Consider the following 115,343-nt stretch of genomic DNA (forward strand, 5'->3'; position numbering starts at 1 on the left):
CTACTTCCATAGTGCTTATCTCCATCATATGACGGCTCTGCTCGAAAAATAACCTTCACATCTGTTATAGTTTTGAGATCTCCGGAAAGTTTACCCTTTGCAACGGAAGTTAAGTTCCCTTTCCCAAAAGGTTCAGAAAAACTGAAATAGATCGTATTATTATTTTTAAAATCAGGATCAAGCGCTACATCCAACATTCCACCCTGACCTTTTGAATCTACTTTTGGAAATCCTTCAATTTTAGAAATTTGCTTTCCATCAGTAGAAACAACATTCATAAAACCTTTCTTATCTGTAATTAAAAATTTCCCATCGGGTAAATTTATGATGCCCCAAGGTCTGCCCAAATCTTTAGTTAAGACTTCTACTTTATAAGGTGTTGTGGTTTTTACAGCCTTAATTCTCGTTTGTCCTGCAAATGCAGGTTTATAATTAGAATTCGGCTTTTCTGTTTCAACGCCGCCGTCCTTTGAGACCTGCTGGGCATTTGCATTATTCTTTTTACATGCCGATAAAAGTAAGAAAAGACTGAAAGCGGGTACATAAAACTTATTGAATTTCATAGTATTGGGATTAGTGATTTAAAAAATGAATGGAAAAATAATGCCACAAAAATTTGCGTGTTCAAAATTTTATTCTACATTTGTAGAACAAACTATCAAAAAGTAGAACATGAAAGAAATAAAGTTAACAGATTCCGAAAAGGGGATTATGGAAATTCTTTGGGATAAACAAAAGGTTTTCATGAAAGATATTCTAGACCTTTACCCTGAACCAAAGCCGGCTTCCACAACAGTCGCAACCTTATTAAAAAGGATGCAGAATAAAGATCTTGTAGGCTATACATTATATGGAAATTCTCGTGAATACTATCCAAAAGTAGGTAAAGGAGAATATTTCAAGGAAGAAATGACTTCTATGATTGACCGTTTTTTCGACAGTTCGGTAACACAATTTGCATCATTTTTTACGTCTAATGCAAAATTATCTCAAAAACAGTTGATAGAACTCCGCGAAATAATTGATCAACAAATAAAAGATTAAAGATGTTTTACATTTTTCTCAAAATAATTTTATGCTCTTCGCTACTTATTACGGTGTATTATTTTTTATTGGAAAAAGAAAAAATGTATCGTTTCAACAGATTTTTCTTACTTTTTTCATTACTGTTTTCATACTCGGTTCCTTTCATTTCAATTACAGTGGAAAATCCAATTTCAAAACAGGAATCACAACTCATTTTTGAAGAGGCAACCCAGCAAATACAATCACTCCATGCAAAACAGGAAAGCTTTGACTGGGTGAACGCATTATGGATCATATATGGGATCATTGCTATTGCCCTCCTTGTAAAAGCCATCATTTCAATCCTGAAGATTAAAAATATTAAAGGAAAAAAAACAACTCACTTCAACTACAAAATAATATTAACAGAAAATAATCTGTCTCCTTTTACTTTTTCAAACACCATTTATCTTGGAAAAAACTACCTAGTCAATGGTAAAATAGATCCACGAATATTTTTACACGAAAAAAGCCATTTGGATCAAAAGCATAGCTGGGATCTATTTTTAATCGAAATTATTAAAATCTTAACATGGTTTAATCCTGCTATTTATTTTTATAAAAAAGCAATCATTACCAATCATGAATTTCTCGCTGATGAGACTGTTCTGGAAAATAATTTCAATGTTAGGGATTATCAGAATTTAATCCTTAATGAAATAATTGATTCTCAAAAGCTTGAATTTACTCATCCATTTAATTTTAACAATACCAAAAAACGATTTATTATGATGAACACTAAACAATCAAAATTTACCTGGCTGAAAAAAACAGCGGCGCTTCCCATATTAATAATAGCCTTTGGTCTTTTTGTGGAGAAAACATACGCCAGCAATTCTGTTTCAAATATAGATGACTCAAAAGAGCATGGAAAAATATCGTTGATAAATGCTTCACAAAAAACAGCTGACGAACAAGAAAGCACAACGAACAAAATAATTGCTTCGGATACCATTCGTCCAACAAAAAAAGGAGCAGCCAAGAAAGGGAAAATCAATCGAAATTCTGAAATGGCTCCACCACCACCTCCTCCAGTAGAGAAAACAAAAGGAAAGAAAGCGAATATGGCTGGAAACCCTGATGTTCCGCCGCCACCACCCCCAGCAAACAACTCTTTTGTTCAGGCAAAATTTCCGCAAGGAATTAATGAGCTAAGAAACAAAATTTCCAAAAACTTCAATGGAAGTCTTCTTAATGGAAATGAAGGGCATATACGATCCGACGTTTTTATCTCAATTAAAGAAGATGGCACAGTTGACAAGATAACAACAGATGGTAATAACAGGGTTTTTAATGATGAAGTTTACAGAACGGTAAAGTCTGCTACAGAAAACGTAAAATGGGAGCCAGCACTTGCTGATGGCAAACCAGCCGCAACTGTCTTCAGACTTCCAATAACGATGACTTTTGAATATAGTAAAAAATGATAATAATTGTAAGAGTCCGCTTTAGGACTCTTTTTTATTTCATAAATTTGATGTATGAATTTCAATCTTCACTCAGAATACAAACCAACCGGAGATCAGCCTCAAGCTATTGAAAAACTTACCGAAGGAATTGAAATCGGTGAGAAATATCAGACTTTACTAGGGGTTACAGGATCTGGAAAAACTTTTACAATAGCCAATGTTGTAAACAATGTTCAAAAGCCTACCCTGGTTTTAGCGCATAATAAAACTTTGGCAGCCCAGCTCTTCATGGAGTTTAAGGAGTTTTTCCCTGACAATGCTGTCGAGTATTTTGTAAGCTATTATGATTACTATCAGCCTGAAGCTTATATTGCAACCACGGGAACCTATATCGAAAAAGATTTGAGCATTAATGAAGAAGTGGAAAAATTACGTCTTTCTGCTACTGCAAGTTTGCTTTCGGGAAGAAGGGACGTATTAATCGTAGCTTCCGTTTCATGTATCTATGGTATCGGAAACCCATCTGAATTTCACAAATCCCTTATATCGATTGGAATTGGTGAGAAAGTGACAAGAACGGCACTTCTTCACTCTTTAGTAAGTGCACTCTATGCAAGAACTCTAAACGAATTTCAGAGGGGAACATTCAGGGTTAAAGGAGATGTAATCGATGTTTTCCCAGCATATGCAGATGATGGTGTCAGAATTCAGTTCTTTGGTGATGAGATTGAAAAGATCCAGAGTTTCGATCCTGTTACAGGAAATGTAACGTCTAATTTTGAGCAGATTCAAATCTACCCTGCTAACTTATTTGTTACCTCCAAGGAAACTTTAAATGGAGCAATCAGAAGTATTCAGGATGATATGGTAAAACAAGTGGATTTCTTTAGCTCCGTAGACAAGCCTTTGGAAGCAAAAAGACTACAGGAAAGAACAGAGCTAGATCTTGAAATGATAAAAGAATTGGGTTACTGTTCGGGAATCGAAAACTATTCAAGATATCTGGATGGAAGACTCCCTGGTTCTCGACCTTTCTGTCTTATCGATTATTTTCCAAAAGATTTCCTGATGGTCATTGATGAAAGTCACGTAACTGTTCCTCAGGTTCATGCGATGTATGGCGGCGATAGAAGCAGAAAAGAAGCTCTTGTAGAATATGGCTTCAGACTTCCTGCTGCAATGGATAACAGACCATTAAAATTTGACGAATTTGAAACCATGCAGAATCAGGTCATCTATGTTTCGGCAACACCAGCCGATTATGAGTTGGAAAAAACCGGAGGATCCTATATTGAGCAGATCATTCGTCCTACAGGACTTCTGGATCCTGTTATTGAAGTAAGACCATCATTAAATCAAATTGATGACCTGATGGAAGAGATCCATAAAAGATCTGCTGCAGATGAAAGAGTTTTAGTGACCACACTAACAAAAAAAATGGCTGAAGAGCTCACCAAATATTTTACAAAATTCGGAATAAGAACCAGATATATCCATTCAGATGTTGAAACACTGGAACGTATACAGATCATGCAGGATCTAAGGTTGGGAGTTTTCGATGTTTTGATCGGAGTCAACTTATTAAGAGAAGGATTGGATTTACCTGAAGTTTCGCTGGTTGCTATTTTAGATGCCGACAAAGAAGGAATGCTAAGAAGCAGAAGATCAATGATTCAGACGGTTGGACGTGCGGCTAGGAATATTAACGGCAAGGCTATCCTATATGCTGACAAGATGACAAAATCGATGCAAGCTACTATAGATGAAACAGAGTACCGCCGTGCAAAACAGATGCAGCATAATGAAGAAAATGGTTTGGTACCAACTGCTTTAAATAAAAAAATTTCAGAAAATCTAGTTGGAAGAAGTAAGGATTTCCCTGATTCAAAATATACCCAAAAGGAAATTATTCAGAAAGTTGCCGAAGCCAAAGCAAATTACGCTACTGAAGATATTGAGAAGATGATCGAGCAAAAGCAAAAAGAAATGGAAGCGGCAGCAAAAAACCTTGATTTTATAAAAGCGGCAAAGCTTCGTGATGAAATTGCAGGTCTGAAAAACTAAACAGAACAACAGTGGAAACAATCATCATTATTTGCGGGATTTACTCTTTAATACTTGGTGTGTTTCACTTATTCTTTTGGAAGTTTTTTAATTGGAAAAAAGACCTGGAAAAGCTTTCTCAAGTCAATAGAGTAGTTATGCAAATCTTAAACATCCAGATAATTTTTGTCTTCTTCACCACTGGTTTAATATGTCTCTTTTTTAATCATGAAATAACAGGTACAAATTTCGGTAAATACTTTCTATTAGCTAATTCTGGATTTTGGGCATTGAGAATAGTTAACCAGTTCATTTTTTTAAGAATTAATGATTACAGAATTCATTTATTAACATTTGCGTTTTTTATCGGATCTATACTTTTTCTTGTTCCTGTAATATATTCATTTAATAAATAAAAAAATTGGAAATACAAAAAAGTGACACCGACTCTTTTATTTAATTCCATTTTATTTACACATTAAATACTTTAAGGAACTATACATGTATTACACTACTAATAAATAAAAAGAGACAGGCAATAGCTTGTCTCTTTTCATTATCAATGTTCTCTTTTTAGAGATATTATAAATTTACTTTAGAGGAGTAGGAAATCATTCAAATAAATCTCAATGTGTAAATTCTTTAATTACTTCTTTTAAATCAGGATACTGTTCAAGTAATACGCTTCTTTCTGCTAGTTCGAAATCTAAAAAATCAAACCCAGGAGCAACGGTACAGCTAACTAATGAATAACCTTTCCCACTTGAAATTTTTGCAGCAAACCACAAATTGGCTTCAATTCTTACTTGCGGTATCTGTCCGTTTTCTATAGAATTCCCCAAAATTACGGTATGTAGCTTCCCATCTTTTATAAAAACAATTTCCAAAGGCTCTCCTTGATGGAAAAACCATAATTCATCAGATTTAATTCGATGAAAAGAAGATTTGTTTTCATTTTCCAACAAATAATAAATAGCGGTACTTATGTTTCTTACATTCCCATCTTCTAAGGTTAATATCTGCTCACATCTGTACGTTTCCTTATAATAGCCTCCTTCAGGATGTGGCTCCAATTTTAAAATATCAACGAGCTTTTGAGAATCCATCTGTTTATATTAAAATTTATAAGTCTTGGTTTTTATTTTTTCATAATTTACTGTTCCCCCGCGAAGTGGTGTCAACAGATCCATCAAGCCATTCAGCTTTATTTCATAAATGGTTGAAAGCTGCATTCCAAGTTTTCCTTTCGGCATTCCCTGTCGTTGAAACCATTCGAGATAACTAATTGGCAAATCAGCCAGTACAGTTCCTTCATGTTTTCCAAACGGCATTTTAGCAACACATATTTCTTTCAATATTTCTGGGTTTATTCCTTCCACAACTTATACTATTAAATCAACTTTATTATCTAAATCATTGTCCTTATCTGGCAACTCCAGTTCAGGATGTGCCTCATCATCTGAAAATTCGTTTCTATACACCTGAATGAGTAGAAGAGTAAGAGAGATCAGAATAGGCCCGAAAATCAGCCCCATAAAGCCAAACAAATTCATTCCCATAATAATTCCAAATACTGTATTAAGGGGATGAATATCTTCCAGTTTCTTCAAAAGTGTAAAACGCAGCAAATTATCCGTCAGTCCCACGACCACCAAACAGTAGACAGCAAGACCAAGTCCCGGTCCTGTATCACCCACAGCAATCATATAAATACAAACCGGAATATACACAATGGCTGCCCCAACAACCGGGATCATGGAACCAGCAGCTGTTAATGCAAAAAGTAATACAGGACTGGGTGCACCAAAGATAAAGTACCCTATAAGTGCCACAATCCCCTGGCCAATAGCAACAACAGGAATTCCTATGGCATTTGCCATAATCAGCTTTCTCATTTTATCGCCGATCAGAGAGACATTAGCTCTCTTTAAGGGAGCAGATGATGTCAATATTTTTTCAAAAAGTCTTGGTTTTTCTAAAAGAAAGTAAAGAATAAAATACATTGACATGATTACGGTAAGCGTATTAAAGGTTCCACTAAGAGCAACCGAAGAGATTTTTCCTACCGAACCTTTTACCTTATCCATATTTTCCTTACTCAATATATCAAACCCAAACTTTGTATCAATATAAGTATGTATTTTCTCAAGAAATACATTAAACTTGGTCATATAAGCCTGTGCATTCCCTAGTTTATCAATCAATAGATCAGCTATAAAATAGATCGGCAGAATAAGAATGATCAAACTGGCAAGCATTAACACCAGTGATGAAAGCCATGGTTTCCATTTTTTCACCTCCTGCAAATAAAAGTTATACTTGCGACATACAACATAGATCGTAAGTGCCCCCAAAACCGAAGGTATAAAAAGGGCGAGGTTAAAACAAATCAGCCCCGTCAACACTAATATAATAGCAAGCAAGAAAACCTGCTTTATTGCCACCCCGCTTATTTGTTTCTCTTTATTTATCATAATTTACTTTAACAATATTTGTCTTGGTTTCCCCAGAAAAGCACAATATGCAGAATACATTACAACCATAATAAACGGAGCTGTAATAATAACCCCTATGAAGCAAAGTACAATACCTGCAAAAGATATTAACAGTCCAACCACGGTTGTTCCAAGAAAAACACCATAATTTTCTTTTGCAATATTGAAAGATTTTCCCAAAGCCTCTGTTGCTGAAGCATTTTCAAATAATAAAATTGGATAACCCAACAACAACAAGGGATAAACAAAAAAGAACGGGATAAAACAAATGGATAGAGCCACGCTGGATATAACTCCCGAGATCAGACTGTAAATCAATATATTCACAAAATTCTGACGGTATCCGATAAATAAGTCAGCAAATTCAATAGGATTTTTAGTGTTATATTTATTCACAATAAATATTAATCCGACATACAAAGGAGCAAGGAGAATACCCAGCAATCCTGATAAGGTAAGGTACAACGGAAATCCCGGTGCATTCCAATAGCTAAATCCAGAGAAATCATCACCAGCATCTCTCATTTCTTCCATCATAGAGGCAGAATTGAATCCTGTTACCGTTTGAATTATAAATCCACCGATGATATACACTATCATTGCGACAATAGCATAAAGAAAAACTCCTTTATACATTTCGAAGGCATGCGAAATAATTGAGCCCGTATCTCTATTAGGTACGGAGCCTTGCTGATCAAATTCGTCGAATCCAGACATGGTTTAATTTTTTAATGTTTTACCAAATTTAATTTTTTTTGATAAAAAAAGCATTAAACAAAGCCAAAATTTAATTTTTTTCTGAAAAAACGGTCTTATACAATGAATATATTATAGCATTCCAAAAAGGAAAAGTAAAGAGTCCACCCACTAGAAACAATGCGAATCCAACATATTTAAATATAAATGCAACAATAACGCAAACCATTATTTCTACAAAATACATTTTCAAAGCCTTAAAGTTTAAAGTAATGGCTTCAAAAATTCTTTTATCGGTAAAAAACATCAGTGGAGCAACAAATAGAGTAACCATAACCCATACAATTCCAAGAATAATCGTTTGTGCCGATAGCAGGTAAACGAAAAACCAAAATAAAAAGTAACTGATGTACTTAAAGAAATTAGATCCATTATAACCCGCAAACAAATCACCTAAAACTATTTTCTCTTTAAGATCAATTTTTCTGAATATTTGGAAAAGCCCGAGATTTAAAGGATAAAGAAAAACAATAACCCCTAAAAGGCAATAACTGAAATTCTTGTAATTTTCAGTGGCACTTATAACAGCTGCTTTCTCCATATAAGCCTTGGTTCCTAAACGAAAAGCTTCAGCCAATTCTTGATTTTGCTCCCAGATCCCAAATCGTGAGGCGAAAAAAAACATTCCTGTAAAAAATATCGCAAAGTAAATAATGGAAAACATCAATTGAAAAATTAAAGTTTTATTCCAATAGAAAAATGCCTGCTTCAGTATAAAATCAATTCCCGGTTTCTGTGGATATTTGTTCTGCATGTAAAATATTTTGTGCAAAAGTAAACATCAATAAGTACTTTTGTCGAATGTTTTCAGTGAATCATCAAAAATTTATGGAAATGGACGAGCTTTCTCTTCAGAAAACTCCCTTTTTCTTTATCATCGACTTCCTAAGTGAGAAGGTTGAAATCTATCTAGAGAATGAGATTGAAAAATCAGGTTTATTAATTGATTTTCAGTCAATTTCAATATCTAACAACAAGGAAAAATTACACAAAGAAATAATATGGAAGTCATATCCTGAATCATTAGAAAGTTTTAAAAATGGATTTGATGAGGTTCAGAAAAATATTCGTCTTGGAAACTCTTATTTAGTTAATTATACACGAAAAACTAAAATAGAAACAAATTTATCCTTGAAAGAAATATTTCTTCACTCCGATGCGAAATATAAAGTTTTTTATAAAGATTTTTTCGTATTTTTTTCTCCTGAAACTTTTGTAAAGATCATTAATGGTAAAATTTATACTTACCCAATGAAGGGAACTATTGATGCTGCAGTAGAAAATGCAAAAGAAGTTCTGAAAAACGATAAGAAAGAAAAAGCTGAACATTACACGGTAGTCGATTTGCTTAGGAATGATCTCAGTATGGTAGCAGATGATGTGAAAGTTGATCAGTTTCAACATATTGATCTTATCAGAACACAACAAAAGGATCTCTACGCGATGAGCTCAGAAATTACAGGAAATTTAAAGCCTGAATTTTCAGGGAAGGTTGGAAGTATTATGAAAAAATTACTTCCTGCAGGTTCTATTTTAGGAGCACCTAAACCAAAGACCTTGGAGATCATCCAAAAGGCTGAAGGCTATAAAAGGGGCTACTATACAGGAGTTTGCGGCTGGTTTGATGGCGAAAATGTCGACAGTTGTGTAATGATCCGTTTCATTGAGAAAGAAAATGGCACTCTGTATTTTAAGAGTGGTGGAGGGATAACCCATATGAGCAAGTTAGAAGACGAATATCAGGAAATGAAAAATAAAATTTATGTTCCAATTTATTGAAAGTATTAAAGTAGAAGACCAGGAAGTTTTTCTTTTAGATTTCCACCAAAAGCGTGTAAATCAAACATTTGCCCATTTTGGTAAGGAAGGCTCTATTGATCTGTCAAAAATCTTCAAAAACCTTGATCATGACGAAGACGGTCTTTTCAAACTAAGAGTGGCTTATGACCTGGATAAAAAGGTTAGAACACAGATGATACCTTACGCTATTCCGGAAATACAGGATTTTCAGTTGGTGGAAAATAATACTTTTGATTATTCCTTCAAATTTGAAGACCGAAAGGAGTTAGAAAAAATGAAAATGAAATCTAAAGCTGAAGAAATTATTATTGTTAAAAACAATCATATAACCGACACTTCATTTTCCAATCTTTTATTTATGAAAGGTAAAGAATGGTTTACTCCCACAACTTATCTTTTGAATGGTGTTCAAAGACAAAACCTTTTAAAGAAAAAGAAAATAAAAGAAATGGAAATCACCTTACAAAACATTAAACAATTTTCACACTTCCAATTGATTAATGCTTTGAATGATTTCGATGATATGTTTATTTATCCTATCGACAGGATCAATAATTTGCCTGGTAATGAAGAATATCTGGATATTTAGTTTTCTGCCATAAATTCAAAATAACCCTTTAATACATCTGCACTATTTGTACCGTAAGTATTGATTTCCAATATTTTAGGCTGAGTATCCGGTTTGAAGAAATTATCTAATACCCTATCTAAAGTTCTGTCATCCTCTACTTTTGTATATGCGAAACCAAAGTGTTTTGCTAAATATTCAGCGTTCTTATGGTGCTTTGTTGCAATGAACTCATCTAAAGTATTTGGGTTGGCATTTCCAGGTCCAGGAATAATTTTAAAAATATTTCCTTCCCCATTATTAAAAATGATAATCCTTACAAACGGAGGGATATATTGATTCCAAAGACCATTGATATCATAGAAAAAACTTAAATCTCCTGTAATCAACAAGGTAGGATTAGAACTCTTGATCGCAAACCCCATTGCCGTAGAGGTACAGCCGTCAATTCCACTGGTTCCTCTGTTGCAGTACATTCTTCTTTTACCAAAATCAAATAGTTGTGCATATCTGATTGCAGAACTGTTACTGAAATGAATGTTATAATTTTCCGGTACTGTTTGCGAAGCTTTATTAAAGAAATAGAAATCAGAAAACTCAGCCAGATTCAAAAACTTTTCGTGTTTCGCATCTTTCTTATCTCTGAGGACATCCCAAAGGTTGAAATATGGTCTTGGCTCAAGATTGATAAATTTTAATAATTTTGAAAAGAAAATTTCTGGTTTTATTTCAATTTTTTCTGTTAAAGAAAAATAGGTATCCGGTTGCCAGACTTCGTCCAGATGCCAATGTTGCTTTGGGCGGGCTTTTCTTAAAAACTGTTTTACTTTCTTAGAAACTACATTCTGCCCAACGGTAATTAATAAATCTGGAGCATATTTTTTATAGTCTTCTTCAGTGAAGTTAAAAATATAACGATCTATGAAACGGAAAAATTTTTCATGATACACATTGGAGTTCGCCTCACTTAGCACTACAGCTGAGTGATTTTTAACCAACTGTGACAATTGATTTTCCAATTCCGGACTGTAATCTTTTGTTCCAACCAAGATCATAATACGCTGAGAAGTATTCCAATCTGCAACAAGGTTGGAAGGAATCTCGTATTCTTTCTTTTTAATGGTTTTTTCAACTGTAGGAAAAGTTGGCAGTTCTGAAACCAATTCATACAGGGGCTCTTCCAGGGGAATATTAATATGTACCGGACCTTGTTTTTCAAAACAAAGTTCAATCGCTTTTTTAATCGTCTCAAAATTGATATCCTCAGCATTTTCCTCTTTATCTTCTAAAAGCTGAAAATCTCCATAAGAATGTTGATGAAAAACATTATTCTGTCGTATGGTCTGTCCGTCAAAAATATCAACGAAATCTATTGGCCTGTCGGCAGTTAACACTAAAAGAGGGACATTTTGATAAAATGCTTCTGTTACAGCAGGATAATAGTTAACCGTTGCAGAACCACTGGTACAAGTAATTGCAACAGGTTTCTTTTCACTTTTAGCCATTCCCAGAGCAACGAAAGCGGCACTTCTTTCATCTACAATACTAAAACAGTTAAAATGATCTATTTCTGAAAAATGAATCGCAATGGGAGCATTTCTCGATCCTGGAGAAATGACAACATCTGAAATTCCGTACTGCTGGAGAAGGTTTGCTAGTATCTGAATACTTCTCTTAGAAGAATATTTTTTCATATGACAAATGTAGTTCATAAATACTAAATTGTAAAATCATTTAATCTAAAAAAGACGTAATTTAGCACCCACGTTAAATTTCTAAAAATGGACAAAATACCTAGTGTAGACCTGCGTGATTTCCTTTCGGACAACCCGGAACGCAAACAGAAATTTGTAAATGAAATCGGAAAAGCTTACGAAGAAATTGGTTTTGTTGCCTTAAAGGGCCACTTTCTTGATGATCAATTAGTAGGTGATCTTTATGGTGAGGTGAAAAACTTTTTTGAACTTCCTACGGAAACGAAACAGAAGTATGAAATTCCCGGAATTGGAGGACAAAGAGGTTATGTAGGATTCGGTAAAGAAACTGCAAAAGGCTTTAAAAAAGGAGACTTAAAAGAATTTTGGCATTTCGGACAGTATGTTTCGGATGACTCAAAATACAAGACAGAGTATCCTGACAATGTTATTGTTGACGAACTTCCCAAATTCAACACAGTAGGTAAAGAAACTTACCAGATGTTGGAAAAAACAGGCAAATATGTATTAAGAGCCTTAGCATTGTACTTGGGTCTGGATGAGTTTTATTTTGATGATAAAATAGCTGAAGGAAACTCTATTTTAAGACCAATTCATTACCCTCCAATTACTCAGGAACCGGATGACGCGGTAAGAGCTGCTGCTCATGGAGACATTAATTTGATTACACTTCTAATGGGATCCCAAGGAAAAGGACTTCAGGTGCAGAATCATAAAGGAGAATGGATTGATGCTATTGCTGAACCTGATGAGTTGATGATCAACGTTGGTGATATGCTTTCAAGACATACGAACAACAAATTGAAATCTACCATTCACAGAGTGGTAAATCCACCAAGAGAATTATGGGGTACTTCAAGATATTCAATTCCTTTCTTTATGCATCCTGTAAGCGAAATGTCTCTTAACTGTCTTGAAAATTGTATTGATGAAAATAATCCAAAATTATATGAAGATACGACTGCAGGAGAATTTTTGCATGAAAGGCTTATTGAGTTAGGATTGATTAAAAAATAATTTCAAAAATTTTGTTTTTCATTTCATATTTTAATTATATATTTACTTCTGTATCAAATTTTTAATTAAAACAGTATGAAAAACTTAAAAAAACTAACTAACGGTCAATTAAAGACTATTTCAGGAGCAGGAATCATCAAACCAGTAGAAGACTTTTGTATGTACTACTGCAATGGTGTTGTCATTTGTGCAACATGCAGTAATGACTTCAAATGTCCGGATGATTCTATGTAGAAAATATTAATGCTCTACAACATTATAAGAAACCGTTCCATTTTTGGGGCGGTTTCTGTTTTTTAATTAATCTTAAAACAATATGGTTCTGTAAAAGAGATTAATACTTCACTTTGATTAAATAATTCAAAACAGGTTGACTTAATATTATTTTGACTACCTTTAGTTTGTTATCAAATTTTAATTAAAACTATATGAAAAACTTAAAAAAACTATCAAAAACAGAATTAAAAACGATGTCTGGAGGAATAAGTTATCCTTTTCCCGGAGACTGTGTTTATGTGTGTAGTGATGGAATTACCTATCGTGCATTGTGTCGGTTAGAATTTATTTGTCCCGATGGTGAGCAACCCATTATTTATTAAAACAATCTGTTCTTTATAACAAAACCATTTTCAAAAGAATGGTTTTATTTTTCTCTATAAGTATTTGCTAAGACATTTATTTGCGAATTAAATAAACTCCTATCTATAAAACAGAAATCAATCAAACAATCTTAACTGCTGCTCTTTTGTCCCAGTAAAATTTTTTGTTGTGAGTTTTGGAAATTCTCTTCCTTCGAAAAACTTTTTTCTACCAATTTTAAAGGTATTATGAATCATTTCTGCAATATTCCCTTCTCCTTTATAACGATCAAAATATCTTTTTTCACCAAGCTTTCCACCACGCATCGAGCGAATAAGGTTCAACACTTTTTGTGCTCTGTCTGGAAAATGAGTTTCTATCCATTTTACAAATATGGGCTCTACAGCATCATTCAGTCTTACCAATGTATAACCAAAGCTCAAAGCACCAGCATCTGAAATTGCCTTCAAAATACCCAAAGACTCATCACTTGTCAGCCCAGGAATTACGGGTGCAACCATAATGTGGACAGGAATTTTATTTTCGGACAAAATTTCCACTGCTTTCAGTTTATTTGTGGCAGAGCTGGTTCTGGGTTCCATTTTTCTTCGAAGCTCTTCATTCATCGTAGGAATGCTCAGGGAAACAGATACAAGGTTCTGTTCTGCCATAGGTTTTAATAGATCTAAATCTCTTAAAACCAAAGCATTCTTTGTTAATATATTAACAGGATGTCTATACTCAAGACACACTTGCAGTAGCTTGCGTGTGATTTCAAACTGCCTTTCAGCAGGTTGATAACAATCTGTATTTCCAGAAAGTAAAATAGGTTCCGGTTTATATCCTCTTTTCTGAAAAAATTTCTCTAATAATTCAGGTGCATTTTTTTTCACCATGATCTTTCTTTCAAAATCAATCCCTGCACTATAGCCCCAATATTCATGTGTTGGCCGTGCAAAACAATAAGAACACCCATGCTCACACCCCTGATAAGGGTTCATAGAATACTCCATTGGAAGGTCATCACTTTTCACCTGATTCACAATGGTTTTTGGAAAAACTTCTGTGAAGGATGTTTTTACAGTTTCGAAATCTTCATCCTCAGGTTCAAAGGTATACCTGTCGAAACGATTATTTACGTTTCGTTGTGCACCCTGCCCTTTTATGATATTTTCGTTCTGCATTCTGATGTAAAATTATAGGGGTTTGATCAAAAAATAATTAGTTTTAACACTAAAGTTTTCCACAAAAAAATCCAACACTGTTGAAAGTGTTGGATTTAAAACATAATCTGATATATTGTTTTACTACTTCAGTGCATAAAATTCGACACCATGATACTCTTCATCAAGATCTTTTCCATCAAAGTGTCTGTGATAATCTGAATAATAATCACTATATTTTTTATCTTTTTTACTTAAAATCTTTTTTATTCCTAAGAAACTTAATACTGCCAAAAGACCAACTCCTCCTGCCAATAAAACTCCAATTTCCTTTTTCATATTGTACTCGATTTATTACTCTCTGTATTGCAAAAAATGTACCTTTTCTGTTTTCCTTAATTATAAATTTTGTTAACATTAGAAAAATAATTCTTGTGAAGAATATTTCGTTTACTTAGGAATTTCATTAAAATAATGGTTTAATTATTGTACTAAACAGGAAAAAGTATTATTATGGAAAATTCAGAAAACCTCGATAGAATGACCACATTAAGCCAGGTAATGAAGACCTTATCAGAAAGGGGAATACAAAGAGAATTCAGATTAGATGAAACTGGCGAAATGAAGTTCGAAAACTCGGACAAACCCTATAAACCTTCAGATTTAACGATCTTAAAAACATACCGTTTCGAGGGAGAAAGCGATCCTGATGATAATGCAGTTCTGTATGTACTAAAAGACACTGCCGGAAATATTGGAATGATGATCGATTCTTATGGTGCAGATAGTAATTACCCTGGTGAAAAATTTGATGAATTCTTAAGAGATATTCCGGTTCAGGAAAGCGACGAATTCAATTTTTAAACATATATATACAAACCCGAAGCTATTCAGTTCCGGGTTTCTCTTTTTTCTTGAAAATATTTTTCAGAAACCCTTTCTTTTTTTCCTGTTCTCCGGGCTGTCCGGGTTTCTCTTCTGTATTTTTATTGTTAGTTTTGATTGCTTTTATATCAATATCTTTAATTGTATTCTTGACATCTTTAACAGTAGAAACCGTATTTTTCACAGCGTTCTTCGCCTTATCAACATTAATTCCTATTAAAGTCTTCTTAAGACCTTCCTCCACGCCTTTCCAGAATAAATTAAAGAAAGATTTTGTAGGATCTCTTTCGACATTCTCTACAGTAACAGATTCTGGAAACTTACCTGAATCTGATTTTATAACCAAATTAGCAATAGCTGTTATAAAGTTTTTCTTTTCTTTATTGTTCTTATCTAAAATAGCAATTTTCAGATCTTTATGTCTCAGATTAAAGGTTCCATTTAAACCTTTAGGATTTCCTTTGAAGTTAAAAACCATTTCCTGAATAGTTCCTTTCGCTGTTATATGAAGATAAGGCCTTATAAATGGATTGATTCCCTCTGCTGGAAGGTTGATTGCTTTACCCGAAATAGCAAACACGTCATTATGATTGGCAACATCAAAATTCCAATCTACAGCAAAAGGAGCCAGATTCATAAATGAACAGTCTATTTTTATTTTTACCTGAGTAGGCTTTCCTTTAAGCTTTGCGGAATTAAGGTTTTTCACATTCATATTAAAATTACTGAACGTCAACTTTCCAGGACCTGCACTTTCAGGAGTATCTTCTTCATATACTAGAATAGAATTCTTCAAATCCAGATTACTAACATACAGTGGAATTTTTATGGAACGAAGCAATCTTGAATATAGAGGTTTTTCTTTCGGATCATCTTTAGGAATCTTACTTCTGAAAATATTTGCATCAGCGGACTGGATGACTACATTAGATGCATTAATAAATTTATTATTAGAGAACAGATCCCAATTGCCTTCTGCCGTAACCTGTCCTGCTTTCAAATCATACAAATCCTTCTCAACCGGTATCATTTTGATAAATTGAGCCCTTGAAACCAAAGGTTTCATTGCGAAATTATTAACCTGAATTTTATTCTTATTTACTTTAAGAAGACCCACGCTCATATTATAAAACTTTGTTTTGTAGGCGAAGTTCTTCGTTGTAAGTATATAATCTTTTACACTAACAGCAAGTCCTGAGTTATCCGCTTTTGGTTTGAGCTCTATATTATTTATTGTTGCATTGAGGTCATTAAAAGTTAAAGGCTGATCTTCCTTATCATAAATAATATTTGAGTTTTTTATGATGACCTTTCTTATTACCAATGGAAATTGAATTCCTTTCAATTCAGTTTTCTTTTTTTGAGCTACTTCACGCGCTTTAATTGTACCATGTACCCCATCTACAAGAACATCTTTAACATCAAGATTGAGCTTTTTATCAATAAATTCCCATTTATTAATATTAAATGCAATATGGTTGGCTTTAAAATCCATTGATGTTTTTGAGTCCGTGGGTAAAGCTGAAATATTTCTCAATTCTCCGCTTTTAGGATTTAAAGCTAAGCTTTCAACATTAATGTTTTGTTTGCCTGTGTAATGAATATTTTTCCCTGAAAAATTAAAGTCTTTATAATTTATAGGAATCATATTTTCAGCAGATTCCTTATTGAACAGGAGTTTATTAATTTTGAGATTTAAACTTTGAGCAACTAAAAGTTTATTTCCATCAGGTTTAATAATTTGAACAGTACCATTGCTTAATTTAATATCATCCAAATTAACTTCAAAAGCCACCGGTTTATCAGATTTCTTTACAACAGCATTTGTCGTGTACACTAAAAGTGTGGGATTCTGAAGATTTGCATTACTAAGAGAGATTTTATCTTTCTTTAAAATGATATCTTTAAATTCCATTTTCTGGATATCAAATTTGAAGAGTTTATTTTTTTTAGGATAAAACCTTTTAAACTCATCAAAGGTTAACAAAGGAATAAGTTTAAAATTCTCTATCAACATCTCCCCGTTCGTGTTCGTGGTCGTTATTTTACTAATTTTTAAAGCATAAATATTACCTGGTCGAAAGAAAAAATCTCTCCCCTTAATATCATATTTATCAAAAACTACTGGTAATTTATCTTCTACTGACTCCTCCGTCATTTGCAGATTTTCTACAAATAGATTGAATTGTTTTACTCCTAAAAATTTTTGCTTCGTGTACTTGAAAATATTAATATTCCCATTATTGATTCTGATATTCTCAAATAATACAGGATTGTTCTTTTTTCCTGTCTTTTTATCTATCGGTTTCGCTAAAGTAATATTGAGATTGGGACTTGCCAGTAATAGATCTTTAGAACTGATATTCTTTTTAAAAACAGCATTATAAATACCCAAACGACTAATTTGCAGGGTATCTATTGTACCCTGAAGACCAATAACATCTATATTCTTCGGATTTTTGCTATTTACGGTAATTCCTGTTGCGAGAATATTTCCACTTCCCAAGTCTATATCCAACTTTTTATAAGATACTTTATAATCCGTATTGTTTTTAATATACTTAGGAAGCTGGGTCTTCAGCCAAAAATTTAGCCCAAAGTTGGCCAGTAAGAAAATTACTGCCAAGATACCGAGACCAATCAATAACTTCTTAACCCATTTTTTCATGTTTGTGTTTTGAAATAATTATATCTAAATATAATATTAATTTTTTACAGTCAATTCAATCACATATCCTTCATGTCCTCTTACATTTATAAAATTGCCGCCTTGAAAACTTAAATACTGCCCCTTTATTCCTATTAATTTCCCTGTAAACTCAGGTTTCTTATCTAATGTAAAAGAGGTTACTTTTTCAGGTTTGTCAAAAGGATAATCGAATTTCCATAGATCTTCACCTTCACTATAGAATTTCTGAAAATCCTCTGGAAAATATTCTTTTATTTTTTGTTGAAAATCAGCAAGATCTATTTCTCCTTCAAAATCGTCCTGTAACATTTTCTTCCAATTTGTTTTATCTGGTAAATGCTCTTTTAATGCAACTTCTATCATTCCTGCTTCATAACGGTTCTCAGTTCTGGCAATAGGTAAAGCAAAGGTTGCTCCCTGATCGATCCATCTTGTCGGAATCTGAGTGTTTCTGGTCACACCCACTTTTACATCTCCAGTATAGGCTAAATACACGGTGTGAGGCTGAAGCTGAATTGCTTTTTCTATTTCCAAATCACGTTCACCAACACCTAAATGAGCTGTCGAGAGTTCCGGACGGATGATCGTATCACTGGCATAAGGACTTTCAAAAAAACAGTTCTTACAGAATCCCATTCTATAGATAGGCTTGTTTTCACCACAGTTGACACATTGAAATCCGGTATGTTTTATGGTTAGCTCTTTTCCAAACAACTCGTTCATATGAATTAAATCTCCAGAAAGATTAAGATAATATTGAATCGGCTGATCATCATAGCTCGTCATTTTTAAAATTTGCCCTTGAAACTGCATAAATTTATATTACTTTTTTAAGTAAATTTAATGATTATATTTTCAAGTTTTAAATTTTATATTTTTGTGATCATAAAAAAACACGAATGACGTATCTTGTAACTGGAGGGAGTGGATTTATAGGTTCTCATTTAATAGAACAACTGTTGAAAAATGGACATTCTGTCATAAACATAGACAGTTTCGATAATTTTTATAATTATCAGATAAAAATTGAAAATACTTTAGAATCTGTCGGCAAAGAGGTAAACTTTAATTTTTCTAATAAAGAAGAAGACATTGAAAAATTAATTTCCATCACTAAATCAGGCAATTACACACTATATTTTCAAGACATTAGACAAAAAAACGGTCTGGAAGAGATATTTAAAAACAATAAAATTGATTTAGTAATTCATCTTGCAGCACTTGCGGGGGTACGTCCTTCCATTGAAAGGCCTCTGGAATACGAAGAAGTAAATGTAAAAGGAACAATGAATCTATGGGAACTCTGTAAAGAATTCAACATCAAAAAATTCATTTGTGCCTCTTCTTCAAGCGTTTATGGAAACAACGCAAAAACTCCTTTTGCTGAAACAGACAATGTAGACAATCCTATCTCACCTTATGCAGCAACTAAAAAATGTGGAGAAATTCTTGGACATGTTTATCATCATTTGTATGATATTGATATGATACAATTGAGATTCTTCACGGTATACGGACCAAGACAAAGACCTGATTTAGCGATACATAAATTCACAAAATTAATCTCTGAAGGGAAAGAAGTCCCTTGTTATGGAGATGGAAATACTGCCAGAGACTACACTTACGTTGATGACATTATTGATGGAATTCTAAAATCTATCATCTACTTGGAAAGCAATTCTCATATATATGAAATTATTAATTTGGGTGAAAGTGAAGTAATCACCCTCTCTGAAATGCTTTCGACTATTGAAAAGGCACTTGGAAGAACTGCTAACAAAAAAATACTGCCTATGCAACCTGGAGATGTAAAGAAAACCAATGCCGATATTACAAAGGCACAGACTTTAATTGGCTACAAACCAGCCACAGACTTCCAAAATGGCATAAAAAAATTTATGGAATGGTTTTTGAGAAAATGACATCAAGCAAGTTGCAGGTATAGTTACGCAAGGGAATAAAGCCTGTGATGAACAAAAGTTAATAAAAAGAATTGAAAATCAAGTATAAAAAAGTTTATTATATAACCTATTTTTATACTTTTGCAAAAAAAATAGAAAATTATGTACTGGACATTAGAACTAGCCTCATATTTAAGTGACGCACCCTGGCCAATGACAAAAGCAGAACTTATCGATTATGCAATCAGAACTGGTGCACCTATGGAAGTAGTAGAAAATCTTCAGGCTATCGAGGATGAAGGAGAAATTTATGATGCCATCGATGAGATCTGGAGTGACTATCCAACCGATGAGGATTACCTTTGGAACGAGGACGAATATTAAACCTTAAAAAGCTTTAAGCTATTTGTTTAAAGCTTTTTTAGATATATCATAGCACCATGAAGGTGTAATAATTAAAATGCTCAAGGCTAAAGTTTTGAGCCTAAATCAAAATTTTTATGAGTTTTTTAAATAAAGTTCTTAAAGGGTTTTTGGGAGACAAGAAAGCGCAGGACCTAAAAGAAGTAAAAAAAGTTGTAACAAAAATCAAGGCTGTTGAACCTAGCATTCAGCAATTGAGTGATGATGGTTTAAGGGAAAAAACTGCTGAATTTAAAGATAAAATTAAATCAGCAACGAGTACCATTACAGCGCAGGTAGAACAAATAAAGGAGCAGATAAAAAATTCAACTAATGTTGATGAAAAGGAAGCTCTTTTTGCAAAAATTGAATCTCTCAAAAAAGAATCCTACGAAATTGAAGAGAAAGTTTTAGGACAGGTTCTTCCTGAAGCTTTTGCATTGGTAAAGGAAACAGCCAGAAGATGGGCAGAGAATGGAGAGATCCGTGTAACTGCAACAGCTATGGATAGGGAACTTGCTGCAACTAAAGATTTTGTAGAAATTCAGGGAGACACAGCAGTTTGGAAAAGCTCTTGGGATGCAGCCGGAACTCCAGTAGTTTGGGATATGGTGCATTATGATGTTCAGTTTATTGGAGGGGTTATTCTTCACAGTGGTAAAATCACAGAGATGGCAACCGGTGAAGGTAAAACTTTAGTAGGAACATTACCTATTTATTTAAATGCTCTTTCAGAAAGAGGAGTTCACGTAGTTACAGTAAATGACTACCTTGCAAAAAGGGACTCGGCTTGGATGGGACCTCTTTATCAGTTCCACGGAATGTCTATCGATTGTATCGATAATCACCAACCGAATTCAGACGGAAGAAGAAAAGCATACAACTCATCTATCACTTACGGAACAAATAATGAATTTGGTTTCGATTACCTAAGAGATAACATGGTAACTTCACCTTCAGAACTTGTGCAGAGAGAATTAAACTTTGCTATCGTGGATGAGGTTGACTCTGTATTAGTAGATGATGCAAGAACACCACTGATTATTTCCGGACCTGTTCCTCAGGGAGACAGACAGGAATTTGATGTTCTTAAACCATCTATTGACAGAATCGTAGAAGTTCAGAAAAAAACAGTTTCTGTTATTTTTAACGAAGCTAAAAAATTAATAGCTGCAGGAAACACGAAAGAAGGAGGTTTTAAATTACTTCAGGCTTACAGAGGTCTTCCTAAAAACAGACAATTAATCAAATTTTTATCGGAAAGCGGGAACAGAGCATTGCTTCAGAAAGTTGAAGGTCAGTATATGCAGGACAACAACCGTGATATGCCGATCGTAGATAAAGATCTATATTTTGTAATTGAAGAGAAAAACAATCAGGTTGATTTGACAGACAAAGGTGTAGAATACATGTCTCAAGGAAACTCTGATAACAATTTCTTCGTTCTTCCGGATATCGGAACTGAAATTGCAGAACTGGAAGCTAAAAATTTATCTAAAGAAGAGGAATTTGAAGCTAAAGAAAAACTTTTCTCCGATTTCGCTGAAAAATCTGAGCGTGTTCATACCATGAGCCAATTATTAAAAGCCTATACATTATTTGAAAAAGATGATGAATATGTAGTAATTGATGGTGAGGTAAAAATCGTTGACGAACAGACTGGACGTATCATGGAGGGTCGTCGATATTCAGATGGTCTTCACCAGGCTATTGAAGCAAAGGAGAATGTAAAGATTGAGGCTGCAACTCAAACGTTTGCAACGGTAACGCTTCAAAACTATTTCCGTATGTACAATAAACTTGCGGGGATGACGGGTACTGCTGAAACTGAAGCTGGAGAACTTTGGGAAATCTACAAATTAGATGTTGTGGTAATTCCTACCAACCGTCCTATTTTAAGACATGACAGACAAGATTTAGTTTTCAAAACTAATAGAGAAAAATATAATGCCGTAATTGAGGAAATTGAAAAATTAACTGCAGCAAAAAGACCTGTTCTTGTAGGAACAACCTCTGTAGAAATCTCTCAATTGCTTTCAAAGGCACTTCAATTAAGAAAAATTCCACACCAGGTATTGAATGCCAAACTTCACAAGAAGGAAGCTGAAATCGTTGCAGGAGCAGGACAGCCGGGAGTTGTAACTATTGCAACCAATATGGCAGGTCGTGGTACGGATATCAAGCTTACTAAAGAAGTAAAAGAAGCAGGAGGCTTAGCTATTATCGGTACTGAAAGACACGATTCAAGACGTGTTGACAGACAGCTTAGAGGTAGAGCGGGACGTCAGGGAGATCCTGGTAGTTCTCAGTTCTATGTTTCTCTTGAAGATAACCTGATGCGTTTATTCGGTTCCGAAAGAATCGCTAAAATGATGGACAGAATGGGTCATAAAGAAGGTGAAGTCATTCAGCATTCTATGATCAGTAAGTCTATTGAAAGAGCTCAGAAAAAAGTAGAAGAGAATAACTTCGGAATCAGAAAGAGACTTCTTGAGTATGATGACGTAATGAATAAGCAGCGTGATGTAATCTACAAAAGAAGAAAGAACGCTCTATTTGGAGATCACCTGAAGTATGATATTACAAATATGATCTTCGATGTATCTAGTTCTATTGCAGCAGGCGGAAAAGCTAATGGAAACTTTAAGGATTTTGAATTTGAGGTAATCAAATACTTTACAATGGCATCTCCGGTTTCTGAAACTGACTTTGGTAATAAAACAGTTCAGGATCTTACCAATATTCTTTTTAAAGCTGCTCAGGAAGATTATCAAATGAAATTGAATTTATTGAAAGAAAAATCATTCCCTATTATTGAGAATGTATTTCAAAATCAAGGTTCAATGTTCAAAATGATCCAGGTTCCTTTCACTGATGGCCATAAAACATTGACCATTGTTACGGATCTTAAAGAAGCATATGAAAGCCAGTGTGATACTTTAATCAATGATTTTGAAAAGAACATCACATTATCGATTATCGATGATAACTGGAAACTTCACTTGCGTGAAATGGATGATCTGAGAAGATCTTCACAAGGTGCTGTTTATGAGCAAAAAGATCCACTTGTTATTTATAAACAAGAATCTTTCCACCTGTTCAGTGAGATGGTAGATAAAATGAACAAAGAAATTATTTCATTCTTATACAAAGGAGAAATTCCAGCATAAGAAATAATAAAACTATAATAAAAGCCGCATCAAGAATACTTGATGCGGCTTTTTGTTATTCCATAAATATCTTTTACATGATAAATATCAACGCTCTAATTTATTTAGAATAATTAAAAACAATATATTTGCAAAAAATTTGCTTTCATGAAGAATGTACTGATTGGTGTCTCTGTGTTGGGTTCTATGTTCACTTTTGCACAAGAAAAAGACTCGGCTAATGTAAAAAAGATTGATGAAGTTATTATGAACACTTACATCAAAAAGGACAGTGATTATTCCAACAAAATGTCCCTGAAAGCAATTGAAAATCCGCAGGTCTATTCAAGTATTGACAAAGCAATTTTAGAAAACCAGGTTATTTATACCGTTGATGCGGCATTTAGAAACATTCCGGGCTTACAAACGATGTGGACTGCTAATGGAAGAGCAGGTGATGGAGGAGCTTATATTAATTTAAGAGGATTTGTATCTTCAAACTCTTTAAGAAATGGTGTTCTCGGATCAATAACAGGAACAATAGATGCCATTAACCTTGAAAAAGTAGAAGTTCTTAAAGGTCCATCCGGGACTTTATTTGGAAGTTTACTGACAAGTTACGGAGGTGTGATTAACAGGGTTACAAAAAAACCTTTTGACACATTTGGAGGTAATATCAGTCTATCTGGTGGAAATTATGACACCTACAGAGCATCAGTAGATATCAATACTCCACTTACGAAAGATAAAAAGTTATTATTCAGATTGAATTCTGCTTATACGAATGAAGGAACTTTCCAGACTGAAGGTTATAGAAGAAACTTAGCGATTGCTCCAAGTCTGAGCTACAACCCTACAGATCGATTGAACATCAATTTCGAAATGGAATTGTTCAATATGAAAAGTATGAGTGACCAGACTTTCTTCTTCTATTCTGGTAAATACTTACAGAAAGTCAACAATATTAAAGATCTTAATCTGGATTATAAAAATTCATATCTAGGAAAAGACCTCAACAATACAGGAAGGAGTATCAACTTCTTCGGACAGGTTAACTATAAAATCTCCAATACGATCAAGTCCTCTACCAATATCAGTACCTCTTCAAGTTATTCTGATGGATTTATGCCCTATCTGTATTTTATGGGAGATGATCCTACAAAAATGTACCGAAGTGATCAATCAACCAGAGACAGTAGAAAGAAAGCAATTAATTTCCAACAAAACTTTAACGGAGATTTCCGTATCGGTAATTTAAGAAACCGCGTTGTTTTAGGTTTTGATTATTTAAGAATTAATAATGATCAGAATTTCTTTGATGTCAACGGTTTTGATAAAGGACCTGATGGAAGTTCAATACCCGTTCCTTTACATCAGCCTGGTTTTGATTTTACAAACTTTAATGGCACTGCACTACAGGCTCAATACGATGCTATGGCAGGAAACGAAACTCCGTATCTGATAAAAAGTATACAAAACAACTATGCTGTTTACCTTTCTAACGTTTTGAATGTTACGGATAACCTAAGTGTTTTAATGGCCTTAAGAGTGGACCGTTTTTCAAATAAACCAGGCATAGTAGATCCTAAAACTTTAGAGACTGCTAAGGCCTTTAACCAAACCTTTTTCTCTCCAAAACTTGGAATTGTATATGAAGTAATAAAAGATAAAGTTTCCCTTTTTGGAAACTACCAGAACAGCTTCAAAAACCTTGATTATTACACGAATACAGAAGGCCAAATGACAACAGCCGTGCCAGAGCAGGCTAACCAAATGGAAGGAGGAATAAAGACCAGTTTATTCAACGGAAAAATTTCATCTACACTAAGTTACTATAATATCAAAGTAAAAGATGCTTTAAGAAGCACTCCAAATCCAAAATACAACAACGCACAAACACAAGATGGTACCATTGTAAGTAAAGGAGTTGAACTTGAGATCAATGCTTATTTAGTAAAAGGTTTTACAGCAATTGCCGGCTTCACCTATAACGACTCATCATATACAAAGGCTGACAAATCTGTTTTAAACAGAAGACCCAATACTTCCGGATCTCCTTATCTAGTTAATTTATATGCAAGCTACCAATTTTTGGATGGCAATCTTAAAGGTTTAGGATTTGGTGTTGGTGGAAATTATGCAAGCAGCAATAAGATCGTAAATATGCTAGATCCTGACACAGGAACCAACAACGTATTTACGTTACCCTCTTACATCGTATTAAATGCCAATGCCTTTTATGATGCTAAAAAGTTCAGAATAGGAATAAAAGTAGACAACTTCACGAACCAACATTATTGGATCGGGTATACTACAGCTAACCCACAAAGACTGATCAACGCTTTAGGAAGCGTGACTTACAAGTTCTAATTAAATATTAACACACACTTAAGGATTCTATATACAATGAAAAAAGTAATTATTGGAGCAGCTTTATTATCTACAGTGATCGTATTTGCTCAGGAAAAAGACACCATTAAATCGAATGATATTGAAGAAGTTGTCGTTAGCGGGAAATATTATAAAAAATATGTAGAAAAAGAAGGTTCTTCTTCTATGCGTTTAGATGAAGCACTTATTAAAATTCCTCAAAACATTTCTATTATTACAAATAGGGCTTTAGAAGATCAGCAGGTAACCACTTTAAGTGATGGTGTACTTAGAAATGTTGCTGGGGCACAAAGATTAGAGCACTGGGGAGACATGTATACCAGAGTTAACATGAGAGGTTCAAGAGCTGCAGCATTCATGAATGGTGTAAATGTTACTTCAAATTGGGGACCATTAAGTGAAGACATGAGTTTTGTTGATCATATTGAATTTATCAAAGGCCCTTCTGGTTTCTTAATGTCAAATGGTGAACCAAGTGGTATTTATAATATTGTCACAAAAAAGCCTACAGGTCAATCGCTAAACGGAACTGCAAGAGTAACTCTTGGAAGCTTTAATATGTATAGAGGAGAAGCGGATATCGACACTAAGATTACTGACAAAGTCGCTTTTAGATTGAACTTAATGGCTCAAAATAAAAACAGCTTTAGAGACTATGAGTTCAACGACAGATATATTATCAATCCTTCATTAAAAGTTAAACTTTCGGATAAAACCACCTTAACGGCTGAATACATCTATCAGAAAGCTAAAATGAGCGAAGTAGGTTCTGCTTATGTATTCTCATTTGAAGGCTATAAAGCAAAGCCAGTGGGATATACCGTTACTGACCCAAGTATTGATCCTACAAAAGTAGATAACAATACCGTAAATATTAATTTACAACATAAATTCAACGACAACTGGAAGTTAACTTCACAATTAACGTATGTAAATGAATATACAATGGGTAGCGATATCTGGCCAAGTAATTTTGAAGGAGGATATATGATTCGCCGGGTAAATTACTGGGAAGCTGATAACACAATGAAGTTCGGACAGGTATTCTTAAATGGCTCTGTAAAAACAGGTTCTGTTTCACACAAAATTTTAGCTGGCCTTGATTTAGGAAGCAAAAAATATATGGCTGACTGGTCTCAGGGATATAATTTAGATAAGTTTAATGCTAATGGAGATGCCTCTGATACTAATACAGTTGCCGATCATAATTATTGGTACAATACCAATACGGATAATTATGATATCAATGGAACAAACGCATATTCTGGTCCAAATAATACCGCGAATTACAAAGCCTTCAATAAAAGCACTCCTCTTTCGACCAGAGCAGGTGCAGGAAGTACTATAGATCAAAATTATACCGGTTTATATTTACAGGATGAATTAGGATTCTTTAATGATGCTTTAAGACTTACCCTTGCAGCGCGATATACAAACGTAAAAGAAATAAATTACGGAACTAAGTCTGAAGCTAATAGAATTACACCTCGTATTGGATTAAGCTATTCAATCAACGAAACTATGGCAGCTTATGCTTTATATGATCAAACTTTCGTGCCGCAGGCTGGTTTATTTAGAGATGGAACAACGGCGACCCCATTAACTGGTAGTAATATCGAAATAGGACTTAAAAAAGACTGGTTTGCAGGAAAATGGAACACTACATTATCATTATATAACATTAATAAAAATAATGAAATTACAGGAGATCCTGACCAAACAAATAATCCTAATGGAAGATATTCAATTCTTCTTGGAAAGACAAGAGTACAAGGTGTAGAGTTTGACCTTAAAGGTGAAATCGTAAAAGGATTTAATGCAATCTTTAATTACGCCTTTACAGAAAATAAATTTACTGAGACCACAGCAAAAGCAAAAAAAGGAGATAAAGTGCCTGGATATGCAAAACATACAGCAAATGGTTGGTTAAACTATACCTTTACTGATGGCTTATTAGAAGGTTTTGGATTAAGTTTTGGTGGTACTTATCTAGCTGGTAGAAGTAGCTGGGATTGGGGTGCTACAAACTCTTTACAAATGGGAGATTATGTGAAATTTGATACTGGTGCTTCTTGGGAAAACAACAAGTTCAGAGTAGGATTGAATGTATTCAATGTATTTAACCGATACTTATATTCAGGTTCCCCTTATGCGAATTACTACTACTATCAAGCAGACGCTCCTAGAAACTTCAGAATATCAATAGGATACAAATTTTAAATACATAAAAATTAGCTGAGAATTCTCAGCTAATTTTTTACTATGCATAAGAAACATCACCATAAAAAGAAAAGACCACCCACAAAAAAATGGTCAGCCAAGCTACACTTGTGGTTTGGATTGTCTGTTGGTATGATTGTATTTATCGTTTCATTATCAGGAACGTTATATGTTTTTAAGGATGAGATTCAAAATGTTCTTCGGAAAGATGCTATTGAGCTCAAAAAAGAAACTATTACATCACAACCTTTATCTGTTGAACTTCTTCGTGAAAAAATAACCTTAGAACTTAATGAAAAATATCCTCTGAGTTCGGTTGAAATCCCTTTGGATAAAAGTAAATCTTACGGTTTTTTATATTATAAAAAAAACAAAAAGGGCTGGAATTATTTTCAGGAAGTTCTTATCAACAAACAGGTTTATGTCAATCAATATACAGGGGAAATTTTAGCGATCTATGATGAGAAATATGATTTCTTTACGATTTTAAAATACATTCACTGGGGCCTTCTTCTAAAGGCCGACTGGGGAGCTTATGTAGTTGGAATACCTGTCGTTATTTTTATTATTATGTTGATCACAGGAATTATCCTATGGTGGCCACAAAATAAAAAAGCCAGAAAAGGACGTTTTTGGTTCAACTGGAAAAATGTAAAAACATGGAAACGTAAAAACTATGATCTCCATAATGTCCTGGGCTTTTACGCATCATTTATAGCTCTGTTATTAAGTGTTACAGGAATCTATTTCACTTATCCATACGTTAAAAATGTCTTTAATTTCACATTATCTGGTTCATTTGAGTTGCCAAAAGAAAAAGAGCTTAAATCTCCTGATTCTCTATTGGGAAAAAACATTTCGGTTTTTGATCTGGCTGCTCATGAAACAAGGAAATTATACCCCACATCTTCTAGCTTCAGATTTCCATTGAATGGAAAAAACAAAAAAGGAAAAGACTTGAAAAACATTCCTGTTACTGTCTATCAGAAAGACGGAAGGTTTAGTGAAAGGAACATATTGATCTTCGATAAATACTCAGGAAAACTATTGGCAAACAAACCTCATCAGAATTTAAGTACTGCTGAAAAATACTCCAATGCAAATTATGATATCCACACAGGATCTTATTTTGGATTGGTTGGTAAAATTATCTGGTTCATTGCCGGTCTAATTTGCACGTCATTACCGGTTACCGGATTCCTGGTATGGTGGGGAAAAAGAAAAAAACAAGGGAAAAAAATATAATGAAAAAAGCTATTTTATCAGTAGCGTGTCTAGGAACTGTAACAATTTTTGCTCAGGTTAAAGATACATTACAAACTAAGAATGTAGAAGAAGTCGTACTGACTGCCTCAAGAAAGAAAGAAAACATTAAAGAGGTACCCAGTTCGATTACCATCGTTGGCGAAAAACAAGTTCAGTCTCAATTAACGGTCAACTCGGATATTACAAGTATTCTTCAATATACCGTTCCGAGTTTGGGAACAAGTTCGGGACAAACTTCCAACTCAGGGCAAACCCTTAGGGGACGTCAGGTTTTGGTTCTTATCGATGGAATTCCTCAGTCTACACCATTAAGAAATGGAGCAAGAGATTTACGGTCAATTGATCCCTCAGTTATTGAAAGAATTGAGGTCATTAAAGGTGCTTCATCCATTTATGGAAACGGAGCAGATGGTGGTATCATTAACTATATAACCAAAAGAAGCAAATCAGATCAGAAGATTTCAGGTATTTCTCAGCTCGGTATTACAGGTCAGCCGTATGGAGGAACATTAGGATTCAGAGCAAGCCAGCTTTTATCTGGTAAAATCACTGACAAATTCGATTATGTAGCCTCTTTAGCCTACGAAAGAACGGGCTATATGAAAGATGCAGATGGTGTTACTTTAAGCCCAACATACAGCACCGCTAAAATGAACAATTACAATGGCATGTTGAAATTGGGTTATAATCTTAATCAAAATCAAAGAATCGAGGCCTCATACATTGGTTATGCTTCAAAATCTGATCTCAATTTAGGTTTAAAAACAGGGAAATATGGAGTAACACCTACCATTGGTGAAGGCAGAGGTTTAGGCCTGGAAACAACACCACAGGGAACTCCTAGAAACCATAATTATAAATTAAGTTACGACAATAAAAATCTCTTCACCGGAACGGCATTAAATGTAAATTTCTATTATCAGGACTTTAGAACAGTATATGGATACAGTGATACATTCCTGAACGGAGGTCAGTCCAATGTTATTTCACAGAAAAAAGGTGCAAGAATAAATCTGGACACTCAATTATGGAATGCCCCCAATTCTCAGGGAGAAGTCATTTACGGAGTAGATATACTTAATGATAAGACTGTACAAAAGTTAGAAGATGGCCGTTATTGGACACCAGATATGAGTATGACCAATATTGCTCCTTTTGCATTAATTAAAATTGATCTGTTAAAAAAGATAACCATAAAGGGAGGACTTCGTTATGAAAATATAAAAGTAAAAGTTGGAGATTTCAATACCCTTTCATCGATCAAAAGCGATGGAACTTTCACGCAAAGTATTTTCGTAACTGGTGGAGATCTAAAATACAATGCTTTAGTAGGAAATATTGGAATCCGTTATAATATTGAAAACTATCTTAATTTATTTGGCAGCTTTTCTCAGGCCTACTCCATCAATGAGTTGGGAAGAATTTTAAGAACTTCTACACAGGGAACCATACAAAACCTTGAAACAAAACCTATCATTGTCAACAATTACGAATTCGGAGCAACCGGTCAGATCTCAAAATGGATCAATTATGAAATTACTTCATATGTGAGTACTTCAAAACTGGGAGCATCATTTGTTCAGAGCCCGGATAGAGCCCTAACAATTCAAAGATCTCCTGAAGTAGTATATGGCGTAGAAGGATTTTTACATTTTACACCTACAAAATGGATCAATTTCGGAGGTAGCTACAGTTGGATGGAAGGAATTACTTCCATAAAAAATGATGGAGATTATTCGGCAAAAATCAATAACAGCAGAATTTCAGCACCAAAGGTTTTAGCTTATGTTCAGGTAAGACCAACACAATCTCTTTCAATAGGCCTTGATATGTTGCATTCTTTTCAGCAGGATCGATTTGAGCCCAATTCAAAAACAGGATTGTATGCTTATGGAGAAGGAAAAGTTGCGGAATACACCGTATTCAACCTAAGATCCAGCTACGAAGTTAACAATAACTGGAAGGTTTCTTTAGGTGTTGAAAACCTTTTTAACAAGATGTATCAGCCTGCCATTGCATGGTGGTCAGCACGAGACAGTGAATTTATCAACTCACTAGGAATGAGAGGAACGTTCATGATTGAATATAAATTTTAATTAAACTAAATAAAAAGATAAACATATCTTTGTCAGACTTTCTATTACGATATGAAGAAAAAACATCACCATAAAAAGCCGGGATTCTTTAAAAAATGGTCAGCTAAACTGCATTTGTGGTTTGGTTTAGGTATTGGATTCTTAATTTTCATTATTTCTATTACCGGAGCATTATATGTTTTTAAAGATGAAATTGAAAACGTTACGAGAAAAGATGTTATTTACCATAACGAGCAAAATATTGATCAAAAACAAATTCTTCCTATCCGAGTTCTCGAAAGATCCGTCACACAGCAGGTAAAGGAAAAATATCCTGTTCATTGGGTGAATATTCCCATCGATAAAAAAATGTCATATGTTTTCTATTGGTACGAACACGATCCAAAAGCCTGGAATTATTTTGATGAATTTCCCGTTTATAAAGCGGCATATGTAAATCCTTACAATGGAAAAGTTTTGAGGACCTACGATGAAAAAAATGGGTTCTTTCAAATTGTAAAAATGATCCATTGGAGCTTTTTATTGAAGCAAGACTGGGGAACTTATGTGGTTGGAATTCCTGTTATTATATTCGTTATCATGTTGATCACCGGAATTGTGCTGTGGTGGCCTAAAAATAAAGCGGCAAGAAAACAGCGTTTTTCTTTCAAATGGAAAAATATTAAAAGCTGGAAAAGAAAGAACTATGACCTTCACAACGTGCTAGGTTTCTATGCCTCCATCTTTGCTCTGGTATTCTCTATTACAGGATTGTTTTATGCATTTTTTGTTGTTCAGGCAGCAATGTATGTGATCTTCTCAGGTGGAAATACTGTTTATCCGGATTTCTCTAATATCAAGACCAAGGCTCCTATAGAATTAAGAACAGAAGGCACTTTAGATAAAATCAGCAATACGGTTAAACAAAAGTATCCTGATTCCTTTGGTTTTGCAATCGATCTTGGACATGAACATATGGACGACCATGAGCATCCTAATTTTGAAGTTTATGTAAAACACCTTTCGTATTCTTACCATAAAAGCAGCAGTTTGATTTTTGATGAAAATTCTGGTGAACTCCTTCACACTCACGATCCTAAAGACAAAAATTTTGGAGAAAAGACAGTGGGCGCGAATTATGATATTCACGTTGGATCTATTTTAGGACTTCCTACGAAGATCATTGCCTTTATTGTAAGCCTCATATGTGCCTCATTACCAGTGACTGGATTCTTAGTTTGGTGGGGAAGAAGAAAAAAGAAAACACCAAAAACAGCTTAAAAACTTTTTTTAATAAATTCTTTGTTAATAATCCATTAATACAATCTTTTTTATAATTTTAACCCTTTAGAATTATAAAAATAGAAATGTCATTAATAGATTTATCAAAACATGTTGCCCTAGGAATTGACATAGGGGGAACCACTACAAAATTTGGAGTGGTCAACCACCGAGGTGAGGTTCTTGAAAAAGGAAACCTTAGAACGGACGAGTATGAGAAAGTTGAAGATTTTATCGATGCTTTATATGAGAAAGTTCACCCCTTAGTTGAAAAGTACGGCAATGAAAAGAACTTCGATGGAATTGGCGTTGGCGCTCCCAATGGGAATTATTATACAGGAACCATAGAGCAGGCACCCAACTTACCATGGAAAGGAGTAATTCCTTTTGGTGAATTGATGAAAAACAAATTCAATATGCCGTGTACTGTTACCAATGATGCTAATGCAGCAGCATTTGGTGAAATGCTTTTCGGAGCAGCACGCGGAATGAAGGATTTCATCATGATCACTTTAGGAACAGGAGTAGGAAGCGGAATTGTTGCGAGTGGAAAATTAATCTACGGACATGATGGTTTTGCTGGAGAACTGGGACACACTATTGTAAAACCAGGAGGAAGAAAACATTGGAGTACGGGTTCTGAAGGATGTTTAGAAGCGTATGCTTCTGCAACCGGAATTGCCATTACTGCTAAGAAAATGAGGGCAGAATTCCCTGAATCTATGCTTAGCCAGTACCCAGAGGAAGCTATTAATTCGAAAACAGTTCATGAATGTGCTTTAAAAGGAGATCCAATCGCGATTGAAGTCTTCAGATATACAGGGCAGAAATTAGGGGAAGCATTAGCTAACTTTGTGATGTTCTCTTCTCCGGAAGCTATTCTTTTATTTGGTGGCGTTATCAAGGCAGGAGATTTTATCTTAAAGCCTACAAAACTTCATATGGAAAGAAACCTTCTTCCGATCTTTAGAAATAAAGTAAAACTTGTTTTCAGTGAACTTGATGAAGCAGATGCTGCTATTTTAGGAGCAAGTGCTTTGGTTTGGGAAAAATAACTGAATTCTATTTAAATATATTAAAGCATCCAAAAGGATGCTTTTTTTGCCCACGGATTTACACGGAATTACACGGATGTTTTAGTGCTCGCAGATTTTGGTGATGCTGCAGATGTTTGTGTTTATTATTTGTGTTCATTCGTGAAAAACATTTGTGCTATTTGTTTTTAAACTCAAAAAGTATGTTTCGAGAGAGTCTCAGCCTACAGATATAATAACTACTGAAGGTCAAACGTCATTAATTCTATTCGTAAAACATTCTATTTTTTCGTCGATAAAAGGAGAAAAATTCAGGTATAAAATGAAAAAGTTTTTCCTATTTTTGATTAGTTTTTCACTCATTTCCTTCAACGGATAAGAGAAGAAAAACAACGAACAAAATAATTAATCTAAAATGGATAAAAATAATTTAGAACAGATCACTTTTGGAGGCGGATGCTTCTGGTGTGTGGAAAGCTGTTTCAATATGCTGAAGGGTGTTGAATCTGCTGTTTCAGGATATTCAGGAGGACACAAAGACAATCCAACTTATGAAGAAGTATGTACCGGAGAAACGGGTCATGCAGAAGTCGTACAGATCACTTATGATCCAAGCATAATTTCCTATGAGCAATTAATGGATGTTTTCTTCTTCCTTCATGATCCAACTCAGTTAAACAGGCAGGGAAATGATATCGGAACACAATACCGGTCAGTTATTTACTATAAGGATGATGCTGAAAAAGCAAAGGCGGAAGAAGCGATCAAGGCATCTCAGGAATCAGGAAGATGGTCTGGAGAATATGTAACAGAATTAACGAAATTCGACACATTTTGGCCGGCAGAACAATATCATCAGGGATATTACAATGAAAACCCTACACAACCTTATTGCAGTGCTGTGGTGGGCCCTAAAATTCAGAAATTCAAAAAACATTTTGGAGAATTGAAGATGTTGACTGTCGATTCAGAATAAAAAATAAAGCGAAGATCTCTCTTCGCTTTTTTGCTTAAAAATAATCTGATATGAAGAAACTTAATATCCTTGATTTTGTGTGAAGTCTGCCGAAGCATCAAGCGTTGCCTGAGGAATCGGGAAAATTCTTCTGTAAGGTTGTGAAGCGGGTTTTGCAGTTCCCGGCAAATCAAACTTACCGAATCTGATCATTGCCTTTCTTCTGTACATTTCCCAATACAATTCAAATCCAGATTCTCTTAATAATGTATCCGCATCCAAAGAAGCAATCTTAACACCAGGTGTATTTCCTTTTAAAGCGTCATTCGTTCTGCTTGTTCTCAGTATATTAACATCAGCCAAAGCTGCACTAACATTTGATTTTCTGAAATATGCCTCCGCTCTCATCATATAGATCGTACCTAATCTGTACAACGGCACATCCATTCCACTTGTTCCGTTGTTTCCGTAACCAGGATCAAATTCAAACTTGAAAACCCTTACTCCCCTGTTGATCTGAGCCTGAGTAAATACAGATTCTGAAGGGCTGTCAAAGTTCAATTCCGGAGTGAAATCTGCTGCTAACGTTGTGTTTTTTTCAGTAAATAATTTAAATACTTTAATTCTTCCATCAGCAGTCATATCGAAATTTCCATTCGCAAGAATTTTCGGACCATATTGTTGGCCAACCTGCAACCCCCTGTTGAAATGGAACCAAGGTTTTCCTGTTCCTTCCACTTTACTTGTTGATGGTACGCTTACGTCTGTTCCGTCGTTTCTGAACCATGTTCCGTCTTCATACTGATAGGTTCTCTGGAAACGAGGGTCATCATGATTTCCATTCCATGAATAATAAAATTCCGGAGTGACACAATTTGCGTTTGTTCCTCTATTATCAGGTGAAGGTTTCTGAATTCTCTCCATTGACATGTAAGCTAAGTCATTGTCTGAACCTTTATCTGAATTCGCAATTTTCTTCTGAACGATCGTAAAGATCATTTCCTTACTCGTATTATTATTGATATCAAAATTGTGGAAATAATTAGACTCTAAACTGAAGTTCGGATTATTGATTAACAAATTAGAATATTCAATCACTTTATCCATATCATTTCCGCCGCCATTTACAGCTGGTTCCAAAAAGGTAAAATTACTTGTCGTTCTATTCTTCAAAACAGCTCTGTTGAGATACATATCTGCCAAAAGTGCATAAGCTGCCTGTTTTGTAAATCTTCCTGCATGTGTATTTTGAGTATTAATATCCGCTAAATTGGGAATAAGGCCCTCCACTTCAGTAATTAAAGCATCAATGGTCGTTTCTGCCTTTCTGATCTGAATTGGAGCATTGATATTATCCGGATCCCTGTATGGTGCCTGCCCAAACAAATCAATCGTTGTATAGGTGTAATACGCCAATAAACCTTTTGCTTCTGCTAAAAATAATGCTTTATTCGCTCCGGTACTTTTGCTGGCACTTGATATGGCCGTTAAAGACTTTGTAATTCCGAAATTCAATTGATTCCAGGTTGTTTTTACAACATCACTATTGGCATCCCAGGTGAATTCGTGCATCGCTCTCCATTTTCCACCATCGCCCCAGTCACTTCCTCTTGTTGGCAACAGTGCTTCGTCAGTAGAATATTCCTGCAAAGCAAAAACACTTCCATGGTCTACAAAAGTTCCTTCCCCAAGCTGGCTATAAGCAGCAGCCAAAGCAGCTTCAGAATCTGCAACTTCAGATCCCAAAACCTCATCAATCACTTGTTCATCCAGATTTGTACATCCAACTAAAGCCAGTACACCAATGGATAAAACAATTTTATTAATATTTAAAAATTTAGATTTCATGATTTCTTTTAACTTAAATTAAAATTTAACAGTTGCTCCCAAAATGAACGTTTTCGCAGACGGATACGTTGTATAGTCAATTCCCAAAGACTGGTTTCCTCCCACCTGTTTGTTTGTATCAACAAGTGGATCATAACCCGTATAGCTGGTAATTGTAAATAAATTCTGCGCGCTTATATAAAGATTGATACTTCTCAGGAATTTTAATTGATTTATATCAAAAGTATATCCTAATCTTACATTGTTCAGACGAAGAAAGTCTGACTTCTCAAGATATAAAGAAGATAATTGCGGCTGGTTCGTGAAGTTAGCTCCCGAATCGTAGAAGTTTTTCAGAACGTTTCTGTCTGAAGCTAAGTTGTTGATATTTAAATCCAACGCCGTATTATTTACCAGATAACCTCCTGTTTGTCCGATGAAAGAGAAAGAAAAATCAAACTTCTTATATTTCATGTAAGAATTGATCCCGAAAGTGAAATTCGGAATAGCTCCTTCGAAAATCTTTCTGTCATTCTGATCGATTCTTCCATCTGCATTAATATCTTCATAGATATATTTTCCGTTGGCATCAACCCCTAAATAATTGTACATATAAAAAGATCCTGCTTCATATCCATTTTTATAGATATTGGCAGTAACTCCAGAAAGTCCTGGACCAGAAACCTCTCCCGAATAAATTGCGGAAACAGGAAGATCTTTTACAACATTATTTACTGTTGCTCCATTGACATCAAAATTCCATGTGAAATTTTCATTTTTAATAATTTCTGAACCTAAAGAGAATTCAAAACCTTTATTCACGATCTGTGCATCAACATTTTTCCATACTGTACTTGTTGGACTTAATGGTCTTGAAGGAATATTTAAGATAGGATCTTTTGTTGTTTTGTTGTAATATTCCAATGATCCATATAATTTATTTTTCAATAAACTGAAATCTGCACCAATATTGGTTTGCTCTACGACCTCCCATTTCAGATCAGGATTTACAGTTCTGTTTATCGAAACGCCGTTGATCAAATCTAAATTTGGATATAAATAATACCCTGCAGCCTGTGTCAACGAAGAGCTCGCCTGTGTAATTTTGTTCGGAACTTCTTGGTTACCGGTTTGTCCCCAACTTCCTCTTAATTTTAATTCGTTAATGAATTGAGAATCTTTTAAGAAATTTTCATTAGACATCGTCCAACCCACAGCTACGGAAGGGAAATATCCGTATTTGTTGTTCTTTCCGAAACGTGTAGAACCATCGGCTCTTAATGAAGCAGTCAGTAAATATTTTTTATCAAAATTGTAATTTACTCTGCCGAAATACGACTGTAATTCATTCTCCTGAGCATAGCCCGCTCCCGGAACGAATGCTGTTCCCGAATATCCCGGATTAATTTCCGGAGCAATTCCAGCTCCCTGAGCTGCAATATCTTTTACTCCAAAATAAGTGCCTGTAGATTTGAATTTTTGATAAGAAAAACCACCTAACACACTAAAATTATTCTTGTTTAAACTAAAATCATATGTTAAATAATGTTCCAAAAGCACATTATAAGAGTCAAGATTGGCCTGAACATACATTCCTTTTGGTGTTCTGTCGGTAACGTTCGGATACATGGTTGTATTTCTTTCCGACATTGTCTTATCAATCCCTAAATTGAATTTATAATTTAATCCCGGTAAAATTCTCAATGTAGCTTCCGTATTCCCCAACACTCTGAATGTATTGGTTTTATCATTATAAACACTCAATAAATACAAAGGATTATAGTGGGCGTTCATATTGAAGTTGGTGTAATTTCCGTTTTCATCATACACAGAACGTGTGGGATTTGCCATCAAAGCATGGATAATCACCTGACCATCAGATCCTGCATTTCCACCGTTCGGAATTCCCGTTTCCCTGATGTCACTCGCCGTAAGATTTACTTTAACCTTTAATCTTTTATTATCAAAAAAAGATTCTTCTGCATTCAAACGGGCTGTCGTTCTTTTGAAACTACTATTCAGCACAATACCATCTTGATCCATGTGAGAAATGGATGCAAAATAGTTCCCTGTTTCCGTGGCTTTTGAGAATGAAACCGAGTGATTTGACGAAACTGCATTTCTGTAAATTTCATCCTGCCAGTCTGTATTTCCACCATGGTCATACAATTTATTGATTCCCGCGCCTCTATATTGATCCGCTGTTAACAGGTCCAATTTCTTTATAACAGAAGAAAAACCTAAATACGTATCATACGTAAACATGGGCTCACCCTTTTTTCCTCTTTTTGTGGTTACCAAAACAACACCATTTGAACCTCTCGCCCCGTAAATAGCCGCAGCAGAAGCATCTTTCAAAACAGTAATTGATTCAATATCACTGGTATTTAAAAAGTTCAACGGATTTTTTGCCCCAGCATTTCCTAAACCAACGTTCGGACTTGCTGCGCTTACCGCATCATTACTTAAAGGAACACCATCTACAACGAATAAAGGTGTACTTCCACTTCTGATGGATCCAATACCCCTGATAGAAACATTAACACCAGCTCCAGGTTCCCCACTCGATTGAACAATACGAACACCGGCAATTTTCCCCTGCATCAAGTTATCAACAGAAATATTCATTCCTTCTTTGAAATTTTCAGCTTTCAACTGGCTTACAGCACCCGTTAAATCTGATTTTTTCTGAGAACCATAACCTACTAAAGTAACTTCTTCAATAGAAGTAGCTCCCTTCTTAGATTTTAAATTAACCGAAATAGTAGTGCTTGAAATTTTGGTTTTTTGAACTTCATATCCATCATAAGAAATGGATAAGGTCTGCCCAATGGAGGCCGAAATAGTAAAATTTCCCGAAGCATCAGATGTAGCAGTAGCTCCTGTTTCTATAACAGTAATTTTTGCACCTTCTATTGCTGACCCCTCCTGATCCAGAACGATTCCGGATATTGTCTCATTCACCTGCGAGTAAACAGGGCTAATTCTAGTAAATCCTTCTGCATGAGCCTGATTGGCAACCAGAAAGATTAATGCTATTGGAATTAGCTTTTTAAATTTAAAAAAATTAATTTTGTGGTACATATCATTAAGTAATTGTAATAAACATTGCTTATTAAAAAGCCGCTGTTGTTCCCGCAACAGTGGTTTTTTATCTACTCTTTACACAGCTTATTTTCGGCATACAAAGTAAATTGATTTCCTCAGAAACTATTTTAACATAATATTATCTTAAGATCAACAAAATATAAATATCTCAAAATGAGAAAATAATATTCATCTAGTTATCAGCAAATTACAAACACTGAATTTTGACTTATTTACACAATCTTAAAACATTATTAATATAATATGTAACCCACAACAAATAACGACTCGTTAATTTCGCCATAACAAAATTGATTCAAAAATGATAAAGATTTCTACTGTACTTCTTTGCTTATCTCCACTGCATTTAATATGGTCACAAACTAAGGATTTAAATCACCTAAAGATTAATGAAATCCAGGTTATCGGTTCACATAACAGCTATAAAAAAGCAATTCTTCCTGAGGTTTATTCCTACCTGGCTAAGAAAGATTCTTTACATGCCTTACCCAGAATTCAATATGAACATATCGCAATACCGAAGCAATTGGATTTAGGATTACGTAATCTTGAAATCGATGTGTACGCTGACAGCAAGGGCGGAAAGTATGCTCATCCTAAAATTTTAGATCTGGTAAAGACAGTGCAACCTTTCGATCAGGAAGGAAAAATGAAAAAGCCGGGATATAAAATGATCCATATCACAGATATCGATTATCAGACCTGGTATTATACATTAGCGGATTGTTTGAAAGACCTGAAAAAATGGTCTGATGCACATCCAGATCACGACCCTATATTCATCACACTGGAACCTAAAGACGGTAAAGCCAATAGATTTGGAACCGAGCCTGAGCATTATACATCAAAACTCTTTGACGATCTTGACAATGAATTAAAAAATTATTTAGGAAAGAATAAAATCATAACTCCAGATGATATCCGCGGTTCTTACAAAACTTTAAATGAAGCTGTTCTCCATAAGAACTGGCCTAAAGTAAAGGATGCCAAAGGAAAATTTCTTTTTGTGATGGATAACAATGGAGAAAACAGAGATCTATATATAAAAGGCCATCCTTCATTAAAAGAGAGAATGATTTTCACCAATTCGGCTCCTGGAACTCCTGAATCAGCAGTATTATTTATGAACGATCCAAGTCCAAAAATCAACGAACTGGTACAGCAAGGCTATATCATTCGCACGAGAGCAGATGCTGATACAATGGAAGCACGAAGTGAAGATTACTCACGGTTTGAAAAAGCCAAAGAAAGTGGTGCACAAGTGATCTCTACAGATTATTATCAGCCAAGTAAATTGTTCAAATCAAATTATAAGGTCAGTTTTGAAAACAACACCTATGAAAGAAAAAATCCAATAAACGGACAATAACTACACACGTTTTCATTCATATCAAAGGGGAAAGGCAGTCTTATTATAAGGTTGCTTTTCTTTTTCTATAATTTGACCGATGATTATGTTTAAAAAAACGGCTTTATTCACTAAACCTGCGAGACATCAAGAATTAAAAACATCTACAACCTTTTTATCTTCTGCTCCTTTAAGTCAATTTCAAAATGATCTGCCGGATCCCCATTAGACAGCAAAGATAGAATTTTAAAAATGGCTTTCAATCGTACAACAAAAGGATCATTTGACTTATTGAGTTCAAAGGATTTAATCAAAGTTCGATACTGCTGTAATCTTTCTTTTGGAATATCCTTCTTAGCTAGTTCATCAGCAGATTGGAATTTATACAGATCAAGTAGTAGGTCTTCAAAACCCCATTTCTGGAATGAATCAATATTAATTATCTTTTGGGTCGATTCCGTCTTTGAATTTTGTGAAAGCAAAAACAAGTCTTTTCCGCTTAAAAGTTTTCCCCTTTCAATAAAATCGTTAGGCCAGTCATCAGGAATCATTCGCAAGCGAACCAGCTCTTTCAAATGGAATAGCATAAAATCATGATAGGATTTCGTCTTCAGAATATCCCTATTCCATAGATTGATATTTTTAGTTTTTTGCAATGCTTCATATTCTTTTTCATACAACGGAAATAGCTCGTCAAAACGGGGAACATTATTTAAAACTTCTGTCTGAACCTCCATTTTATTCTGAGAATGAATGGTAAGAACTTTATAGCTTGGTAAATAAGCGGCTAACGAAGGAACCTGAACATTCACCAGCATTTTATCTCCCTCTTTTCGTATCCCTGTGTCATTGATATGCATATGTCCGGCAAAATGAATTTGCAACCCTGCATCTAAGAATGCTTTTGCAACTTCCTCTTCTGGAACTCTTTCCAGCTGCCATTTCTTTTCACCTAAAAGCTTCTTGATTTCATTCGTTGCCCCATCATTAAAATCGATCATTGGATAATGTGTAAAAGCAATTAATGTTTTATTATTTTTTTTAGCTTCAGCAGCAACCTGTTTAACCCATTGAATTAAATGCTGCTTATGGGTCAGGACATTATTATATCCAATACTTGCTCCTTTGTAATTACCTGCATCTTTGGGGTTATGATTAAGATCTTTAGGAATATAGGTATTTCCATCAATCGCAATCATCCAGACTCCTTTTATTGGTTCCACTACATAGCTCAGATCCGGAACTGAAAAATCTTTGGAAACTTCATACATCCTATTTGAGTATTCAGCATAATGTTGTGCGTTAGAATAGGAATAATTGGAATAAGAATGACTATCAAAAGGAGTACTCCAATATATATTCTCTTTATCAGGATAAAATCCGAAATCTTTTAATTCGTCCAAAATTTCAATATATCCAGACTCAGCAATATCTTTAGTAATAATGTGATTCTTCGTTTTTATTAAATCTTTTTTACTGTAAATCCCCAACAGAGATCCGTCTTCTGCCAAAAAATCATCCTTTCCACCATCCTGACGAAATGGACCAACCGGATCGTGATTACCAGTGGTTAAATAAAAATGAATTCCATATTTCTTACGATATTGATCCAAAATCTGATGCAGTCCACGTAAATTATAAGCCTGTCCATCATCCGAGAAATCTCCGGGCATAGCAATGATCTTAATTCCTTTAGCCGCAATATCATCCAAAGCCTTTAAAAAAGCAAAATAATTTTCATTAAAAATTCTGGTAGAATGCAACTGAGAATCCATTGTTCTAAGGATAGTTGGTTTTCCGGTTTTAGGATTAACAATTCCTTGAAAGTCATTATCCGAAAAACTTCCATACAAATCCTGGAAATGCACATCAGAAAGAAAAGCAATTTGCACCGGCTTTTGCTGGGCAGATAAACAAGTGAAAGCAAAAACTAAGGTGGAGAAAATTCCTTTTTTAAACATGGTAAAAAATAACCCGAAAATTAAGGGATTATTTTAGGTATTGCTTTAAGGGAACTTTAAATAATTGTGACATATAGTCTATCTATTTCACACCAGCGTAAAAATCTACCATATGTTCACTTACTTTTCTTAATTCTTTCCCATTCTCTGGATTTATTCCATCCATAGTAAAAAACTCTACCTTATTGTTATATTTTGAATACCACGCCTTGCCAATAGCATTTTCTACGGTTAAAGTATCTGGTCTTGTTATTTTCTTAAAGTTTTTATATACATTTTTATCCATTGCTACTACATCGAATTTAGGACTTACATAAGTGCTGTCAGTACCTACATATCTTTCTCCATTCCAATACATATATTTATTCTCACCAAGCCCTCCGCCATAAGCTAAGCCAGCAACAAGAGTTAAAATCATTGCTCCTATTCCCATCCCGTTTTTAGCCAATTGTGGCACATTAAAAATAGGAGTGTTGGTAATATTTATAATTATTTTAGAAAGCTTCTCTGAAAGAGAATCTTCATCTTGATCAATCTTAAGTTCTATTTTCGTTTCTCCTTTATCTTTCTCAATTAGAACATTTGTACAAAAATCTTCGAAATTATTATATCCTACATACCAGCTTAATTGATCAAGCGTAATTTCATCTATATCATAATCTCTATTGTCTTTTATTAATCTTTTATGATATCTGACAAAAGTTCTTACATCCTTAGAAGAACCAAACTTCCCTTCTAATTCAAAGGTTAGATAAGTTAAAATAGAAACATCGCTGCACTTGGTTCTATTGAGTTCTTTTTTTGCTTTTTCGTATGCTTTTTTTAGCAGCAATTTTTTCTTCTCATACATGGATTTAGTTTAAAGGGGTTATTGGTGTCTAAGTTAGACAAAACTAAGACAATAAAATTGCGGATTCCCGTAAAAAACAACAACTTACAACCTTTCACCTGTCCTTCTTCTGTCTAGGAATGACACCTACTTCTGTCTTTACTTTGTCCTCAGAGATTAGCAAGAATAAACAATAAAACAGAAAATTCAAAAAGCCTTATCTCTAAATCACCTGATAAAACGGAAGAAAACTCCGGGTTGGGAAGCAGATGTTTCTCTTCCGTTTTTGAAGGTTCTACTTCCCTAAAAAATTAAGAAGCGCTTCGAAATTTTAACCGTGTACAGCCTGTGGAAAAATCCGTGGGAGGAAGAAAAACAGTCAAAAACTTCAAAATTTTAAGGAAATGATCCAATTTATATTAATGCTACTAGGTTTAGCATTCTCAAATAATAACACAAATACAGCAGCATGTCATAATAACCCAACACAAATTACAACACAAACAAGTAGTGATCCAGGTGAGGGATTAGATCCGGGAGACGGAGGTCCTGGTGGAGGTACTACAGGAGATACCGGCCAAACACCTCCTCCATTTACAAACCCTTAATAATCAGAAAGGACAGATTGCATAAATCTGTCCTTTTTTCTTACTTTGCATGATAAACTAATACTATGAAAAATATATTATTTCTAATAATATCACTGATTCTATTTTCATGCTCAAGAGAGGAGCCTGTATCAAAAAAATTAAAAGAAGAAAACTTATTTTATAAAAAGGCAAGAAAATTTAGAGACACCAAAATCAGTGACTCTGCATTTTACTATTATACTCTAGCAAAGGATGAATATGTAAAAAATAATGATTCACTAAGAATTGGACAGTCTTTGGTAAACATGGCAATTATCGAAACATCAAAAGGTGACTTTTATGGTTCAATAGAGACCTGTCTGGAAGCAAATAAGTTTTTTACTAATATCAAAGACAGTACAACAAGAAGAGATTTGGCTTCTAGTTTTAACAATATGGGTATAGCATCTGGTTATATGTACAATTATGACCATGCTATTATTTTTTACAAAAATGCCATTCGTTATGCAATTAATAATGAAACAAAATATACCTATTATAATAATATAGCTGTTGCTTTATTGAAAAAGAATGATTCTAAACATGCTATTAATTATCTTACAGAGGCCATTTTAACCAAAAATGACACAGAATACGCTAGAGCCCTGAATAATTTTGCCAAAGCAAAATTTATGGAAGACAAGAATTACAATCCTCTTCCCGAGTTTTATAAAGCACTAGAAATAAGAAAAAAAAATAATGATTTAGATGGCCTGAATTCGAGCTATTATACACTATCTGAATATTTTAAAGATATTGATAAAAATAAGGCGCTTTTTTATACTGGGAAAATGTTAGAAACTGCAACTGCACTAAAAAGCCCTGAAGATAAACTACAGGCATTAATTAAGCTCATCGAGCTTAATACTAATAATATTTCACTATACTTCAAAAAGTACCAATCTCTTAACGATAGCCTTCTCATTGCACGAAATAGAGCTAAAAATCAATTCGCTTACTTTCGCTATGGAATTGAAAAAGAAAAAGCAGAAAACTTGGGCTTAAAAGCTGATGCCATAGTAAGAGAAAGTCACATTTTACAAAAGAACTATCTTTTGGGTGCTCTAGTTTCAGTTTTAATTATTCTTACAATTTGGTATCGAAAAAGACAAATAAGACTACGACAAGAAAACGAACTAAAAATAAAAGAAAACCAGCTCAAAATTTCCAAAAAAGTACACGACGTAGTTGCCAATGGCATCTACCAGGTTATGACCAAAATAGAAAATCAGGACAGTTTTAATAAAAATGAAGCACTTGATGAACTCGAATTTGTCTATGAAAAATCCAGAGATATTTCCTACGATAAAATTGGAGAAGAAAAAGAATTCAGTAGAGTAATTTCAGAACTTATTGCCTCCTTTAATAATGAAAGCGTAAAAACCTTTACAGCAGGAAACAGCCCTACGATTTGGGAATTCGTCTCTCCTATAGTAAAAGAAGAGGTTTACCAGATGCTTCGTGAGCTGATGGTGAATATGAGAAAGCATAGCCAAGCCACTCATGTTGCCATTAAATTTGAAAAAATAAACAATGTCATTGAAATTCAATACAAAGACAATGGAATAGGAATTTCCGGAGATCTTGTTTATAAAAATGGGTTACGAAATGCGGCATCCCGTATTGAGGCTATTAACGGAACTATTACTTTTGACACAAAAATTGAAAAAGGGCTGAAGGTCAATCTTTCATTCCCTGTTTCCTAATCATATAACCATGTTCAAAAAAGTTTTAATCGTTGAAGATCAAGAAATAATGAACCAGGGAATACTGAATACAGTAAAAGAATTAAATATCCCTGAGTTTGATTATGTAACATATTGTGATGAAGCTTTAGGCAGGATCAGTACAGCTTTAGAAAGAGAAAACCCTTATGATCTGCTTATTGCTGATCTATCGTTTGATAAAGACCATATTTCCCAGAAACTTCATTCCGGACAGGAACTTATTTTTGAAGCGAAAAAGATTCAGCCCGATTTAAAAGTAGTTGTATTTTCAGTAGAAAAGAAAGCAAAAACAATTGATGATCTTTATAAAATATATCAGATCGATGGATTTGTAAGCAAGGCAAGACATGATGGAAAAGACTTGAAAAGTACAATACGAAAAATTTTTCATGGAGAGACTGTAGTTCCACAAGAAGTTCTGAATATGATGCGCCATATTTCTTCTGAGTTTAACGAGTATGATCTCAAATTGCTTGAATTGCTTGCCAAAGGTCACAAACAAAATGAAATAAGTCTCTACCTAAAAGAACATAAAATGCCACCATACGGCATTAGATCTATTGAAAAGAGATTAAATGAACTTCGAGACATTATCGGTGCAAAAAATAATATTGAAATGATTGTAATTTGCAAAGATATTGGCCTTATCTGATCACATTTTTTTGAAAATATCTTCCCCTGTTACGGGGAACCGTAATGATGAAAAAATAAATGAATATACTTTTGAGGTCTTAACCTAGTTTCTTTAATTAAATCACATAACCATGTTTAAAAAAGTTTTAATTGCCGAAGACCATGAAAGCATTAATATTTCCGTCCAGAAAACCCTTGAGGATCTTAATATTCCCAAAGTCGATTATGTATACTATTGTGATGATGCCATAGGAAAAATACGGAAAGCTTTACGAGAAGAACATCCTTACGATTTGTTGATTACAGATCTTTATTATGAGGAGGATCATCATGAACAGAATCTTAAAGACGGAAAAGACCTCATCGGAAAAGCAAAAGAGATACAGCCTAATTTGAAAGTAATCGTATTTTCAGCGGAACATAAAACGGGAGTTATAGAAAATCTTTTTTCAAACTACCAAATTAATGGTTATGTACGTAAAGCCAGAAACGATTCAAAAGATTTAAAAAAATCTATTGCAGCAGTTTATATAGGAGAAAACTATTTATCTTTTGATCTGAAACAGGATATGAAAAAGTTCAATAACTATGAGTTTTCTACGTTTGACATTACGCTTATTTCCCTCCTTTCTAAAGGAGTCTTACAGAAAAACATTCCTATACATCTCGAGGAGAGAAATTTAAAACCCTCCAGCCTGAGTAGCGTTGAGAAAAGATTAAACAGTCTAAAAGAAGATCTCGAAATAAACAGTAACGAACAGCTTGTAGCCTTCTGCAAGGATATCGGAATAATATAAAACAATTCATTTTACTTACAACCTTTCAAAAAATTTGAAAGGTTTTTTTATTTTTTGCTCGTTTTACGGAAACCCGTAATAGACCAAAATTTAATGCTCATATTTTTGAAGTGTTAAATCAAACAATTTGTTATGAAAAAAGAATACTACATTAATAAGAATCAGCAGCCTAATGGAGATTATGAAGTGCATGAAAGTTCATGCCGATTCTTGTCATCTCTTGAAAATAGAATTTATTTGGGCAATTTTTACTCCTGCCAAGAAGCGGTAAATGAAGCGAAAAGATTATTTCCAGTCCAAAGAAATAATATCAACGGCTGCTATTACTGTTCAAATGCGTGTCACACAAGTTAATAAATAAAGCAATCATGGGAAAATTCGTAATCACTCAAAGAATTAATAATGAGTATCAGTTCAATCTTAAAGCCGGAAACGGAGAAATTATTTTAACCAGCGAAGGTTATGTTCAGAAAGCATCCTGTCAGAAGGGAATAGAATCCGTAAAAGTCAATTCTCATGATGATTCAAGATATGACAGAAGAGTGGCTGTAAATGGTAAAGACTATTTCGTTTTAAAAGCCAGAAATGGAGAGATTATTGGAAAAAGTCAGTTATACAGCTCAAAAACAGGAATGGAAAGTGGCATCCATTCTGTAAAATCCAACGCTCCAACAGCAGAAATTATTGACGAAACGCTTAAAAACTAAAAACCAATGGACCTTAAAATTAAACTTGAACAGTTACACCAGAAAGTGGTGGGATTAAAAGATCAGATAAGTACTGAAGAAGCAACTAAAAACGCTTTTGTCATGCCCTTTATACAAATTCTAGGATATGACATTTTCAATCCTACAGAAGTTATTCCGGAACACATCTGTGATATTGGAACTAAAAAGGGTGAAAAAGTAGATTATGTCATCAAACACAATGACAATCCTATTTTCATTATAGAGTGTAAACACTGGAAGGAAAGTGCAGATGCTCACAATTCGCAGCTTCACAGATATTATCACGTTTCAAAAACAAGATTTGGTGTTTTAACTAATGGTATAGTTTACAATTTTTACACTGATTTGGAGAAGCCTAATATTATGGATGAAAAACCGTTTTTCACTATTAATATTGAAGATCTAAAAGACAGTTCGATTAAAATTCTTGAAAGCTTTACGAAGAAAGATTATAATTTGGAAAGTATTCTTGATTCCGCAGAAGCATTAAAGTACATCAAAGCCATAAGAAAGGAATTCGAAAAAGAGATTGAGAATCCGTCTGATGAATTGGTAAAACTGTTAGTGAACCGCTTCTTCGAAAAGCCTTTAACAGCCAACAGAATGATTTCTTTCAAGGAATACGCCAAGAAAGCTTTGACAACGTCAATCAATGAATCCATAAGCTTTAGGCTTAAATCTGCACTGAGCATCAACGAACAAATTGAAAAACAGGATGAAACGGTAAAAACTTCCCAGTCTATTGATGAGAACAATGACTCGAAAATTGTTACAACAGACGAAGAACTGGAAGCTTTCCAAATTGTTAAAGCCATTTTAAGAGAAAAAATACCTTCTGCCAGAATTGCCCACAGAGATACACTGTCCTATTTCGGTGTCTTACTCGATGATAATAACCGAAAGCCCCTCTGCAGATTTCATTTTAATACAGCAAATAAATACCTGGAGACATTTCACAATGGCAAAGAAGCAGGTGAAAAGGTTCTGCTAACTAACCTTGATGAAATTTATAATTACAAATCTGAACTTCATAAAACACTGGAAGCTTATTCTTAAAACTAAAACCATGAAAACTTTCATTTTTATAATCACATTATGTCTTGGAGCTCTTGTTTCCGACTCTTTTTCTACATTTAAACCTGACAAAACAATCCACGGAGGACGATGCACAGGCTCAGCCAATTGCTCGGCATGTTCCAATTGCTCGGGTTGTGGGCACTGCGCAGGAGGCGGTGGCAGCTGTGGCGTTTGTAAAGGAGGTTCTTATGAGAAAAAATACTCTTCAAAGAAAGACAGATCTAAAAAATCAAGGGATTCCAATCCATACACACCTTCCCAAAAAGGTAAATCAACCAAAGCTCCTCCAGTTTTTGTAAATGAAATCAATATCAATTCCAGCAGATATATCGCGGGAATTGCGGTTACTCATGTGTATGAAAAGCCTTCTGTTAAATCTAAGATAATCGAGATTGTTCCCAAAAATGAAAAACTAATTCAACTTTCAAAACAAGATTCCTGGTATAAAGTGAAGGCACAGAAAACAGGAAAAACCGGATATGTCTATTATAAAGATGTAAAATAACTAAAAACAAAATATCATGAATTTAAAACAATTTTTAAACGAGGAGCAAGATCCGAAAGCCGTTGAAAAGCTCTTGCAAAGGATCAACAGTCTTCTTACCTCACAAGAGTTTGTGGAATATATTGCAGTTCAAAAGAAGCCCGCTCTTAATCTCTCTCCGGACTGTATTGCTCTTACTAACAGGAGAATTATTTTTTGCAGGCCTAAAAACTTCGGTTTGTCAATGGATTTCCAGGATTACAGCTGGGTAGATGTCGCAGACTGTCATATCAAAGAGGGGATTCTAGGAGCTACTTTTATTATGAGAACAGTCAAAAACTTCTCCAATATGATGGATTATCTACCAAAAACACAAGCAAGAAAACTCTATCAGTATGCTCAGGAAATTGAAGAACAAATGAGAGGAGTAAGAAGAGAAAAAGATTTAGAAACAAGAAGAGCATCTGCAGGAGGAGGAGTAACTGTAAACAACACGACTCCCATTATAGCACAGCCTCAGCAATTTCAGCAACAGAAACCTTTATTGATAGAAAATGAAGACCCCTTTGCGGTTTTACAAAAATTAAAAGGCTTAGTAGAAAGTGGAATTATTTCCACAGAAGAGTTTGAAGAAAAAAAGAACGAAATCTTATCAAGAGTTTAAAAATTATGAAATCAAAATTCACCACCGCCATGCTTGCGTTCTTTTTAGGAGGATTAGGCATCCACAGATTTTACCTGGGTCAAAACAAATTAGGAATATTCTATCTTTTGTTTTGCTGGACATTTATCCCCGCATTGATTGCGTTCATTGATTTCTTCGTTTTTATTTTCATGTCTGAAGATCATTTTAATTATAAATATAATCTAACGACAGGGTTTTAAAAACTAAAAAAAATGAAAACATTCCTCACCTTCTGTGCGATATGTTGTTTCATCGGTATTTTCAAACTTCCAATAGAGTATTATACTTTTCTCCGGGTCTTGGTATCCGTTGGAGCCCTTATTGTTATCTACAATGCATTTGTTTTTAAAATACAATATTGGAGCACTATATTCATCATAATCCTTATCCTTTTCAATCCAGTCTTCCCTATTTACTTGTACAGGAAAAACACATGGATTCCTGTTGATATTATTACTGGAATTCTTTTCCTACTTATTGGCTTTGTCGAAAAACTGGACCTCAAAAAGGAAGAAAAAAGTACTGAAGAAATTTCGGAGCAATCAAAACAAATGAGATCTCCTTCCCGAGATATTATTATTAATCCTAAAAAAACTAAAGAAGAACCACCCAATGGAAAACAATCAAATAACTGAAAATCTAAAAGCTCATTTTTTGCGGCTTTATCAAATGGCAATTTGCGATGATGATTTTAGTGCTCTGGAACTGAAAATGCTTTACAAATGCGCTGAGGAAAGAGGAATATCGTCAAAAAACCTGGACGACATTTTACTAAATCCCATTAATTTCAAGTCTCTTGTGCCTCAAACCATTGAAGAAAAAGTAGATTATCTGTATGACCTCACCGTCATGATATGGGCAGATGGAATAGTTTCGCCAAACGAATATTCAGCCATGGAAAAATATGTTTTGATGTTCGGGTTTTTGGAAGAAAATGTAAAAGATATTGTTGAATATCTGATTGAAGCCGTAAAAATCGGCAAGAATAAAAGTGACATTTTATACGAATTAAAAAACTAAAACACGATGGATACCACCAGTATAAAAAATTTATTTAAATTAAAATCAGTTCCGATCGAAGTCCCAAAACAGGAAACTTCAAAAACAGAAGATACCCCTAAAATTGAGGCAGAGTCTTTTGAAGAAAGCAGGAAGAGAACTTATCACGAATCGGGATATAGAGACAGTTCCAGGACGAATGGAAATCATTCCACGCTATCAATCTGTCTTGACGCTGTTTACTCAAAATTCCAAAATGAGGAAAAAGAAATGGTTGAAAAGCAACAGAAACTCAAAGAATCTTATGTTAATGAGCAAAAAAACAGAGAAACCGAAATCAAAGCTTTAACTGTTTCCCAGGAAACCAAAGAAGAACAATTAAAAAACAAAAACAAAGAAATTGAAAATCATCAAAATAACATTGAAACATTAAAAGCTGAGATTCTCGATTTACCAAGAAATCCTGAAAAGCACAATGTAAAAGCAACAAAAGGGGCATCCACTAAGTTTTGGATTGGTGCCATTCTTCTTGTTCCAATAAGTTTGTATCTACTGACCTTTTATATTTCTACTTCTTATTCTGCCTTCTTTAAAAGCTTTGATGCCAAAAGCACTGTCATACAAAGTGTCTTGGATGCACAGGCACTCAGTAAGGCCTGGAATGAGGGTTTGATTGAAGGAGCATTTGTCTCTTTAATTCCGTTTGTATTTCTTGGCCTCGGTTTTTTAATTCATATGTTCAGTGAAAATAAAACCACAGGAAACTATATTAAACTTGGATTATTATTCATTGTTACTTTTGTTTTCGATTCCATTTTAGCCTATGAGATTGAATCAAAATTGTATGAACTGAATAAAGTCTTTGATTCTCCCCCATTTGATCTTAAAATAGCTTTTACCAAAATTCAGTTTTGGGGAATTATTTTCGCAGGATTCATTGTATATATCATTTGGGGATTGGTTTTCGATTTTGTGATGAAGGAACATAAAGAAAAAGACCGGATTAAAAATGAACAGGAAATCAGACAAAAAAATGTGCTTTTTCTTTTAGAAAAAATCAATGTCCTGAAAAAAGAAATTGAAGAAATTCTAGGAAATATTGGAACAACAAAAGAATTAATCATAAAAACCTGGGGAAGAATCGAAGAACTTCAGAATATTATCGATGGGGTTATCATTCCAACCAAAGATTACAAGTTATATGCCTCGGAATATGTTCAGGGCTGGATCACCTTTATTGGAGAGAAGATAGCTGTTTCAAAAACAGAGAAACAAACAATGATTGAAAGCTGTATTGAAACCTATAACATCAATCTGGAAACTGTTGGAGCCAATTCTGATAATCAAAATTTAGTTTATTTATCATCTTTATAACAGAAAATTATGAAAAAGACACTCTATTTATTACTCATTATTTCATTGGTTTCTTGCTGCAAGCAACCTCCAATAAAACCTTGCACAAATTGTCCACCAGAAGTTGATTCTAATAATATCAATGTTAGTATTTTAATCGATTTATCAGATCGGATTGATCCCCAAACCAATCCCAATCCAACAATGGAATATGCTCAAAGGGATGTGGAATATATAAAAGCCATTGAAAAAGGATTTTTAAATCACATTAAATCAAAAAAAATAATCACATACGATGATCAGATGCAGGTTTTCTTCAATCCCGAACCTTCCGACCCGAAAATAAATGATTTTACCAAAGACTTAAAAGTCTCTTTCGATAAAAACATAAATAAAGATTACTTCACTTCTGTTGAAAAAAAATATTCTGAATTACCATCCAATATTTATCAATCAGCAATCAAAGACGGAAATTATGTTGGTTCAGATATTTGGGAATTCTTCAGAAATAAAGTAAAAGATTACTGTATAAAAAACGATCACAGAAATATTCTTTTTATTTTGACTGACGGCTATATGTTTCACGAAGATTCTAAGTTTTCACAAGATAAAAAGACGTCATATTTAATTTCCAAATTAATAAAATCAAACAATCTTATTACATCTGATTTTAAAAATACGATTGCGAAAAATAACTTAGGATTTGTGAAAGCCAATGATAATTTAAGCAATCTTGAAGTAATTGTTTTGGGAATCAATCCTGAAAAGGGTAATCCTTTCGAAGAAGCAGTCATTAAAGAATACTGGGAAAATTGGTTCAAAGAAATGAAAATCAAAAATTATCAGATCAAATCTGCTGATCTTCCTTCTAATCTTGAACCTATCATCTTGAAAGCCATTACGGGTAAAAACTAAAAACACTCAACATATAACCACAAAAAAAGCGAAGATAAATCTTCGCTTTTTTATTTTCTTATCATTTCCGTATGTGGAATATCGTCCTCCAGATATTTCTTTCCAGTATCTACAAAACCAAATTCTGAATAGAATCGTATGAGATAATCTTGTGCAGAAATTTTGATTTCAGAGGTATGAAAGCGATTTTCTATCGTTTCAATAGCATACTTCATTAGTTGTTTGCCTAAGCTTTTTCCTCTTGCCTGTTCTGTTGTTAATACCCTTCCAAAAGAAGTTTCGTCATATTTTACGCCTTTATTAAAGACTCTACAGTAGGCAAGGATCTCTCCATCTTCTTCGGCCCAAATATGAATACCTTTTTGATCATTGTTATCCAGATCCGGATATGGACAGTTCTGCTCAATCACAAAAACATCAATACGCGCTTTCAGAATCTTATACAGCTCAGGAACTGTTAATTCATCGAAAGTTTTAATTTTCCAGATTATATTACTCATCAAAGTTTACGCTATTATTTTTTAAAAATTCATTGGTCTTCTGGATGAAATCTAAAATTTTATCACCCCCTTCTTTCTTTTCTGCAGAAGTAATATACAATTCTGGCAGATCTTCCCAGGTCTTATGGAGTTCAGCTTTGTAGTCTTCTACATTTTTTATCACAACATTAGGCTTTAGCTTATCTGCTTTGGTAAAAACAATTGAAAAAGGAACCCCACTTTCACCACACCATTGGATAAATTCCAGATCGATCTTTTGAGGAGTGTGCCTGGCATCAACTAGAACAAAAAGGTTGACCAGATTTCTTCTGTTCAGTATATAATTGTTAATCAGTTTCTCAAAATCTCTTCTCTGAACTTTTGAAACTTTAGCATACCCATATCCCGGTAAATCGGTAAGATACCAGCTTTCATTGACTATAAAATGGTTGATCAGCTGTGTCTTTCCCGGAGTTTGTGAAGTTTTCGCCAGATCCTTATGATTCATCATTGCATTGATCAATGATGATTTTCCTACGTTTGACCTTCCTATAAAAGCATATTCGGGAATATTCGGTTCCGGGCATTCCTGCCACTTCCCGCTACTTTTTACAAATTCTGCTGTTTTAATTACCATTTTTGAATTATTTTAAGAAAAACAAACCATTAAGATAGCTCTTAATGGTTTAAGTTATTTTACACTTTATCTTTTAACCAGCTGTAGAGAATTTCATTGAATTCATCTGGTTTTTCCATCATTGCTGCGTGGCCGCATTTGTCAATCCAGAATAGATCTGAATTAGGAATGAACTTATGCATGTCTTCTGCCACTTCTGGCGGAGTCACATTATCCTGCTTCCCCCAGATCAGACATGTTGGTGTTAAAATCTTTGGAAGATCATTCAACATATTGTGTTTAATGGCACTTCTTGCAAGCATTACGGTTTTTATCCCTTTCATTCTGTCATTCACCACTCCGAATACCTCATCTACTAAATCTTCTGTTGCTACTGCTGGATCATAGAAAACCTCTTCAGTTTTCTTCCTTATATAGAGTCGGTCACTTTTTCTTGGGAAACTATCTCCGAATGTTCTCTCATACAAACCAGAACTTCCGGTTAAAACAAGATTTTTAACAAGATCAGGCCTTGCCAAAGCTAAAATAAGCCCGACATGTCCGCCCATTGAATTTCCGACAATCGTTACCGGTTCGGAAATATGGCTCTCTATAAACTTAATAATATATTTTGCTATAGTAGTAAGATTGGTATTGAGTACCGGCAAATCATAGATTGGCAATTGAGGTACATATACCTTAAATCCTTTCTCCGAAAAAAAATTCACCATCTTATCGAAATTACTCAAACCACCCATTAAACCGTGCAACAGCACCAATGGATGTCCTTCTCCCGCTTCTACAAAAGTATATTTCTTTTCTTTTTTTGTACTAAATATCATAAAACGCCTTAATAAAGCCTTGCAAAAATACAAATTAAACCTCAAAAATATTTTGATATTCCTAATTTAAGATAAAAATAATATAATAACGGCTTTTTGTCCATCTTTTTTAACATCCTTTTTGTTATGGTCTAAATAATAACAAATACAATATTCAAAATATCAACTACTTACACCATTAACCTTCAATCTTTGATAAAACTTATTAACATTAAGTCAAAAAGTGGGAAAAAGTGGGAAGTTTTGGAAATATTTATATAAATTTGTCCCAAATGAAGAATTTCATTGGAACATATGAGTGTAAAATAGACGACAAAGGTCGCTTAAAAGTACCTGCATCGCTGATCAAGCAGATGGAGAACTTTGAAGACAAAGCCTTTGTAGTCAAACGTTCCGTGTTTCAACCTTGCCTGGAAGTTTACCCTATGAAAGCATGGGATAAGTTGATGGACAAAATTAATAAACTAAACAGATTCATTAAAAAGAATGCTGATTTCATTAGAATGTTTACGGCAGGAGTAAAAACAGTTGAGTTGGATAACGCAGGCAGATTGCAAATTTCAAAAGATCTTACCCTTTTCGCAAGTCTTCAAAAAGATATTGTGATAACAAGTGCGGGAGAATTATTTGAAATCTGGGATAAAGACGCATATGAGAAAGTAATTTCAACCAATGAAACTGATTTTGCAAGCCTTGCTGAAGATGTGATGGGCTCTTTCGATGAAGAATAACTACGCAAAATTGAAAAAAGCGTAAAACACAAATTAAAACATGTATCATAATCCCGTTTTGTTGAAGCAAAGTGTTGATGATTTGGTGACGAATCCAGACGGAACATACGTGGACTGTACTTTTGGTGGCGGAGGCCATTCGAGAGAAATTTTGAGTAGACTTTCTGATAAAGGAAAACTATTCAGTTTTGACCAAGATTTAGATGCTCTTAAAAATAACATTGATGATCCAAGATTTACCTTGATCAATCAGAATTTCAGATTTTTAGAGAACTCCTTACTAATGTATGGAGTTTCTCAGGTGGACGGAGTTTTGGCAGATCTCGGAGTGTCATCTCACCAATTTGATGAAGCTGAAAGAGGATTCTCTACGAGAAGCAATGCTCCTTTGGACATGAGAATGAATGTAATGCAGGGTCTGGATGCTAAAAGAGTGATCAACGAATATGAAGAAGAGCAACTGGCAGATATTTTTTATTACTACGGTGAATTAAGGGAAGCCAGAAAATTAGCAAGAGATATTGTTCATCACAGAAAGACCAAGATCATAAATACAACTGAGGACCTGAAAAAACTGTTCAGCTTTCTTCCGCCGCACAAGATTAATAAATTTTATGCACAGCTTTTTCAAGCCATTAGAATTGAAGTTAATCAGGAGCTTGAGGTTTTAAAAGAAATGCTTGTTCAGGCGTATCAGGTTTTAAGACCTGAAGGAAGATTGGTTGTTATCTCTTACCATTCTTTAGAAGACCGTTTGGTTAAAAGATTTTTAAAGAACGGAATGTTTGAAGGAGAACCAGCAAGAGATATTTACGGAAATTATAAGAAAGCCTTTGAGTTACTTAAGAGTAAAGCAATTATTCCAGATGATAAGGAAATTGAAGAAAACTCCAGAGCAAGAAGTGCAAAAATGAGAACAGGAATAAAAATATAAATGATAAAAGATAAGAGATCAATGATCTTGCTTATCAATTATTAACAATCATTTATCAATAATAAACTTTGGCTAAAAGAACAACAAATCGCCCGCAGAAGAGACTCACTTTTATAGATATTATAAAAGGGAATTTCCTTAACCGGGATGAGATAAAAGTACATTACAAGTATTTTCTATTGCTTTTTGTTCTGATGATGGCCATGATCTACAGTAACCACTTAGTGAACAAGAAGATTAAAATTGTAAATGCTTTAAAAGAAGAAACAGAAGAATATAAATCTCGAAATGCATACGCACAAAGCAAACTGATCAAAGTAAAAATGGAATCAGAGCTGGGAAAAGAAGTAGCACGGGATTCTTTAATGACACTGGAAAACCATCCTCACAAACTGCTAATAAAATTGGATAGTACAGATGCAAAAGCAAAATGAATACGATAACAAACGTAAAAAAACGTTAAGGTGGGGCTACCTCTTCGCAGTGGTAGCTTTGTCCGTGTTTGTACTTTTCTTAGCAAGGATCGTTATTCTTCAAAACACTAATGTTCAGGAAATAAAAGACGATTATATTAATAAAAACTATCGTGAAGCCACTTTAAAGGCTGCTCGTGGGAATTTATTTGCTTCAGATGGTTCTATTCTGGCAACCACGGTAATGCGTTATGATATCTTTCTTGATTTCAAAACAATGAAGGATACGATCTACAGCAACAATATTGGTGCATTAACGGATTCTTTAAGCAAGATGTTTGGAAAACCAAGAAGTGAATTCAGACAGAAATTTGACGAACAAAAAAGAAAGAAAAACCAATACTACACTTTAGCAAGAGGATTGGATTTTGATGAATATGATAGAATCCGAAACTTTCCCATTTTTAAAAAAGGAAAGAATAAGGGCGGATTTATCGTTGACAGAAATTATAAACGAGAACTCGCAACTTCCGAAATTGGTGCCGGAACCATCGGAATGGATAATAGCGAATATAAATCCGGACTGGAAGGTGCTTTTTCAAAATATTTAACAGGAACTGACGGAAAAAGATTAGAACAGAGAATCAACTCTTCACAGTGGAAACCGATCGACTTCTGGAAAGTGAAGGAACCTGTGGACGGAGAAGACGTTTATACGACCTTAGATCTTAGAATTCAGGACATTGCGCACTCAGCGTTAGAGAAGCAGTTGGTGAATTTTGAAGCAAAACATGGAACTGTAATTGTAATGGAAGTGGCAACCGGGAAGGTTCGTGCTCTTGTTAATCTAAGAAGAACCGATTCCGGAGATTATGAAGATGCATACAATTATGCTTTAAAAGATAATATAGAACCGGGGTCTACTTTCAAAACTATTTCGCTTTTAGCAGCAATGGATGATGGTTTTATTGATGATAACACTACCGTAAATGTTGGAAACGGAGTTTGGACTTATGCTAAACAAAGAATCTCCGATGGTCATGGTGGCGGAACTTACGACATCAGTGACGTACTGGCAAAATCCAGTAACGTAGGAACCGCAAAACTGATTACAAAATATTATGCCGATAAGCCGCAGATATTTCTTGATCACCTAAAACGCTGGAAATTATTTGACAAAATGGATCTCGAACTTCCTGGAATCGCAAAACCGAAGATCGTTACTCCACAGAATAAAAGATGGAATGCCGCAACACTGGCTTCTATATCATTTGGCTATTCTTCGAATATTAATTTATTACAATTAACGACTTTCTATAATGGAGTTGCTAATAATGGTAAAATGCTGAAGCCTTTATTTATCGACAAAATCATGAAAGATGGTAAAGTAATGTATAGCGCAAAACCAGAGGTAATGGTTAACAAAATGGCATCAGAAAAAGCGATTAAAATGATGACCAGCGCACTAACCAAAGCAGTAGAAAAAGGAACAGGTAAGAGTATTTTCACTCCAAATCTTAGGATGGCAGGAAAAACAGGAACAGCAAGATTTGAATACTGGCTTCCTGGGCCGATGAAGTACCGGGCATCTTTTGCTGGTTTTTATCCGGCTGATAATCCGAAGTATACCTGTTATGTAATGATCAGTGAGCCTAATACTGCAAAAGGTTTTTATGGAGCAACTGTATCAGCTCCTGTTTTTAAAGAAATTGCTGGAAAAACATTCTTAAAAACGCCTCAAAATGTTGAAAAAGAAATGCTTGTTGACAGAAAGGTAAACCTCAATAAAATGGTTGAACCAAATGTTAAGGTCGCAGTAAATAATAGCCAAATGCCTAATGTGGTAGGATTGATTGGTAAAAATGTAATCCCACAGTTAGAAAATTTAGGATATCGTGTCGATTATAAAGGAGTTGGAAGAATAAAAGAACAATTTCCTTTGGAAGGCACAGGAATCAGTAAGAACCAGAGAATATATTTATCTCTACAGAATTAAAATAATAAGCATCAAAGAAATGCAATTAATTGAATTATTAAACAGAATCCCAACCTTAGATATTCACGGTGATAACACACGTGAGGTTTCTGAATTGGTTTTCGACAGCAGAAAGGTTACGGAAAACGCTCTCTATATTGCAGTGAGAGGAACCGTTGCAGATGGACATTCATACATTGCATCTTCTATAGAAAAAGGAGCAAAAACAATAGTTTGTGAAGAATTTCCTGATGATCTGGATGATAACATTACCTATGTAAAAGTAAAAGACTCATCTAAAACTCTGGGACATTTGGCTTCTAATTTTTACGGCAATCCTTCAGAGAAATTAAAACTGATCGGTGTTACTGGAACTAATGGAAAAACATCAGTTTCAACATTACTATTTGATGTTTTCAAGAATTTAGGATATGATTCTGCACTGCTTTCAACGGTAGAAATAAGAATTGGAAACGAAATAATCCCGGCAACCCATACCACTCCTGATGTTATTACCATCAATCAGATCTTAGCTAAAGCTCTTGATGCAGGTTGTGAATTTGCTTTTATGGAGGTAAGTTCCCATGGAATTGCTCAAAACAGAATAGAGGGATTACATTTTAAGATCGCTGGATTTACCAATCTTACACATGATCATTTAGACTATCATAAAACATTTGATGATTATCTGAAAACAAAGAAAAGATTCTTTGACGAGCTTCAGGATACGGCCATTGCTATTACCAATGTGGATGATAAAAATGGCAATGTTATGCTTCAAAACACAAGGGCTACTAAAAGATCTTATGCTTTGAAAACTATGGCTGATTACCATGGAAAAGCATTGGAGATCGATTTTAATGGGATGCTATTAAATTTCAATGGAAAAGAATTCTGGACCACACTGACAGGTAGATTTAATGTTTATAACTTATTGCTTGTCTTTGGAATCGCATCAGAACTGGGATTTGAGCAAAGTGAAATTCTTCAGGCGATCAGTATCCTGAAAAGAGTTTCAGGGAGATTCGAAACTTTTAAATCTGATGGTGGCATCTTCTTTATTGTTGATTATGCTCATACTCCGGATGCTTTAGAAAACATTCTGGACAGCATCAATGACATCAGAACAAAAAATGAAAGGCTGATTACAGTTTTCGGTTGTGGAGGTGACAGAGATCACTCGAAAAGACCCGAAATGGGAAATATTGCAACAAAAAAATCTACGTTGGCAATTATCACTTCTGATAACCCGAGAACAGAAGACCCAGCAGTTATTATAAAAGAAATTGAAGCAGGTGTTGAACCACAAAATTTCAGCAAATACACTTCAATTCCAGATAGAAAAGAGGCTATAAAAATGGCTATCAAGTTTGCAGAACCAAAAGATATTGTTTTAGTAGCCGGAAAGGGTCACGAAAACTATCAGGAGATTAATGGTATAAAACACCATTTTGATGACAAAGAAGTAATTAATGAGCTTTGGAAATTAATGAGCAAGTAGTTTATAATCGATAATTGATCAATGCTAGTATTTTTTATCACTCATCAATTATCACTTATCATTTATTAACAACAGGAAATTATGTTATATTATTTATACGAATATCTAACCAATCATGGAATCCATATCCCGGGACTTGGAATGTTGAAATACATTTCATTTCGTGCCGGAATGGCAGTTCTATTGTCATTGACAATCGCTCTTATTTACGGAAAAAGAATCATTAATTACCTGAGAGCAAAGCAAATGGGCGAATTGGTTCGTGATCTTGGGCTCGATGGTCAAAAACAAAAGGAAGGAACTCCAACAATGGGAGGTCTTATTATCATCCTTGCTACGATGATTCCTGTTTTGCTTCTGACAAGAATTACCAATGTTTATATCGTTCTTCTCATCATTTCGGTTTTATGGATGGGGGCTATTGGTTTCGTGGATGATTATTTAAAGAAAGTAAAGAAAAATAAAGACGGCTTAAGCGGTAAATTTAAAATTGTAGGCCAGGTTGGATTAGGGCTAATTGTTGGAGTTACAATGTATTTCCATCCGGATATTACAGTAAAGAGAAAATATGCTGATGCAAAAGTTGTCAATAGAAATAATGTAGAGCAGAATTTTATGCCTACAGAGAAAATTACAGTTTCTACAGTACCTTTTGCCAAAAACAATGAATTCGATTATAGTGGAATGCTATTTTGGATGAATGATAAAGATGCTCATGAATGGGCATGGATTGTTTTCATTCCAATTGTTATTTTTATTGTAACAGCAGTTTCAAACGGTGCTAATATTACCGATGGGATCGATGGGCTCGCGGCGGGCACAAGTACGGTCATACTACTTGCCTTAGCCTTTTTTACCTACGTTTCAGGAAATATCATTTTTGCCGACTATCTCAATATCATGTTCCTCCCCAATATGGGTGAGACCACCATTTTCGTAGTCGCCATGGTGGGTGCTGTCATTGGTTTCTTTTGGTATAATACCTATCCTGCGCAGGTTTTTATGGGTGATACAGGAAGTCTCATGTTAGGGGGAGTTATTGCCGTTTTAGCAATTATATTAAGAAAAGAATTAATGATTCCTGTTTTATGCGGAATCTTTTTAATAGAAAACATATCTGTTATGTTACAGGTTGTTGTTTTTAAGTATAGAAAAAGAAAATACGGGTTGGAATATGCCCAAAATAATAGATTATTTAAGATGTCTCCATTACATCACCATTATCAAAAGGATGGTTTTCACGAAAGTAAAATCGTTAATAGAATGATTATCATTGGTGTAATGCTGGCTATAGTATGTCTGATCACATTGAAAATGAGATAGAATTAATTTAAAAATTGAACGATTTAAATACTAAAAAAATCGTCAATCATTTAATCAAAATTAATATGAAAATAGTTGTTTTAGGGGGTGGGGAAAGTGGCTGTGGAGCCGCTTATTTAGCTAAAAAGAAAGGTTTGGAAGTATTTCTTTCAGACAAAGGAACTATTAAGGATAACTATAAGCAGTTTCTGACCGAAAACAACATTGAATTTGAAGAAGGAAATCACGATGAGGAAAGAGTTTTAAATGCAGACTGGATCGTAAAGAGTCCAGGAATTCCGAAAAAAGCAGATATTATTTATAAAATTCATCAGAAAGGAATCAGACTTTCCTCTGAAATAGAATTTGCTTCAGAATTCACCAATGCTAAAATAATTGCTATTACAGGAAGTAATGGAAAAACAACAACGACTTCATTAATCTACTACATTCTTAAAAATGATGGATTAAAGGTGGGTCTGGGTGGAAATATAGGTTACAGTTTTGCCAAGCAGGTAGCTGATGAGAATCATGAATATTATGTATTGGAAGTAAGTTCTTTCCAATTGGATGATATTCAAAATTTCAGGCCTTATATTTCTTTGCTTTTGAATTTGTCACAGGATCACCTGGATCAATATAATTACAATTATGAAGAGTATGCTTTAGCGAAATTCAGAATTGCTGAAAATCAGGAAAATGACAATTTCTTTATCTACAATAAAGATGATGAAATGAGTAAAAACATTCTTGAAAAATTAGAAATTAAAGCGAAGATGATCCCTTTTTCAACAAAAGAAAAACTGTCTGAAGGAGGTTTTATTGATAACGATAGTATTATAGTAAAATTAAAGGACGCTTTCTCAATGAAAATTGATGAGCTTTCTTTATTAGGCAATCATAATGTTGCCAACAGCTTGGCAGCTTCGATGGCTAGTAAAATACTGAATGTCAACAATGAAAGCATTAGAAATTCATTAATGACATTTCAGGCTGTAGAACATAGGCTGGAATTTGTTTCCGAAATTGATGGAGTAAAATATATCAATGACAGCAAAGCAACCAACGTTAATGCTACTTATTATGCCTTAGAAAGCATGAAAGCACCAACTGTTTGGATTGTAGGAGGACAGGATAAAGGAAACGACTATTCAGAGATTGAAGATCTTGTTAAAAGAAAAGTAAAAGCAATCGTATGTTTAGGAATTGATAATCAAAAAATTATAAACTTCTTTAAAAATAAAAAAGAGTTTATATATGATACCTCAAGCATGGAAGAAGCGGTGAAAATATCAAAATCAATTGCCAAAAACGGAGATACTGTTTTACTTTCTCCTTGTTGTGCAAGTTTTGACCTTTTCAAAAGCTATGAAGATAGAGGCCGACAATTTAAAGAGCAAGTATTAAAATAACTGTATTCATGTAAAATGTACTAAAGTATTAATGATCCCAAACGGTTAAAGTACACGAATACATTTTACATCAATACATGAATACATAAAGTATGAACGAACAGGACACAGAAAACAGATTTGAATTTCTAAAGGGCGATAAGGTACTTTGGATGGTCATTCTTGTGATCTCCATATTCTCTATTTTCCCTGTATATTCAGCAAGTTCGAATCTGGAATATATTGTTAATAACGGGACTACAACCGGTCACGTTATCAAGCATATGTTCTTTGTGGTCCTGGGTTTAGGAATTATGAGATTAGTGGGAACTGTAAAATATGAATACATAGGAAAGCTCAGCAGTATACTGCTTGGTCTGATGATTATTCTATTGGTTATCACCATGTTTACGGGACAAACAATCGATGGTGCCAGTGCATCCAGATGGTTGAAAATCCCGGGAACACCGATCTCTTTTCAGCCTTCATCATTTGCCTTTCTCATGTTGGTTATTTATCTGTGCAGATATTTAACAAAAAAAATAACAAGAGAAAGACTTCCGATAGAAAACATTATGTACATCTTCGGACCAATTCTACTTGTTTTTGTATTGGTTGCAAAAGATAATGGATCTACCGCATTAATGATTTTAATGGTATCGGTCATTGTTTTAATTATTGGCCAGCTTCATTGGAAATACATTGCCGGATTTATATCATCCTCTTTTATTGCAATTGTTTTATTTCTATTGATTGCTCTGAATACCAATTTAATAGGTGGAAACCGTGTTCACACATGGATGAGCCGTGTAGAAACATTTACATCCAGTAAGGCAAAATCTGCAGACGTAGACGACGAAAGTGTAAAGGCAAAAAATTATCAGGTGATGCAAGCCAAAGCCGCTATCGTTCATGGTGGAATTACAGGAATGGGACCCGGAAAAAGTGCTTTAAAACAAATGCTTCCACAGTCTGCATCCGACTTTATATTCGCTGTAATTGTTGAAGAATATGGGGTAATTGGTGCAGCATTTCTGATTAGTATGTACCTGATAATGGTTATAAGGATCGTGATGATAGCCAGTAAGATGCCCGCATTTTTTGGGTCCTTACTCGTTCTCAGTCTCGGGGTCATGATTTTTATACAGCTTTCAGTAAATATTGCTGTAGCGATTAATCTGATCCCAGTTACCGGACAGCCATTACCTTTAATAAGTTATGGGGGAACCTCTATGTTGGTTACCTATTTGCAGTTAGGAATTATTTTAAATATAAGCTCAAGGATACAGATTTATGATGAAGAAGGAATGGGTAAAAAACAAAGTATTGCAGAAATAAATGATATCGCTTAGATCATTGTGAACAGACTGAAGGTCTGCGAACGTAGTTCAGAAGTGACGAAGCAATTTCAAAATTGAAAAAAATGAACAAGAAACTAAAAGTATTATTATCCGGTGGTGGAACAGGAGGACATATCTTCCCGGCTATCGCGATTGCCGATGAGATCAAGAAAAGATTTCCGGATACAGAATTCTTGTTTATCGGTGCCAACGGGAAAATGGAAATGGAAAAAGTTCCACAAGCCGGTTATAAAATTGAAGGAATTGATATTGCCGGAATTGATAGGGGTAACCTTTTATCCAATTTGGGTCTGCCATTCAAGATTCTGAAAAGCTTATCCAAATCTAAAAAGATCATAAAAAATTTCGCACCTGATTTCGCAATTGGAACAGGAGGTTTTGCAAGCGGACCGGCTCTTTATGAAGCCAGTAAAATGGGAATCCCAATTTTTATCCAGGAACAGAATGCACATGCAGGGGTTACAAATAAGATTTTAAGTAAGAAAGCAAAAGCTGTTTTTACCGCTTATCCAAAAGTAGAAGGCTTTCCTACTGAAAAGATCAAATTTCTTGGCAATCCTATCCGTGAAAATATCATTTCAGGAATGGAGGATACAGTACAGGCAAAAGAAAAAATGGGATTAAATACAGAAAAACTTACTATACTTTCTGTTGGTGGATCTCTAGGTTCCAGAACGTTAAATAATGCATGGAAATCCCATCTCGATGAAATTATAAATAAAGATTATCAGCTGATCTGGCAAACCGGAAAGCTGGATTATAGAAATATTATTGAAGAAACTAAAGACAAAAACAGTCCTAATATTCAGATTCATGAATTCATAAAAGACATGGAGAAAGCTTATTCTGCTGCAGATATCATTGTTTCAAGAGCAGGTGCCATTGCTATCTCCGAACTTGCGGTAGCACAAAAACCTGTTTTATTGGTTCCTTTCCCATTTGCGGCAGAAGATCATCAAACTAAGAATGCTTTGAATCTGGTAGAAAAAGATGCGGCTAGAATGGTAAGGGATTCTGAGATGGAAGAAAAATTCTGGAATACACTTGAATCGATATGTGAAAGTGAAAGCTTAAGAAAAGAAATGTCTAAAAATTTAGAGTATTTCGCCAAGCCGAATGCTGCAAAGGAAATTGTTGATGAGATTTTAAAAAAACTACAATAACCAAGACCAACAAGATATGAGAACTAAATTATTAACAGTCCTGCTAATCAGTTTTTTCACTGGTTTGTTTACAGCACAGACGCTTGTAAAGCCGGCAGACTTTAAGATATCATCGGTAGGTACTTTTCTGAAAAGTAAAGGTTATGAAGTATTGGAGCAGGATGAGACTTACATTAAGATAGCAAATAAAGATAAGGCCACTCTTTTTTTGGATGTCGATGCAGGAAAAAAATTTATTAATCTAAACGTAAATATCCTGATAACGAAAGGAGTAGCTAAAGATAAAATTAACGCTCTTATCAATGAGATCAATCAGTTAGCTATGATAAAAGCAGAGTATATAGAAAGTCAAAACTCTATCAATTTTAAGTATTATTTCTGGATTACGAACGGATTTACTAATGAAACATTAGAAGATGCAGTATTGGAATTCTTTTTGTATCAGGGAGATGCTTATGGAATAGATAAAGAAAAGATTTTCGATTATCAATAACTAAATAGAAAATGAAATTATTAGAAACATATCAGACTTTTTACTTCGTTGGAATCGGAGGCATTGGCATGAGTGCCCTGGCGCGTTATTTTAATGCTTCAGGCAAAAAAGTTTTAGGTTATGATAAAACCAACACCAAACTTACTCAGCAGTTGATGAATGAGGGAATTGATATTGTTTTTGAAGATATAACCGATGAAAAAGTAACATCCCTTCAACAGGAAAGTACTTTGGTTATTTATACTCCGGCTATCAAAACATTAGGAATATTAGATTATTTTAATCAAAATGATTTTGAAATTCTAAAGCGCGCAAAGGTTCTGGGCTTAATTACGGAAAATACAAACTGTATAGCCGTTGCAGGAACTCATGGTAAAACAACAACTTCTACATTGGTATCTCATCTATGTAAAGAAGCCGATCTGCCATTTTCATGCTTTTTGGGAGGTATTTCAGAGAATTTCAAATCTAATTTTTTATATAACGGTTCTGAATATTCAGTAGTAGAAGCTGATGAATATGACAGAAGTTTTCTTAACCTTTCCCCCGATTGGGCAGTAATAACCTCTACGGATGCTGATCACCTGGATATTTATGGCGATAAAAGCCATATTGAAGAGGGCTTTAGACAGTTTGCAGCACTAGTTCGTGAAGATAAGAAGTTATTCGTAAGAAAAGGAATTGACATCGGAAGAGATCACCAAACTTACGCTGTCAATGAAAAAGCAGATTATTATTCCGACAATCTTCGTATGGATCATGATAAAATCTATTTTGATTTTCATACTCCTACGGAAATGATAAAAGATTTTGTCTGGGAAATTCCGGGAATTCATAACGTTGAAAATGCAACTGTAGCACTGGCTATTCTTCACAATTTAGGAGTAGATTTTGAAACTTTAAAAAAGGCTATCGCTAATTTCAAAGGAATTAAAAGGAGATATACCAAACATATATATAAAAACGGTAAGATTTATATTGATGATTACGCACATCATCCAACAGAAATTAATGCAGTAGTGGGTTCTATCAAAACGTTTTACCCTGATAAAAAATTATTAGTTGCATTTCAGCCCCATCTGTTCAGCAGAACAAGAGATTTTGCAGACGGATTTGCTGAAAGTTTAAGCAACGCCGACGAACTGATTCTGTTGGATATCTATCCTGCGAGAGAATTACAGGAAAATTTTAAAGGAATTACTTCCACCTGGCTATTAGAAAAAGTAACATTAGGTAAAAAAGAAGGATCAACATTAGCAGAAGCATTTGAGAAAATAAAAGAAAAGGATTTCGATATTCTTCTTACCGTAGGCGCGGGAAATATAGACACCCTCTATGATCCGATATGCCAATGGATGGGAAATAATGAATAAAAGGAAATAATAATGAAATTATAGCGGCTTCTGACATCTGATGTCTGAAATCTCGCATTAAAAAAAGGAATGAAAAATAAATACAGAATATTAAAAATTGCTATCACGGTAATCCTTCTTGGGTTCCTGCTGAGTTTCTCTTTAAAGAAATTCGGCGGTCAGAAGATTACGGATAATAAGATTTCTGTAAAAATGAGTGAAAAAACTCCGGTTTATTTCATTGATGAAAAGGATATAAGAGCAATTGTAAATAAGGAAAACCCTTCAGGAAAAGTTGGTGATCTAAATATTCCCGCTTTGGAAAAAAAGATCAATGCCCTTCCTGCCGTGGACAGCGCCAATGTCTATTTAAATTTAAATGGAAAACTCAATTTGGATATTAAACAAAGGGTTCCTGTTTTCAGGTTAAATAAAGATGGTCGTGATTTTTATGTAGATGAAAAAGGAATTGAATTTCCGATTTCAAAAACGTATTCCCATCCTTGCATGCTTGTCACTGGAAATGTAAAACCAGATGAGTATGAAAAGCTGGCAGAACTTGTTGGAAAAATTGATAAAGATGATTTCAGTAAAAAATATTTTATTGGTATTTCAAAAAACAAAGATGATTATAACCTCCTGACAAGTGAGGGAAATTATAAGGTAGAAATTGGAGATTTAGATAATATCGAATTTAAAGTAAAAGGTTTTAAAGCATTTGTTGAGAAATATCTTGTTTATCAGGATCCTCAGAAATACAATATGATCTCAGTAAAATATCAGAATCAAATTGTAACGACATTAAATCCTTATTTTAAAGAAAATGACAGTATTTTAAATGCCGGACGTATGGAGCTGGCAAAAGTTCCTGTCATGGCAGTAGCCAGAAAAGTAGAAGCCAAAACAAAAACGGCAACTGTAAAAAAACAAAGCACAACTTCCAAACCGAAGGAAAGCATAAAGCCAAAAACTACAGCTAAACCGAAGGAAACAAAAAAGACACCTGAGAAGAAAGCAGTAACAAAGCCTAAAGGAAAAGTTAAAATAGAATAAAAAATCAAATCGATATAAACAAATGGAAAATCAAGAGTATTCAGTAGGTCTGGACATCGGGACAACAAAGATAGTCGCGATTGTCGGAAGGAGGAATGCACACGGGAAAATAGAAGTTCTCGGTGTAGGAAAGGCCAAAAGTCTTGGAGTTCATAAAGGTATTGTGAATAATATCTCACAAACCATTAATTCAATCAAGGCGGCTGTTTCTGAAGCACAATCCAGTGCAGGAGTTCCTATCCGCAAGGTCACGGTTGGTATTGCAGGAAAACATATCCGTTCGCTGCAACACTCCGATTATATTATGCGTGAGCATCCAGACAAGTTTATTACAGATGACGACATCGAAGCCTTAAAGGATCAGGTAAAAAAACTGGTCATGCTTCCTGGTGAAGAAATTATCCATGTCCTTCCTCAAGAATATAAGGTGGATTCCGAGGGTGAAATACAAGAACCTGTTGGCATGCACGGGAAACGTTTAGAGGCTAATTTCCATGTTGTTGTAGGACAAATGGGAAGTATCAGAAACATCGCAAGATGTGTAAGAGAGGCTGGCCTGGAAATGGAAGCCCTTACTTTAGAGCCTTTAGCATCTTCTGAAGCTGTTCTTACAAAAGAAGAAAAAGAAGCAGGTGTAGCTATTGTAGATATTGGTGGTGGTACTACGGACATTGCCATTTTTAAAGATAATATCATCCGTCATACATGTGTAATCCCATACGGTGGTGGAATTATTACTGAAGATATCAAAGAGGGCTGTTCCATTATTGAAAAACATGCCGAACAATTGAAAGTGAAATTTGGATCTGCAGTTCCGGAACTGGAAAAAGACAGTACTTTCGTCACTATTCCTGGGCTTCATGGCAGACCAGATAAAGAAATATCGCTTAAAACTTTAGCACAAATTATCAATGCAAGAGTAGAGGAAATTCTTGAAATGGTAAATACAGAGCTAAAAGCGTATGGCGCCTTTGAACAGAAGAAAAAACTGATTGCAGGTATTGTTCTGACGGGAGGTGGCTCTAACCTGAAGCATTTGCGTCAACTTGCCAACTATACCACTGGGTTTGACAGTAGAATCGGTTTTGCAAACGAATATATTGCAAATGATAAGAACCAATATCTAAAAGGTCCTGAATTTGCAACATCTATTGGATTGCTGATGGAAAGCTTAAAAATCAGAGATAAAAAGCAAGTTAATATAGAAGAAGAGGAAATTGTTCAGGAAAAACAACAGCCAGAAACTACAACCAATTCAACTGAAGTGAATACTGTTATCCAACAGGTTTCTTCGGTTCAGGAACAGGAAGTTGTAAGAGAACAGCAAGAACAAAAAAAAGCGGCAAGATTAACTTTCGGACAGTCGCTAATGGAAAAAGTAAAAAAATTCTTTGAAGAAGTAGAATAAAGTATAAAATGATGAATGATAAGCGATACACGATTATTCCTTATCACTTATCATGAGTCAATTTTAAAAAATATAATTATGGAAAATATAGGTACACAAGGGTTTTCATTTGATTTGCCAAAAGGAAATTCATCAATCATCAAAGTAATTGGTGTTGGTGGCGGTGGAAACAACGCCCTTAAACACATGTACGAGAAAGGGATTCACGGTGTTGATTTCGTGATCTGTAATACGGATGCTCAAACTTTAGATAATAACCCCGTCTCCAATAAAGTTCAGTTAGGTACTACTATTACTGAAGGACTTGGAGCAGGTGCTGATCCTGAAGTTGGAGAAAAATCAGCCATCGAAAGTATTGAAGAAATCAAGGCTGCGATGGGACAAAACACGAAGATGGTTTTCATTACTGCCGGAATGGGTGGTGGTACCGGAACGGGTGCTGCTCCCGTTATTGCTAAAGTGGCTAAAGATATGGGAATTTTAACAGTAGGTATTGTTACTGTTCCATTTAGCTTCGAAGGAAAAAGAAGACTTGAGCAGGCCGAAAATGGTCTTGAAAAATTAAGAAATAATGTTGACTCATTAATTGTCATCAATAACGATAAACTAAGACAGCAATTTGGTAACCTTGGATTTAAACAAGGATTTTCAAAAGCCGATGAAGTTTTGACCAATGCCGCGAAAGGTATGGCAGAAGTTATTACAGGTTACTTCGATGTAAACATTGACTTTAGAGATGCTAAATCTGTTCTTCAGAATTCTGGAACAGCGCTAATGTCTACAGGAACAGCTTCTGGAGACAATAAAGCAGACGAAGCAGTAAGAAAAGCCCTTGATTCCCCATTGTTGAATGACAATAAAATTACAGGTGCTAAAAATGTATTGTTGTTGATCAGAAGTGGTGCTGAAGAAGTTACTATGGATGAGATCGGTATCATCATGGATCATATCCAGAAAGAAGCAGGACATACTGCTGATATCATTTTTGGAGTTGGAGCAGATGAAGAACTGGGTGATGCAGTAAGTGTTCTTGTTATTGCTACCGGTTTTTCAAATGACGATAAAAAATTTGCAGGTCCTACTGAAAAAATCAGAATTGGTTTAAATGATAAATTAGATTCTTTCAAAACATCTCCTTTTAAAACAAGAGAAGAAAGAGAAATAGCTCCTGAACAAGGATATACTTTTGGGGGAAAGAATCTTTTCAGACTAGATGATGAAGACCAGGATAATCCTCAGTTTAAAACATCTACTGAAAAAAAAATGATTATTGAGGATGAAGACGTCAAAACAGAAATAAAATTCTCTGAGAGAGAGGAAGATACGTTAGACAGCCCTATCCAAGACTGGAGAAATGAAGCTGAAGAGGCACAGGATGCATATAGTTTATTTTCTTTCGATGAAGAGCACGATCCAAATGATTTGGAGATCCAATCTTTCTCTTTTGAAACAGAGGAAAAAAAGGAAACGCCTAGTACAAGTTCTTCTGTTCAGTCTTTTTCAGAGGAAAAATCGGTTGAATTTAGCTTCTTCGTAAACGAACCTGTCAATGAACCAAAAGCAGATTATGGGCAGCCAAAAGCAGAGTTTAATAACACAACAAATGCTGTTAGCCAAATAACTGAAGAGCCTGTTCAAAAAGTTGAAAGTTTCTTCCAGCCTGTAAAAGAAGTTCCTGCAGTTGAAGAAAAACCAGCTGTAGAAAATAAAACAGAAAGTGAAGCTCCTAAACCATCAGAAAGCGAATTCACGTTTGTGAATAAAACAATCGATCAGGAAAGAGTAGTTGAAAGAAGAAATAAATTAAAAGAATTCAATTCCCGTTATCAAAGTTTCGATAATGTGAATGAATTCGAATCTGTTCCTGCTTTCAAAAGAAAGAATATTTCAATTGACGGAACCAACGCTTCAGATCAGAATATAAATACATATTTATCTGATAACAATGGTTCTATGCAAATCAGAGAAAACAGATTTTTAAATAAAGATGTAGACTAGTTTAAATGTATTGATGTAAAATGTATTAACGATTTTTACATATTTTAATCTTTACTACATTAATACATTTTACGTTAATACAAATTAAAATTATGAGTTTAGAAAATATAATAAGCGAAGCCATAAAAACGGCAATGAGAGAGAAAGACAGAGTCGCTCTGGATTCTCTTCGTGCTGTAAAATCTCAAATCCAGCTTTTAAAAACCGAAGCTAGAGGAGCAGAAGTTTCAGCAGAACAGGAAATTGCCATTTTGCAAAGAATGATCAAACAGCGTAAGGACTCTTATGAACAGTTTTCAGCTCAGGGAAGAACAGATTTAGCTGAAGTAGAAGATGCTCAGATGAAAGTAATTGAGAAGTTCTTACCTCAACAGCTTACTGCAGAAGAACTGGAAGCGGAAATTAAAAATATCATTTCAGAAACCGGAGCTGAATCTATGAAAGATCTAGGAAAGGTAATGGGAATTGCTTCAAAAACATTAGCCGGAAAATCGGATGGAAAAAGTATTTCCGAGATGGCTAAAAAGTTACTTTCATAACAAAATTAATTCGTGTTCCGGGATATGAGCTATATGTTTAGATCCCAAAATGTGGATCACGAATCCTAAGTAAGGATATTCAACCTTTGCATATCGATTTGATTAATGAAGCCCGAAATTAATTTCGGGCTTCATTTATTGCATAAGATGCTTAAGAATCGTCTGTAAATAACAGACTTAACTGAATGCATCTTTTATGTCGAGGGAATGACGTAAAAAATGCTTTTTCATGGTTGGTTGTTTTTAGAATCATTTCAAAATTAATAAATATATTCTATTATACATAGCTTTTGTTTATATTTTTTCTAATATTATTAAAACATTAATATTGTGTAACTTTTTTGTATCATCCACTTTCCCTAATACATCAATAGTTTTTATGAATTGTTGAAACATAAATAATTTTTTACCTTTGTAAAGATTTAAAAAAAACAAAAAATGTATCCAACAGACTTAGTAATGCCTATGAAGGCTGAACTTACAGATAAAGGTTTCGAAGACTTGACAACAACATCTCAGGTAGAAGAAGCATTAAAACAATCAGGAACAACATTATTAGTAATCAATTCGGTATGTGGGTGTGCTGCAGGTGCTGCAAGACCAGGAGTTGTTTATTCTTTGACAGGAGATAAGAAACCTGATCATTTAACAACAGTTTTTGCTGGTTTTGATACTGAAGCAGTTTCAGAAGCTAGAAAACATTTAGCTCCATTCCCCCCTAGCTCACCATGTGTAGCTCTTTTTAAAGATGGAGAATTGGTTCATATGCTAGAAAGACATCATATTGAAGGGAATCCTGCAGGAGCAATTGCTGCAAACCTTCAGGCAGCTTATGATGAATATTGCTAGAAAACAATATTTTCAGATAATCAACCGTTACAATATTGTAACGGTTTTTTTATTTTAAGCCATAAAAAATTCTTTAAAAATCCAAATATCATTATATTTGTTGAAATGGCAACGAAAGCACTCTTCAATACTGTAGTGAATTGGTTTATCCGTCAAAGGATAGATCAGATACAGAATTTTATGAATCATCCTATTGAGACACAAAAGGGTATCTTGTTTTCCCAGCTGTTTCATGCCGAAGATACAGAGTATGGTAAAAAGTATGGCTTCAATTCAATTTCCAGTTACCAGGACTTTAAAAATAAGGTTCCCGTTGTTACCTATGAAGATTTTGAACCTTATATTGAGCGAGCAAGACAAGGTTATAAAGATGTAAGCTGGCCTGGTTATATTAAGCATTTCGCTAAATCCTCAGGAACAACGAACGCTAAAAGCAAGTTCATCCCTATCTCTGCCGAAAGTCTGGAATATTGCCACATGAAAGCAGGAAAAGATATGGTATCGATTTATGCCAATAATCATCCTGAAAATCAATTGTTCACCAACAAGAATCTACGTTTAGGAGGCAGTTCTGAACTCTATGCGGATTTCAATACTAAATTTGGGGACCTTTCTGCAATTCTTATAGATAATCTTCCTTTTTGGGTAGAGATCACGACAACGCCAAGTAAAAAGGTTTCCCTTATGTCCGAATGGGAAAGTAAACTGAAAGCCATTATCTCTGAAGTTAAGAATGAAGATGTGGGTAGTTTATTAGGCGTACCCAGTTGGATGATGGTTTTATTGCAAAGGGTACTAAAAGAAACAGATGTCCAGAATATTTCCGAACTATGGCCTAATTTAGAGGTCTTTTTTCACGGCGGAATCAGTTTTAAGCCCTACAGGGATCAATACAGTCAGATCATCGGAAAAAACATTAATTACTACGAAATTTACAATGCTTCTGAAGGCTTCTTCGGTATCCAGGACAGACCAAATAGTGATGAGATGCTCCTGATGTTGGATTATGGTATTTTCTACGAATTCATTCCGATGGATCAGTTTCACCTTGAAGACCCCTTGGTAATAAGCCTTGAAGATGTTGAAGTCGGAAAAAATTATGCTATGGTCATTACCACCAATGGTGGATTATGGAGATATCTGATTGGGGATACTGTTGTATTTACTTCCGTTAATCCATTTAGGATAAAAGTCTCAGGAAGGACAAAACATTATATCAATGCATTTGGAGAAGAGTTAATGATCAATAATGTTGAGCTGGCTCTTACAAAAGCATGTGAGGAAACAGGAGCTGCGATAACAGACTTCACAGGGGCTCCGGTTTTCATGAAAGAAAATGAAAGTGGTGCTCATGAGTGGATATTTGAGTTTAGCAAAAATCCGGATGATCTTGATTGCTTTATCAATGCTTTCGATGATAGCTTAAAGGCTGTAAATTCAGATTATGAAGCTAAAAGATACAATAATATCACACTGAAAAAACCTATCGTTCATATTGCCAGGCCTAATTTATTTTACTGCTGGCTGGAATCTAAAGGAAAGCTAGGTGGGCAGAATAAAGTTCCCAGACTAAGCAATGATAGGGAATACATAGATCCGCTATTAGAACTTAACAAATAAAAAAACCGCAGCTTTTACTACGGTTTTTACTTTTATTTTTTCAAATCTTCTTTTAACTTTTTAGCTCCCTCTTCAACTTTTCCGGCTCCTTTTGCGGCAGCGTCTTTTACATCTTTTCCGATCTCTTTAGCTCCTGCCTTAATATCTTTTCCAGCTTCGTTAAGTTCCGTTTTTGTTTTATGGGCTGCATTATCTATTTTGTCACCTGCAGCATCTACTTTCGCCTTTACATCTTCTTTTGCCTTATTAACCTTTGAAGTATCCACAATATCTGTAGGAGACTGTGTTACCGTAGTGCTGGTTGTAGTAACTGATCCATCTGGATTTTCAACCTGCTCAGTTTTTGTTGTTGATTTGGTACAAGAAACTACTAATCCTGCAGCCATAAGTACTGTTAAAATTTGTTTTTTCATATTGATATTTTTTAAGTGTGTATTCAAATTTATAAAAACTTTTATCCATTTTCACATCTATGGAGAAGTTTTTGATGGTGGAGCTTTTTCCTTATCTGTTTGTTCCGTTTTCTTTTTCTCCTCTTCCTGCTTCTTTTTATTTTCTTTTTCCAGCTCTTCTTTAATACGCTTTTCTTCCTTCTCAAGCTTTAAAGCTTCTTTTAAAGAATCCTGGTATTTTTGAGATGACATTCTGATCTGACGTACAATATCTACTGAAGTTGCACCATTAGAAAAAGAGTCAATAGCTGTTGTATCATAGTGCACTTTCATATCCTGCTCAGCATCGATGTGAGCAGGTTCTCCTTTGGAGCATGAAATAAAAAAGGTGGAAAAAATGATAGCTACAAAAAATAAATTTTTCATGGAACTAATTTAATAGAAATTCCGCAATTACCGGGTAATGGTCTGATAATTTTACGGATTGATCTATTTTAAAGCTTATAGGCCTAATATCTTTTGATGTGAAAATATAATCAATTCTTAAAGGAACTTTGTAGTCGTGAAAACTGGTAGAAACACCGTTTCCTACTGTTAAAAATGCATCATCTAAGTTCTTTCCCAAATTATAATACTCATATGAGTTTGGTACAGAGTTAAAATCCCCAGCAAGTATTACCGGATAAGGAGAGAAATCAATCGCTTTTCTTATTTTCTTTATCTGCTCTTCATGGGCTCTGAACGTTGGCGCCATATGCGAAAAAAGTTGGTGAATCTTATTTGTTCCCTTTCCTGCTCCGCTAAAACTAAACATTGATTTATCTAAGCGAAATGGTTCAAGATATACATTTACTATTCTCACTATCTTTCCATTAATATCAATATCGGCATAAAAAGAATTTCCCCGGGATTTATCTTCTATTAATTCGGCTTGTCTTACAATTCTATGTTTAGTTTTTAAAATCACTACCGGATATTTTATCATATCCTTTCTAAGCGCTGTATTCGTGTCTTTTTCCTGAACAAGAATAATATCTGCATTCTGATCCTGAATATATTTCTTTACCTTATCCCAGCCAAATTCTCCATATTTCACATTGAATGTCAATATCTTAACATCTCTGATAGACTTATAGTTTTCAGTTTTAGGAGAGAAATTAACCCATCGTCTGATAGGATTATAGAAAATAAATGTACTAAGAAGGAATACGATTGCAATTTTATTTCTTTTAATGATCCATACCAGTGTCAATATAATATGTAAAATGACCAAATAAGGAAAACCAAGTGAAAGAAGATTTAAGCTACCTAGGATATTAGGAGGAACCCATGCATTAGCAAGGGTACATAATAGTAGAACAATAATTGCAATATGTGAAAACAATAATATCTGGTTAGGCTTCATGAAAAAACGGTCTAGTCTTTTTTTCATCAAAAACCAAACCAATGTGAGAAACTTTAACGGACTTTATGATTATTACTTTTTTAATTTAAAAGTCGTTATAACCGGATAATGATCTGAAATTCTGACAGAACGGTCAACCTGATAGCTGAGCGGCTGTATAGATTGGGATGTGAAAACATAATCTATTCTTATTGGAAATTTATAGTCATGAAAGCTTGTAGCACTGCCCCTCCCTGATTCTACAAAAGCATCCTTGAGTCCTTTTCCTAAATGATAATACTCATAAGAATTTGGAACTGAGTTGAAATCACCAACTAAAATAACAGGATAGGGAGATTCATCAATCCCCTTTCTTACTTTTTCTATTTGCTCCTGATGCATTTTAAAAGTTGGAATTAATCTTCTTACAACACCTTTCACTTTTTGTTTATCTTCATCACTATCCCCCTGAAGTTTCACCATGCTCTTTTCAAACTTAAATGGCTGAAGGTAAACATTGATAAAGCGGTATACATTTCCTTTTATTTCTATATCTGTTTGATTTGCATAAGCGTTATTAATCTTATGATCACTATCAATCAATTCTTTCTGATCAATAATTTTATATTTAGAAAAGATTGAAACAATAACGTCTCCTTTTCCTTCACCGAATCCGTTGAATTGATACTTTTTGACATCACCATGTTCCTGAAGCATTACAATATCAGCATTTTGATTGTCAATGTATTTTTCAATAGCATCCTGACCCAATATTCCTCCTTTTGCGTTTAGTGAAACAATTTTAAGATCAGATCCAGCTTTATCCACAGAGGTAAAATTCACCCATCTTTTAATTGGGCTTAAAAAAAGCAAGCCCAAAGCAACAAATACAACAGCTCTCTTTTTCCATGAAAAAATCCAGAAAATAGTTAATAATATATAAGCGATAATGAGAACAGGAAAGCCAAGTGACAACAAATTAAACCACGGATATATTTTCGGAGGTATGTAGGCATTGAGCAATGTTCCTAATAATAGAAGCAGTATCCCCAAATGTGCTATTAAAAATATAAGGCGAAGTATTTTCACAGGTTTATTTTAACGGAATCGATATAAATGTTTTTTCCAGATTAGTGCTAATATAAACCCTACAATAGCTCCACCTACATGGGCAAAATGAGCAATACCCCCAACATTTCCTGAAACACCTAAATAAATAGAAATAACGAGTAATATAGGTAACAAATATTTTACTTTAATAGGAACGGGAATAAACATGATTCCAATTTTTGAATCCGGATATAAGGTAGCAAAAGCCGCTATAACTCCAAAAATGGCTCCCGACGCACCTACCATCGGAGTCCTTAATGCATTATACAGGCTCTGAGAAAGCTCTTTTCCTTCTGTTGTTGTTGCACTGATATTCATATCCCCAGCATATCCTATTGCTGCTTTTTTATAAATTTCAGCCGCATTTAATCCCAAACCTTCTAAACTTGAAGTGATTTGCTGAATCTCCACAAAATTCCAAAGATTAAATAAGAAAAACGCTCCTAATCCGCTTACAAAATAAAGAATCAAATATTTCTTTTCTCCTAAAGACTGCTCCAGGATTGGCCCAAAGCTCCACAAAGTCAACATATTAAATAAAATATGCGCAAATCCACCATGCATAAACATATGGGTTATTATCTGCCATGATTTAAAGTTTGGAGATAGCGGGTAATATGCAGCAAGTACACTGAATAACTGCGGAAATATAAAAGATGATACAATAAATACAACAATGTTTATTATAATTATATTTCTTGTGATCGGTGGTATATTATTAAACATTTTTTAAAATTTGTTTTTAAAATCATTGAATGGAACTTCATAAAAGCATCGTTTGCCATTGGGCAAAAATTCAGGAAAACCTAATGCTGTAAAATCCTTAATTAATTGCTCAGCATCTTTTTTATAAATAAAATCAAATCTGGATTTAGACTGCATCTTCGTCCATTGATTCTGATAATACTGCGTAAACTCTTCTTCTGTTTTATAATCTAAAATATCAAACAGATCTTCAAGGAATTTCATTACCTGAGTCTCTTTAAGTCCTTCAGGAACCGCGTCTATCCTTAAAACACTTTCATGGGCAATTTTCATATCGAAGCCTAATTCCGGAAGATATTTTTTGATTGATTTATACTTATTTTTCTCAATTTCATTCATATGGTATTCCAGAGAGAAAAGAAGGGCATGGCTGTTTGTTGTCCCTTTTTTTGTGGGCTTATTATTTTCTGAAACGAAAAGCCTGTGCATTCTCCCTAAATCCAACATCAATGTTCGGTCACCTTTATTGAATAACCAATATCCATTGGGAAGTCTCATCAGATCTTCATCAAAATCTTCATCTTCAAATAGATTAATTTTTGATGGTTCTGCAGAAATATTCTGATGGTACATCTCCGCGAGATTTTGTATCTCTGCCTGTCTTATAACTCCTCTTTCTTCTAAAAACGGATTGTAATCTTTATCTACAACGATCTCCGGCATTTTTATAACCCCGCCGCTATTTCCTTTACTAGGAAACGTTTTCTGCATAAGCTCATCCAATTGAGGATCTCTTTCAAAATCCAGACTTGGAGCGACATTATAGATTCCCAAAGATCTTTTTATCGTTGAGCGGATAAGAGCAAAAATAAGATGCTCATCTTCAAACTTCACCTCTGTTTTTTGTGGATGAATATTAACATCTATCTTTTCAGGATCAAGCTCTAAGAAAAGAAAAAATGTAGGAATATATCCTGGTAAAAGCAATCCTTCAAATGCTTCCTGAACTGCTTTATTAAAATATGGGCTTTTAAAGAACCTTCCATTAACGAATATAAACTGTTCGCCTCTGGTTTTTTTTGCTCCTTCAGGTTTTGCAACAAATCCATGAAGTTTACACCAGATAATATCTTCTTTGATCGGGATCAGTTGTGGCTGTAATTTTCTTCCGAAAATATCTACGATCCTTTGCATCTGACTTCCTTTTCTCAATCGAAAAACCGGTTCATCGTCATGAAATAAAGAGAATTCTAAATTTTCATGAGCTAATGCCACTCTTTGGAATTCATCAATTACATGTCTGAATTCGATATTATTATTTTTAAGGAACTTTCTTCTTGCCGGAACATTAAAGAAAAGATTCTTTACTAAAAAGTTTGAACCTTCAGAAGTTTGTACCGGATCCTGAAATTGGAAAACACCGCCTTCAATATATATGTTGGTCCCGATATTTGTTTCCTTTTGCTTAGTTCGCAGCTCTACTTGAGCTACTGCAGCAATAGAAGCCAGAGCTTCACCACGAAAACCTTTTGTAGAAATTTTAAAGATATCTTCTGTTCCTCTGATCTTAGAGGTAGCATGTCTTTCAAAAGCCATTCTTGCATCCGTCTCAGACATCCCTTTTCCGTCATCAACAACCTGTATCAGATTTTTCCCGGCATCTCTTACGATCAGCTCAATTTTAGAAGCATCTGCATCGATAGCATTCTCCAATAGTTCTTTCACAATGGATGCAGGTCTCTGCACCACTTCTCCTGCCGCAATTTGGTTGGCTACATGATCCGGTAAAAGCTGAATAATATCTGACATAAAAACGTTAAATCAACTTACAAAAATAGTCAATGAAAATGGGAATAAAAACAATAAAACCGTGAATTAAAATTTAATTATCAACATGCAAATATTCTGCCTTTTATTATTTATTCAAAATTCTCTTTATTCTGCGCCTTTTTATAAATCACAATTCCCTAATTGTACGACACAAATAGGGAATTGATTCACAGCTAGTTTACACAAAATTAATACTGATAGTTCTTTATTTATTATTGTATTTTAATCATCAAATACAAGTCTTCTTTTTTCTTTAGTTTTAGCTTCTCCATGAATTTTATCGTATAGATTAGCTAAAACGCTAGGCTTTTTATAGATCTTACTATATCTGTATCGTGTATGGAAGTGCCTGATATTAATTTTGTAGAAATCATATCCAATAACGACAAGAAGACAAACACTGATTACATAGAACACTCTGAACTCCAGATAATAATAGGTTAATCCTGAAAATACCGCTCCCAAAACATACGCCACCATAATACTCGACAGCAACTTTGCCCGTGCTATTAATTCCGGATTTCTTCTGTATTTTTTGTGCGTAAACATCGATAATAAAATCCCTAAGTCAGTTGTTGTACCTGTAAGGTGGGTGGTTTTCACAGAAAAATTGGAAATACTTGCAGTTAAGCCATTCTGTAAGCCTGTTGCAAAAAGCATCAAGGCAACCAGATATTCTGTCTCTTCAACTGTTTTCTGATAAAATAACTGCCCATAGATCCCGACAAACAGCAAACACAAAATTTCCAGTACGATTGGCATCGAATGAGCAAAGTATTTGCTTCTCTTGTTAAAATTAATAACGAAGAAGTTGGCTACAAAACTTCCAAAGAAGAAAAGGAAAATCCATCCACCAACTACCGCGACCTGAGTCCAGTTTCCTTTACTGATTTCAGCCGCAAATATTGCGTAGTGACCTGTTACGTTCGAGGTAAAAGAAAGAAATATTAATAGAGATGCTATATTTATAGTTCCTGCCGTAAAGGCAGTCAGCGTCCCCAGTCTTATATTGTCTCCCAATGTCCTGCTGTTACTATAATTTCTTAACATTTTTTTTAATTTTATAATTGACTTTGTGTTTTTTAAACTTCAACAAAAATTTCAGCGAGTCTTCCTCTTTCCGGAAGTCTTTCAGAAATTTCAAGTGCTATTTCATACGACTCCAGATCTTTGCATTTTTTGATATAAGAAGCAATGTCGAATTTCCCTTTGCCTTTACTTTTTATAGAAGGAGAATAATAAGCCTCTTCTATATTTTCTATTTTTACGTAATTATTAAAGGTTCTTTGAAAGCTCCCTGTAAAAACATCACAGATCACTTTATGAACCAGGTGTGGATATTTATTTTTAACAATACTGATAGCATCAGAAAACTCTACTGGTCTGATCTTATTAAATATTGCAGTTTTGGTTGTGAATAACAGGTCTCTAATAGAATCTCCCATATCATACCCCGATACAAATAAAATAGTGTACTGAGTTTCATCATCTTTACTATCTTTTTCTTTAAGTACTTTTTTCAATATGTTTAAAGACTCAAGAGAGTAATCCGTTGCAATTAAAATCGTTTTGATCATATCTTTAGATTTAGTTTTGTATTATCTTATTTTGATGTTACAAAACTATAGTGACCAAATTAGAGGATCTTTGGAATTGAATTAAAATGTGATTAAAGAGATTAAAATGAGATTAGAAAATTGTTAAGCGAGAGTTAATATTGATAGGAAGAAGAAATTACGAAGTCCCAGAAGGTTTTGTTTCAGGTCGCAATTCCACAATTCTAAATGATGTTCGAAGACCTTTAAATAGGTGATCGATCGAATAAGTTAAACTGTCTTCTCTTCAGGTTGTGTGCTATAGAAATTAGGGAAACGGAGCTGAACGGTCGTCCCCTGGTTTTCATTGGAACTAACAATAAGCTCCCCATGGTGCATTCTTACAATATTCCGGGCTAGCGGCAAGCCAATACCATACCCTTCATAGTTTTTGGTATTAGAAGCCCTGAAGAACGGATCATAGATCTTATTCATTTCTTCTTTTGGAATTCCGATTCCATTATCTTTTACGATAATATAAACATCCGTATCAGTAGCACCTAATGAAACTTTTACCTGTTGGAAATTAGAATATTTACACCCGTTATTAATAATGTTAGCTACGGCGAGATGGAGCAACTGTTCATTCCCCTGAACTTTTAATTTTTTGGGATTTTCAGGCAGCATACTGATGTCTAAATAGATGTTATTTCGGGTGTCAATTTTTCTTAGTGTTTCAATAACATCCCAAAGCAACTGATCGATCCTAACCTTATCCATTTTCTGAATTTTCCCATCAAAACCTGTTTGAGCAATCATCAGAAGTGCTTTTATCTTTTTATCGAGTTTCTCTGCTTCATCGAGAATGATCTCCAGTGTTTCTTTATATTCATCAGCCGTTCTGTTGATTGAAAGAGCCACATCAGCTTCACCCATAATAGAGGTAAGCGGAGTTCTCAATTCATGAGAAACATTTCCAATCAGATGGTTCTGGGTTTCAAATGAGGTCTCAATACGATTAAGCATGTCATTAAATGTATCTACCAGCTCATTGAGTTCTTTATTGTCAGGATGAGATTCCAGTCTCAGGTGAAGGTTTTCAGAACTGATCTGTTTTACTTTACCTGTGATCTTTAATATGGGTTTAAACAACGTTTTAGATAAATAAAAGGAAAAGATCATGCTGAAGAACAGTGAAAGAACAATACACGTAACCAATGTTCTTTTGAGGAATCCCAAGTAATAAATGAGATAATGATTTTTGGCAGAAGCGATCGCGATATATTCTTTATCATGAAATTTAAATGACTGGCCGATATAATAAAACTCTTTATCATTGTAATTATCTTCCCCTTTTCTCATGATATTCTTAAAAAAAGTATCGGGAATATGAACCTCCTGAGATATTTTTTTGAAATTTGAATCCGTTGGAACCATAAATACATAATCCTTTTCCATTGGAAGTTCTTCATCATTCAGACTATTCAGAACGTAATTTTCCGGAAGATCCAGGTGTTGTTTCCCTTTTTCAATTTGTACAATGGTCGTGGTTCGGATTTTGAGCAGTTCATAAAACCTCTGATGAGAAAAATTGACGATCGAGAAATACACCAATCCACCAAACAGCAATATAATCGTGGTGAAAACCACCATTAAAAGCACCATTGTTTTGGTTTGATTGGTAATTACTTTATTAAACATCAATTAAGTTTTTTTTAAAACATATCCCATTCCAATTACAGTATGTATCAGTTTCTGATCATCCTGGCTATCCAGTTTTTTCCTCAGATAGTTTACATATACATCCACAACATTGGTTCCGAGCTCATAATTTACTCCCCAGACAGCATCCAGAATTTCGGCTCTGGAGATTACTTTTTCAGGATTATTAAGGAAGTACATTAATAACTTATATTCTGTAGAAGTAAGAGAAACCTCATCTCCGGCCCGGGTAACTTTTTTAGTGTAATCGTTCACCATCAGATCTGAAAACCTATAAACATATTCACTGTCAGCTTCAGATTCTAAAGACTCCTGTGTTGTTGTATTGCCGATACTTCTCCTCAATAAGGATTTTATGCGGGCAACCAGTTCAATAAATTTAAAAGGTTTTACAAGATAGTCGTCACCACCACTTTCGAGACCCAGAACGATATTTTCAGAGGTTCCCAATGCGGTCAGAAAAAGGATGGGAACATGTTGATTGGTCTTTCTTATTTCTTTACAGACATCCAGCCCATTCATTTCCGGTAACATAATATCTAAAATTACCAGATCAAAATCATTGGCTTCCACCAGCTGTACTCCGGTACGTCCGTCAAAAGCCACTGAAATCTCATAGCCTTTTTCCTGAAGTCCTTTTTTAATAAAAGATACAACACTGGTTTCGTCTTCGATCAGAATAATTTTTTTCATAAGTAACGAATTTCACAAAAATAACAAAAAGAAAGGAAACATTCCGAAGGTATATACGATGTGATTTTAAATGAAATGATTTTAAAGTTGTTGAAAACTATGGAGAATAATACTACATTTGTTGTTATAAGCAAATAATGAAAACAGTTCAGGTTAAATTTTAATAGTATGAATGATTTTTTAATAGGTATTGGAAAAAGATTAAAAGATATTAGAAAGAAAAATAATTTAACGATCAATGAACTGGCTTTTAAGGCCAATGTGAGTAATGGTCTTGTATCCCGGATCGAAAACGGAAGAACAATTCCTTCTCTTCCTGTTCTGTTGGATCTCATTCAGTCATTAGAAATAGACGCAAGCTTTTTTTTCGAAGGCGTTGAAAAAAAATCAAATGCTAAGTTTATCTATTTACCAAAAGATAGCCAGCAGCTTATTGAAAAAGAAGTGGAAGCTGAAGGCTTTAAATATCTGCACATTTTCAGTAAAAGTCTTCATTCATTAGGTTTTGAAGCTGTTTTATTAACTCTTGAACCCAATTCTAAAAGAGAAAAGGTAATTACAGATGCCTGGGAATTTAAATATATTTTAAAAGGCGAGGTAAAGTATCTGATCGATAATGAGGAAATAATTCTAAAGGAAGGAGATTCATTATATTTCAATGGAAAATTGCCACACGTCCCGGTAAGCATTAGTGATGAAAGCTGCATCATGCTGGTTCTTTATTTCTATTCTGATAAATAGCAACATTCTTTATTTTGTTCCTTATATAGTTGTCAGTTTTACTGTCTTCTTTTTTTAAAAAGTTTACAAATACTCAACTTCCGGTTTTTTGCACTTCATTAAAATTAATGGAGAATTAACGGATTTCCTATCAAATACCATTCGTCTCCTTTTTCATTTAAACTTACAAAAACCATGTAACATACTGTTTAATGGTATTATTTAAACATTTATTAGATTTTCAAAGAACTATTTTTTGTAAGAAATACTTAACAAATCGCCTCTATTTGTTAATCATTACTTAATATCAAATATTTACATATATTAAAATTATTAGCTTGTTTTGCATAAAAATTTAATATTTGTAAAAATGGAAACAAAATTAAAGAAATTACTACTCCTTATTTTTCTTTGTTTCATTGGTTGGGTTTCGGCTCAAAAAAAATCTGTTACGGGAATTGTATCAGATGAGAATCAACCTCTTCCCGGAGCACTAATAAAAATAAAAGGATTATCTAAAAATATAGTTACAGATCTCGATGGTAAATTCACGATCAATGATCTTCCGGCGGGTGAATATAATTTACAGATTGGATATATCGGATATGAAAACAACGATATTACTGTAGCGGTAAAGCCTGAAGAGAATACGGATCTGGGTATTATCAGATTATCTCAAAAACATAAAAACATAGATGAAGTCGTTGTCACTGCTACGCTTAAAAACAGTGAAGCAAGAGCATTAAGTCTTCAAAAAAATGCAATCAACATTACAAATGTTATTGCTTCTGATGGTATAGGAAAATTACCGGACAGAAACGCTGCTGAAACAGTTCAGCGTGTTCAGGGTGTTTCAATTGAAAGGGATCAGGGAGAAGGAAGATTCGTATCAATCAGAGGACTTCCTCCTTTTTGGGCATCAACTACCATTAATGGAAACAGACTTCCAACAGCCGAAGAGGAAACAACCTCCAGAGCAACAGCTTTTGACTTCTTCCCTACTGAGCTTATTTCCTACGTTCATGTAAATAAATCTTTCACTCCTGATATGGAAGCCGATGGAATTGGTGGTGGTGTTAATTTTATTACAAAAACACCTCCAATGAAGCAGGAATTAAAAATTACAGTCGGAAGCGGCTATAATGCAAAGTCTGATAAAGGGGTTTATAACTTAGGCTTATTGTATGGTGGCAGAACAAAAGATAAAAAGTTTGGATACCTGTTTAATGTTGCTCACTTTACCAGAAACTGGTCCACAGATAATTTTGAAGCAAGAAGAAGTGGTGATGAAGGGGTTTTCAGATTAGAGCTCCGTGATTATAATGGGGTAAGAAAAACAACGGGAATCAATACCGCTTTCGAATATGTGCTATCTCCCAAAAGCACCCTATACTTAAAAGGAATGTATGGTACTTTGTCTGATGACGAAACGCACTATAAGCATAGAATAAGATTTGATAAATTCAGTTCTGCCAACAACACAGCAAGAGTTGAATTACAGAATATTCATAATCTTTTAATCACAGAACTAACTTCTGTTTCATTGGGTGGAGTTCATCAGTTAAACAAAGGAAAAATTGATTGGGATGTGTCCTATTATGATAATAGATTCAAGTACGGAAACATCCCTGATAAACAGAATAACTCTTATTATGTTATTAAATATACCCAATCTGGTGTAGGAATCGATCCTAATTATATTGGAGATCACGGAAATGGACCAAGAGCATATTGGAAAGCTGATGGTGGAAAATTAGATTATAAAGATCCTGATGCCCTATTTGGTTTCTACAGCGATCCCAATTTTAAAATGGATGCTTCTCAAATGAGATTTACTGATCTCGAATTCTATAAGGTCTTTGTTGATGAGAAAGATAAAATTGTAGCTGCATTCAATCATGAAATGAATGTTTCTGACCGACTGACCTTAAAGTATGGTTTTAAATACAGGGATAAAGAACGTACTGCAAAGTTTTCAGATATTTTCTATAACTGGAGCAACGGAACGGCACCTCTTTTATCAGAGTATGGTCAATACATCACAACACAGCCGAATGGTCCTAAATATTTAAGCGAAATGAATGCCCACATTGGGAACACTTTCGGACCTGTTTTATCAACAACGGGGATGGACCAGTTCTGGTTTCAGAATCAGGGAAATTTAAAAATAAACCCTGCAGATTCAGAATCTCTGGAATACAATAAAGCATTAGGAAGAAACTTTGATGTTTTTGAAAAACATGCGGATGCTTATGGGATGGGTACTTATAAAGTGAGTGATAAAATTACGGTTTTAGGAGGAATCAGATTATCAAATACCAATACGAAGGTAAGAGGTTTTAATGTAATCGACGACAAATTGGTTCCCACAGAAAACACTAAGAAATATCTTGCTGTATTACCGATGTTACATATCAAGTATACCTTAAATGACAAGACAAACCTTCGTTTTGCAGCGACAAGAACCTTCTCAAGACCTAATTTCGGGGATCTAACTCCTGGTGGAACTTATATTGAAGCAGACAATGAATTCAAAGGAGGGAACCCAAATCTGAATCCTACTTATTCTCTAAACCTTGACCTGATGGGAGAATACTACTTCTCTAATGTAGGGATTTTAAGTGGTGGAATTTTCTATAAGTCAATTACAGATCCCGTTTTCCAGGACTCTTTCATTGGAACTTACAATGGTAATCCTGGGGTACAGTTTACAGCTCCCAATAATGGAAAAGCAGCTTCGTTGGGAGGTCTTGAATTGGGTATAAACAGAAGATTCGACTTTCTTCCGGGTTTCTTACAATATTTCGGAACTCAGCTTAATGCTACTTTCATGACTTCAAAAATGGAGAAACCCAGTGGTAGAAAAGTTGCTCTTCCTTATCAGGCCAAAGAACTATACAACATACAGTTATTCTTCGAGAAAAAAGGATTCAATGCCAGATTAGCTTATAATTATAAAGGAAAATATGCTGTTGAGTATGCCGAAACAGATCTTAATGATTCTTATTATGGAAAATACAGCAGTTTGGATTTCGGAGGATCTTATCAGTTTACAAAATTTTTAATGCTATATGCAGATGTAAATAACATTCTGAATAAGCCATTGATCTATCATTTCGGAAAGAATGAAGATCGCCCAGAACAGGTTGAATATTACGGAGTAAGATTCAATTTAGGTATCAAGCTAAATTTTTAATCAATAAAAATGGCTGATACGATCAAAAAAAACACATTGGTAACACTGAAAGCAGCATTTTCTGCTTTTGGTGTTTACTTCTGCATGTATGGATTTAGAAAACCTTTCACTGTAGCATCTTTCGAAGGTCTTGCTTACTTTGGAGTGGATTATAAAGTACTGATCATCATTGCTCAGGTCGCAGGGTATTTCATCTCAAAATTTATCGGAATACGATTTATTTCAGAATTAAAACCCGAAAAAAGGATCTTCTATCTATTTACTTTTATTGCCATCGCAGAAATTGCATTACTGGGTTTTGCCCTCGTTCCGGCACCTTATAACATCATTTTTATGTTTATCAATGGATTTCCATTGGGACTGATTTGGGGAATTGTCTTTTCCTATATTGAAGGAAGAAAAACAACCGAGATCATAGGTTTATTTCTGTGCTCGAGTTTTGTCGTTTCTTCAGGGTTCACAAAATCCGTAGGAAAATTTATTATGGATACATTTGATATTTCAGAGTTCTGGATGCCTTTTACCGCCGGTCTGGTTTTTATTATTCCTTTGATCCTTTTTGGTGTTTTATTAAATAAAATTCCTAAACCTACTGAAGAGGACATTTTGTTAAAAAACAAAAGACAACCTCTTGATAAGGCAGCCAGAATAGGATTGATTCGTCAGTTTTTTATTCCAATGGTTTGTATTACTATTTTATACATTAGCTTAACCATCCTTCGGGACTTCAGGGATAATTTTAATCGTGAGATCTGGGATAGTTTAAGTCTCAAAACTGACAGCTCTATCTTTACCCTTACCGAAATTCCCATTGCCATTGTTGTTCTCCTGGTTTTAAGTCTGATGGTAAAAGTAAAGAACAACAAAAAAGCTTTCGCTTACTACCATTATATTCTTTTTGCAGCCATCGCAATAGTTGGTTTTTCAACATACTTTTTCCAGCATCATATGATATCTCCTTTTTTATGGATGATGTTCTCCGGACTTGGAATGTATTTGTGCTATGTTCCGTTCAATGGAATTTATTTTGACAGAATGATTGCGGCTTTTGATATCAAAGGCAATGTAGGTTTTCTAATTTATTTTGTAGATTCATTCGGATATCTGGGAAGTGTTTTAATCTTATTATATAAGAATTTTGGCTCTGCTCAGACATCGTGGCTGAACTTTTACATTCATCTTAACTATATTATTGTTATGATCGTTTTGATTTTTTCGGTCATTGCCTATTTAGCGTTCAAAAAAAAATCAAAGCCAAAATCAAATAACAATAATCAATACATCAATTTCAACACCTCGAAAATGATATAAAACTAAAATATAATGACAACAAAATTTGACTTAATTGTTGTGGGAGGTGGAATCCTAGGAACATTCCACGCTTATCATGCTTTAAAAAGAAACCTCAAAGTTGCTATTCTCGAAAAGAATTCGTTTCCACAAGGAGCAACCGTAAGGAATTTCGGACAAATTGTTCCTTCAGGAATGGATTTAAAATGGCAGAATTTCGGAAGAGAAAGTCTGGCAATATACAATGAGTTACAGTCTCAGACAGATTTGACTATAAGAAAAAATGGATCTGTATATTTAGCATCTAACGACGAGGAGCTTCAGCTTATCAACGAGCTGTATGAAATCAATAAAAAAAATGATTACGAATCCGTTCTTTTATCCAAGAACGACTGCATCAAGAAATTCGATGGTCTCCGTTCTGATTACTGTAAGGGAGGGTTGTTTTTTCCACAAGAATTGTCTGTAGATTCAGCAGAAATGATCATAAAACTTCATACTCTTTTAAAAGAAAAATTAGATCTGAAGATTTTCTATGATACAACTGTAATAGAAACTTATGAAGATGATCATCAATGTACTGCAATATCTTCCGAAGGTACCAAGTTTAACGCATCAAAGATAATTATCTGCAGTGGACACGAGTTTAAAACATTATATCCAAATATATTTAATGAAAGTGACTTAGTGGTTAGTAAACTACAAATGCTACAGACAAAACCTCAGGGCATCTATTCACTACAGGGAAATATACTGACAGGGTTATCTATAAGAAGATATGAGTCTTTTCAGGAGTGCCCTTCTTACAGCCAAATAAAATCTTTAGAGGATGAAAATTCTTTTGAGAAAAAATATGGAGTCCACATTTTATTCAAGCAGGCTCTTGACGGTTCTATTATTTTAGGGGATTCTCATGAATATGCGAGTGCCAAAGATTCTGATTCCCTGGGGTATGATCTGAATATGGAAATCGATGAATTCATGATCAACGAAGCAAAAAAAATAATAGACCTTCCTACTTATGAGATCCAAAGAAGATGGTTTGGAATCTACTCCCAATGCAAAGACAAAGACATCCTTGAATATAACCCTTCACCAAACATTCATATTGTCACTGCAATCGGAGGAAAAGGAATGACCGCAAGTGGAGGTTATTCAAAATTTAACATAGAAAAAATTTATTCATAAAATAATGAAGAACATAGAATTATTGGTTCTGGATATGGCCGGAACAACGATTAATGAAGACAATGTAGTATATAAAACTTTAATGCACTCCGTAAATGATTATGGGTATGGAGTTTCCTTAGAAAAAGTACTTTCAAGCTGCGCCGGAAAGGAAAAGCTAGAAGCTATCACAAGTTTATTGCAGGAAATAGGAGGTAATGAAAATGAGGCTCTTGCTATTTTTGAAAATTTCTCAGAGCAGTTAAAAAGAGCTTATCAAGACCTGGATGTAAAACCTATTAATGGAGTCGAGGATTTTCTGCTGAAAATGAGGGCAAAAAATAAAAAAATAGTCCTTAATACAGGCTATTCTCAGGAGATCGCACAGCAGCTTCTGGATAAATTAGGCTGGAAAGAAAATGTATATTATGATGATCTTATTACGGCGAATGATGTTTCAGAAAGCCGCCCAAGTCCTGAAATGATTCATCTTGCTATGAAAAAATTTAATATTGATGATCCAGAGAAAGTATTAAAGGCAGGGGATTCTGCTGTTGATATTGAAGAAGGAAAAAATGCGGGCTGTGGACTGACGATAGCTGTTCTTTCCGGTGCCCAAAAAAGAGGAGAACTCGAAAAATCCAATCCGGATTATATTTTCGATACCATATCTGAGGCTGAAGAAATTCTTTACTAATTCTTTCATCACAATCTTATCTATTCAGCCTCAATTTCTTATTGTTTTTTTATCTTTTAATTAACTTTAAGTTTACACATGTTTACAAATAGTAAATTAATTTTACAAATAATAAAATATAATTACTATTTGTAAACTTTTTTATTTCTAAACCAATAATTTTTATGAAAACAAAACTATTCTCATTGGCAATCGTAGCGAGTTGCTTTTTAAGCGCTCAGACGAAAAAAGTTCTTTTTATCGGTATCGACGGATGCAGGGCAGATGTCATGATGTCATCCAATACGCCTAACATTAAGAGTCTGATCACAAAATCTATTTATTCATTGGATGGCCTTTGCGCTGCAACTACTTGGAGCGGAAACGGCTGGAGTACCATGCTTACTGGTGTTTGGCATACAAAACACAATGTTCAGGATAATAATTTCACCAATCCAAATTATATCAGTTATCCGGATTTCTTAACCCGTGCAGAAACTTACAATCCAAACTTAAAAACAATTTCATTGGCACATTGGGCTCCTATCAATGATATTATTGTTAAGGATGCAGATGTACAGACTAATTTCAGCACAGATTTAGCAGTGAAAAATGCCGCCGTTAATGCTTTACAAACAAATAACCCTGATATTTTATTTGTTGATTTTGATGATGTTGATCACGCAGGCCACTCGTATGGTTTTTCTTCAACTGTTCCCCAATATGTTTCGTCCATGCAAACAACAGACACTTATATCGGAGAAATTGTAAATGCGATGAAAAACAGAGCTGCTTATAATAATGAAGACTGGTTGGTTGTTTTAACCACAGATCATGGTGCTGTAAGTGATGGTCACGGTGGTGGAAATCTTTCTGAAAGAAACATCTTTACCATCTATTCTAACCCCAACCTTACTCCTCAGCAAATAAGCAAGACCGAAATAAATTCGAATATTACGCACAACCAGCTTAACTTCCCTGCAGGAACGTATGCTAAACCGGCTAATCAAACACCTTTTAATTTTGGAGCAACGCAGGATTTTACTATTGAATTTTGGGTAAAACCTAATGCAAGCTTTTCAAGTGATCCTGTAATGATCAGTAATAAAAACTGGGCTAATGGAAAAAATAAAGGATTTGTTATTTCTGGATATTCAGGACAAACCTATAAAATAAATATCGGAGACGGCACAAACAGAATTGATCTTGTCGGTGGTAAAATGGAAACCAATAAATGGAAACACATTGCAGTAAGTTTCGACAGAGATGGTCTTGTAACTCTTTATGAAGATGGTGTTGTGGTAACATTTGCTAAAATGAATACCATTGGAAACATCGATTCGGGACTTCCCCTTACGATTAATCAGGATGGAACAAACACCTACGGACTTAATCTTGCAGCTTCTTATAAAGACATCAGAATCTGGAAATCTGCAATTCCAAACAGCGTTTTAGTAAACTGGGCTACTCAGAACATCACTTCTTCCCACCCTTATTATTCTCAGTTGCTAGCCAACTGGAAATGTGATGAAACATCTGGTAATACATTAACCGATTCAAGCCCAAACAACAATAACTCGACGGTCACAGGAAGCCCAACCCGTAATCTGAACACCGCTAATAACTTCAAAATTTATAATTATCTATCAACAACCAGAGAAACAGACCACTTACCAACGGTATTAAACTGGTTATGTATTCCTGTTCAAAGTTCTTGGGGTATAGATGGTGTCAACAGGCTACCTGTTTGTGATCTTAATACATTATCTGTAGGAAATTCAGAAAAAGTATCAGAAGATTTTGCCATATATCCTAATCCTGCAGATCAGAAGGTGAATGTAAAGTTCAAATCTAATGAGAAAGAAGTTACATTTCAGATCATCGATACAAAAGGAACTGTTGTTTCATCTAAAAAAGTAAAATCATCAGATGGACAGTATGAAGAAACATTCGATATCAATACAATGCCAAGTGGTGTATATTTTATAAAACTCACAGAAGGTCAAAAATCTTTGTCAAAAACTTTTATTAAAAAGTAATCAGAGAATTTTCATCATATCATTAGTAGATTTAAATTGGATAGATATTAGAACGCGGATTACTCCAAGTTCTAATATCCTTTTTTATTTTTAAATAACACCATATTTATATATTGTTTTTTACCATTTTCCCCAATTTCTCAAGATCACTTTCTACCCTGTCTGTCCATTCTAAGGCATAATTCAATCGCATACAGTTTCTGTATTGGTCATATTGAGAAAACATTCTTCCGGGAGCAAAATTGATCTTCTGACTATAAGCTTCGTCAAATAAATCTTCCGTACATATTCTTTTGTCTAGCTCCAGCCATAACATAAAACCTCCTTTTGGTTCGGAAACTTTAGTATTGTCCGGAAAATAAGCCGTAACTGCTTTTTGAATCTGAAGGTAATTAGCATAGAGTTTATTTCTGAATGTCCTCAAGTGATGATCATAACGGCCATGTTCCAGAAAATCTGTAATCACATCAGAATATAATGATGGACTGCATACCGTCTGAACAAGCTTCTGGCGGATAATCCGATCTTTAAACTGACCCGGAGCCACCCACCCCACCCGATAACCGGGAGCCATGGTCTTCGAAACTGAACCCAACCACATTACCAATCCTGCCTCATCATAAAACTTACATGGCTTGGGACGTTCTGCTCCGAAATATAGATTCCCATAGATATCATCTTCGATCAAAGGAACATTATAGTGCATGATTAATCTCACCAGCTCCCTCTTGTTTTCATCAGGCATTTGAAACCCCATCGGGTTATTAAAGTTCGTCACAAAACAACATGCTGATAATTTTGGCAATACTTTTTTTAAAGCATCAAGATCTACTCCATATACCGGATGAGTGGGAATTTCAACCGCTTTTAGTCCCAATAACTGGATGGCCTGTAAAATTCCAAAATAAGCAGGGCTTTCCACGGCAACCAGATCACCAGGCTTTGTTACGGCCATCAGACTATTATAAATAGCATTCATTGCCCCAGAGGTTATCACCAGATCATCTTCCGTAATTTTCCCTTCCATAACCAATGACCATTTTGCCAGTTCCCGACGAAGGCTCTGTTTTCCCTGTACCGGTTCATAATCCGTTCCGCTGTCATTTCTGCTCTTTACAACATTAATGATCGATTTTTTCATCTTGGCCAAAGGAAGAAAGTTCTTGCCGGGAATTGCCAGTGCAAACTGAGTAAAATCTTTCTCTGAAATAGTTCCAAACACCTTATCAATAAGATCTTCCTTTGTTCCTTCAGCTTCAAAGCTTTTTATTTTGGCAACAGATGGCAACGCCAGTTTTCGTTGTGAAGTATGGCTTACAAAATAGCCAAATTTAGGCTTCGATTCAATAAGAGAATGACTCTCAAGCTCCATATAAGCCAGCTTTATGGTATTCAGGCTAACATTATATAGCTTCTGAGCACTTCGGAGTGAAGGTAGTTTATCTCCAAACTGTAATGTCTCAGTTTGGATTTGCTCCATCATTATTTTTGCTATTTTAAGGTATAAAACTTCTTTGGCCATAGGATGATCGTTTTAAATATAAAGTAAACAGAAAATATCTTTGTTAAACATTGATCCAATTAACAATACTGTTGATTGTACTTTTCAATTGTTGTGGGTTTTTATAATTTTCTGAAGGGTTTCTTTTAAAGTAATCTTCAACAAAGAATTCAAAAGCTCTTTTTTCTTCCTTATTTAAATCCCCAACTTTATGTATGATAAAATCAGGTTTCCCAAAACTGTTTACCACAAGACATGCAAAAGCAATAATAGCATTTGTTTTCTTTGCCACAAGAAAGGGAAGTCCAAAACTCTCATTAACGATTTTTGAATTTTGCTTTTGAAGAAAAATATTCTTTAAAAGTACCATATCCGAAATATAAACTTCTTGATATTGGAGATTGTGTGGGTACTGAATACGCGTTTCCATAGTGCTTGCTTTATAATAAACAAAATTATAAAGCCTATACGAAAGGACACAGATACAGAACTTAGTATTATCGTGGATACAGCAATATTATTTTGAAAAAGAAATACAAATTCTGATTAAATTTTAATTGATCCTCTTCTTTGAAAAATGAATGATAAAGTCATCAAACTCCCTTTTATAGCTTCTTCCCACAGGAATTGAAGACTTCTCCAATAAAACCTCGTCATTATTAAAAGCGGTGACATACAGGGAATTGATCAAAAAAGACCGATGTACTCTTATAAATCCCTTCTCTGAAAGTACATCATTCAGCTCTGAAATTTTATTTTTAGCGACAATATGCAAACTTCCTTTTAATACCACTTTCACATCATTACCATTGCCTTCAAAGTAAATGATCTCATTCAGCAGAATTTTCCTTTGTAAACCTTCAGACTTTAGGAGTATAAACCCCTCAGCTGTTTTCTCTGTTGAAACATTTCGAAGTACACGATCCACAGATTTAAAAAATCGTTCAAAAGTGATTGGTTTTAAAATATAATCTACCGCCTCAAGCTCGAATCCTTCAATAGCAAATTCGCGATAAGCCGTTGTAAAAATAGTTTTAGGTTTTTTATTAAGAGATTTCAAAAAGTCTATCCCATTCAAATCAGGCATCTGGATATCCAGAAACATCAAATCTATTGACTTTTCCTGTAAGAGCTGATACGCTTCAATAGCACTTTTAGCCGTCCCTAAAAGTTTCAACGTTTCAATCTTTGAAATGTGACTTTCCAAAAGCTGTATGGCCAAAGGTTCATCATCCACTATGATACAGTTAATCATTTTGCGCAGGTATCGTTATTTTTATGGTAAACCAGTTATTTTCTTTTAAGGTAATCAACTCAAACCGACTGTCAAAATACAGTCGAAGCTGCTCCTTAATATTTTTCAAACCAAGTCCTTCTTTCTCAGCTTCTACAGCGTCCGGGCACGTATTTTCAACTTTTAAAACTGAATGATTCCGATTGGTCTCTGCCCAGATATTAATTTCTGCTTTTCCTGATATTTTCCCGGCTCCATGTTTAAATGCATTTTCCACTACAGAAAGAAACAGCAAAGGAGGAATGGTATTTGAGCTTTCCAGTTTCTCGAATTTACGGACTTTTAATCTTTCATCGTATCGTAATTTCTCGAGTTCTATATAGTCATCTATAATTAAAAGCTCATCAGAAATAAGGACTGTTTTCCTTTGTCCCTTGTATAAAATATAATCCAGAATGTCGGAAAGGCGATTGATCGATTCAGAGGTCCGTTCAGAATTAGCAACAGAAAGTGCGTAGATATTATTTAGTGTATTGAATAAAAAGTGTGGGTTTAATTGGGATTTTAATGCTTTTAGCTCAAGTTCTGCCTTTTCTTTCAAAAGTTGGGTTGTATTTTCTTTTTCATTTCTATACCGTATCATAAACATCGTAGCGACAAAAATAAAACTTCCTGTTACGATAGAGAATACATAATAAAATAAAAGATAATTCAGGTCAGTTACGATATCCACTAAGCTATCTTTGGGATAATTCATAAAAACAGGTTCTACTGCGTACACAATAAAAATTCTATTAATAACCGAAATAATATAGATGCTTATAACCAGGTAAGTTGAAAATAGAAAATATTTTTTGCAGTTGAAAAACCGGGCAATCAGCACATAATAGATAAAATTGGCACCTGCAATTTGGAAAATCCAATGGCTAATATCATAAATAAGGTTTTCATTGAAATGGGCGTAGTCATAATGACCATAATCTTTGGCCATTCCAAACAAAAATAATCCTATCCAAAAAATAACTTGGAAACCAATATTCTGCTGTATTCTCTTCTTTTTCGTAGTCTTCACAATATCCAAAAATATAAAATCCAGATCGATGAAAATACATTTAGTTTTTAATAAAGTAAAATTGCTGGTGAATAACGATATTTTACATTCAGACAGCAAAAGATGCTTTCTACCATTAAATACATTCATTCTGACACAATCGCTCAATAAGCGCCTTCTTTTAGAAAAATTTGCAAAAAAAACAATAATGGATACACCATCTGAGCGATTTTATGGACTCGATCACCTAAGAGCTACTGCGATTCTATTGGTCTTATTTTATCATTACCGGGCATTTACCCATCCTGAATGGGTAAATGTTTATGGAAGATTTGGATGGACAGGTGTGGATCTATTCTTTGTGTTAAGCGGATTCCTGATCTCTAATCAGCTCTTCAAAGAAATAAAAATTCATCAGAAGATCGATCTCAGATCCTTTTTTGCCAATAGATTCTTCAGGATTATTCCGCCCTATCTCTTCACCATTTTGCTGTATTTCAGTTTCCCTTTTTTTAGAGAAAGGGAAAGCTTATCTCCGCTTTGGAAATTTCTCACCTTTACCCAAAACTATGGTCTTGATGTGATCAACCAGGGAACTTTTTCTCATGCCTGGTCTTTGTGTATTGAAGAACAATTTTACCTTTTGCTTCCCTTTTCATTGTTATTATTTTTAAAAACAAAAACGTTTAAATATTTAAAAATTTTTATCGCTTTAGTTCTCATTTTCAGTATACTTATCCGATTTATTTCATGGCACGGGTTTATAGTTCCTCATATCAATACCGAAAACTTTTGGAAAGAATGGTATATGAATATCTATTATCCTACTTATACCCGTTTGGATAGCTTAGCTATAGGTGTTCTGATTGGTTATTTATTTCAGTTCTCTTTAAAATTTAAAGTCCTGATCAACACCTATGGAAATCTTCTTTTTATTGCTGGTGTTCTCCTTCTGGGATTTTCTTTTTGGTTCTGTGATGAACAAGCTTCAAAAAACGCCTCTGTTTTTGGATTTACCTCAGTTGCCATAAGCTATGGACTGATCGTTATGTCTGCTATTTCCCATTCGTCCTATATTTCTAAATCGGGATTATTTATTACCAATCAGCTCGCCAGTCTTTCTTATGCCATCTATCTTTCCCATAAAGGTGTTATTCATATGGTACAGGAAGGATTAAAATCTTTAAACATCGCTATTCCCGATAATATAGTGCTTTTGATCTGTTTGTCAGCGTGTATCGTTGGGGCATTATTTTACAGATATGCTATTGAAAAACCTTCGGAAAAACTAAAAAGAATTGTAAATCGCTGATACAGACCTATTAAATAAACCATCAACCAACACTTATCTTTAAAATACCTACATCTATATAGAAATAAATCCATTTATTAGCTTGTCCTGGCCTGGTATTAAGTATACTGGTAATTTTAGGATAATAATTTTAAATACAACAACCTATGAAAAATTTTAAGAAGCTTAGCAGACAAGAGCAAAAAGAAATTCTGGGACAAGGTGGAAGTGTTGGTGGAGGTACAATAGGTGGTCCAGCCATCCCATTTTGTAAAAGTGATGCAGACTGCGCTTCAGGCTCTTACTGTTCCTATTCAGTATGGATGTGCTTTAAACCCAAACCAGAATTTCAATGCACCACATCCACCTCCAGGGGTGTCTTAAATTGAATTACTCATTATCATTCAATCTAAAATCTAATAACGCAAACAGGTTAATTAGTCCTGTCTTTATTTATATGAAAATATATTATTGTGAGTTTATCCCTAAATACATCCTTCATTAAAGTAGAATGTTGCTGAGACAAAATTCTCTTTTTTATACTTCTTACATTCACTAAATACAAAATTCTTCCAGACATTCGTTTTATCATCCTCATTACCAAAAAGTTATTTATTCTCTAATAGCAGGGAATATCCATTTTAAATAAGCCTAAACTAACATTTCCACTATAATATTTTACTTAAAATATTAAATTTTGTAAACACGATTAACTTTTTAAAAAAATATCAATCAAATGATTGTTTTGTATTAAATTTATACATCCAATTTTTTTTAAGAAGTTTTTAATCCATAAACCGAGATCCTGATGATCTCCTATTTGCTATGAAGATACCCAAACAACTCAATGTTATCAGGAGGAGGGTGATGCGGAGCCTTACAAAAAATATAGGGAAATCAAATTCCACTGTTAAGCAGGGCAAAGAGGTAACGATAAAAAAAATACTCATCTCCCGCCCCAATCATAGATTGGGAAATCTTTTGTTGCTTTCACCAATAGTTCAGGAAGTTATTGACACTTTTCCAAATGCCAAAATTGATCTATTTGTAAAAGGCAGTATTTCACCCATTATTTTTAAAAATTACGAAAATATTGATCGTATCATTCAACTTCCAAAGAAGCCGTTCAGTAACTTATTAAAATATATAAAAGGCTGGAGTCTGCTGCGCTGGACCAAATATGATCTGGTTATCAATACAAGCCACAGCTCATCTTCGGGAAAATTATCTACTCAGATGGCCAATGCTGAGTACAAGTTTTTTAATGAATGGAATGATGAACTCCATTTAAAATACCCGGACTATCCACATGCCGCAAAAAATGCAATCTACAATCTGCGGGCATTTCTTACCCAATTGGGATTTGAAGAAAATACAGGCAAAATCCCTTTTTTAAGTATAAAACTGGATAGAAATGAGATAGAAACCGGCAAAATAAAACTAAACGAAATCATCAACAATGACAAAAGGACCATTTGTCTTTTCACAAACGCTACCGGGGACAAGTGTTATTCGAAAGACTGGTGGGCTTCATTTCATGAAAATTTACAGTCTGCGTTTCCAGATTATAATATCATCGAACTCTTACCCGTGGAAAATATTTCCAGATTAGATTTTAAAATCCCGTCTTTCTACAGTACAGATATTCGGGAGATGGGTTCTTTCATTGCTAATACAAGTGTTTTTATCGCTGCAGATAATGGTGTAATGCATTTGTCCAGCGCTGTAGAAACCCCAACTGTAGGACTGTTTGCAGTAACTGATGAGAACGCATACAAACCTTACAATGACAAAAGTTTTTCTATTAATACAAACCACGTTAATGAACATCAAATAATGGACATGCTAAAAGCAGTTCTTAATTAAAGAATTGCATCGAATACTGAACTTGAAACCTACTGATCTTTACCACAATTACATTTATAATAAGTATGAATATTGTTCTTACACCCGATTATTCTCATTATAAGGATGAGATAATCCGTATCATAAAAAACTTCCATAACGAGGGTACTTTAATTGGTCCCGGAAGCAGAAATATTGTAAAATCATTTACAATCGACGGAAAGCAGCTGAATTTTAAATCATTTAAGCAGCATAACTTTATCAACAGGCATGTTTATAAGTATTACCGTAAGTCTAAAGCAAAACGCTCTTTCGAATATGCCAATATGCTGATTGAGAAAAACTTCTACTCCCCACAGCCCATCGCCTACGTAGAATTTCATGATTGGCTGGGGCTAACAAACAGCTATTATATAAGCGAACAACTAGAAAACACCTGTACCTTAGAAAACGTTTTTTATTCCGAAAGACCTTTTGAGGATGTGAAAGAGATTATCAAAGCGTACACCCAGTTAGTTTTTCAATTGCATGAACAGGGAATTGAATTCATTGATAATTCTCCAGGAAATTTCTTAATAGAAAAGATCAACGATGCCTATCGTTTTTTTATGGTAGATCTTAACAGAATGAATTTTCATGCCGATTTTGAACTTCCAAAAAGGATTAAAAACTTTTCACGAATAACCAATGATCCAAAGATTCTCAAAATCATCAGTACAGAATATTCGTTACTGGCAGGAATTTCCCCCGAATACTTTTTAAAACAAATCGTTAATGCCAGCAACAAGCTACGAACCAAGCGTAAGATAAAAAAAGTATTGAAGTTTTATAAATATTTCCTGAAAGTCATTCCAGTGTCTAGAAATTTAATACTCATTTCAATGATCAGCCTTTTAGAATCTGACTTACCTTTTCTTCTTTCGGTTTAAGTGGATAAGAATTATAATTTAAAATGATTGGGCAACAGATGAAGCTTTGAAGAAGGAGTTGGAGAAGTAATTGTTGCTTTTAGAATAATTGAAAATATAGAATCCTGCTTTTTTAAGTGGGGTTTTTTGTACTATTATTTAGAATCTAATATCAAATTTTAACTTTAAATTTCATCTCCTCTATTTATTTTTCCCTATTATTCTCACAAGTTTTTTTATAACATCGGAGAACATACCCTTATCACTTACTTGTTAAACGGATATTCATTGATCCAGTGAAAACCACGCTTGTTTAGCCGATAATCTTCCTTTTTCTTTCTTATTGTTTTTATTCTTACAGAGTCGCTCCCCATATTTCCTGTAAAAAAAATGATGCTGTCTTTTTGAACATTGTAATGCAGATTTGCGTATATATGGTCTCGTTCCGTTTTACGAATTGTAAGTGTTTTTTTTCGTGTATCTATAACGCCCAGAAATGCCTTAGTCTTATCATTGTTAAGAATTATACCTGTCCGGCCGGGGTAACTGATCAATAGTTTTTTCCAACCAACAGAATCGTTGCTGCAGGACGGTATTTCCCGATTGTTAATTATAAATTTCTCAACAGTATATGCGCCCTCCATTGGTACAGCTGGAGGTGTATAAGACAGCACTGACGAAGAAGTGAGTATAAAATAAGCCACGACAAGTCCCTTGAGGACAATAAGTGTAATACGCTTCCACCTTTTGTCGGATGTTCGTTTTTGAAAACGTAGTTGCGATGGCTGATGCAAAACAAAAAAGCGATACAGCGCAATGGCATCACCGCTTACAATAAATACACAAAACAAAACAATATGGCTGGAAAATATTTTTACGGGGACATCATAAAAAAAATTCAGCAGCGCTACATTGATCATCACCGTCATGGAAAAAAGAGCGCCAAAAGTTTTTGTTCGCCTGAAAAGAAGTAAAAGTCCACCAATAGATTCCAGCAGTCCGGAAACAAATGTATATCCTTTGGAAGCCCCCATCATAGCCCATATTATTCCCATGGGCGACATATCGCCAACTTTTTCTTCCAGCCTCCCAATCGAGTTGGCAGGAAACTGACCGTTGTGCAGTTTCGCAAAACCATACGAAAGCATGATCATAGCAACATAATAACGTGCTACTACTACCGTAAACCAATGAAGATCTTTAAATGTACGCTGCTTTTTATCTGTAAAAAGTATAATGAGCGCCGCCACTGCAGCTAAGCCCATACTGACGAAAACTACCCAATAATCCAATGTTGTATCCCCACTGCCAGTCATCATAATATATTCCACCTGCTGCTGCTGAAAAACATTTTTACACAACCACAACACTCCGCTTTTATATATTCCCGCTAAAGGCGAAAACTGTGAGGTGAGGATAAAAAGATACACATAAGAAATAACATACAAATGCAGGAAACGTAATACAGCATTGGGCTTTCTTTGATTGGGAAAATTGGTAGATCTTGTATCCATATTAACAATCGTTTTGTGAGATTTATTTTTATCTAATATTAACTTGTTCGGGGTTTTGCAATGGTGAGGCAAACGAAGAACAAGTCCAAATTTATACATTTTTATTATTCGTTTGTAAAGTTATATCTGACTTGCCTTTTCTTCTTTCGATGTAAGCAGATGAAAAATTATAATTAAAAACAGATAACCAACGGAAAAACTTTTTATGAACCTTTGAAAAACTAAAATCACCAGAATAACAACAACAATTTTCTTTATATTTGTAGAAAGCACATTTAAGAGGTCACTATGGAAAAGCTAAAAAGTCTAAGAAAGCAGAGAGGATATACTCAGGAATACATGTCACAAATTCTGGCGACGGATGTTTCAAACTATTGCAGAAAAGAAAGCGGCGATGTAAAGATATTTGATGATGAATGGGAGAAGTTGGCTAAAGCTTTGAATGTTCCAGTGGAAGATATTAAAGAAGAAAGAACTAATGGCGTTGTTCAAAACAATGACAACTTAACTTTTAATGATAGTAGTTCTTTTCAGCAAACAGGTAATACAAATCAATATTATAATATTCCGGACTATATGCTGGAAAATCATAAGGAATATATTGATATGTTGAAGGAACAGAATGAAGCTTTGAAAAAGGAATTGGAGAAGTTTAAATCTGGGAAGTAATTTTGTTCTTAGAATAATTGAAAATATATGTCCTGCTTTTTTAAGTGGGATTTTTTGTAGGACATAATTTTAAAAACCCAAAATAAAACTTTGAATTATCTTTTGTAATTCAAAGTTTAATAGAAACACCTCTAAAAGATTGAATTGTAAATCAACTCATAACAAAAAAAGCTCTACTAATAGTAGAGCTTTATATTAAAAAATTTATTTTAAATTTTTTTCGAAAAAAGAACTGTTCAGACTTTGAAACTATCTAGGTCAATATCCATATTGACAACAATATTATTTATTGTTTCACTAATAGGATCATAGTTTATAATCCTATATGTAGTTGAATTATTGAAAAAGGAATATTTCAGGAATATTTAAAGGTCTTTAATCTAGCAATTTAGCTGGCACGTATTTTATTACAGCAGGCATAGATCTCATTAACATTGTAAAAGATGCCTTCTTCGATAAATGACCTTGTAATTGTTTTTGATATTGATGCTTTAAGGTTGTTCCTTCTCCAGCCGCCATCCAATCCATTATTAGATGTATAATTAAATCATATTTTTTATTTGGGGAAAATAGCATTTGCCCCGGTTATTTTCCGTGAGCTGCAAGATGGCGGATTCAGCTAAACAATGGTTTGTCTATGCTAACAGCAGACATAAAAATATTATAAATTTCTCACATCTATATCTTTGCCGGATTATTATACACCGAACTTGCTGTTATAACTTAATAAACTTTGGCAAACTTATTTCGGTATTCGATGGGCGTAAGTCCTGTTATTTTTCTGAAAATATCACGAAAAGCTTTCGTATCCGTATATCCTACATCATACATTACTTCAGAAACATTTTTCCGTGATGCTTCAAAAAACTTTTTAGCAGCTTCTATCCGTACCCGCTGCATGTATTCTACAGGAGTATTGTTTGTAGCATCTTTAAACCTTCTTTCAAAGGTACGGCGTCCTGTACCGGCATATGCTGCAAGATTTTCAACATTTATTTTCTCTTCATAGTGTTCCTCTATAAAATCCTGAACCTTCTTAATCTGTTCATCGGTATGGCTTCTCTGACCACGGAAAATAGCAAACTGCGACTGGTTATCTCTGCTTATATCTAATGCAAAATATTTTGAAATCATAATAGCTGTTTCCCTGTCCGAATATTTTTCTACAAGGTATAGTATCAGGTTCCATAAGCTGCTGGCTCCACCACTGCTGTAAATATTATCATGCTCTGTTATAATAGCGCCGTCTTCTACTTCTACCTGCGGATACCTGTTTTTAAACTCATTGATATAGGCCCAATGGGTGGAACATTTACTGCCGTCAAGAAGACCTGTTTCTGCAAGAAGAAAGGCTCCGACACATAAACTGGCAAGGCTTGTTCCTCCGAAATAAAGCTTCCTGAAATAAGGAATTGCGTCTGCATTGGCTGCTATACCTTCATCCATAGTCCCAAAGGTAGGAGGAATAATAAGCAGATCCGTATGGGTAACATTCTGAAGTAGCCTGTTGGTCTTTATCGTATATTCCCCACTATTAGCCGGAACATATTCGTTTAATCCTACATATTCTACTTTAAAGATGGGCTTTTTCCCAAACACGGAAAGAAACTCATTGGCCGTATGAAAAGTCCTGAATGCCGGGGTTATGGCTTCTATCGTACCATATTGAGGAACAAAAACTGATATCTGCATAGCTTTTATTTTGTTGTAAAGATACTTATATTTTTTGTCGCAATCCACCCCTTAAGTTGTCGTTTTTGCAACAGCCCTAATTTTATTATCTGTGCGATCTTTGTCATAACAATAACAACAAAAAATTAAAACAATGAAAGAACAAGTAAAAATTAAGGTACAAGCTGAAGTTAATGCTCCTGTGGAAAAAGTATGGAAAATGTGGAATTCGCCGGAAGATATTATGAACTGGAATTCGGCAGACCCAAGCTGGCATTGTCCGAGTAGTAATAACGATCTTAGAGTAGGAGGTACATTTACAAACAGAATGGAAGCCAGGGATGGAAGTTTCGGTTTCGATTTCTCCGGTACCTATGATAAGGTGGACCCAAACAGGGAAATAATTTATACCATGTCTGATGGAAGAACAGCTTCTACCATCTTCAATGAACAGGACGGAAAAACGTTGGTAACCACAAGCTTTGATCCTGAAACAGAGAATGACCCTGAATTTCAGAAACAAGGCTGGCAGGCTATTCTAAATAGTTTTGTAAAATATGCAGAATCATCTAATAATTAGTAAATCAGAAAACATGAAAAAGAATAGAATAATTTTCTGGGCAGCTACCATTGTACTGTCCTTATGGGAAGGCGTTATGCCTGCTGCAACATTATTGTTTGCACCGGAATATGTAAATGCGGGAACAAAAGCGCTGGGGTATCCCGACTATTTTGCTTACGCATTAATTATCAGTAAAATATTAGGAATTGTAGCAATATCTCTTAATAAGATACCGGCTACAATAAAAGAATGGGCTTATGCAGGCCTGGCATTTAACCTGGTATTTGCATTTATAAGCCACGCATGTGTTGATGGGAATCCGGCATATATGCTTATGCCTCTTATATTTCTGGCTTTGCTGGCAGTTTCTTATCGCTTCCGGAAATGGAATGTCCGAAAAGAAAACGTATCGGCTTCCGGAGTTGCTTCCTATGATGAAATATCTGCAGCACAATAAGGCTTCCGATAATGATAAAAAAAACTGAAATATATTCAAACATCTAAAATCAAACAAAATGACAAATAACAGCGTTTCATTACACAGAATAATCCAGGCTGCTCCGGAAAAAGTTTTTCGCGCATTTGCCGATGTGACAGCTTATGCCTCCTGGATTCCGCCTTATGGATTTATATGCACTGTACAGCAGGCAGATTTTAAAGAAGGCGGAAAGTTTAAAATGACTTTCATTAATTTCAGTACCGGTAATGGACATTCTTTTGGTGGTACCTATGCTGAGATCAGAGAAGGACAGTTCCTTAAATATATTGAGCAGTTTGATAATCCAGCTTTACAGGGAGAAATGACGACTACAGTCTCATTCGGTAAAGTATCGTGTGGAACAGAAATCAGAATTGAACAAACTGGTATTCCAGAACAGATACCTGCAGAAATGTGCTATCTGGGCTGGCAGGAATCTCTTGATAAATTAAAAAGGCTTGTTGAACCTGAAATTCCGGATGCTTAATGTAACTACATGCTTAAACAACAATATAAATCTGCAAAATTCGGAATATTCATAACGCTGGCAGGAAATTGTAAAGAAGCATTTACTTTTTACCAATCATGCTTTGGAGGCGAACTTTTTTTTGAAATATTGGAAATACCTCTAAATCAATACCTCAATAAACCTGTGATTAGTGGTTCTCTAATTTCTGAACGCATCGTTCTTCATGGTTCCGACCTGGTTCATGATGAAGGATATCAAATTGGTAATCACCTTGCAATTTATTTCCCTTGCCGGAATTCATCCGAACGGTTTAGGTTCATCATACAGCTCAGCGGGAATATAGCAGATTCTTCTCTGGAGTTGAAAAAGCAAAGGCTCATCGAAATAACCGATATTTTTGGGGTTCGGTGGATATTGGGATTGGCTCACGAAAAGTAAAAAAAGACTTAAGGATAAAAACTATCAAAATTAAATTTTTGATAGTTTTATTTATAAATAGGATTTACATCTCCTGTATTTTATTTTTCTTTATCCTGTTGTAAAGGTTCGTCGGACTGGGGTTATAGCATTCTGTTATAAATTTTTGGCAGACCCATTTCGGTTTGAAGCCAAAGAAGCCATTAAATTAAGAACAATAGAATTAACAAAACCCTTAAAACCAAAAAATCCTCTGCAACAAAGTTACAGAGGATCTTGTACCCCAGACGGGACTTGAACCCGTACGTCCTTACGGACACAGGATTTTAAGTCCTGCGTGTCTACCAGTTCCACCACCAGGGCATGGAGTGGAGCGAAAAACGGGATTCGAACCCGCGACCCCAACCTTGGCAAGGTTGTGCTCTACCAGCTGAGCTATTTTCGCAAAACGTAGTGCGGATGAAGGGACTCGAACCCCCACGCCTCACGGCACCAGATCCTAAGTCTGGCGTGGCTACCAATTACACCACATCCGCTGGTTTTGTTGATCTCTATTAATAGAGATAACCGGCTTTCTTATCACAAATATAAGAAATCAATTTTAAAAAATAATCATCTTAAAAAACAAAAAAAATCCTCCGTAACTAAGTTACAGAGGATTTTAGTACCCCGGGCGGGACTTGAACCCGCACGTTCTTACGAACACAGGATTTTAAGTCCTGCGTGTCTACCAGTTCCACCACCAGGGCATGAAGTAGAGCGAAAAACGGGACTCGAACCCGCGACCCCAACCTTGGCAAGGTTGTGCTCTACCAGCTGAGCTATTTTCGCAAAACGTAGTGCGGATGAAGGGACTCGAACCCCCACGCCTCACGGCACCAGATCCTAAGTCTGGCGTGGCTACCAATTACACCACATCCGCATTGTTTTGTTAAGATATATTTTAAAGATCTTCTCTCGTTTTTGTGAGTGCAAATATAGGGCAATTTTCTTTAATTGCAAGAGTTTTCAAAAAAAAATTAAAATTTCGGCATTTTTTTTTCCTGACCCCAAATATTACATTTCATTTTCTTACTTTTACATCGTTAATTATATACGATATGGAATTACAAGGAACGGTAAAGAAACTTTTTGATGCTCAGACATTTGCGAGTGGATTTCAAAAGAGAGAAATGGTTATTTTAACTCAGGAACAGTATCCACAGCCGATAAACATAGAATTTTTGTCTGATAAGATCAGTTTATTAGATAACCTTAAAGAAGGAGAAAATGTAAAGGTGGGAATCAACATCAGAGGAAGAGAATGGACGTCTCCACAAGGGGAAACTAAATATTTCAACTCTATTACAGGTTGGAAAATAGAAAAAGTAATGGATAATGGATCTGAGCCAACTCAGGCTAGTCCATCACAATCTGCTTCTCCGGTTTCAAATGAGAATCCATTTGCAGGAGATGAGGATGATGATTTACCTTTTTAATTAAGATACAACGATTAAAAATACAAAATCCTGCTTTTTAAGTGGGATTTTTTTTCCTCAACATGGTTCGATTAGACAAAAACGAGATTTCATTTCCTGATCCGGAACTTTATGACGGGCATGAAGGAGTTATAGCTTTTGGGGGTGATCTATCAGTAGACAGGATTTGGTTTGCTTATCAGTTGGGTATTTTTCCCTGGTACAATCCCGGGGAAGAGATTCTTTGGTGGAGTCCTGATCCGCGTTTTGTTTTATTTCCTAATGAATTAAAGGTTTCCAAATCGATGCGGAAAATACTCAACAGGGGTGTTTTCACATTTACTGAAAACAAGGATTTCAGGGGCGTGATCAAAAACTGCCAGGAAATAAGCAGAAGTGGCCAGTCGGGTACCTGGCTTTCTGATGAACTCATGGAATCGTTTATTAAACTTCACGAATATGGATTAGCAAAAAGCATCGAGGTGTGGAAAGATGAAGAATTGGTGGGTGGTTTTTATGGTCTTCAGATCGGGAATGTCTTTTGTGGCGAGAGCATGTTTGCGAAAGTAAGCAATGCTTCTAAAGCCGGTTTTATTCATTTTGTAGAAACCTACAAAGATCAGCTGGACCTTGTAGACTGCCAGTCTCATACCGAGCATCTGGAAAGTCTGGGAGCAAGGATGATTCCTAAAAAACAATTTTTACACCACTTACACAAAAAATAATGAAAGCAGAAAAAGAGAAATGGATTCTTTTAATTGTACTCACCCTTATTTGGGGATCCTCTTTTATTTTAATAAAAAAATCTTTAGAACATTATAATCCCTATCAGGTAGGAGCCCTTCGGGTTCTTATTGCAGGAATTATATTACTTCCGGTCGCGATTTCCAAATATAAATTGTTCCCGAAAAAACACTTGAAGTGGCTTATTTTAGCCGCAATCACCGGAAATTTCATTCCGATGTTCCTCTTCCCTATTGCGGAAACAGAAGTGAGCAGCAGTATTGCCGGGATCATCAATTCCATGATGCCTATTTTCGTGATTATTGTAGGGGCGCTGATATGGAAGTTCGATACGACAAAACAACAGATTATTGGCGTCTGTATTAGCTTTGCAGGAGTTTGTCTGCTGGCTTTCGGAGGTGATGACGAAGGAAAGTTTAAACTCATTCCTATCTTATTGCTTCTATTGGCCACCTTATGTTATGCAATAAGCACAACGACGGTGAAATCCAAACTTATGGAATTGTCTTCCGTTATTTTATCATCATTCGTATTCTCTTTCGTATTGTTTTTCCCTTCTATAATTGCTTTGGCATTAACCGGATTCTTTTCGGAATTTAGTTTTTCAGAAGATAATATGATGGGTCTTATGTTTGTAGGATTACTTTCCGTATTCGGAACTGGTCTGGCTATGACGATGAATTACAGACTACTGAAAGTATCTTCTCCTCTTTTTGCCTCTACGGTAACTTTATTGATGCCTATTGTTGCGATCATCTGGGGAATTTTAGATGGCGAATCTTTAACCTTTTTACAATTTGTAGGTGCAGCCATCATTATTGGAGGCTTGATCTTTTTAAGAACGAAACCCACTATAAAAAAATAAATCCTGCATTACTGCAGGATTTTTATTTTAAATAATCATTTACTGATTGTTAATTCTTTTTCTTCACTTTAGCTTTAGCCTTTTTAACCCCATCTTTTATAAAAGGATATTTTTTCTGCATATCCTGAACAAGAGTTGAGTCCAAGTCTAACGCCTGTTGAAGCGATTCAATTCCTTTTTCCTGTTCTCTCAGGTTGAAATAACAGTTGCTTAGCTGATAATACAATTCTGCTCTGTTGTGATTTTCTATTGCTTTATATAAAATCGTAACCGCTTCTTCATACTCACCCAAAAGCATTAATACTTCTGAATATGCATACCAATTGTAAAACCTTGAAGGCTCAGAAGCGACCAGTTTCTTTAAGCAAGAAAGGCTTTCTTCAAACTTTCCTGAATCGATGAACAAAAATGCCAATCTTTTCTGATAATCAAGATTGCTGTCGTTCAGGTGGGTTGCTTCTTTTGCAAAATGCAGTGCTTCTGCCATTCCGCCCATCTCTTCATATAAGTACGACTGCTCCATCATAGAAAGATAGAACTGAGGATCTTCTCTCAATGACTTCTGAAAAGAATTTAATGCCACGATCGGCTGTTTCAATGCTTTATAGCACAATCCGATTTTATAATAAGTAAATGCTTTCGTATATTCCAATTCAAGCATTTCCTCATAAACCTCGATTGCTTTCTTATATTGCCCTAAAGCCTCATAACAAGCAGACTTATTAGCATACACTCCCACAGAAGATGAATTGATCGCTAAAAGGTAATCAAACCCTTTGATCGCCTCCTCATAATTCTTTCTGTTGAAATAGAATTGTCCGTATTCATACCAAGCGGTCTCAGAATAAGAAAATTCATCTAAATATTCATTCAAAAAGGCAATAGCCTCCTCACTCTTTTTTAAATCATTAAAGCAGATCATACAGTTCTCCAACGCATATTCATCCGTTGGGTCTTCTTTCAATGCTTTTTTATAATGTATAAGAGCGTTGAAAGGATCTCCCAGGTTTACATATTCATCCGCGATAAAATTGTGAAGGAAGTTTTCTTCTTCTTTCAATTCTAATGCTTTTTTACAAATATCGATAGCCCTTCTAGGATTTCCCAAATTCGAATAATACTTGGCGTAACAAACTAAAAAGTCCGTGTGCTCCATGGATGAAGCCTTTAACTCGTCAATTAGTTCTTTTGCCGTATTATAATCTTCCCACTCCAACAGGACTTCAAGCTTTTTGATCTTGATGTCTAGTGAATTAGGATGAAGCTTTAGGCCATAAGTAACAGCATTATCTGCATAGTTAAAATCGCCCAGCTCCAGATAATAAACAATAATGTCTTCCAGTTCTTCTGTATCGAAATAGAATTCATCATTATTTTCAATCATTTCTTCGAACTTTTTTACAAGTTCATTTCCAAAATATTCTTCCAATATAGTGTCTACTCAGTCAGCCAATGCCCGAATTTTCTTGCGAACCTCGGCAAACTTATTTAATTAATATACTACTTCTGAAATTGTTATTCAAAATTACTGCAAATTTGCGACTTTTTTTTGAATTATGTTTTCGTAATTTTCTATCCTAAAGATAGTAAAAAGAAGAATATAATAAAAGAAATGTGGATAAAAAGAGGGATTCACATTAAATTAATACGACTAACCTTTTTCTGTTAGGAATTTCATTTTCCCAAATTGTTTTAATGTCTTTTAAATCAACGTTTTCCGTTTCCATTTTCAATTTTCCATCTGCTGCTGCCTGAAACATTTCGGGAATAATCTCTGTGAGTAATAATCTAAATTCCTCCGGAGACCAGCTTCCCAAACCGGAACCCGAAATCTGCAGGTCAGTACCCCTCAGGATTTGTGACGATAACTGAATGGTATCTCCACTCATTCCCCCTACAGAAACCAGCCTTGTTTTATGAGAAAAATTTCCATCTCCTTTTATGGCTGATAAAAGAAGCTCAACAGAATGCCCCCAGATATAATCCAGAACAACATCGATAGGAGTCTGATGATGGATATCTTTTATTCTTTGCTTAAAATCTTCATCATCCAATTTTAAAGAGATCACCTCATCGGCTCCCAATTCATGTAGAGATTTCAACGCGTCTTCATTTCTTCCGGTAACAATTATTTTTTTGGCTCCGTATAATTTCGCCACCTGAACGGCAATTTTACCTGTTACTCCTGTAGCCCCGTTAATAAGAACTGTTTCCCCTTCTTTTAACTGTGTTTTAAATTTCAGTCCCATTGCTGATCCCATTACTGCATTGGGTAATGCTGAGGCTATTGAAAAGTCTAATCCCTCGGGAACAGGAACGATCATTTTTTTGTCGGCTACCGCTTTTTCGGCTACGGTTCCTTTTTTACTGAAGAAATAGACTTTAGATCCGTCTTCCAATAATCCGGCGCCATCACTTCCGACAACAGTAGGTTTATGTTCCTCATTTGCCGTTGAATAATGTTTTCCGCTTGCCCTTGCTCTGTCGAGATGTTTGATAGACGCTGCTTTTACATAAATCAACTGTTCATTATCCTGAACTTCAGGATCAGGGAAATCTGCATATTGAGGAATTTCTCCTTTTTCAAATACTATTGCTGCTTTCATTCTATTTAATTTTTATACAAAATTATTCCTAAAGCGACTCGTTGTGCAATAACATTTGTAATCAGTTAAGCTCTTATTTTTCTTTCAGGATCTTACTTTTTATTCTGCTGAGATGCACCGTGGTAATTCCAAGATAAGATGCAATATAATGCTGAGGGACTCTTTTGATGATCTCTGGCTTTTCCCTTGTAAGATTGAGGTATCGTTGTTGTGGACTGTCTTTAATAAATGAAAAAAAATGTTTCATATAATCAAAAGTCCGCTCAAAAATGGAATCCATAAACCGGTCTCTTAATTGAGGATCTTCATAGATCTCAGCTAAAATTTTATCAACAGTAGGCTTGTCTATTTTCCACAACACGCAGGGTTCAATCGTTTCAAAAGAAACCATACTTGGCAATCCTTTTCTAAAGCTTTCCAGGGATGAAAACATGGTATTTTCCATAAAAAACTGGAATGTGATATCTTTTCCATCATTATTATACCAGGCCCGCGCCATTCCTTTTTCTACATAATAAGCATGTAAAGACACTTCATCTTCTTTCAAAAGGATTGTTTTTGCGGGAACTTCCATTCGTTTGAATTCTTTCACAAATTCTGCACATTTGGCTTTTGGAAAAGGAAATCTGTTTTTGAGGTGCTCAAACATTTTTTAAGTATAAAAAAGAACGGAACATAATGCCCCGTTCTTGTTATTTTTAAATCAAACTATTTATTTTTGCGATGATCTCATCTGCCAGCTGATCTGCTTCTTCCTGAGATTTAGCTTCAGTATATATTCTGATAATAGGTTCTGTATTCGATTTACGAAGGTGCACCCAATTATTTTCAAAATCTATTTTTACACCATCTATCGTAGAAACCTCTTCATTCTGATATTCCTTTTCCATTTTTGTTAAAATATCATCTACATTGATTTCAGGAGTCAGTTCAATTTTCTTCTTACCCATAAAATAACTTGGATAACCAGCTCTTAATTCTGAAACGGTCTTATTTTCTTTAGCTAAATAAGTAAGGAAAAGGGCTACACCAACCAATGAATCTCTTCCGTAATGCAAGTCAGGATAAATGATCCCTCCGTTTCCTTCACCTCCGATTACTGCATTTTTCTCTTTCATTAAGGTAACCACGTTTACCTCTCCTACAGCACTTGCGAAATATTCTGAATGATGATTTTGAGCGATATCTCTCAAAGCACGGCTTGAAGAAAGGTTTGAAATAGCCACCCCATTTTTATTCTTTAATAAATAATCTGCGATAGCTACCAGGGTATATTCTTCCCCGAACATTTCTCCTTTCTCATCGATCAGTGCCAATCTGTCTACATCCGGATCTACAACAACTCCGAAGTCAGCATTTTCTTTCTTCACCAATTCGCAGATATCTCCTAAATGCTCTTTTAATGGTTCAGGATTGTGAGGAAATTGTCCGTTGGGCTCACAGTATAGTTTTACCGTTTCACACCCTAGCTTGTCAAGCAACATTGGAATAGCAATTCCTCCTGTTGAGTTTACGGCGTCTAAAACAACTTTGAATTTTTTAGCTTTAATCGCTTCTACATCTACCATTGGTAAATCAAGGATCTGCTGAATATGAATATCAAAAGCATCATCTCTTGTTTCAT

Annotated in this window: 106 protein-coding genes and 6 tRNA genes (2 of these 112 cut by a window edge); 68 read left to right on the forward strand and 44 right to left on the reverse strand. The window is 34.7% G+C overall.

Features of this window, described 5'->3' with window-relative positions; translation table 11 throughout:
• Nucleotides 1–563, reverse strand: partial view of a PQQ-dependent sugar dehydrogenase gene (locus J7E44_RS11280; RefSeq protein ID WP_214829488.1) — the beginning only. Its footprint begins 655 nt before the window's first position; the window shows 563 of its 1,218 coding nt (coding positions 1–563); it begins with the start codon at nt 561–563; its stop codon lies off the left edge, out of view.
• A gap of 109 nt (nt 564–672) precedes the next feature.
• Here J7E44_RS11280 and J7E44_RS11285 point away from each other — a divergent pair, with 109 nt between their 5' ends.
• From J7E44_RS11285 to uvrB, 3 genes are all read left to right on the forward strand, one after another.
• Nucleotides 673–1,044 (forward strand): BlaI/MecI/CopY family transcriptional regulator, encoded by a 372-nt coding sequence (locus tag J7E44_RS11285; RefSeq protein WP_214829490.1) that lies wholly within the window; start codon nt 673–675, stop codon nt 1,042–1,044.
• An 83-nt stretch (nt 1,045–1,127) separates the two neighbouring features.
• Nucleotides 1,128–2,492 (forward strand): M56 family metallopeptidase, encoded by a 1,365-nt coding sequence (locus tag J7E44_RS11290; protein ID WP_214829492.1) that lies wholly within the window; start codon nt 1,128–1,130, stop codon nt 2,490–2,492.
• Between the two features lie 54 nt (nt 2,493–2,546).
• Nucleotides 2,547–4,538 (forward strand): excinuclease ABC subunit UvrB, encoded by a 1,992-nt coding sequence (gene uvrB / locus J7E44_RS11295; RefSeq protein ID WP_214829494.1) that lies wholly within the window; start codon nt 2,547–2,549, stop codon nt 4,536–4,538.
• Between the two features lie 605 nt (nt 4,539–5,143).
• Here uvrB and J7E44_RS11300 read toward each other — a convergent pair.
• The 5 genes from J7E44_RS11300 to J7E44_RS11320 all read right to left on the reverse strand — a co-directional run bounded on the left by J7E44_RS11300 (nt 5,144) and on the right by J7E44_RS11320 (nt 8,522).
• On the reverse strand, nt 5,144–5,623 hold the full coding sequence (locus J7E44_RS11300; protein ID WP_214829502.1) for a cupin domain-containing protein: 480 nt from the start codon (nt 5,621–5,623) through the stop codon (nt 5,144–5,146).
• Nucleotides 5,624–5,632: 9 nt separating this feature from the next.
• Nucleotides 5,633–5,887, reverse strand: a complete 255-nt coding sequence (locus J7E44_RS11305; RefSeq protein WP_214831306.1) for a DUF3820 family protein — start codon at nt 5,885–5,887, stop codon at nt 5,633–5,635.
• 12 nt (nt 5,888–5,899) lie between these two features.
• Nucleotides 5,900–6,991: an AI-2E family transporter gene (locus J7E44_RS11310; protein ID WP_214829504.1), complete on the reverse strand. Its 1,092-nt coding sequence runs from the start codon at nt 6,989–6,991 to the stop codon at nt 5,900–5,902.
• Between the two features lie 3 nt (nt 6,992–6,994).
• The gene (locus tag J7E44_RS11315; RefSeq protein WP_214829511.1) at nt 6,995–7,729 is read right to left on the reverse strand and encodes a beta-carotene 15,15'-monooxygenase; all 735 of its coding nucleotides are present in this window, start codon (nt 7,727–7,729) and stop codon (nt 6,995–6,997) included.
• Between the two features lie 70 nt (nt 7,730–7,799).
• Nucleotides 7,800–8,522 (reverse strand): hypothetical protein, encoded by a 723-nt coding sequence (locus J7E44_RS11320; protein ID WP_214829513.1) that lies wholly within the window; start codon nt 8,520–8,522, stop codon nt 7,800–7,802.
• Between the two features lie 47 nt (nt 8,523–8,569).
• Between J7E44_RS11320 and J7E44_RS11325 the strand changes: the two genes are divergently transcribed.
• Together J7E44_RS11325 and J7E44_RS11330 are read left to right on the forward strand one after the other, a co-directional pair.
• Nucleotides 8,570–9,547, forward strand: coding sequence for an aminodeoxychorismate synthase component I (locus tag J7E44_RS11325; RefSeq protein ID WP_214829515.1), 978 nt, complete (start codon nt 8,570–8,572; stop codon nt 9,545–9,547).
• A complete protein-coding gene (locus tag J7E44_RS11330; RefSeq protein ID WP_214829517.1) occupies nt 9,531–10,157 on the forward strand; it encodes an aminotransferase class IV in 627 nt (208 codons plus the stop codon). Before J7E44_RS11325 ends, J7E44_RS11330 begins: the two co-directional genes overlap by 17 nt.
• Here the strand turns inward: J7E44_RS11330 and menD are convergent.
• Nucleotides 10,154–11,830 (reverse strand): 2-succinyl-5-enolpyruvyl-6-hydroxy-3-cyclohexene-1-carboxylic-acid synthase, encoded by a 1,677-nt coding sequence (menD, locus tag J7E44_RS11335; RefSeq protein ID WP_214829528.1) that lies wholly within the window; start codon nt 11,828–11,830, stop codon nt 10,154–10,156. The two genes, J7E44_RS11330 and menD, sit on opposite strands and share 4 nt — an antisense overlap.
• Nucleotides 11,831–11,917: 87 nt before the next feature.
• Between menD and J7E44_RS11340 the strand changes: the two genes are divergently transcribed.
• From J7E44_RS11340 to J7E44_RS11345, 3 genes are all read left to right on the forward strand, one after another.
• Nucleotides 11,918–12,868 (forward strand): isopenicillin N synthase family dioxygenase, encoded by a 951-nt coding sequence (locus tag J7E44_RS11340; RefSeq protein ID WP_214829530.1) that lies wholly within the window; start codon nt 11,918–11,920, stop codon nt 12,866–12,868.
• A 75-nt stretch (nt 12,869–12,943) separates the two neighbouring features.
• Nucleotides 12,944–13,102 carry a bacteriocin-like protein gene (locus J7E44_RS24410; RefSeq protein ID WP_449243589.1) on the forward strand — a complete coding sequence of 53 codons (159 nt, stop codon included), beginning with the start codon at nt 12,944–12,946 and terminating at the stop codon, nt 13,100–13,102.
• A 194-nt stretch (nt 13,103–13,296) separates the two neighbouring features.
• Nucleotides 13,297–13,467, forward strand: a complete 171-nt coding sequence (locus J7E44_RS11345; RefSeq protein ID WP_214829532.1) for a bacteriocin-like protein — start codon at nt 13,297–13,299, stop codon at nt 13,465–13,467.
• A 117-nt stretch (nt 13,468–13,584) separates the two neighbouring features.
• Here the strand turns inward: J7E44_RS11345 and J7E44_RS11350 are convergent, their stop codons facing one another.
• Nucleotides 13,585–14,631, reverse strand: a complete 1,047-nt coding sequence (locus tag J7E44_RS11350; protein WP_214829534.1) for a PA0069 family radical SAM protein — start codon at nt 14,629–14,631, stop codon at nt 13,585–13,587.
• Nucleotides 14,632–14,754: 123 nt separating this feature from the next.
• On the reverse strand, nt 14,755–14,949 hold the full coding sequence (locus J7E44_RS11355) for a hypothetical protein (protein WP_214829536.1): 195 nt from the start codon (nt 14,947–14,949) through the stop codon (nt 14,755–14,757).
• 174 nt (nt 14,950–15,123) lie between these two features.
• Between J7E44_RS11355 and J7E44_RS11360 the strand changes: the two genes are divergently transcribed.
• Nucleotides 15,124–15,474: a hypothetical protein gene (locus tag J7E44_RS11360; protein WP_214829538.1), complete on the forward strand. Its 351-nt coding sequence runs from the start codon at nt 15,124–15,126 to the stop codon at nt 15,472–15,474.
• A gap of 22 nt (nt 15,475–15,496) precedes the next feature.
• On the opposite strand, the gene J7E44_RS11365 is transcribed toward J7E44_RS11360, so the two are convergent.
• Nucleotides 15,497–18,163, reverse strand: a complete 2,667-nt coding sequence (locus tag J7E44_RS11365) for a hypothetical protein (protein WP_214829540.1) — start codon at nt 18,161–18,163, stop codon at nt 15,497–15,499.
• Between the two features lie 36 nt (nt 18,164–18,199).
• Entirely contained in the window at nt 18,200–18,997 is a 798-nt protein-coding gene (locus J7E44_RS11370; RefSeq protein ID WP_214829542.1) for a DUF2797 domain-containing protein, read from the reverse strand.
• Between the two features lie 86 nt (nt 18,998–19,083).
• On the opposite strand from J7E44_RS11370, the gene J7E44_RS11375 reads away from it, so the two are divergent.
• The 10 genes from J7E44_RS11375 (at nt 19,084) to msrA (ending at nt 34,879) form a co-directional block, all read left to right on the forward strand.
• Nucleotides 19,084–20,106, forward strand: a complete 1,023-nt coding sequence (locus tag J7E44_RS11375) for a GDP-mannose 4,6-dehydratase (RefSeq protein ID WP_214829544.1) — start codon at nt 19,084–19,086, stop codon at nt 20,104–20,106.
• Nucleotides 20,107–20,247: 141 nt separating this feature from the next.
• The gene (locus tag J7E44_RS11380; protein WP_027382805.1) at nt 20,248–20,469 is read left to right on the forward strand and encodes a DUF2795 domain-containing protein; all 222 of its coding nucleotides are present in this window, start codon (nt 20,248–20,250) and stop codon (nt 20,467–20,469) included.
• Between the two features lie 116 nt (nt 20,470–20,585).
• Nucleotides 20,586–23,657 carry a preprotein translocase subunit SecA gene (gene secA, locus J7E44_RS11385; RefSeq protein WP_214829546.1) on the forward strand — a complete coding sequence of 1,024 codons (3,072 nt, stop codon included), beginning with the start codon at nt 20,586–20,588 and terminating at the stop codon, nt 23,655–23,657.
• Nucleotides 23,658–23,804: 147 nt separating this feature from the next.
• Nucleotides 23,805–26,006 carry a TonB-dependent siderophore receptor gene (locus J7E44_RS11390; protein ID WP_214829548.1) on the forward strand — a complete coding sequence of 734 codons (2,202 nt, stop codon included), beginning with the start codon at nt 23,805–23,807 and terminating at the stop codon, nt 26,004–26,006.
• A gap of 36 nt (nt 26,007–26,042) precedes the next feature.
• Nucleotides 26,043–28,247: a TonB-dependent siderophore receptor gene (locus tag J7E44_RS11395; protein ID WP_214829550.1), complete on the forward strand. Its 2,205-nt coding sequence runs from the start codon at nt 26,043–26,045 to the stop codon at nt 28,245–28,247.
• A gap of 42 nt (nt 28,248–28,289) precedes the next feature.
• Nucleotides 28,290–29,492, forward strand: coding sequence for a PepSY-associated TM helix domain-containing protein (locus tag J7E44_RS11400; RefSeq protein ID WP_214829552.1), 1,203 nt, complete (start codon nt 28,290–28,292; stop codon nt 29,490–29,492).
• Complete coding sequence (locus tag J7E44_RS11405; protein ID WP_214829555.1) at nt 29,492–31,609, forward strand: TonB-dependent receptor; 2,118 nt, start codon at nt 29,492–29,494, stop codon at nt 31,607–31,609. The genes J7E44_RS11400 and J7E44_RS11405 overlap by 1 nt, the downstream gene beginning before the upstream one ends.
• Nucleotides 31,610–31,660: 51 nt before the next feature.
• Entirely contained in the window at nt 31,661–32,869 is a 1,209-nt protein-coding gene (locus J7E44_RS11410; protein ID WP_214829556.1) for a PepSY-associated TM helix domain-containing protein, read from the forward strand.
• 86 nt (nt 32,870–32,955) lie between these two features.
• Nucleotides 32,956–33,924, forward strand: a complete 969-nt coding sequence (locus tag J7E44_RS11415) for an ROK family protein (RefSeq protein ID WP_214829558.1) — start codon at nt 32,956–32,958, stop codon at nt 33,922–33,924.
• 394 nt (nt 33,925–34,318) lie between these two features.
• Nucleotides 34,319–34,879: a peptide-methionine (S)-S-oxide reductase MsrA gene (gene msrA / locus J7E44_RS11420; RefSeq protein WP_214829560.1), complete on the forward strand. Its 561-nt coding sequence runs from the start codon at nt 34,319–34,321 to the stop codon at nt 34,877–34,879.
• 60 nt (nt 34,880–34,939) lie between these two features.
• Here the strand turns inward: msrA and J7E44_RS11425 are convergent, their stop codons facing one another.
• The gene (locus J7E44_RS11425; protein WP_214829569.1) at nt 34,940–36,706 is read right to left on the reverse strand and encodes a RagB/SusD family nutrient uptake outer membrane protein; all 1,767 of its coding nucleotides are present in this window, start codon (nt 36,704–36,706) and stop codon (nt 34,940–34,942) included.
• A gap of 18 nt (nt 36,707–36,724) precedes the next feature.
• Nucleotides 36,725–39,769 carry a SusC/RagA family TonB-linked outer membrane protein gene (locus tag J7E44_RS11430; protein WP_214829571.1) on the reverse strand — a complete coding sequence of 1,015 codons (3,045 nt, stop codon included), beginning with the start codon at nt 39,767–39,769 and terminating at the stop codon, nt 36,725–36,727.
• 325 nt (nt 39,770–40,094) lie between these two features.
• On the opposite strand from J7E44_RS11430, the gene J7E44_RS11435 reads away from it, so the two are divergent.
• The gene (locus J7E44_RS11435) at nt 40,095–41,162 is read left to right on the forward strand and encodes a phosphatidylinositol-specific phospholipase C1-like protein (protein ID WP_214829573.1); all 1,068 of its coding nucleotides are present in this window, start codon (nt 40,095–40,097) and stop codon (nt 41,160–41,162) included.
• 143 nt (nt 41,163–41,305) lie between these two features.
• Here J7E44_RS11435 and J7E44_RS11440 read toward each other — a convergent pair whose 3' ends face one another.
• Both J7E44_RS11440 and J7E44_RS11445 read right to left on the reverse strand, forming a co-directional pair.
• Nucleotides 41,306–43,102: a metallophosphoesterase family protein gene (locus tag J7E44_RS11440; RefSeq protein WP_214829575.1), complete on the reverse strand. Its 1,797-nt coding sequence runs from the start codon at nt 43,100–43,102 to the stop codon at nt 41,306–41,308.
• Nucleotides 43,103–43,184: 82 nt separating this feature from the next.
• On the reverse strand, nt 43,185–43,952 hold the full coding sequence (locus J7E44_RS11445) for a hypothetical protein (RefSeq protein ID WP_214829576.1): 768 nt from the start codon (nt 43,950–43,952) through the stop codon (nt 43,185–43,187).
• 383 nt (nt 43,953–44,335) lie between these two features.
• On the opposite strand from J7E44_RS11445, the gene J7E44_RS11450 reads away from it, so the two are divergent.
• The 13 genes from J7E44_RS11450 to J7E44_RS11510 all read left to right on the forward strand — a co-directional run bounded on the left by J7E44_RS11450 (nt 44,336) and on the right by J7E44_RS11510 (nt 53,958).
• Nucleotides 44,336–44,539: a hypothetical protein gene (locus J7E44_RS11450; protein WP_214829578.1), complete on the forward strand. Its 204-nt coding sequence runs from the start codon at nt 44,336–44,338 to the stop codon at nt 44,537–44,539.
• Nucleotides 44,540–44,604: 65 nt separating this feature from the next.
• Nucleotides 44,605–46,266 carry a tetratricopeptide repeat-containing sensor histidine kinase gene (locus J7E44_RS11455; protein ID WP_214829580.1) on the forward strand — a complete coding sequence of 554 codons (1,662 nt, stop codon included), beginning with the start codon at nt 44,605–44,607 and terminating at the stop codon, nt 46,264–46,266.
• Between the two features lie 10 nt (nt 46,267–46,276).
• On the forward strand, nt 46,277–46,939 hold the full coding sequence (locus J7E44_RS11460) for a DUF5932 domain-containing protein (protein ID WP_214829587.1): 663 nt from the start codon (nt 46,277–46,279) through the stop codon (nt 46,937–46,939).
• Between the two features lie 112 nt (nt 46,940–47,051).
• Entirely contained in the window at nt 47,052–47,717 is a 666-nt protein-coding gene (locus J7E44_RS11465; protein ID WP_214829590.1) for a response regulator, read from the forward strand.
• Between the two features lie 368 nt (nt 47,718–48,085).
• The gene (locus tag J7E44_RS11470; protein ID WP_214829592.1) at nt 48,086–48,424 is read left to right on the forward strand and encodes a YegP family protein; all 339 of its coding nucleotides are present in this window, start codon (nt 48,086–48,088) and stop codon (nt 48,422–48,424) included.
• A gap of 6 nt (nt 48,425–48,430) precedes the next feature.
• Nucleotides 48,431–49,501, forward strand: coding sequence for a type I restriction endonuclease (locus J7E44_RS11475; protein WP_214829594.1), 1,071 nt, complete (start codon nt 48,431–48,433; stop codon nt 49,499–49,501).
• Nucleotides 49,502–49,511: 10 nt separating this feature from the next.
• Nucleotides 49,512–50,027, forward strand: coding sequence for an SH3 domain-containing protein (locus J7E44_RS11480; RefSeq protein WP_214829597.1), 516 nt, complete (start codon nt 49,512–49,514; stop codon nt 50,025–50,027).
• Nucleotides 50,028–50,043: 16 nt separating this feature from the next.
• The gene (locus J7E44_RS11485; protein ID WP_214829598.1) at nt 50,044–50,670 is read left to right on the forward strand and encodes a PH domain-containing protein; all 627 of its coding nucleotides are present in this window, start codon (nt 50,044–50,046) and stop codon (nt 50,668–50,670) included.
• A 5-nt stretch (nt 50,671–50,675) separates the two neighbouring features.
• On the forward strand, nt 50,676–50,891 hold the full coding sequence (locus tag J7E44_RS11490; protein ID WP_214829600.1) for a TM2 domain-containing protein: 216 nt from the start codon (nt 50,676–50,678) through the stop codon (nt 50,889–50,891).
• Between the two features lie 12 nt (nt 50,892–50,903).
• The gene (locus tag J7E44_RS11495; RefSeq protein ID WP_214829602.1) at nt 50,904–51,326 is read left to right on the forward strand and encodes a DUF6804 family protein; all 423 of its coding nucleotides are present in this window, start codon (nt 50,904–50,906) and stop codon (nt 51,324–51,326) included.
• A complete protein-coding gene (locus tag J7E44_RS11500) occupies nt 51,304–51,711 on the forward strand; it encodes a hypothetical protein (protein ID WP_214829604.1) in 408 nt (135 codons plus the stop codon). The genes J7E44_RS11495 and J7E44_RS11500 overlap by 23 nt, the downstream gene beginning before the upstream one ends.
• A gap of 6 nt (nt 51,712–51,717) precedes the next feature.
• On the forward strand, nt 51,718–53,064 hold the full coding sequence (locus J7E44_RS11505) for a beta-carotene 15,15'-monooxygenase (RefSeq protein WP_214829605.1): 1,347 nt from the start codon (nt 51,718–51,720) through the stop codon (nt 53,062–53,064).
• Between the two features lie 9 nt (nt 53,065–53,073).
• Nucleotides 53,074–53,958, forward strand: coding sequence for a hypothetical protein (locus J7E44_RS11510; protein ID WP_214829607.1), 885 nt, complete (start codon nt 53,074–53,076; stop codon nt 53,956–53,958).
• A 50-nt stretch (nt 53,959–54,008) separates the two neighbouring features.
• Here J7E44_RS11510 and J7E44_RS11515 read toward each other — a convergent pair whose 3' ends face one another.
• Genes J7E44_RS11515 through J7E44_RS11525 form a run of 3 tightly spaced genes read right to left on the reverse strand, consistent with a single transcriptional unit; the run spans nt 54,009 to nt 55,895 of the window.
• Nucleotides 54,009–54,458, reverse strand: a complete 450-nt coding sequence (locus tag J7E44_RS11515) for a GNAT family N-acetyltransferase (protein ID WP_214829615.1) — start codon at nt 54,456–54,458, stop codon at nt 54,009–54,011.
• On the reverse strand, nt 54,451–55,074 hold the full coding sequence (yihA, locus tag J7E44_RS11520; protein ID WP_214829617.1) for a ribosome biogenesis GTP-binding protein YihA/YsxC: 624 nt from the start codon (nt 55,072–55,074) through the stop codon (nt 54,451–54,453). Before yihA ends, J7E44_RS11515 begins: the two co-directional genes overlap by 8 nt.
• A gap of 59 nt (nt 55,075–55,133) precedes the next feature.
• Nucleotides 55,134–55,895, reverse strand: coding sequence for an alpha/beta fold hydrolase (locus J7E44_RS11525; protein WP_214829619.1), 762 nt, complete (start codon nt 55,893–55,895; stop codon nt 55,134–55,136).
• 272 nt (nt 55,896–56,167) lie between these two features.
• Here J7E44_RS11525 and mraZ point away from each other — a divergent pair, with 272 nt between their 5' ends.
• From mraZ to J7E44_RS11610, 17 genes are all read left to right on the forward strand, one after another.
• Entirely contained in the window at nt 56,168–56,626 is a 459-nt protein-coding gene (gene mraZ / locus J7E44_RS11530) for a division/cell wall cluster transcriptional repressor MraZ (RefSeq protein WP_200242953.1), read from the forward strand.
• Between the two features lie 40 nt (nt 56,627–56,666).
• Entirely contained in the window at nt 56,667–57,560 is an 894-nt protein-coding gene (gene rsmH, locus J7E44_RS11535) for a 16S rRNA (cytosine(1402)-N(4))-methyltransferase RsmH (RefSeq protein WP_214829620.1), read from the forward strand.
• 68 nt (nt 57,561–57,628) lie between these two features.
• Complete coding sequence (locus J7E44_RS11540) at nt 57,629–57,994, forward strand: FtsL-like putative cell division protein (RefSeq protein WP_214829621.1); 366 nt, start codon at nt 57,629–57,631, stop codon at nt 57,992–57,994.
• Nucleotides 57,978–59,969: a penicillin-binding transpeptidase domain-containing protein gene (locus tag J7E44_RS11545; RefSeq protein ID WP_214829623.1), complete on the forward strand. Its 1,992-nt coding sequence runs from the start codon at nt 57,978–57,980 to the stop codon at nt 59,967–59,969. The genes J7E44_RS11540 and J7E44_RS11545 overlap by 17 nt, the downstream gene beginning before the upstream one ends.
• A 19-nt stretch (nt 59,970–59,988) precedes the next feature.
• On the forward strand, nt 59,989–61,449 hold the full coding sequence (locus tag J7E44_RS11550) for a UDP-N-acetylmuramoyl-L-alanyl-D-glutamate--2,6-diaminopimelate ligase (RefSeq protein WP_214829625.1): 1,461 nt from the start codon (nt 59,989–59,991) through the stop codon (nt 61,447–61,449).
• A gap of 81 nt (nt 61,450–61,530) precedes the next feature.
• Entirely contained in the window at nt 61,531–62,772 is a 1,242-nt protein-coding gene (gene mraY, locus J7E44_RS11555) for a phospho-N-acetylmuramoyl-pentapeptide-transferase (protein ID WP_214829628.1), read from the forward strand.
• Nucleotides 62,773–62,837: 65 nt separating this feature from the next.
• On the forward strand, nt 62,838–64,163 hold the full coding sequence (gene murD / locus J7E44_RS11560) for a UDP-N-acetylmuramoyl-L-alanine--D-glutamate ligase (protein ID WP_214829629.1): 1,326 nt from the start codon (nt 62,838–62,840) through the stop codon (nt 64,161–64,163).
• A gap of 92 nt (nt 64,164–64,255) precedes the next feature.
• On the forward strand, nt 64,256–65,494 hold the full coding sequence (locus tag J7E44_RS11565; RefSeq protein ID WP_214829631.1) for an FtsW/RodA/SpoVE family cell cycle protein: 1,239 nt from the start codon (nt 64,256–64,258) through the stop codon (nt 65,492–65,494).
• A gap of 71 nt (nt 65,495–65,565) precedes the next feature.
• Nucleotides 65,566–66,666: an undecaprenyldiphospho-muramoylpentapeptide beta-N-acetylglucosaminyltransferase gene (gene murG, locus J7E44_RS11570; RefSeq protein ID WP_214829638.1), complete on the forward strand. Its 1,101-nt coding sequence runs from the start codon at nt 65,566–65,568 to the stop codon at nt 66,664–66,666.
• A 16-nt stretch (nt 66,667–66,682) separates the two neighbouring features.
• Nucleotides 66,683–67,159: a hypothetical protein gene (locus tag J7E44_RS11575; protein WP_214829640.1), complete on the forward strand. Its 477-nt coding sequence runs from the start codon at nt 66,683–66,685 to the stop codon at nt 67,157–67,159.
• Nucleotides 67,160–67,170: 11 nt separating this feature from the next.
• Nucleotides 67,171–68,532 carry a UDP-N-acetylmuramate--L-alanine ligase gene (gene murC / locus J7E44_RS11580; RefSeq protein WP_214829642.1) on the forward strand — a complete coding sequence of 454 codons (1,362 nt, stop codon included), beginning with the start codon at nt 67,171–67,173 and terminating at the stop codon, nt 68,530–68,532.
• Between the two features lie 69 nt (nt 68,533–68,601).
• Nucleotides 68,602–69,564 carry a cell division protein FtsQ/DivIB gene (locus J7E44_RS11585; protein ID WP_214829643.1) on the forward strand — a complete coding sequence of 321 codons (963 nt, stop codon included), beginning with the start codon at nt 68,602–68,604 and terminating at the stop codon, nt 69,562–69,564.
• Nucleotides 69,565–69,586: 22 nt separating this feature from the next.
• Complete coding sequence (gene ftsA, locus J7E44_RS11590; RefSeq protein ID WP_214829646.1) at nt 69,587–70,972, forward strand: cell division protein FtsA; 1,386 nt, start codon at nt 69,587–69,589, stop codon at nt 70,970–70,972.
• Nucleotides 70,973–71,050: 78 nt separating this feature from the next.
• On the forward strand, nt 71,051–72,970 hold the full coding sequence (gene ftsZ / locus J7E44_RS11595) for a cell division protein FtsZ (protein WP_214829648.1): 1,920 nt from the start codon (nt 71,051–71,053) through the stop codon (nt 72,968–72,970).
• Between the two features lie 92 nt (nt 72,971–73,062).
• Nucleotides 73,063–73,509, forward strand: a complete 447-nt coding sequence (locus tag J7E44_RS11600; RefSeq protein ID WP_214829650.1) for a GatB/YqeY domain-containing protein — start codon at nt 73,063–73,065, stop codon at nt 73,507–73,509.
• Nucleotides 73,510–73,947: 438 nt separating this feature from the next.
• Nucleotides 73,948–74,358, forward strand: a complete 411-nt coding sequence (locus J7E44_RS11605) for a BrxA/BrxB family bacilliredoxin (protein ID WP_214829652.1) — start codon at nt 73,948–73,950, stop codon at nt 74,356–74,358.
• A 105-nt stretch (nt 74,359–74,463) separates the two neighbouring features.
• On the forward strand, nt 74,464–75,978 hold the full coding sequence (locus tag J7E44_RS11610; protein ID WP_214829654.1) for a GH3 auxin-responsive promoter family protein: 1,515 nt from the start codon (nt 74,464–74,466) through the stop codon (nt 75,976–75,978).
• 32 nt (nt 75,979–76,010) lie between these two features.
• Here the strand turns inward: J7E44_RS11610 and J7E44_RS11615 are convergent, their stop codons facing one another.
• From J7E44_RS11615 to J7E44_RS11660, 10 genes are all read right to left on the reverse strand, one after another.
• Nucleotides 76,011–76,391 carry a hypothetical protein gene (locus J7E44_RS11615; RefSeq protein ID WP_214829656.1) on the reverse strand — a complete coding sequence of 127 codons (381 nt, stop codon included), beginning with the start codon at nt 76,389–76,391 and terminating at the stop codon, nt 76,011–76,013.
• A gap of 57 nt (nt 76,392–76,448) precedes the next feature.
• The gene (locus J7E44_RS11620) at nt 76,449–76,796 is read right to left on the reverse strand and encodes a hypothetical protein (RefSeq protein ID WP_214829659.1); all 348 of its coding nucleotides are present in this window, start codon (nt 76,794–76,796) and stop codon (nt 76,449–76,451) included.
• Between the two features lie 4 nt (nt 76,797–76,800).
• Nucleotides 76,801–77,802: an endonuclease/exonuclease/phosphatase family protein gene (locus J7E44_RS11625; protein WP_251040563.1), complete on the reverse strand. Its 1,002-nt coding sequence runs from the start codon at nt 77,800–77,802 to the stop codon at nt 76,801–76,803.
• A gap of 45 nt (nt 77,803–77,847) precedes the next feature.
• A complete protein-coding gene (locus J7E44_RS11630) occupies nt 77,848–78,843 on the reverse strand; it encodes an endonuclease/exonuclease/phosphatase family protein (protein WP_214829661.1) in 996 nt (331 codons plus the stop codon).
• A gap of 9 nt (nt 78,844–78,852) precedes the next feature.
• Nucleotides 78,853–79,590 carry a rhomboid family intramembrane serine protease gene (locus J7E44_RS11635; RefSeq protein WP_214829663.1) on the reverse strand — a complete coding sequence of 246 codons (738 nt, stop codon included), beginning with the start codon at nt 79,588–79,590 and terminating at the stop codon, nt 78,853–78,855.
• Nucleotides 79,591–79,593: 3 nt separating this feature from the next.
• Complete coding sequence (mutL, locus tag J7E44_RS11640; protein ID WP_214829665.1) at nt 79,594–81,378, reverse strand: DNA mismatch repair endonuclease MutL; 1,785 nt, start codon at nt 81,376–81,378, stop codon at nt 79,594–79,596.
• A gap of 243 nt (nt 81,379–81,621) precedes the next feature.
• Nucleotides 81,622–82,449, reverse strand: coding sequence for a YoaK family protein (locus tag J7E44_RS11645; protein ID WP_214829667.1), 828 nt, complete (start codon nt 82,447–82,449; stop codon nt 81,622–81,624).
• Nucleotides 82,450–82,481: 32 nt separating this feature from the next.
• Entirely contained in the window at nt 82,482–82,976 is a 495-nt protein-coding gene (locus tag J7E44_RS11650; protein WP_214829669.1) for a hypothetical protein, read from the reverse strand.
• A gap of 249 nt (nt 82,977–83,225) precedes the next feature.
• Nucleotides 83,226–84,635 carry a sensor histidine kinase gene (locus J7E44_RS11655; protein WP_214829671.1) on the reverse strand — a complete coding sequence of 470 codons (1,410 nt, stop codon included), beginning with the start codon at nt 84,633–84,635 and terminating at the stop codon, nt 83,226–83,228.
• 3 nt (nt 84,636–84,638) lie between these two features.
• Nucleotides 84,639–85,349, reverse strand: a complete 711-nt coding sequence (locus J7E44_RS11660) for a response regulator transcription factor (RefSeq protein WP_214829673.1) — start codon at nt 85,347–85,349, stop codon at nt 84,639–84,641.
• A 168-nt stretch (nt 85,350–85,517) separates the two neighbouring features.
• Between J7E44_RS11660 and J7E44_RS11665 the strand changes: the two genes are divergently transcribed.
• From J7E44_RS11665 to J7E44_RS11690, 6 genes are all read left to right on the forward strand, one after another.
• Entirely contained in the window at nt 85,518–86,090 is a 573-nt protein-coding gene (locus J7E44_RS11665; RefSeq protein ID WP_214829675.1) for a helix-turn-helix domain-containing protein, read from the forward strand.
• Nucleotides 86,091–86,439: 349 nt separating this feature from the next.
• A complete protein-coding gene (locus tag J7E44_RS11670) occupies nt 86,440–89,265 on the forward strand; it encodes a TonB-dependent receptor (RefSeq protein WP_214829677.1) in 2,826 nt (941 codons plus the stop codon).
• A 9-nt stretch (nt 89,266–89,274) separates the two neighbouring features.
• Nucleotides 89,275–90,576 (forward strand): DUF5690 family protein, encoded by a 1,302-nt coding sequence (locus J7E44_RS11675; protein WP_214829679.1) that lies wholly within the window; start codon nt 89,275–89,277, stop codon nt 90,574–90,576.
• A 12-nt stretch (nt 90,577–90,588) separates the two neighbouring features.
• Entirely contained in the window at nt 90,589–91,743 is a 1,155-nt protein-coding gene (locus tag J7E44_RS11680; protein WP_214829681.1) for a TIGR03364 family FAD-dependent oxidoreductase, read from the forward strand.
• 4 nt (nt 91,744–91,747) lie between these two features.
• Nucleotides 91,748–92,419, forward strand: a complete 672-nt coding sequence (locus J7E44_RS11685) for a phosphonatase-like hydrolase (protein WP_214829683.1) — start codon at nt 91,748–91,750, stop codon at nt 92,417–92,419.
• 164 nt (nt 92,420–92,583) lie between these two features.
• Nucleotides 92,584–94,437 (forward strand): alkaline phosphatase family protein, encoded by a 1,854-nt coding sequence (locus J7E44_RS11690; protein WP_214829685.1) that lies wholly within the window; start codon nt 92,584–92,586, stop codon nt 94,435–94,437.
• 106 nt (nt 94,438–94,543) lie between these two features.
• Here J7E44_RS11690 and J7E44_RS11695 read toward each other — a convergent pair whose 3' ends face one another.
• The 4 genes from J7E44_RS11695 to J7E44_RS11710 form a co-directional block, all read right to left on the reverse strand.
• A complete protein-coding gene (locus tag J7E44_RS11695; RefSeq protein WP_214829687.1) occupies nt 94,544–95,959 on the reverse strand; it encodes an aminotransferase-like domain-containing protein in 1,416 nt (471 codons plus the stop codon).
• A gap of 43 nt (nt 95,960–96,002) precedes the next feature.
• Nucleotides 96,003–96,368 (reverse strand): hypothetical protein, encoded by a 366-nt coding sequence (locus J7E44_RS11700; protein WP_214829690.1) that lies wholly within the window; start codon nt 96,366–96,368, stop codon nt 96,003–96,005.
• Nucleotides 96,369–96,491: 123 nt separating this feature from the next.
• Nucleotides 96,492–97,193: a LytR/AlgR family response regulator transcription factor gene (locus J7E44_RS11705; RefSeq protein WP_214829691.1), complete on the reverse strand. Its 702-nt coding sequence runs from the start codon at nt 97,191–97,193 to the stop codon at nt 96,492–96,494.
• Nucleotides 97,186–98,244, reverse strand: coding sequence for a sensor histidine kinase (locus tag J7E44_RS11710; RefSeq protein WP_353050482.1), 1,059 nt, complete (start codon nt 98,242–98,244; stop codon nt 97,186–97,188). Before J7E44_RS11710 ends, J7E44_RS11705 begins: the two co-directional genes overlap by 8 nt.
• Nucleotides 98,245–98,272: 28 nt before the next feature.
• Here J7E44_RS11710 and J7E44_RS11715 point away from each other — a divergent pair, with 28 nt between their 5' ends.
• The 4 genes from J7E44_RS11715 to J7E44_RS11730 all read left to right on the forward strand — a co-directional run bounded on the left by J7E44_RS11715 (nt 98,273) and on the right by J7E44_RS11730 (nt 102,288).
• Nucleotides 98,273–99,535, forward strand: coding sequence for an acyltransferase family protein (locus J7E44_RS11715; protein WP_251040565.1), 1,263 nt, complete (start codon nt 98,273–98,275; stop codon nt 99,533–99,535).
• Nucleotides 99,536–99,681: 146 nt separating this feature from the next.
• Nucleotides 99,682–99,903, forward strand: a complete 222-nt coding sequence (locus J7E44_RS11720) for a bacteriocin-like protein (protein ID WP_214829696.1) — start codon at nt 99,682–99,684, stop codon at nt 99,901–99,903.
• Nucleotides 99,904–100,339: 436 nt separating this feature from the next.
• Entirely contained in the window at nt 100,340–101,380 is a 1,041-nt protein-coding gene (locus J7E44_RS11725; RefSeq protein WP_214829698.1) for a glycosyltransferase family 9 protein, read from the forward strand.
• A gap of 65 nt (nt 101,381–101,445) precedes the next feature.
• Nucleotides 101,446–102,288, forward strand: coding sequence for a lipopolysaccharide kinase InaA family protein (locus tag J7E44_RS11730; protein WP_214829700.1), 843 nt, complete (start codon nt 101,446–101,448; stop codon nt 102,286–102,288).
• A 245-nt stretch (nt 102,289–102,533) separates the two neighbouring features.
• Here J7E44_RS11730 and J7E44_RS11735 read toward each other — a convergent pair whose 3' ends face one another.
• Nucleotides 102,534–103,853, reverse strand: a complete 1,320-nt coding sequence (locus J7E44_RS11735; protein ID WP_214829702.1) for a hypothetical protein — start codon at nt 103,851–103,853, stop codon at nt 102,534–102,536.
• Between the two features lie 216 nt (nt 103,854–104,069).
• Here J7E44_RS11735 and J7E44_RS11740 point away from each other — a divergent pair, with 216 nt between their 5' ends.
• Nucleotides 104,070–104,450, forward strand: a complete 381-nt coding sequence (locus tag J7E44_RS11740; RefSeq protein WP_214829704.1) for a helix-turn-helix domain-containing protein — start codon at nt 104,070–104,072, stop codon at nt 104,448–104,450.
• A gap of 723 nt (nt 104,451–105,173) precedes the next feature.
• Here J7E44_RS11740 and J7E44_RS11745 read toward each other — a convergent pair.
• On the reverse strand, nt 105,174–106,142 hold the full coding sequence (locus J7E44_RS11745; RefSeq protein ID WP_214829706.1) for a GlxA family transcriptional regulator: 969 nt from the start codon (nt 106,140–106,142) through the stop codon (nt 105,174–105,176).
• Nucleotides 106,143–106,275: 133 nt separating this feature from the next.
• Here J7E44_RS11745 and J7E44_RS11750 point away from each other — a divergent pair, with 133 nt between their 5' ends.
• The 4 genes from J7E44_RS11750 to J7E44_RS11765 are packed head-to-tail and all read left to right on the forward strand — an operon-like array spanning nt 106,276 to nt 108,068.
• Nucleotides 106,276–106,701, forward strand: coding sequence for an SRPBCC family protein (locus tag J7E44_RS11750; protein ID WP_214829708.1), 426 nt, complete (start codon nt 106,276–106,278; stop codon nt 106,699–106,701).
• A gap of 13 nt (nt 106,702–106,714) precedes the next feature.
• Nucleotides 106,715–107,140 carry a DoxX family protein gene (locus J7E44_RS11755; RefSeq protein ID WP_214829710.1) on the forward strand — a complete coding sequence of 142 codons (426 nt, stop codon included), beginning with the start codon at nt 106,715–106,717 and terminating at the stop codon, nt 107,138–107,140.
• Nucleotides 107,141–107,198: 58 nt separating this feature from the next.
• Nucleotides 107,199–107,648, forward strand: coding sequence for an SRPBCC family protein (locus J7E44_RS11760; protein ID WP_214829712.1), 450 nt, complete (start codon nt 107,199–107,201; stop codon nt 107,646–107,648).
• Nucleotides 107,649–107,657: 9 nt separating this feature from the next.
• On the forward strand, nt 107,658–108,068 hold the full coding sequence (locus J7E44_RS11765) for a VOC family protein (protein WP_214829714.1): 411 nt from the start codon (nt 107,658–107,660) through the stop codon (nt 108,066–108,068).
• Nucleotides 108,069–108,326: 258 nt separating this feature from the next.
• On the opposite strand, the gene J7E44_RS11770 is transcribed toward J7E44_RS11765, so the two are convergent.
• From J7E44_RS11770 to J7E44_RS11795, 6 genes are all read right to left on the reverse strand, one after another.
• Nucleotides 108,327–108,410: transfer RNA gene (locus tag J7E44_RS11770), tRNA-Leu, on the reverse strand.
• A 6-nt stretch (nt 108,411–108,416) separates the two neighbouring features.
• Nucleotides 108,417–108,492 (reverse strand) — tRNA-Gly (locus tag J7E44_RS11775).
• Between the two features lie 9 nt (nt 108,493–108,501).
• Nucleotides 108,502–108,583, reverse strand: a tRNA-Leu gene (locus J7E44_RS11780).
• Nucleotides 108,584–108,712: 129 nt separating this feature from the next.
• Nucleotides 108,713–108,796 (reverse strand) — tRNA-Leu (locus J7E44_RS11785).
• Nucleotides 108,797–108,805: 9 nt separating this feature from the next.
• Nucleotides 108,806–108,878, reverse strand: a tRNA-Gly gene (locus J7E44_RS11790).
• Nucleotides 108,879–108,887: 9 nt separating this feature from the next.
• Nucleotides 108,888–108,969: transfer RNA gene (locus J7E44_RS11795), tRNA-Leu, on the reverse strand.
• A gap of 178 nt (nt 108,970–109,147) precedes the next feature.
• Between J7E44_RS11795 and J7E44_RS11800 the strand changes: the two genes are divergently transcribed.
• The 3 genes from J7E44_RS11800 to J7E44_RS11810 all read left to right on the forward strand — a co-directional run bounded on the left by J7E44_RS11800 (nt 109,148) and on the right by J7E44_RS11810 (nt 111,113).
• The gene (locus tag J7E44_RS11800; RefSeq protein ID WP_214829716.1) at nt 109,148–109,525 is read left to right on the forward strand and encodes a DUF3127 domain-containing protein; all 378 of its coding nucleotides are present in this window, start codon (nt 109,148–109,150) and stop codon (nt 109,523–109,525) included.
• 62 nt (nt 109,526–109,587) lie between these two features.
• A complete protein-coding gene (aat, locus tag J7E44_RS11805) occupies nt 109,588–110,229 on the forward strand; it encodes a leucyl/phenylalanyl-tRNA--protein transferase (protein WP_214829718.1) in 642 nt (213 codons plus the stop codon).
• Nucleotides 110,229–111,113: a DMT family transporter gene (locus J7E44_RS11810; RefSeq protein ID WP_214829720.1), complete on the forward strand. Its 885-nt coding sequence runs from the start codon at nt 110,229–110,231 to the stop codon at nt 111,111–111,113. Before aat ends, J7E44_RS11810 begins: the two co-directional genes overlap by 1 nt.
• Nucleotides 111,114–111,162: 49 nt before the next feature.
• Here J7E44_RS11810 and J7E44_RS11815 read toward each other — a convergent pair whose 3' ends face one another.
• From J7E44_RS11815 to glmM, 4 genes are all read right to left on the reverse strand, one after another.
• Nucleotides 111,163–112,542 carry a tetratricopeptide repeat protein gene (locus J7E44_RS11815; RefSeq protein ID WP_214829722.1) on the reverse strand — a complete coding sequence of 460 codons (1,380 nt, stop codon included), beginning with the start codon at nt 112,540–112,542 and terminating at the stop codon, nt 111,163–111,165.
• 208 nt (nt 112,543–112,750) lie between these two features.
• Complete coding sequence (locus tag J7E44_RS11820) at nt 112,751–113,719, reverse strand: quinone oxidoreductase family protein (protein WP_214829724.1); 969 nt, start codon at nt 113,717–113,719, stop codon at nt 112,751–112,753.
• A 73-nt stretch (nt 113,720–113,792) separates the two neighbouring features.
• Entirely contained in the window at nt 113,793–114,368 is a 576-nt protein-coding gene (locus tag J7E44_RS11825; RefSeq protein ID WP_214829726.1) for a Crp/Fnr family transcriptional regulator, read from the reverse strand.
• A 49-nt stretch (nt 114,369–114,417) separates the two neighbouring features.
• Nucleotides 114,418–115,343, reverse strand: partial view of a phosphoglucosamine mutase gene (glmM, locus tag J7E44_RS11830; protein ID WP_214829728.1) — the 3' portion only. Its footprint extends 457 nt past the window's final position; only the last 926 of its 1,383 coding nucleotides appear in the window; its start codon lies beyond the right edge, outside the window; its stop codon occupies nt 114,418–114,420.

The sequence above is a fragment of the Chryseobacterium sp. ISL-6 genome (assembly GCF_018613715.1).
Taxonomy (GTDB): domain Bacteria; phylum Bacteroidota; class Bacteroidia; order Flavobacteriales; family Weeksellaceae; genus Chryseobacterium; species Chryseobacterium paludis.

Bases quoted from the DNA above. Each gene is read 5' to 3' on its own strand.
- J7E44_RS11645 (WP_214829667.1), bottom strand. From the start codon at position 82,449: ATGTTAAGAAATTATAGTAACAGCAGGACATTGGGAGACAATATAAGA.
- J7E44_RS11685 (WP_214829683.1), top strand. From the start codon at position 91,748: ATGAAGAACATAGAATTATTGGTTCTGGATATGGCCGGAACAACGATT.
- J7E44_RS11600 (WP_214829650.1), top strand. From the start codon at position 73,063: ATGAGTTTAGAAAATATAATAAGCGAAGCCATAAAAACGGCAATGAGA.
- J7E44_RS11750 (WP_214829708.1), top strand. From the start codon at position 106,276: ATGAAAGAACAAGTAAAAATTAAGGTACAAGCTGAAGTTAATGCTCCT.
- mraY (WP_214829628.1), top strand. From the start codon at position 61,531: ATGTTATATTATTTATACGAATATCTAACCAATCATGGAATCCATATC.
- J7E44_RS11565 (WP_214829631.1), top strand. From the start codon at position 64,256: ATGAACGAACAGGACACAGAAAACAGATTTGAATTTCTAAAGGGCGAT.
- J7E44_RS11495 (WP_214829602.1), top strand. From the start codon at position 50,904: ATGAAAACATTCCTCACCTTCTGTGCGATATGTTGTTTCATCGGTATT.
- J7E44_RS11720 (WP_214829696.1), top strand. From the start codon at position 99,682: ATGAAAAATTTTAAGAAGCTTAGCAGACAAGAGCAAAAAGAAATTCTG.
- J7E44_RS11285 (WP_214829490.1), top strand. From the start codon at position 673: ATGAAAGAAATAAAGTTAACAGATTCCGAAAAGGGGATTATGGAAATT.
- J7E44_RS11350 (WP_214829534.1), bottom strand. From the start codon at position 14,631: ATGCAGAACGAAAATATCATAAAAGGGCAGGGTGCACAACGAAACGTA.
- mraZ (WP_200242953.1), top strand. From the start codon at position 56,168: ATGAAGAATTTCATTGGAACATATGAGTGTAAAATAGACGACAAAGGT.
- J7E44_RS11360 (WP_214829538.1), top strand. From the start codon at position 15,124: ATGGAAAATTCAGAAAACCTCGATAGAATGACCACATTAAGCCAGGTA.
- J7E44_RS11320 (WP_214829513.1), bottom strand. From the start codon at position 8,522: ATGCAGAACAAATATCCACAGAAACCGGGAATTGATTTTATACTGAAG.
- J7E44_RS11405 (WP_214829555.1), top strand. From the start codon at position 29,492: ATGAAAAAAGCTATTTTATCAGTAGCGTGTCTAGGAACTGTAACAATT.
- J7E44_RS11365 (WP_214829540.1), bottom strand. From the start codon at position 18,163: ATGAAAAAATGGGTTAAGAAGTTATTGATTGGTCTCGGTATCTTGGCA.
- J7E44_RS11525 (WP_214829619.1), bottom strand. From the start codon at position 55,895: ATGATATTTAGTACAAAAAAAGAAAAGAAATATACTTTTGTAGAAGCG.
- J7E44_RS11625 (WP_251040563.1), bottom strand. From the start codon at position 77,802: ATGAAAAAAAGACTAGACCGTTTTTTCATGAAGCCTAACCAGATATTA.
- J7E44_RS11450 (WP_214829578.1), top strand. From the start codon at position 44,336: ATGATCCAATTTATATTAATGCTACTAGGTTTAGCATTCTCAAATAAT.
- J7E44_RS11370 (WP_214829542.1), bottom strand. From the start codon at position 18,997: ATGCAGTTTCAAGGGCAAATTTTAAAAATGACGAGCTATGATGATCAG.
- J7E44_RS11605 (WP_214829652.1), top strand. From the start codon at position 73,948: ATGTATCCAACAGACTTAGTAATGCCTATGAAGGCTGAACTTACAGAT.
- J7E44_RS11330 (WP_214829517.1), top strand. From the start codon at position 9,531: ATGTTCCAATTTATTGAAAGTATTAAAGTAGAAGACCAGGAAGTTTTT.
- J7E44_RS11725 (WP_214829698.1), top strand. From the start codon at position 100,340: ATGAAGATACCCAAACAACTCAATGTTATCAGGAGGAGGGTGATGCGG.
- J7E44_RS11820 (WP_214829724.1), bottom strand. From the start codon at position 113,719: ATGAAAGCAGCAATAGTATTTGAAAAAGGAGAAATTCCTCAATATGCA.
- J7E44_RS11740 (WP_214829704.1), top strand. From the start codon at position 104,070: ATGGAAAAGCTAAAAAGTCTAAGAAAGCAGAGAGGATATACTCAGGAA.
- murD (WP_214829629.1), top strand. From the start codon at position 62,838: ATGAAAATAGTTGTTTTAGGGGGTGGGGAAAGTGGCTGTGGAGCCGCT.
- yihA (WP_214829617.1), bottom strand. From the start codon at position 55,074: ATGGTAATTAAAACAGCAGAATTTGTAAAAAGTAGCGGGAAGTGGCAG.
- mutL (WP_214829665.1), bottom strand. From the start codon at position 81,378: ATGTCAGATATTATTCAGCTTTTACCGGATCATGTAGCCAACCAAATT.
- J7E44_RS11380 (WP_027382805.1), top strand. From the start codon at position 20,248: ATGTACTGGACATTAGAACTAGCCTCATATTTAAGTGACGCACCCTGG.
- J7E44_RS11705 (WP_214829691.1), bottom strand. From the start codon at position 97,193: ATGATTAACTGTATCATAGTGGATGATGAACCTTTGGCCATACAGCTT.
- J7E44_RS11690 (WP_214829685.1), top strand. From the start codon at position 92,584: ATGAAAACAAAACTATTCTCATTGGCAATCGTAGCGAGTTGCTTTTTA.
- J7E44_RS11680 (WP_214829681.1), top strand. From the start codon at position 90,589: ATGACAACAAAATTTGACTTAATTGTTGTGGGAGGTGGAATCCTAGGA.
- ftsA (WP_214829646.1), top strand. From the start codon at position 69,587: ATGGAAAATCAAGAGTATTCAGTAGGTCTGGACATCGGGACAACAAAG.
- J7E44_RS11505 (WP_214829605.1), top strand. From the start codon at position 51,718: ATGGATACCACCAGTATAAAAAATTTATTTAAATTAAAATCAGTTCCG.
- J7E44_RS11510 (WP_214829607.1), top strand. From the start codon at position 53,074: ATGAAAAAGACACTCTATTTATTACTCATTATTTCATTGGTTTCTTGC.
- J7E44_RS11610 (WP_214829654.1), top strand. From the start codon at position 74,464: ATGGCAACGAAAGCACTCTTCAATACTGTAGTGAATTGGTTTATCCGT.
- J7E44_RS11665 (WP_214829675.1), top strand. From the start codon at position 85,518: ATGAATGATTTTTTAATAGGTATTGGAAAAAGATTAAAAGATATTAGA.
- J7E44_RS11340 (WP_214829530.1), top strand. From the start codon at position 11,918: ATGGACAAAATACCTAGTGTAGACCTGCGTGATTTCCTTTCGGACAAC.
- menD (WP_214829528.1), bottom strand. From the start codon at position 11,830: ATGAAAAAATATTCTTCTAAGAGAAGTATTCAGATACTAGCAAACCTT.
- ftsZ (WP_214829648.1), top strand. From the start codon at position 71,051: ATGGAAAATATAGGTACACAAGGGTTTTCATTTGATTTGCCAAAAGGA.
- J7E44_RS11660 (WP_214829673.1), bottom strand. From the start codon at position 85,349: ATGAAAAAAATTATTCTGATCGAAGACGAAACCAGTGTTGTATCTTTT.
- J7E44_RS11765 (WP_214829714.1), top strand. From the start codon at position 107,658: ATGCTTAAACAACAATATAAATCTGCAAAATTCGGAATATTCATAACG.
- J7E44_RS11760 (WP_214829712.1), top strand. From the start codon at position 107,199: ATGACAAATAACAGCGTTTCATTACACAGAATAATCCAGGCTGCTCCG.
- murG (WP_214829638.1), top strand. From the start codon at position 65,566: ATGAACAAGAAACTAAAAGTATTATTATCCGGTGGTGGAACAGGAGGA.
- J7E44_RS11480 (WP_214829597.1), top strand. From the start codon at position 49,512: ATGAAAACTTTCATTTTTATAATCACATTATGTCTTGGAGCTCTTGTT.
- J7E44_RS11325 (WP_214829515.1), top strand. From the start codon at position 8,570: ATGTTTTCAGTGAATCATCAAAAATTTATGGAAATGGACGAGCTTTCT.
- J7E44_RS11490 (WP_214829600.1), top strand. From the start codon at position 50,676: ATGAAATCAAAATTCACCACCGCCATGCTTGCGTTCTTTTTAGGAGGA.
- J7E44_RS11400 (WP_214829552.1), top strand. From the start codon at position 28,290: ATGCATAAGAAACATCACCATAAAAAGAAAAGACCACCCACAAAAAAA.
- J7E44_RS11445 (WP_214829576.1), bottom strand. From the start codon at position 43,952: ATGTATGAGAAGAAAAAATTGCTGCTAAAAAAAGCATACGAAAAAGCA.
- J7E44_RS11485 (WP_214829598.1), top strand. From the start codon at position 50,044: ATGAATTTAAAACAATTTTTAAACGAGGAGCAAGATCCGAAAGCCGTT.
- murC (WP_214829642.1), top strand. From the start codon at position 67,171: ATGAAATTATTAGAAACATATCAGACTTTTTACTTCGTTGGAATCGGA.
- J7E44_RS11435 (WP_214829573.1), top strand. From the start codon at position 40,095: ATGATAAAGATTTCTACTGTACTTCTTTGCTTATCTCCACTGCATTTA.
- J7E44_RS11730 (WP_214829700.1), top strand. From the start codon at position 101,446: ATGAATATTGTTCTTACACCCGATTATTCTCATTATAAGGATGAGATA.
- J7E44_RS11465 (WP_214829590.1), top strand. From the start codon at position 47,052: ATGTTTAAAAAAGTTTTAATTGCCGAAGACCATGAAAGCATTAATATT.
- J7E44_RS24410 (WP_449243589.1), top strand. From the start codon at position 12,944: ATGAAAAACTTAAAAAAACTAACTAACGGTCAATTAAAGACTATTTCA.
- msrA (WP_214829560.1), top strand. From the start codon at position 34,319: ATGGATAAAAATAATTTAGAACAGATCACTTTTGGAGGCGGATGCTTC.
- J7E44_RS11620 (WP_214829659.1), bottom strand. From the start codon at position 76,796: ATGAAAAATTTATTTTTTGTAGCTATCATTTTTTCCACCTTTTTTATT.
- J7E44_RS11655 (WP_214829671.1), bottom strand. From the start codon at position 84,635: ATGTTTAATAAAGTAATTACCAATCAAACCAAAACAATGGTGCTTTTA.
- J7E44_RS11395 (WP_214829550.1), top strand. From the start codon at position 26,043: ATGAAAAAAGTAATTATTGGAGCAGCTTTATTATCTACAGTGATCGTA.
- J7E44_RS11550 (WP_214829625.1), top strand. From the start codon at position 59,989: ATGCAATTAATTGAATTATTAAACAGAATCCCAACCTTAGATATTCAC.
- J7E44_RS11810 (WP_214829720.1), top strand. From the start codon at position 110,229: ATGAAAGCAGAAAAAGAGAAATGGATTCTTTTAATTGTACTCACCCTT.
- J7E44_RS11515 (WP_214829615.1), bottom strand. From the start codon at position 54,458: ATGAGTAATATAATCTGGAAAATTAAAACTTTCGATGAATTAACAGTT.
- J7E44_RS11345 (WP_214829532.1), top strand. From the start codon at position 13,297: ATGAAAAACTTAAAAAAACTATCAAAAACAGAATTAAAAACGATGTCT.
- uvrB (WP_214829494.1), top strand. From the start codon at position 2,547: ATGAATTTCAATCTTCACTCAGAATACAAACCAACCGGAGATCAGCCT.
- aat (WP_214829718.1), top strand. From the start codon at position 109,588: ATGGTTCGATTAGACAAAAACGAGATTTCATTTCCTGATCCGGAACTT.
- J7E44_RS11615 (WP_214829656.1), bottom strand. From the start codon at position 76,391: ATGAAAAAACAAATTTTAACAGTACTTATGGCTGCAGGATTAGTAGTT.
- rsmH (WP_214829620.1), top strand. From the start codon at position 56,667: ATGTATCATAATCCCGTTTTGTTGAAGCAAAGTGTTGATGATTTGGTG.
- J7E44_RS11745 (WP_214829706.1), bottom strand. From the start codon at position 106,142: ATGCAGATATCAGTTTTTGTTCCTCAATATGGTACGATAGAAGCCATA.
- J7E44_RS11460 (WP_214829587.1), top strand. From the start codon at position 46,277: ATGTTCAAAAAAGTTTTAATCGTTGAAGATCAAGAAATAATGAACCAG.
- J7E44_RS11695 (WP_214829687.1), bottom strand. From the start codon at position 95,959: ATGGCCAAAGAAGTTTTATACCTTAAAATAGCAAAAATAATGATGGAG.
- J7E44_RS11635 (WP_214829663.1), bottom strand. From the start codon at position 79,590: ATGTTTAATAATATACCACCGATCACAAGAAATATAATTATAATAAAC.
- J7E44_RS11425 (WP_214829569.1), bottom strand. From the start codon at position 36,706: ATGAAATCTAAATTTTTAAATATTAATAAAATTGTTTTATCCATTGGT.
- J7E44_RS11310 (WP_214829504.1), bottom strand. From the start codon at position 6,991: ATGATAAATAAAGAGAAACAAATAAGCGGGGTGGCAATAAAGCAGGTT.
- J7E44_RS11585 (WP_214829643.1), top strand. From the start codon at position 68,602: ATGAAAAATAAATACAGAATATTAAAAATTGCTATCACGGTAATCCTT.
- J7E44_RS11575 (WP_214829640.1), top strand. From the start codon at position 66,683: ATGAGAACTAAATTATTAACAGTCCTGCTAATCAGTTTTTTCACTGGT.
- J7E44_RS11470 (WP_214829592.1), top strand. From the start codon at position 48,086: ATGGGAAAATTCGTAATCACTCAAAGAATTAATAATGAGTATCAGTTC.
- J7E44_RS11675 (WP_214829679.1), top strand. From the start codon at position 89,275: ATGGCTGATACGATCAAAAAAAACACATTGGTAACACTGAAAGCAGCA.
- J7E44_RS11825 (WP_214829726.1), bottom strand. From the start codon at position 114,368: ATGTTTGAGCACCTCAAAAACAGATTTCCTTTTCCAAAAGCCAAATGT.
- J7E44_RS11500 (WP_214829604.1), top strand. From the start codon at position 51,304: ATGGAAAACAATCAAATAACTGAAAATCTAAAAGCTCATTTTTTGCGG.
- J7E44_RS11390 (WP_214829548.1), top strand. From the start codon at position 23,805: ATGAAGAATGTACTGATTGGTGTCTCTGTGTTGGGTTCTATGTTCACT.
- J7E44_RS11455 (WP_214829580.1), top strand. From the start codon at position 44,605: ATGAAAAATATATTATTTCTAATAATATCACTGATTCTATTTTCATGC.
- secA (WP_214829546.1), top strand. From the start codon at position 20,586: ATGAGTTTTTTAAATAAAGTTCTTAAAGGGTTTTTGGGAGACAAGAAA.
- J7E44_RS11650 (WP_214829669.1), bottom strand. From the start codon at position 82,976: ATGATCAAAACGATTTTAATTGCAACGGATTACTCTCTTGAGTCTTTA.
- J7E44_RS11430 (WP_214829571.1), bottom strand. From the start codon at position 39,769: ATGTACCACAAAATTAATTTTTTTAAATTTAAAAAGCTAATTCCAATA.
- J7E44_RS11475 (WP_214829594.1), top strand. From the start codon at position 48,431: ATGGACCTTAAAATTAAACTTGAACAGTTACACCAGAAAGTGGTGGGA.
- J7E44_RS11410 (WP_214829556.1), top strand. From the start codon at position 31,661: ATGAAGAAAAAACATCACCATAAAAAGCCGGGATTCTTTAAAAAATGG.
- J7E44_RS11800 (WP_214829716.1), top strand. From the start codon at position 109,148: ATGGAATTACAAGGAACGGTAAAGAAACTTTTTGATGCTCAGACATTT.
- J7E44_RS11755 (WP_214829710.1), top strand. From the start codon at position 106,715: ATGAAAAAGAATAGAATAATTTTCTGGGCAGCTACCATTGTACTGTCC.
- J7E44_RS11290 (WP_214829492.1), top strand. From the start codon at position 1,128: ATGTATCGTTTCAACAGATTTTTCTTACTTTTTTCATTACTGTTTTCA.
- J7E44_RS11375 (WP_214829544.1), top strand. From the start codon at position 19,084: ATGACGTATCTTGTAACTGGAGGGAGTGGATTTATAGGTTCTCATTTA.
- J7E44_RS11440 (WP_214829575.1), bottom strand. From the start codon at position 43,102: ATGTTTAAAAAAGGAATTTTCTCCACCTTAGTTTTTGCTTTCACTTGT.
- J7E44_RS11300 (WP_214829502.1), bottom strand. From the start codon at position 5,623: ATGGATTCTCAAAAGCTCGTTGATATTTTAAAATTGGAGCCACATCCT.
- J7E44_RS11315 (WP_214829511.1), bottom strand. From the start codon at position 7,729: ATGTCTGGATTCGACGAATTTGATCAGCAAGGCTCCGTACCTAATAGA.
- J7E44_RS11715 (WP_251040565.1), top strand. From the start codon at position 98,273: ATGAAAATACATTTAGTTTTTAATAAAGTAAAATTGCTGGTGAATAAC.
- J7E44_RS11545 (WP_214829623.1), top strand. From the start codon at position 57,978: ATGCAAAAGCAAAATGAATACGATAACAAACGTAAAAAAACGTTAAGG.
- J7E44_RS11670 (WP_214829677.1), top strand. From the start codon at position 86,440: ATGGAAACAAAATTAAAGAAATTACTACTCCTTATTTTTCTTTGTTTC.
- J7E44_RS11700 (WP_214829690.1), bottom strand. From the start codon at position 96,368: ATGGAAACGCGTATTCAGTACCCACACAATCTCCAATATCAAGAAGTT.
- J7E44_RS11415 (WP_214829558.1), top strand. From the start codon at position 32,956: ATGTCATTAATAGATTTATCAAAACATGTTGCCCTAGGAATTGACATA.
- J7E44_RS11355 (WP_214829536.1), bottom strand. From the start codon at position 14,949: ATGAAAAAGGAAATTGGAGTTTTATTGGCAGGAGGAGTTGGTCTTTTG.